The organism is Micromonospora sp. WMMD812, from assembly GCF_027497215.1.
Classification (GTDB): domain Bacteria; phylum Actinomycetota; class Actinomycetes; order Mycobacteriales; family Micromonosporaceae; genus Micromonospora.
In genome coordinates this window covers 4412292-4527634 of record NZ_CP114904.1, presented here as the reverse complement: position 1 = coordinate 4527634, position 115343 = coordinate 4412292, and the positions used below count along the sequence as shown (strand labels likewise).

General features: G+C 73.1%; 107 protein-coding genes, 3 tRNA genes and 1 pseudogene (1 of these 111 only partly in view). 56 read left to right on the top strand and 55 right to left on the bottom strand.

Annotated elements, in window-relative coordinates:
- Positions 1-26: 26 nt before the first annotated feature.
- The 3 genes from O7603_RS20850 to O7603_RS20840 form a co-directional block, all read right to left on the bottom strand.
- The gene (locus O7603_RS20850; protein ID WP_281571483.1) at positions 27-458 is read right to left on the bottom strand and encodes a hypothetical protein; all 432 of its coding nucleotides are present in this window, start codon (positions 456-458) and stop codon (positions 27-29) included.
- 179 nt (positions 459-637) lie between these two features.
- On the bottom strand, positions 638-1843 hold the full coding sequence (locus O7603_RS20845) for a cation:proton antiporter (RefSeq protein WP_281571482.1): 1206 nt from the start codon (positions 1841-1843) through the stop codon (positions 638-640).
- Between the two features lie 5 nt (positions 1844-1848).
- The gene (locus O7603_RS20840; RefSeq protein WP_281571481.1) at positions 1849-2349 is read right to left on the bottom strand and encodes a cation:proton antiporter regulatory subunit; all 501 of its coding nucleotides are present in this window, start codon (positions 2347-2349) and stop codon (positions 1849-1851) included.
- A gap of 183 nt (positions 2350-2532) precedes the next feature.
- Here O7603_RS20840 and clpB point away from each other — a divergent pair, with 183 nt between their 5' ends.
- From clpB to O7603_RS20800, 8 genes are all read left to right on the top strand, one after another.
- The gene (gene clpB, locus O7603_RS20835; protein WP_281571480.1) at positions 2533-5124 is read left to right on the top strand and encodes an ATP-dependent chaperone ClpB; all 2592 of its coding nucleotides are present in this window, start codon (positions 2533-2535) and stop codon (positions 5122-5124) included.
- A 156-nt stretch (positions 5125-5280) separates the two neighbouring features.
- Positions 5281-5664 (top strand): hypothetical protein, encoded by a 384-nt coding sequence (locus O7603_RS20830; protein ID WP_281571479.1) that lies wholly within the window; start codon positions 5281-5283, stop codon positions 5662-5664.
- 206 nt (positions 5665-5870) lie between these two features.
- Complete coding sequence (locus O7603_RS20825) at positions 5871-6485, top strand: DUF4178 domain-containing protein (protein ID WP_281571478.1); 615 nt, start codon at positions 5871-5873, stop codon at positions 6483-6485.
- A gap of 128 nt (positions 6486-6613) precedes the next feature.
- Positions 6614-7429, top strand: coding sequence for a hypothetical protein (locus tag O7603_RS20820; RefSeq protein ID WP_281571477.1), 816 nt, complete (start codon positions 6614-6616; stop codon positions 7427-7429).
- A 72-nt stretch (positions 7430-7501) separates the two neighbouring features.
- Complete coding sequence (locus O7603_RS20815) at positions 7502-8152, top strand: hypothetical protein (RefSeq protein WP_281571476.1); 651 nt, start codon at positions 7502-7504, stop codon at positions 8150-8152.
- 10 nt (positions 8153-8162) lie between these two features.
- Complete coding sequence (locus O7603_RS20810) at positions 8163-8972, top strand: SDR family oxidoreductase (protein WP_281571475.1); 810 nt, start codon at positions 8163-8165, stop codon at positions 8970-8972.
- 166 nt (positions 8973-9138) lie between these two features.
- A complete protein-coding gene (gene pyrE, locus O7603_RS20805; RefSeq protein WP_281571474.1) occupies positions 9139-9678 on the top strand; it encodes an orotate phosphoribosyltransferase in 540 nt (179 codons plus the stop codon).
- A gap of 57 nt (positions 9679-9735) precedes the next feature.
- The gene (locus tag O7603_RS20800) at positions 9736-10113 is read left to right on the top strand and encodes a metalloregulator ArsR/SmtB family transcription factor (protein WP_281571473.1); all 378 of its coding nucleotides are present in this window, start codon (positions 9736-9738) and stop codon (positions 10111-10113) included.
- A 61-nt stretch (positions 10114-10174) separates the two neighbouring features.
- On the opposite strand, the gene O7603_RS20795 is transcribed toward O7603_RS20800, so the two are convergent.
- The 5 genes from O7603_RS20795 to O7603_RS20775 all read right to left on the bottom strand — a co-directional run bounded on the left by O7603_RS20795 (position 10175) and on the right by O7603_RS20775 (position 18485).
- Positions 10175-10888 (bottom strand): VTT domain-containing protein, encoded by a 714-nt coding sequence (locus tag O7603_RS20795; protein WP_281571472.1) that lies wholly within the window; start codon positions 10886-10888, stop codon positions 10175-10177.
- Positions 10889-11041: 153 nt separating this feature from the next.
- Complete coding sequence (locus O7603_RS20790) at positions 11042-13567, bottom strand: polynucleotide kinase-phosphatase (RefSeq protein ID WP_281571471.1); 2526 nt, start codon at positions 13565-13567, stop codon at positions 11042-11044.
- Entirely contained in the window at positions 13564-15021 is a 1458-nt protein-coding gene (locus O7603_RS20785; RefSeq protein ID WP_281571470.1) for a 3' terminal RNA ribose 2'-O-methyltransferase Hen1, read from the bottom strand. Before O7603_RS20785 ends, O7603_RS20790 begins: the two co-directional genes overlap by 4 nt.
- A 168-nt stretch (positions 15022-15189) precedes the next feature.
- The gene (locus O7603_RS20780) at positions 15190-16725 is read right to left on the bottom strand and encodes an LPXTG cell wall anchor domain-containing protein (RefSeq protein WP_281571469.1); all 1536 of its coding nucleotides are present in this window, start codon (positions 16723-16725) and stop codon (positions 15190-15192) included.
- Between the two features lie 218 nt (positions 16726-16943).
- Entirely contained in the window at positions 16944-18485 is a 1542-nt protein-coding gene (locus O7603_RS20775; protein WP_281571468.1) for an LPXTG cell wall anchor domain-containing protein, read from the bottom strand.
- Positions 18486-18682: 197 nt separating this feature from the next.
- On the opposite strand from O7603_RS20775, the gene O7603_RS20770 reads away from it, so the two are divergent.
- Both O7603_RS20770 and O7603_RS20765 read left to right on the top strand, forming a co-directional pair.
- Positions 18683-19168, top strand: coding sequence for a SigE family RNA polymerase sigma factor (locus O7603_RS20770; RefSeq protein ID WP_281571467.1), 486 nt, complete (start codon positions 18683-18685; stop codon positions 19166-19168).
- Positions 19165-20220, top strand: a complete 1056-nt coding sequence (locus O7603_RS20765; protein ID WP_281571466.1) for an LCP family protein — start codon at positions 19165-19167, stop codon at positions 20218-20220. The genes O7603_RS20770 and O7603_RS20765 overlap by 4 nt, the downstream gene beginning before the upstream one ends.
- A gap of 97 nt (positions 20221-20317) precedes the next feature.
- Here the strand turns inward: O7603_RS20765 and O7603_RS20760 are convergent, their stop codons facing one another.
- Positions 20318-20530, bottom strand: coding sequence for a hypothetical protein (locus O7603_RS20760; RefSeq protein WP_281571465.1), 213 nt, complete (start codon positions 20528-20530; stop codon positions 20318-20320).
- 166 nt (positions 20531-20696) lie between these two features.
- Here O7603_RS20760 and O7603_RS20755 point away from each other — a divergent pair, with 166 nt between their 5' ends.
- The gene (locus O7603_RS20755; RefSeq protein ID WP_281571464.1) at positions 20697-21080 is read left to right on the top strand and encodes a phage holin family protein; all 384 of its coding nucleotides are present in this window, start codon (positions 20697-20699) and stop codon (positions 21078-21080) included.
- Between the two features lie 149 nt (positions 21081-21229).
- Positions 21230-22255 (top strand): class II fructose-bisphosphate aldolase, encoded by a 1026-nt coding sequence (gene fbaA, locus O7603_RS20750; protein WP_281571463.1) that lies wholly within the window; start codon positions 21230-21232, stop codon positions 22253-22255.
- Positions 22256-22316: 61 nt separating this feature from the next.
- On the opposite strand, the gene O7603_RS20745 is transcribed toward fbaA, so the two are convergent.
- Entirely contained in the window at positions 22317-23519 is a 1203-nt protein-coding gene (locus O7603_RS20745; protein ID WP_281571462.1) for a hypothetical protein, read from the bottom strand.
- 260 nt (positions 23520-23779) lie between these two features.
- Here O7603_RS20745 and O7603_RS20740 point away from each other — a divergent pair, with 260 nt between their 5' ends.
- Positions 23780-24208, top strand: coding sequence for a DUF3151 domain-containing protein (locus tag O7603_RS20740; protein ID WP_281571461.1), 429 nt, complete (start codon positions 23780-23782; stop codon positions 24206-24208).
- Positions 24209-24326: 118 nt separating this feature from the next.
- Here the strand turns inward: O7603_RS20740 and O7603_RS20735 are convergent, their stop codons facing one another.
- Positions 24327-26657, bottom strand: a complete 2331-nt coding sequence (locus tag O7603_RS20735) for a chromosome partitioning protein (RefSeq protein ID WP_281571460.1) — start codon at positions 26655-26657, stop codon at positions 24327-24329.
- 75 nt (positions 26658-26732) lie between these two features.
- Positions 26733-27731 (bottom strand): hypothetical protein, encoded by a 999-nt coding sequence (locus O7603_RS20730; protein ID WP_281571459.1) that lies wholly within the window; start codon positions 27729-27731, stop codon positions 26733-26735.
- Between the two features lie 124 nt (positions 27732-27855).
- Between O7603_RS20730 and O7603_RS20725 the strand changes: the two genes are divergently transcribed.
- The 3 genes from O7603_RS20725 (at position 27856) to purD (ending at position 31575) form a co-directional block, all read left to right on the top strand.
- Positions 27856-29145 carry an adenylosuccinate synthase gene (locus O7603_RS20725; protein ID WP_281571458.1) on the top strand — a complete coding sequence of 430 codons (1290 nt, stop codon included), beginning with the start codon at positions 27856-27858 and terminating at the stop codon, positions 29143-29145.
- A 563-nt stretch (positions 29146-29708) separates the two neighbouring features.
- The gene (locus O7603_RS20720; RefSeq protein ID WP_281571457.1) at positions 29709-30233 is read left to right on the top strand and encodes a hypothetical protein; all 525 of its coding nucleotides are present in this window, start codon (positions 29709-29711) and stop codon (positions 30231-30233) included.
- 91 nt (positions 30234-30324) lie between these two features.
- Positions 30325-31575, top strand: coding sequence for a phosphoribosylamine--glycine ligase (gene purD, locus O7603_RS20715; RefSeq protein WP_281571456.1), 1251 nt, complete (start codon positions 30325-30327; stop codon positions 31573-31575).
- Between the two features lie 208 nt (positions 31576-31783).
- On the opposite strand, the gene O7603_RS20710 is transcribed toward purD, so the two are convergent.
- The 3 genes from O7603_RS20710 to O7603_RS20700 form a co-directional block, all read right to left on the bottom strand.
- Positions 31784-33346: an AMP-binding protein gene (locus O7603_RS20710; protein WP_281571455.1), complete on the bottom strand. Its 1563-nt coding sequence runs from the start codon at positions 33344-33346 to the stop codon at positions 31784-31786.
- A 264-nt stretch (positions 33347-33610) separates the two neighbouring features.
- On the bottom strand, positions 33611-34825 hold the full coding sequence (locus O7603_RS20705; RefSeq protein WP_281571454.1) for an acyl-CoA dehydrogenase family protein: 1215 nt from the start codon (positions 34823-34825) through the stop codon (positions 33611-33613).
- Between the two features lies 1 nt (position 34826).
- Positions 34827-35279: an SCP2 sterol-binding domain-containing protein gene (locus O7603_RS20700; protein WP_281571453.1), complete on the bottom strand. Its 453-nt coding sequence runs from the start codon at positions 35277-35279 to the stop codon at positions 34827-34829.
- A 76-nt stretch (positions 35280-35355) separates the two neighbouring features.
- Here O7603_RS20700 and O7603_RS20695 point away from each other — a divergent pair, with 76 nt between their 5' ends.
- On the top strand, positions 35356-35994 hold the full coding sequence (locus O7603_RS20695) for a TetR/AcrR family transcriptional regulator (protein WP_281571452.1): 639 nt from the start codon (positions 35356-35358) through the stop codon (positions 35992-35994).
- A gap of 53 nt (positions 35995-36047) precedes the next feature.
- Here the strand turns inward: O7603_RS20695 and O7603_RS20690 are convergent, their stop codons facing one another.
- Entirely contained in the window at positions 36048-36731 is a 684-nt protein-coding gene (locus O7603_RS20690; protein WP_281576750.1) for a DedA family protein, read from the bottom strand.
- A 169-nt stretch (positions 36732-36900) separates the two neighbouring features.
- Between O7603_RS20690 and O7603_RS20685 the strand changes: the two genes are divergently transcribed.
- On the top strand, positions 36901-38070 hold the full coding sequence (locus O7603_RS20685) for a histidine kinase (RefSeq protein ID WP_281571451.1): 1170 nt from the start codon (positions 36901-36903) through the stop codon (positions 38068-38070).
- Positions 38067-38708, top strand: a complete 642-nt coding sequence (locus tag O7603_RS20680) for a response regulator transcription factor (RefSeq protein ID WP_281571450.1) — start codon at positions 38067-38069, stop codon at positions 38706-38708. The genes O7603_RS20685 and O7603_RS20680 overlap by 4 nt, the downstream gene beginning before the upstream one ends.
- 84 nt (positions 38709-38792) lie before the next feature.
- Here O7603_RS20680 and O7603_RS20675 read toward each other — a convergent pair whose 3' ends face one another.
- The 3 genes from O7603_RS20675 to O7603_RS20665 form a co-directional block, all read right to left on the bottom strand.
- Positions 38793-39413, bottom strand: coding sequence for a DedA family protein (locus O7603_RS20675; protein WP_281571449.1), 621 nt, complete (start codon positions 39411-39413; stop codon positions 38793-38795).
- Between the two features lie 78 nt (positions 39414-39491).
- A complete protein-coding gene (locus O7603_RS20670) occupies positions 39492-40394 on the bottom strand; it encodes a MaoC/PaaZ C-terminal domain-containing protein (RefSeq protein WP_281571448.1) in 903 nt (300 codons plus the stop codon).
- Positions 40394-41776, bottom strand: coding sequence for a 3-oxoacyl-ACP reductase (locus O7603_RS20665; RefSeq protein WP_281571447.1), 1383 nt, complete (start codon positions 41774-41776; stop codon positions 40394-40396). Before O7603_RS20665 ends, O7603_RS20670 begins: the two co-directional genes overlap by 1 nt.
- A 54-nt stretch (positions 41777-41830) precedes the next feature.
- Here O7603_RS20665 and O7603_RS20660 point away from each other — a divergent pair, with 54 nt between their 5' ends.
- The 4 genes from O7603_RS20660 to purB all read left to right on the top strand — a co-directional run bounded on the left by O7603_RS20660 (position 41831) and on the right by purB (position 48336).
- A complete protein-coding gene (locus tag O7603_RS20660; RefSeq protein WP_281571446.1) occupies positions 41831-43123 on the top strand; it encodes an acetyl-CoA C-acetyltransferase in 1293 nt (430 codons plus the stop codon).
- Between the two features lie 155 nt (positions 43124-43278).
- Positions 43279-44334, top strand: a complete 1056-nt coding sequence (locus O7603_RS20655; protein WP_348651027.1) for a glycosyltransferase family 2 protein — start codon at positions 43279-43281, stop codon at positions 44332-44334.
- Positions 44327-46840 (top strand): hypothetical protein, encoded by a 2514-nt coding sequence (locus O7603_RS20650; protein WP_281571444.1) that lies wholly within the window; start codon positions 44327-44329, stop codon positions 46838-46840. The genes O7603_RS20655 and O7603_RS20650 overlap by 8 nt, the downstream gene beginning before the upstream one ends.
- 71 nt (positions 46841-46911) lie before the next feature.
- Entirely contained in the window at positions 46912-48336 is a 1425-nt protein-coding gene (gene purB, locus O7603_RS20645) for an adenylosuccinate lyase (protein WP_281571443.1), read from the top strand.
- 118 nt (positions 48337-48454) lie between these two features.
- Here purB and O7603_RS20640 read toward each other — a convergent pair whose 3' ends face one another.
- Positions 48455-48916 (bottom strand): YbjQ family protein, encoded by a 462-nt coding sequence (locus O7603_RS20640; RefSeq protein WP_281571442.1) that lies wholly within the window; start codon positions 48914-48916, stop codon positions 48455-48457.
- Between the two features lie 129 nt (positions 48917-49045).
- A complete protein-coding gene (locus O7603_RS20635; RefSeq protein ID WP_281571441.1) occupies positions 49046-49729 on the bottom strand; it encodes a DUF1986 domain-containing protein in 684 nt (227 codons plus the stop codon).
- Positions 49730-50097: 368 nt separating this feature from the next.
- Between O7603_RS20635 and purS the strand changes: the two genes are divergently transcribed.
- From purS to O7603_RS20615, 4 genes are all read left to right on the top strand, one after another.
- Entirely contained in the window at positions 50098-50361 is a 264-nt protein-coding gene (gene purS / locus O7603_RS20630) for a phosphoribosylformylglycinamidine synthase subunit PurS (RefSeq protein WP_091593523.1), read from the top strand.
- The gene (gene purQ / locus O7603_RS20625; RefSeq protein ID WP_281571440.1) at positions 50358-51041 is read left to right on the top strand and encodes a phosphoribosylformylglycinamidine synthase subunit PurQ; all 684 of its coding nucleotides are present in this window, start codon (positions 50358-50360) and stop codon (positions 51039-51041) included. Before purS ends, purQ begins: the two co-directional genes overlap by 4 nt.
- Before the next feature lie 64 nt (positions 51042-51105).
- Positions 51106-53826, top strand: coding sequence for a phosphoribosylformylglycinamidine synthase subunit PurL (purL, locus tag O7603_RS20620; protein WP_281571439.1), 2721 nt, complete (start codon positions 51106-51108; stop codon positions 53824-53826).
- A gap of 4 nt (positions 53827-53830) precedes the next feature.
- Positions 53831-54586, top strand: a complete 756-nt coding sequence (locus O7603_RS20615) for a 2-phosphosulfolactate phosphatase (RefSeq protein ID WP_281571438.1) — start codon at positions 53831-53833, stop codon at positions 54584-54586.
- A gap of 88 nt (positions 54587-54674) precedes the next feature.
- Here the strand turns inward: O7603_RS20615 and O7603_RS20610 are convergent, their stop codons facing one another.
- On the bottom strand, positions 54675-56693 hold the full coding sequence (locus O7603_RS20610; protein ID WP_281571437.1) for a carboxypeptidase-like regulatory domain-containing protein: 2019 nt from the start codon (positions 56691-56693) through the stop codon (positions 54675-54677).
- 159 nt (positions 56694-56852) lie between these two features.
- Between O7603_RS20610 and O7603_RS20605 the strand changes: the two genes are divergently transcribed.
- The 5 genes from O7603_RS20605 (at position 56853) to amcA (ending at position 61566) form a co-directional block, all read left to right on the top strand.
- Positions 56853-57206 carry a sterol carrier family protein gene (locus tag O7603_RS20605; RefSeq protein WP_281571436.1) on the top strand — a complete coding sequence of 118 codons (354 nt, stop codon included), beginning with the start codon at positions 56853-56855 and terminating at the stop codon, positions 57204-57206.
- 160 nt (positions 57207-57366) lie between these two features.
- Complete coding sequence (gene purF / locus O7603_RS20600; RefSeq protein ID WP_281571435.1) at positions 57367-58908, top strand: amidophosphoribosyltransferase; 1542 nt, start codon at positions 57367-57369, stop codon at positions 58906-58908.
- A 61-nt stretch (positions 58909-58969) separates the two neighbouring features.
- Positions 58970-60124 carry a phosphoribosylformylglycinamidine cyclo-ligase gene (gene purM, locus O7603_RS20595; protein WP_281571434.1) on the top strand — a complete coding sequence of 385 codons (1155 nt, stop codon included), beginning with the start codon at positions 58970-58972 and terminating at the stop codon, positions 60122-60124.
- A gap of 130 nt (positions 60125-60254) precedes the next feature.
- A complete protein-coding gene (gene amcB, locus O7603_RS20590; protein ID WP_348651082.1) occupies positions 60255-61358 on the top strand; it encodes a cyclophane-forming radical SAM peptide maturase AmcB in 1104 nt (367 codons plus the stop codon).
- On the top strand, positions 61327-61566 hold the full coding sequence (amcA, locus tag O7603_RS20585; protein WP_281571432.1) for a multiple cyclophane-containing RiPP AmcA: 240 nt from the start codon (positions 61327-61329) through the stop codon (positions 61564-61566). The genes amcB and amcA overlap by 32 nt, the downstream gene beginning before the upstream one ends.
- Positions 61567-61699: 133 nt before the next feature.
- Here the strand turns inward: amcA and O7603_RS20580 are convergent, their stop codons facing one another.
- Together O7603_RS20580 and O7603_RS20575 are read right to left on the bottom strand one after the other, a co-directional pair.
- Positions 61700-61915 carry a DUF3073 domain-containing protein gene (locus O7603_RS20580; protein WP_281571431.1) on the bottom strand — a complete coding sequence of 72 codons (216 nt, stop codon included), beginning with the start codon at positions 61913-61915 and terminating at the stop codon, positions 61700-61702.
- Positions 61916-62218: 303 nt separating this feature from the next.
- Positions 62219-63301, bottom strand: a complete 1083-nt coding sequence (locus O7603_RS20575) for a Glu/Leu/Phe/Val dehydrogenase (protein WP_281571430.1) — start codon at positions 63299-63301, stop codon at positions 62219-62221.
- Positions 63302-63475: 174 nt separating this feature from the next.
- Between O7603_RS20575 and O7603_RS20570 the strand changes: the two genes are divergently transcribed.
- Together O7603_RS20570 and O7603_RS20565 are read left to right on the top strand one after the other, a co-directional pair.
- Positions 63476-64315, top strand: coding sequence for a hypothetical protein (locus tag O7603_RS20570; RefSeq protein WP_281571429.1), 840 nt, complete (start codon positions 63476-63478; stop codon positions 64313-64315).
- 251 nt (positions 64316-64566) lie between these two features.
- Entirely contained in the window at positions 64567-64776 is a 210-nt protein-coding gene (locus O7603_RS20565; RefSeq protein WP_007073996.1) for a BldC family transcriptional regulator, read from the top strand.
- A gap of 58 nt (positions 64777-64834) precedes the next feature.
- Here O7603_RS20565 and O7603_RS20560 read toward each other — a convergent pair whose 3' ends face one another.
- Entirely contained in the window at positions 64835-65224 is a 390-nt protein-coding gene (locus O7603_RS20560; protein ID WP_281571428.1) for a PPOX class F420-dependent oxidoreductase, read from the bottom strand.
- A 53-nt stretch (positions 65225-65277) separates the two neighbouring features.
- Between O7603_RS20560 and O7603_RS20555 the strand changes: the two genes are divergently transcribed.
- On the top strand, positions 65278-66057 hold the full coding sequence (locus O7603_RS20555; RefSeq protein ID WP_281571427.1) for a methyltransferase domain-containing protein: 780 nt from the start codon (positions 65278-65280) through the stop codon (positions 66055-66057).
- 59 nt (positions 66058-66116) lie between these two features.
- On the opposite strand, the gene O7603_RS20550 is transcribed toward O7603_RS20555, so the two are convergent.
- Positions 66117-66413 carry a hypothetical protein gene (locus O7603_RS20550; RefSeq protein ID WP_281571426.1) on the bottom strand — a complete coding sequence of 99 codons (297 nt, stop codon included), beginning with the start codon at positions 66411-66413 and terminating at the stop codon, positions 66117-66119.
- 165 nt (positions 66414-66578) lie between these two features.
- Between O7603_RS20550 and O7603_RS20545 the strand changes: the two genes are divergently transcribed.
- Together O7603_RS20545 and O7603_RS20540 are read left to right on the top strand one after the other, a co-directional pair.
- On the top strand, positions 66579-67436 hold the full coding sequence (locus O7603_RS20545; protein WP_281571425.1) for a 3-hydroxyacyl-CoA dehydrogenase family protein: 858 nt from the start codon (positions 66579-66581) through the stop codon (positions 67434-67436).
- Entirely contained in the window at positions 67433-68176 is a 744-nt protein-coding gene (locus O7603_RS20540) for an enoyl-CoA hydratase/isomerase family protein (protein WP_281571424.1), read from the top strand. The genes O7603_RS20545 and O7603_RS20540 overlap by 4 nt, the downstream gene beginning before the upstream one ends.
- Before the next feature lie 77 nt (positions 68177-68253).
- Here the strand turns inward: O7603_RS20540 and O7603_RS20535 are convergent, their stop codons facing one another.
- A complete protein-coding gene (locus tag O7603_RS20535; protein WP_281571423.1) occupies positions 68254-69603 on the bottom strand; it encodes an ABC transporter substrate-binding protein in 1350 nt (449 codons plus the stop codon).
- 166 nt (positions 69604-69769) lie between these two features.
- On the opposite strand from O7603_RS20535, the gene O7603_RS20530 reads away from it, so the two are divergent.
- Both O7603_RS20530 and O7603_RS20525 read left to right on the top strand, forming a co-directional pair.
- On the top strand, positions 69770-70159 hold the full coding sequence (locus O7603_RS20530; protein ID WP_281571422.1) for a hypothetical protein: 390 nt from the start codon (positions 69770-69772) through the stop codon (positions 70157-70159).
- Positions 70160-70199: 40 nt separating this feature from the next.
- On the top strand, positions 70200-70907 hold the full coding sequence (locus O7603_RS20525; protein ID WP_281571421.1) for a DUF2786 domain-containing protein: 708 nt from the start codon (positions 70200-70202) through the stop codon (positions 70905-70907).
- A 136-nt stretch (positions 70908-71043) separates the two neighbouring features.
- Here O7603_RS20525 and O7603_RS20520 read toward each other — a convergent pair whose 3' ends face one another.
- On the bottom strand, positions 71044-71568 hold the full coding sequence (locus tag O7603_RS20520) for an SRPBCC family protein (RefSeq protein WP_281571420.1): 525 nt from the start codon (positions 71566-71568) through the stop codon (positions 71044-71046).
- A 754-nt stretch (positions 71569-72322) separates the two neighbouring features.
- On the opposite strand from O7603_RS20520, the gene O7603_RS20515 reads away from it, so the two are divergent.
- Both O7603_RS20515 and O7603_RS20510 read left to right on the top strand, forming a co-directional pair.
- Entirely contained in the window at positions 72323-73333 is a 1011-nt protein-coding gene (locus tag O7603_RS20515; protein WP_281571419.1) for a hypothetical protein, read from the top strand.
- Between the two features lie 308 nt (positions 73334-73641).
- The gene (locus O7603_RS20510) at positions 73642-74109 is read left to right on the top strand and encodes a hypothetical protein (protein ID WP_281571418.1); all 468 of its coding nucleotides are present in this window, start codon (positions 73642-73644) and stop codon (positions 74107-74109) included.
- 54 nt (positions 74110-74163) lie between these two features.
- On the opposite strand, the gene O7603_RS20505 is transcribed toward O7603_RS20510, so the two are convergent.
- The 8 genes from O7603_RS20505 to crtI form a co-directional block, all read right to left on the bottom strand.
- The gene (locus tag O7603_RS20505; RefSeq protein ID WP_281571417.1) at positions 74164-74334 is read right to left on the bottom strand and encodes a hypothetical protein; all 171 of its coding nucleotides are present in this window, start codon (positions 74332-74334) and stop codon (positions 74164-74166) included.
- Between the two features lie 47 nt (positions 74335-74381).
- Positions 74382-74455, bottom strand: a tRNA-Phe gene (locus O7603_RS20500).
- A 103-nt stretch (positions 74456-74558) separates the two neighbouring features.
- A tRNA-Asp gene (locus tag O7603_RS20495) sits at positions 74559-74632 on the bottom strand.
- A gap of 30 nt (positions 74633-74662) precedes the next feature.
- Positions 74663-74735: transfer RNA gene (locus O7603_RS20490), tRNA-Glu, on the bottom strand.
- Positions 74736-74889: 154 nt separating this feature from the next.
- Positions 74890-75684 carry a polysaccharide deacetylase family protein gene (locus tag O7603_RS20485; RefSeq protein ID WP_281571416.1) on the bottom strand — a complete coding sequence of 265 codons (795 nt, stop codon included), beginning with the start codon at positions 75682-75684 and terminating at the stop codon, positions 74890-74892.
- An 81-nt stretch (positions 75685-75765) separates the two neighbouring features.
- Positions 75766-76698, bottom strand: coding sequence for a MerR family transcriptional regulator (locus O7603_RS20480; RefSeq protein WP_281571415.1), 933 nt, complete (start codon positions 76696-76698; stop codon positions 75766-75768).
- Complete coding sequence (gene idi / locus O7603_RS20475) at positions 76688-77293, bottom strand: isopentenyl-diphosphate Delta-isomerase (RefSeq protein WP_281571414.1); 606 nt, start codon at positions 77291-77293, stop codon at positions 76688-76690. The genes O7603_RS20480 and idi overlap by 11 nt, the downstream gene beginning before the upstream one ends.
- Before the next feature lie 76 nt (positions 77294-77369).
- Positions 77370-78851 carry a phytoene desaturase family protein gene (crtI, locus tag O7603_RS20470; protein WP_281571413.1) on the bottom strand — a complete coding sequence of 494 codons (1482 nt, stop codon included), beginning with the start codon at positions 78849-78851 and terminating at the stop codon, positions 77370-77372.
- A gap of 146 nt (positions 78852-78997) precedes the next feature.
- On the opposite strand from crtI, the gene O7603_RS20465 reads away from it, so the two are divergent.
- Positions 78998-79927 (top strand): phytoene/squalene synthase family protein, encoded by a 930-nt coding sequence (locus O7603_RS20465; RefSeq protein ID WP_281571412.1) that lies wholly within the window; start codon positions 78998-79000, stop codon positions 79925-79927.
- A gap of 43 nt (positions 79928-79970) precedes the next feature.
- On the opposite strand, the gene O7603_RS20460 is transcribed toward O7603_RS20465, so the two are convergent.
- Positions 79971-81038 (bottom strand): serine hydrolase domain-containing protein, encoded by a 1068-nt coding sequence (locus O7603_RS20460; RefSeq protein ID WP_281571411.1) that lies wholly within the window; start codon positions 81036-81038, stop codon positions 79971-79973.
- A gap of 93 nt (positions 81039-81131) precedes the next feature.
- Here O7603_RS20460 and O7603_RS20455 point away from each other — a divergent pair, with 93 nt between their 5' ends.
- The 7 genes from O7603_RS20455 (at position 81132) to O7603_RS20425 (ending at position 93659) form a co-directional block, all read left to right on the top strand.
- Positions 81132-82604, top strand: coding sequence for an NAD(P)/FAD-dependent oxidoreductase (locus tag O7603_RS20455; protein WP_281576749.1), 1473 nt, complete (start codon positions 81132-81134; stop codon positions 82602-82604).
- Between the two features lie 88 nt (positions 82605-82692).
- Positions 82693-83694, top strand: coding sequence for a LacI family DNA-binding transcriptional regulator (locus tag O7603_RS20450; RefSeq protein WP_281571410.1), 1002 nt, complete (start codon positions 82693-82695; stop codon positions 83692-83694).
- A gap of 444 nt (positions 83695-84138) precedes the next feature.
- Entirely contained in the window at positions 84139-85518 is a 1380-nt protein-coding gene (locus O7603_RS20445) for an extracellular solute-binding protein (protein ID WP_281571409.1), read from the top strand.
- Positions 85519-85599: 81 nt separating this feature from the next.
- Positions 85600-86550 carry a sugar ABC transporter permease gene (locus O7603_RS20440; RefSeq protein ID WP_281571408.1) on the top strand — a complete coding sequence of 317 codons (951 nt, stop codon included), beginning with the start codon at positions 85600-85602 and terminating at the stop codon, positions 86548-86550.
- A gap of 12 nt (positions 86551-86562) precedes the next feature.
- Positions 86563-87450 carry a carbohydrate ABC transporter permease gene (locus O7603_RS20435; protein ID WP_281571407.1) on the top strand — a complete coding sequence of 296 codons (888 nt, stop codon included), beginning with the start codon at positions 86563-86565 and terminating at the stop codon, positions 87448-87450.
- Between the two features lie 104 nt (positions 87451-87554).
- Positions 87555-89210 (top strand): glycoside hydrolase family 13 protein, encoded by a 1656-nt coding sequence (locus O7603_RS20430; protein ID WP_281571406.1) that lies wholly within the window; start codon positions 87555-87557, stop codon positions 89208-89210.
- Between the two features lie 159 nt (positions 89211-89369).
- Positions 89370-93659: a discoidin domain-containing protein gene (locus O7603_RS20425; protein ID WP_281571405.1), complete on the top strand. Its 4290-nt coding sequence runs from the start codon at positions 89370-89372 to the stop codon at positions 93657-93659.
- A 62-nt stretch (positions 93660-93721) separates the two neighbouring features.
- On the opposite strand, the gene O7603_RS20420 is transcribed toward O7603_RS20425, so the two are convergent.
- The gene (locus O7603_RS20420; RefSeq protein ID WP_281571404.1) at positions 93722-94486 is read right to left on the bottom strand and encodes a crotonase/enoyl-CoA hydratase family protein; all 765 of its coding nucleotides are present in this window, start codon (positions 94484-94486) and stop codon (positions 93722-93724) included.
- A gap of 187 nt (positions 94487-94673) precedes the next feature.
- Here O7603_RS20420 and O7603_RS20415 point away from each other — a divergent pair, with 187 nt between their 5' ends.
- Positions 94674-95525: a Rieske 2Fe-2S domain-containing protein gene (locus tag O7603_RS20415; protein WP_281571403.1), complete on the top strand. Its 852-nt coding sequence runs from the start codon at positions 94674-94676 to the stop codon at positions 95523-95525.
- A 301-nt stretch (positions 95526-95826) separates the two neighbouring features.
- Here O7603_RS20415 and O7603_RS20410 read toward each other — a convergent pair whose 3' ends face one another.
- The 12 genes from O7603_RS20410 to O7603_RS20355 all read right to left on the bottom strand — a co-directional run bounded on the left by O7603_RS20410 (position 95827) and on the right by O7603_RS20355 (position 105105).
- Positions 95827-97041, bottom strand: a complete 1215-nt coding sequence (locus O7603_RS20410; protein ID WP_281571402.1) for a LysM domain-containing protein — start codon at positions 97039-97041, stop codon at positions 95827-95829.
- 14 nt (positions 97042-97055) lie between these two features.
- A complete protein-coding gene (locus O7603_RS20405) occupies positions 97056-97427 on the bottom strand; it encodes a hypothetical protein (protein ID WP_281576748.1) in 372 nt (123 codons plus the stop codon).
- Positions 97428-97528: 101 nt separating this feature from the next.
- Positions 97529-98008: a TadE/TadG family type IV pilus assembly protein gene (locus O7603_RS20400; protein WP_281571401.1), complete on the bottom strand. Its 480-nt coding sequence runs from the start codon at positions 98006-98008 to the stop codon at positions 97529-97531.
- On the bottom strand, positions 97993-98436 hold the full coding sequence (locus O7603_RS20395; RefSeq protein ID WP_281571400.1) for a TadE family protein: 444 nt from the start codon (positions 98434-98436) through the stop codon (positions 97993-97995). The genes O7603_RS20400 and O7603_RS20395 overlap by 16 nt, the downstream gene beginning before the upstream one ends.
- 8 nt (positions 98437-98444) lie before the next feature.
- A complete protein-coding gene (locus O7603_RS20390) occupies positions 98445-98648 on the bottom strand; it encodes a hypothetical protein (protein WP_281571399.1) in 204 nt (67 codons plus the stop codon).
- 23 nt (positions 98649-98671) lie between these two features.
- Positions 98672-99544, bottom strand: a complete 873-nt coding sequence (locus O7603_RS20385) for a type II secretion system F family protein (protein WP_281571398.1) — start codon at positions 99542-99544, stop codon at positions 98672-98674.
- Entirely contained in the window at positions 99541-100443 is a 903-nt protein-coding gene (locus O7603_RS20380; protein ID WP_281571397.1) for a type II secretion system F family protein, read from the bottom strand. The genes O7603_RS20385 and O7603_RS20380 overlap by 4 nt, the downstream gene beginning before the upstream one ends.
- A 3-nt stretch (positions 100444-100446) precedes the next feature.
- The gene (locus tag O7603_RS20375; RefSeq protein WP_281571396.1) at positions 100447-101985 is read right to left on the bottom strand and encodes an ATPase, T2SS/T4P/T4SS family; all 1539 of its coding nucleotides are present in this window, start codon (positions 101983-101985) and stop codon (positions 100447-100449) included.
- Positions 101975-102775 carry a ParA family protein gene (locus tag O7603_RS20370; RefSeq protein ID WP_281571395.1) on the bottom strand — a complete coding sequence of 267 codons (801 nt, stop codon included), beginning with the start codon at positions 102773-102775 and terminating at the stop codon, positions 101975-101977. The genes O7603_RS20375 and O7603_RS20370 overlap by 11 nt, the downstream gene beginning before the upstream one ends.
- A gap of 2 nt (positions 102776-102777) precedes the next feature.
- A complete protein-coding gene (locus tag O7603_RS20365) occupies positions 102778-103437 on the bottom strand; it encodes an SAF domain-containing protein (RefSeq protein WP_281571394.1) in 660 nt (219 codons plus the stop codon).
- 37 nt (positions 103438-103474) lie between these two features.
- Positions 103475-104380, bottom strand: a complete 906-nt coding sequence (locus O7603_RS20360; protein WP_281576747.1) for a hypothetical protein — start codon at positions 104378-104380, stop codon at positions 103475-103477.
- A 158-nt stretch (positions 104381-104538) separates the two neighbouring features.
- Entirely contained in the window at positions 104539-105105 is a 567-nt protein-coding gene (locus O7603_RS20355; RefSeq protein ID WP_281571393.1) for a hypothetical protein, read from the bottom strand.
- 581 nt (positions 105106-105686) lie between these two features.
- On the opposite strand from O7603_RS20355, the gene O7603_RS20350 reads away from it, so the two are divergent.
- Positions 105687-106571, top strand: coding sequence for an A24 family peptidase (locus tag O7603_RS20350; protein WP_281571392.1), 885 nt, complete (start codon positions 105687-105689; stop codon positions 106569-106571).
- A gap of 52 nt (positions 106572-106623) precedes the next feature.
- Here the strand turns inward: O7603_RS20350 and O7603_RS20345 are convergent, their stop codons facing one another.
- Complete coding sequence (locus tag O7603_RS20345; protein WP_281571391.1) at positions 106624-107253, bottom strand: phosphatase PAP2 family protein; 630 nt, start codon at positions 107251-107253, stop codon at positions 106624-106626.
- 164 nt (positions 107254-107417) lie between these two features.
- Between O7603_RS20345 and O7603_RS20340 the strand changes: the two are divergent.
- A pseudogene (locus O7603_RS20340) lies at positions 107418-109803 on the top strand (glycosyl hydrolase family 65 protein).
- 3 nt (positions 109804-109806) lie between these two features.
- On the opposite strand, the gene O7603_RS20335 reads toward O7603_RS20340, so the two are convergent.
- Positions 109807-110346, bottom strand: a complete 540-nt coding sequence (locus O7603_RS20335; protein ID WP_281571390.1) for a hypothetical protein — start codon at positions 110344-110346, stop codon at positions 109807-109809.
- Between the two features lie 87 nt (positions 110347-110433).
- Between O7603_RS20335 and O7603_RS20330 the strand changes: the two genes are divergently transcribed.
- Together O7603_RS20330 and O7603_RS20325 are read left to right on the top strand one after the other, a co-directional pair.
- Positions 110434-110565 carry a hypothetical protein gene (locus O7603_RS20330; protein WP_281571389.1) on the top strand — a complete coding sequence of 44 codons (132 nt, stop codon included), beginning with the start codon at positions 110434-110436 and terminating at the stop codon, positions 110563-110565.
- 144 nt (positions 110566-110709) lie between these two features.
- Positions 110710-110925, top strand: a complete 216-nt coding sequence (locus O7603_RS20325) for a hypothetical protein (protein ID WP_281571388.1) — start codon at positions 110710-110712, stop codon at positions 110923-110925.
- Positions 110926-111008: 83 nt separating this feature from the next.
- On the opposite strand, the gene O7603_RS20320 is transcribed toward O7603_RS20325, so the two are convergent.
- Positions 111009-111458: a DUF4878 domain-containing protein gene (locus tag O7603_RS20320; RefSeq protein ID WP_281571387.1), complete on the bottom strand. Its 450-nt coding sequence runs from the start codon at positions 111456-111458 to the stop codon at positions 111009-111011.
- Between the two features lie 269 nt (positions 111459-111727).
- Here O7603_RS20320 and O7603_RS20315 point away from each other — a divergent pair, with 269 nt between their 5' ends.
- The gene (locus tag O7603_RS20315; RefSeq protein WP_281571386.1) at positions 111728-112573 is read left to right on the top strand and encodes an SMI1/KNR4 family protein; all 846 of its coding nucleotides are present in this window, start codon (positions 111728-111730) and stop codon (positions 112571-112573) included.
- Positions 112574-112996: 423 nt separating this feature from the next.
- Here O7603_RS20315 and O7603_RS20310 read toward each other — a convergent pair whose 3' ends face one another.
- Complete coding sequence (locus O7603_RS20310; RefSeq protein ID WP_281571385.1) at positions 112997-113494, bottom strand: helix-turn-helix domain-containing protein; 498 nt, start codon at positions 113492-113494, stop codon at positions 112997-112999.
- A 195-nt stretch (positions 113495-113689) separates the two neighbouring features.
- Between O7603_RS20310 and O7603_RS20305 the strand changes: the two genes are divergently transcribed.
- The gene (locus O7603_RS20305) at positions 113690-114340 is read left to right on the top strand and encodes a zinc-binding dehydrogenase (RefSeq protein ID WP_281571384.1); all 651 of its coding nucleotides are present in this window, start codon (positions 113690-113692) and stop codon (positions 114338-114340) included.
- A gap of 270 nt (positions 114341-114610) precedes the next feature.
- On the opposite strand, the gene O7603_RS20300 is transcribed toward O7603_RS20305, so the two are convergent.
- A protein-coding gene (locus tag O7603_RS20300) for a TlrC/CarA/OleB/SrmB family ABC-F type ribosomal protection protein (protein ID WP_281571383.1) crosses the window boundary here: on the bottom strand, positions 114611-115343 show its final stretch. It continues 953 nt past the right edge of the window; 733 of the gene's 1686 nt are visible here — the last part of the coding sequence; the start codon falls outside the window, past its right edge — the gene reads right to left on this strand; it ends in the stop codon at positions 114611-114613.

Below are 115343 nucleotides of genomic sequence, written 5' to 3'. Positions count from 1 at the left end.
GCGGATGCGAAAGTCGCGGCCGAGACTCAGCCGAGGCGGCGGTTCTCCCGGACCAGGCCGCCCTCGCACCAGTCGCGGTAGACGAAGAGTTCCGGCCGGGCCAACAGCACCCGGCTGTTGTGCGCCCACGCGCGCATCAGCTCGTCGCCGTTCTTCTCGGCCTGCTCGACCAGCTTCCGGAAGCGGCGCTTCGGGTGGGCCCGGAAGTTCGTCCGGATGCCGTCGGCGGCGTAGATGTAGAGGCAGTGCAGGGCGAACCTGCGGGCCGGACACGTGGTGTCCATGGCCAACTCGAAGAGGGTCAGCACCAGCCGGTCACCGGAGACCAGCAGGTCCCAGTCCGGCGGCATCGAACTCAACGGCACCGAATCCGGCTGGTAGGCCCACGCGCGCAACTCCGCCGGAGACGGGTCGACGGGGTTCGCAAAGCCGTGGAACGTCGACTCCTGCACGCTCACCGGCCAACCTTCCGCTCTGCCCACAGTTGGCACGGCCGCCTGCGGACCATGGCTGCTGGGGCGACACGGTAACGCGGTACTGGCAAGTAGCGGTAGACCTTCGCGGGAGCAATTGGTTAACCCTTGGCCAGGCCGGGTCGACCGTACGGCCGACCCGGCCTGGAAGGCATCCAGCGGCGTCAGTCTCCGACCGGAACCGGCTCCCGCCGCTGCACCGCCGCGCGGCGCCGCAGCCAGCGCTTGAACCACGGGAAGTCGGGCAGCCGGGCCAGCATCGGCCCGGTCACGACGGTGATCAGGACGTACGCCGTGGCGAGCGCGGCCAGCTTCGGCTCGACGCTGCCGGCTGCCACCGCGAGCCCCGCGATGACGATGGAGAACTCGCCCCGGGGCACCAGCGCGAGGCCGGCCCGCCACCGACCGGGCTCGGCGATGCCGGCCCGCCGGGCGGCCATGTACCCGGTGAGCGTCTTCGTCGCCATCGTGACGATCGCCAGCGCGAGCGCCGGCAGCAGCACCGGCGGGATGTCCCGCGGGTCGGTGACCAGCCCGAAGAAGACGAAGAAGACCGCGGCGAACAGGTCCCGCAGCGGGCTCAGCATCTCGGTGGCGTGGTGCGCGACCGGACCGGACAGGGCGATGCCGACCAGGAACGCGCCGACCGCGGCCGACACCTGGAGCTTCGCCGCGAGGCCGGCGACCAGCAGGGTCATGCCGAGCACCCCGAGCAGTAACGCCTCCGGGTCCTTGGCCGACATCGCCGCCGAGATGATGTTGCCGTAGCGGATCGCCACCACGAGCACGATCAGCACCGTGCCGACCGCGACGGTGAGCGCGATGCCGCCGCCGAGCAGGCCGGTGCCGGCCAGCACCGCGGTGACCAGCGGCAGGTAGAAGGCCATGGCCAGGTCCTCGATCACCAGGACCGAGAGGATGACCGGGGTTTCGCGGTTACCGAGCCGGCCCAGGTCGCCGAGGACCTTGGCGATCACGCCCGAGGAGGAGACCCAGGTGATGCCGCCGAGCACCAGCGCGGCCACCCAGTCCCAGCCGAGCAGCAGGGCGAACGCGGCGCCGGGCAGCGCGTTGAGCAGGCCGTCGATGAGCCCGGCCGGCGCCGCCGAGCGCAGGTTGCCGACCAGTTCGTTGGCCGAGTACTCCAGGCCGAGCATGACCAGCAGCAGGATCACGCCGATCTCGGCGCCGAGGGCGAAGAACTCCTCGCTGGCGTTCAGTGGCAGCAGGCCGCCGTGCCCGAACGCGAGCCCGGCCAGCAGGTAGAGGGGGATGGGCGAGAGACCGACGCGGCGGCTGAGCCGGCCGAGGAGGCCGAGCAGGAACAGCAGCGCACCGACCTCGATGAGCAGCGTGGTGAAATCGTGCATCCGCCTCAGCCGTCCGGGTCACCGTCGGCGAGGATGGCGGTCACTCCGTCGAGACCCTGGCGGGTCCCGACCACGACCACCACGTCACCGGCCGCGAAGCGGAAGGAGGGGTCCGGCGAGACGTTCACCTCGCCTTGGCGGAGCACCGCCACTATCGAGGCGCCCGTGCGGGTACGCGCCTTGGTGTCGCCGAGCTTCCGGTTGACGTACGACGAGCCGGCCGGGATGGCGATCTGCTCGGTGAGCAGCCCGGCGGCCTGCTCGCGCAGCCCGGAGAGCTGACCGAGCATCAGCGACGCGCCGAGGATGTCGGCGAGCGCCTCCGCCTCGTCGTCGGTCAGCGGAATGTCAGCCTGGCAGGCATCGGGATCGTCCGGGTCGTACAGGACGAGGTCACGACGACCGTTGCGGTGGGAGACCACCCCCAGCCGGCGCCCCGACTCCGTCACCAGGTCGTGACGGACGCCGATCCCCGGCAGCGCGGTCTGTTCGACACGTACTCGCACCCCGGAAAGGCTACCGCGTCCATGCCCGTCGATGCGGTCACCGTGATCGATCCCGCTGCTGTCACGATCCCGCCGGCGCCGGCGCCGGCGGGAGTGACCGGGCTCACACTGCCAGGGTTGAGCGGAATAGGCTCAACTCTGGTTGTGTCCTTCCTAGTGGACACGCCGATCCCAGGGGAGCCCATGAACACGGAACGTCTCACCACCAAGAGCCGCGAAACCATCACCGGTGCCGTCGCGCTGGCGAACCAGCGCGGCCACGCCACCGTGGAGCCCTGGCACCTGCTGCTGTCACTGCTGGACACCGACGGCTCGACCGCCGCCGGTCTGCTGCGCGCCGTCGGGGCCGACCCCGCCGAGCTGCGCCGGGTCGCCCAGCGCGCGGTCGACGGCCTGCCCGCCGCGCGCGGGTCCAGCATCGCCGAGCCGACCCTCGCTCGCGAGTTCGTCAACGCCATCGGCGCCGCCGAGCAGATCGCCCGGCCGCTGGGCGACGAGTACACCTCCACCGAGCACCTGCTGGCCGGCCTGGCCCGGGTGGGCGGCGCGGTGGCGAGCGCGCTCAAGACCGCCGGCGCCACCGAGGAGAACCTGGTCGCCGCGTTCCCGACCGTTCGCGGCGGTGACCGGCGGGTCACCACCGCCGACCCGGAGCAGACCTACCAGGCCCTGGCCAAGTACGGCGTCGACCTGACCGCCAGCGCTCGGGCCGGCAAGATCGACCCGGTCATCGGCCGGGACTCGGAGATCCGCCGGGTGATCCAGGTGCTGTCCCGGCGTACGAAGAACAACCCGGTGCTCATCGGCGAGCCGGGCGTCGGCAAGACCGCGATCGTCGAGGGGCTGGCCCAGCGGATCGTCGCCGGCGACGTGCCGGAGTCGCTGCGGGACAAGAAGCTCGTCTCGCTCGACCTGGGCGCGATGGTCGCCGGCGCGTCGTACCGCGGGCAGTTCGAGGAGCGGCTGAAGTCCGTCCTGGAGGAGATCAAGAACTCCGACGGACAGGTCATCACGTTCCTCGACGAGCTGCACACCGTGGTCGGCGCCGGCAAGGGCGAGGGCTCGATGGACGCCGGCAACATGCTCAAGCCGATGCTGGCCCGCGGTGAGCTGCGCATGGTGGGCGCCACCACGCTGGACGAGTACCGCGAGCACATCGAGAAGGACCCGGCACTGGAGCGACGCTTCCAGCCGGTGCTGGTCGGCGAGCCGACGATCGAGGACACCATCGGCATCCTGCGTGGCCTCAAGGAGCGCTACGAGGTGCACCATGGCGTACGCATCACCGACGCCGCGCTGGTCGCCGCCGCCACCCTCTCCGACCGCTACATCACCGACCGGTTCCTGCCGGACAAGGCGATCGACCTGGTCGACGAGTCCGCGTCCCGGCTCCGGATGGAGATCGACTCCCGCCCGGTCGAGGTGGACGAGATCGAGCGGGCGGTGCGCCGGCTGGAGATCGAGGAGATGGCGCTGGCCAAGGAGCCGGACGCCGCCTCCGCAGAGCGGCTGGAGCGACTGCGCAAGGAGTTGGCCGACAAGCGCGAGCAGCTGACCGCGCTCTCCGAGCGCTGGAAGCTGGAGAAGGACCACATCACCAAGCTCTCCACCGCCAAGGAGGAGCTGGAGCGGCTCGGTGGCGAGGCCGAGCGCGCCGAGCGCGACGGCGAGCTGGAGCGGGCCGCCGAGCTGCGGTACGGCCGCATCCCGACGCTCAAGGCCGAGTTGGCGCGGGCCGAGGAGGAGTTGGCCGGTCTCCAGGCCGACGGCGCGATGCTCAAGGAGGAGGTCGGCGCCGACGACATCGCCGCCGTGGTCGCCTCCTGGACCGGCATCCCGGCCGGCCGCCTGCTCGAGGGTGAGACCGCCAAGCTGCTCCGCATGGAGGAGTCGCTGCGGGCCCGCGTGGTCGGCCAGCCCGAGGCCGTCGGCGCGGTCTCCGACGCGGTCCGCCGCGCCCGGGCCGGCGTGGCCGACCCGGACCGCCCGACCGGCAGCTTCCTCTTCCTCGGCCCGACCGGTGTCGGCAAGACCGAGCTGGCCAAGGCGCTCGCCGAGTTCCTCTTCGACGACGAGCGGGCCATGGTCCGCATCGACATGAGCGAGTACGGCGAGAAGCACTCCGTCGCCCGGCTCGTCGGCGCCCCGCCCGGCTACGTCGGCTACGAGGAGGGCGGGCAGCTCACGGAGGCGGTGCGGCGCCGGCCGTACTCGGTGATCCTGCTGGACGAGGTGGAGAAGGCCCACCCGGACGTCTTCGACATCCTGCTCCAGGTGCTCGACGACGGCCGGCTCACCGACGGCCAGGGCCGCACGGTGGACTTCCGCAACGCGATCCTGATCCTGACCTCCAACCTCGGGTCGTCGGTGATCAGCGACCTGACGCTGGCCGAGGAGCAGCGCCGCGAGGGGGTGCTGGCGGTCGTCCGCTCGCACTTCAAGCCGGAGTTCCTCAACCGGCTGGACGACATCGTGGTCTTCGCCGCCCTGCGGGGTGACGACCTGCGGTCCATCGTGGACATCCAGCTCGACCGGCTGCGGCGTCGACTCGCCGACCGCCGGCTGGGCCTGGAGATCACCGAGGCGGCCCGCGGTTGGCTGGCCGAGCACGGGTACGACCCGATCTACGGTGCCCGCCCACTGCGCCGGCTGGTGCAGTCGGCCATCGGCGACCAGCTCGCCAAGGCCCTCCTCGCCGGCCAGATCCGCGACGGCCAGACGGTGAAGGTCGACCTGACCGACACCAAGGACAACCTCACGGTAACCCCCGCCTAACTCCAACCCCGTCCCCGTCGATGGCGCGTTGATCATGAGGTTTGCGGCGAATTCGATCTCCGTAACTGCTGCAAACCTCATGATCAACCGGGTGGGAGCCGGGTGGGAGCCGGGTGGGAGGGGTGGGGCGGGTCGGGGCGGGGAAAGGATGAGGGCATGTTCGGCATCGGTGGAAAGCGAACTGACCGGGAGCTCGAGGCCGCGATCGAGGAGCTGGCCCGGGCCGACACGGTGGCCTTCGGCGGCGTGGGGCTCGCCGGCACGCTACTGCCGGCGACGGAGGCGTACCAGCGGGTCGAGGCCGCGCTGGCCGAACACCCCGAGGGAGTACGCGAACAACTCGACCGGCTGCTCGAGCGCGGCTCCCCGGCCGGGCGGGCGTACGCGGCGACACTGCTGGGACGGATCGACCCGGTGGCCGCCCGCGCGGCCTGGACCGCGCTACGCGACGACCCGGCCGAGTTCACCACGTTCAGCGGCTGTGTGATGGGCCGTTCGTCGTTGCGCGAGTACGCCGCGGAGCGGCTCCGCGAAGCATGATCCTCTCGCCGCCGGAGGCTGCCTGCGCCCACCGGCCGGCACGCTGGCGGAGTCTGTCTGCGCCCACCGGCCGGCACGCTGGCGGAGTCTGTCTGCGCGGACCGGCCGGCACTCCGGCGAGTGACCGACGGATCACTTGAGCCTCGACAAGTATCCGCGGATGAGGGCGGTTGCTACCGTCTGCGCCGGCGTGGGGAGGGTGGTCCGTGGACGGGTCGGTGGCGTACCTGGTGACGACGGTCGTCTGCCTGGCCGGCGTGGCCGCGGTCGTGCTCGTCCTGGCGGCCGTGCGCGGGTCCCGGACGCGGACGTCCGAGGGCGTGGCGACCGGTGACGGGTCGGGCGGCGCCGAATCGCCACGCGACCCGCGGCGGCTGCGCCCCGGCGACACCGTGGAGATCCGCCGGCTGTCCTACCTGGTGCGCGGCACGATCCGCCTGGTCGACGGTGGCTGGAGCTGGGCCGAGCACCTGCTCGACGACCCGGACGGCGTGCCGCGGCGGCTCTCCGTCCAGGAGCACCCGGAACTCGAACTGGTGCTCTGGGCCGCCGAGCCGGGCGTCCGACTCACCCCGGGCGCCCCGATCCTCGATCTCGACGGCCGCCGGTACAGCTGGGCGGAGTCGGGGCAGGCCCGCTACACGGCCACCGGCATCACCGGTCTCGACCCGACCGGCACCATGCGCTACCACGACTACCAGGCGCCGGGTGGCGCCCGGCTCTCGTTCGAGGCGTACGGGGAGACGGGCTGGGCGGTGGCCCGGGGCGAGGTGCTGCATCGCACGGAGGTGACGGTCCACCCGCGGACCGGCGAGGGCTGAGCGCCGCGGGTCGGCGTCGGCGCAGCCCGGGGCGCCGCGGGTCGGCGTCGGCGTAGCCCGGGGCGTCGCGGCATGCCCGATTGGCCGGTTGCCGATACGGTGTGGGCGCGATCTAGGGAAGGAGCAACGTGGTCGATCCCCACAGCCCGCCCGCCCGGTCACGGCCGAGCGTGGTGACGATTTCCAGCTATCTGCTGATTTTGTTCGCCGTCATCCAGGTGATCAATCTGATCATCACCCTGGTCACCATCGGCACCATTCGCGACGTGCTGCGCGACGCCTACAGTGGCACGTCCGCCAACACCGCATCCACCGTCGCCGACGTCACCTTCGCGATCGGTATCGGCAGCGCCATCTTCGTGCTGCTGCTCGCGATCGGTCTGGTCGTCCTGGCCGTACTCAACAACCGCGGCAAGAACGGCTCGCGGATCACCACCTGGATCCTCGGCGGCATCCTGATCTGCTGCACGGGTGGCAGCCTGATCAGTGGTGCGGCGGGCGGCTTCGGCGGCACCACGGGCGGTGGCGGCGGCGACGCGCCGAGCCCCGACGAGATCCAGCGTCGCCTCGACGAGGCGCTGCCCGGCTGGGTCACCCCGGTCAGCACCCTGCTCGGGGTGATCGGCGTGCTCGCGCTGCTCGCCGCGCTGATCCTGCTGGCCCTGCCGAAGGCGAACGAGTTCTTCCGCAAGCCGCAGGCCGGCTGGGAGCCCCCGGTCCCCGGCGGCGCCTACCCCGGCTACCCGCAGACCCCCGGCTACCCGCAGGCTCCGGGCCAGCCCGGTTACCCGCAGCAGTCGGGCGAGCCGGGCTACCCGTCCACCCCGGGCTACCCGCCGCCCAGCCAGCCCGGTCCGTCCACCCAGCCGCCGGCGCCGGGCCAGCCCGGTGACCAGCCGCCGTCGTCGGACCGCCCCGGCTCGACCCCGCCCCCGGTGAGTTGATCGCCGGATAACAGCGACGCTGAGGGTCCCTCCGAGTAGGTTGCAAGCCGACGCCTACCGGAGGGACCTGTCGTGTCGTACCCCGCGTTGCCGGCCCGCCGTCCCACCGCGGTCGCGCTGGCGACGGCGGTGTTGCTGCTGATGGCCGTCGGGGCGTTCGCGTACGCGGTGACCGGCCTGGTGGTGCTCGCCGGCACCGTGGACCGGTTCCGGGCCGACGCGACCGGCACCTCCGCCGGCGCCGGTGAGATAGACGCGATGGTCGCGCTGGTGCGTGCCTCCGGGGTGGTCTCCGCGGTGCTGAGCGTGCTGGCCGGTGTGCTCCTCGCCGGGCTGGCCGTCGGCCTGGGCTCGGGCCGGTCGGGGGCCCGGGTGGCGACGTGGGTGGTCTGCGGTCTGGGCCTGCTCTGCGGCTGTTGCGGGCTCGCGGTCCTCGTCGGCCAGCGGGCCGCCCCGCTCCGGTTGGGCGCCGACGAGCGGGCCACCGCCGAGCTGCTCGGCCTGCTCGGCGGCGCGTACCCGTCGTGGTGGATCCCGCTGAACGCGGGGCTTTCCGTCGGCCAGGCGCTCGGTTACCTTGTGGTAGCCGTGCTGCTGGCGCTGCCGGCGGCGAACGCCTGGTTCCGCCGGCGCCCATCCGCTCCGGTCGCGCCGACCGGGTATCCGCCCGCCCCGCACCAGCCCCCACCGGCGCCGACCACGCCCGCGTACCCGCCCAGCTGAGGACCTGCCCGTGACGCCCGATCCCACGTCCACCGAGCGACGGGCGCTGGTGACCGGCGCGACCGCCGGCATCGGCGCCGCGTTCGCCCGCCGGCTGGCCGCGGACGGCTGGCACCTGGTGCTGGTCGCCCGCGACGCCGCCCGCCTCGACGAGCTGGCCGCCGACCTGGCGGGGCGGCACGGCCGGGAGGTCGAGACGGTCTCGGCCGATCTGTCCACGGACGACGGTTGCGCGGCCGTGGAGGCCCGGCTGACCGGCGGCAGCCCGATCGAGCTGCTGGTGAACAACGCCGGAATCAGCCTGAACAAACCGTTCCTGCGATCCACCGCCGAGGACGAGGCCCGACTTCTCCGGCTCAACGTGCACGCGGTGATGCGACTGACCCTGGCGGCGCTGACGCCGATGACCGAACGACGGCACGGGGCAGTGATAAATGTCTCTTCCGTCGCCGGGTTCGGCGCCGTCATGCCCGGGTCGACCTACTCGGCCAGCAAGGCGTGGGTGACCAACTTCAGCGAGTCGGTGGGCCAGTCCGCCCGGCCGTTCGGCGTACGGGTGATGGCGCTCTGCCCCGGCTACACCCGCACCGAGTTCCACGAGCGGGCCGGCATCAACATGTCGAAGACGCCGGAGTGGATGTGGCTGCGGGCCGAGGATGTGGTCGACGAGGCTCTGCGTGACCTGCGCAAAGGCAAGCTGGTCAGCGTTCCGGCGTGGAAGTACAAGCTCGCCGTCGCCGGCCTGCGGCACGCGCCGAAGCGGCTCCTGCACGCCGTCGCCCGGGACACCCGCGGCCGGATCGGCCGCGACGAGCGCTGACCGCGCGACCGACCCGTGGCACCGGGCCGCCGCGGGTCGGTGGAGCTGACCGGTCCGGTGTGGTCGCGCAGAGTAGTTGTCCATCGCTGGCCGTCGGTCGCCTGCCGGGTTGATCCGGGCGGACCCCACACGCGACTCCCAGACTTGCGCAGTACGCTCTATCGCCATGGGGGACCACGACGACCTGCGTAAATTCATCACCGACCTGGCCGTGGTCCACGGTCGGGTGGTGCTCTCCTCCGGGCGCGAAGCGGACTGGTACGTGGACCTGCGACGCGTCACGCTCCATCACCAGGCTGCACCGTTGGTCGGCAAGGTGATGCTCGACCTCACCGCCGACTGGGAGTTCGACGCGGTCGGGGGCCTGACGCTCGGGGCTGACCCGATCGCGTTCTCGATGCTGCACGCCGCCGCCCCGACCGGCCGGGACCTGGACGCCTTCGTGGTCCGCAAGGCGGGCAAGGCGCACGGGCTGCAGCGGCGGATCGAGGGGCCGGAGGTGGCCGGTCGCCGGGTGGTGGCGGTGGAGGACACGTCGACGACGGGCGGCAGCGTGCTGACCGCGGTCGAGGCGTTGCGTGAGGCCGGAGCCGAGGTCGTCGGGGTTGCGGTTATTGTTGATCGAGGCGCCGGCGACGCGGTGCGAGCCGCCGGATTGCCGTATCGGGCGGCCTATACGTTGGCTGACCTCGGCCTTGTGGCGTAAAAGTCTGCCGATTCGGATCTGCTGATATGCAGGCGGATCGATGCTGCTGGTGGAAGGATGGAAAACGTGGGAACTGCGTTGGCTGAAATGACTATGCCTCAGATCTCGCCGCTTGCTGGCGAGCCGATCGAACGTGCCGATGCCGAGCGCCTCGCCGGGGTCCTCAAGGCCCTCGCCGACCCCGCGCGGTTGCGGCTGCTCAGCCTGATCCAGTCGGCCCCCGAGGGCGAGGCGTGCGTCTGTGACCTGACCGCGCCGCTCGGCCTCTCGCAGCCGACGGTCAGCCACCACCTGCGTATCCTCACCGAGGCCGGTCTGCTGGAGCGGGAGAAGCGCGGTGTGTGGGCCTACTACCGGCTGGTCCCGGCCGCGATCGCCACGATCGCCGACCTGCTGACCCCGCCGCGCAAGCGGGCCACCAAGAAGGCTCGCTGACCCGTACCGATCGTCCGGTGCCCTCCCGAGCGGGGACGGCGCCGGACGGCCGGCTCGGTCGTCAGTGCTTGCCGTAGTGCTCCCGGGTCTCCCGGATGGCCTCCTCGGCGGCGGCCCGCTCCGCGGCGGTCGTGCCGCGCTTGGCCGCGATCCGCGCCCGGAGCAGTTCCACGGCGATCGGGATCACCGAGATCGCGACGATCGCGATCAGGATGAGCTCGATGTGCTCCTTCACGAACGGGATCTGGCCGAGGAAGTAGCCGAGCACCGTGACGCCGGTGCCCCAGAGCACGCCGCCGATGATGTTGTAGGTCACGAAGGTGCGGTAGTTCATCCGGCTGACGCCCGCCACGATCGGCGTGAAGGTCCGCACGATCGGCACGAAGCGGGCCAGCACGATGGAGCGGGCGCCGTACTTCTCGAAGAACTCGTGCGCCTTGAGCACGTTCTCCTGCTTGAACAGCCGCGAGTTCGGGCGGCGGAACAGTGAGGGCCCGACCTTGCGGCCGAACGCGTACCCGACCTGGTCGCCGGCGATCGCGGCGAGCGTGATCAGCAGGCAGACCAGCCACAGCGGGTAGGTGATGTACTGCCCGTCGGCGGTGAGCAGGCCCGCGGTGAACAGCAGCGAGTCGCCCGGCAGGAAGAACCCGATCAACAGGCCGGACTCGGCGAAGACGATGGTCAGGATGCCGAGCAGCCCGAACGTCGAGATCAACCACTCCGGATCGAGCCAGTCCGGCCCCAGGGCCAGGGTGGTGGTGGGCGTCGGCACGAGCGGACCTCCGATGTCTGCCGGTGAGGGTTGGTCGGTCGCCGGGGCGACGGCACGTCCGTAGTCTAGGTGGCCGCCCGAGACCCCCGGTGGTCGACGTCACACCTGCGCCCGTCGCCCCGTCCGGCGCGGCACGCCGGCCCGGGACGACGACTACAGCCGGGGGTCGACCGGCTCGGACTCGCAGGCCAGGACCGCGAAGACCAGTTCGTGGCGGCGCCACAGGGGTGCCCCGGCGGCCAGCGCGTCGAGCGCCGCGAGCCCCAACCCGTGCTCGCGCAGCGCCAGCCCGCGCTTGCGGCCCAGCGACCGTCGGCGCAGCGCCGCCAGCTGCTCCGGCTCGGTGTAGCCGGGGCCGTAGATGATCCGCAGGTACTCCCGTCCCCGGCACTTGATCCCCGGCTGGAGCAGCGAACCGCGCTCGCTCCGGGCGGCCAGCCCGGCGTACGGCTTCACCACCATGCCCTCACCCCCGGCGGCGGTGAGCGACAGCCACCAGTCGGTGGCCGTGGCGACCGCCTCGTCGTCGGCGAGGTCGACCACCTGTCGCCGAGTCGGGGTGAAGAACTCCGGGTCGGCGGCGCAGAGCCGATCGGCCAGGTCGAGGTGCCAGCCGTGGTCCCGGTCGGCGTAGCTGGCCCCGGCGCCGGCGAGCACCGCGAACGGCGCCAGCGTCACCCCGTGCAGCCCGTCGGTCGGCCACACGTACGCCCGGTAGGCGTCGGTGTAGGCGCGCACCTCCTCGTTCCGGCGGGCCGTACGCTCGCGCAGCCCGGCCACGTCCAGCCCTCGGGCGGCCGCGCCGTCGAGCGCGGCCAGCGCCGCCGGAAGGGCGGCCCGGCCGGCGGCGCCGACCCCCGCGTACTGCTCGCGGATCAGCCCGCCGGCCTTCGCCGACCAGGGCAGCAGCTCCGTGTCGAGCAGCAGCCAGTCGGTGCCCAGCTCGTCCCAGAGCCCGGCCCGGGTCGCCGCGTGCCGGACCCGGTCGAGCAGCGCGGAGTCGAGCGGGTCGCCGAAGAACGGCCGGCCGGTGCGGGTGTGCACCACGCCGCCGCCCGGGCCGAACGGCCCGCCGTCCGGCTCCCGGCAGACCAGCACCACCGCCCGCGACCCCATGTGCTTCTCCTCGCAGACCACCCGTCCCACGCCGGCCGCCCGGTAGTCGGCGAACGCCTGCGCCGGGTGCTCCAGGAAGCCGTCCACCGTCGAGGTGGAGCAGGGCGCCATGGTCGGCGGCAGCCAGGCCAGCCAGCGCGGGTCGACCGCGAAGCGGCTCATCACCTCCAGCGCCGCGGCGGCGTTCTCGGCGGGCACGGTCAGCGACCCGTAGCCGTGCTCGATGTGTCGCCGGCCGGTCACGTCCCCCAGGTCCAGCACCAGGTCCGACCGCGCCGGGGCGGCGGTCAGCGGGCGTACGGGCGCGTACCACTCGCGCTCGGCCGGGACGGAGACCAGGTCCTTCTCCGGGTAGCGCAGGGCGGTGAGCCGGCCACCGAACACGCAGCCGGTGTCGATGCAGATGGTGTTGTTCACCCACTCCGGCTCCGGCGTCGGAGTGTGCCCGTAGACGACCATCGCCGAGCCCCGGTAGTCGCGGGCCCACGGGTAGCGCACCGGCAGCCCGTACTCGTCGGTCTCCCCGGTGGTCTCCCCGAACAGCGCGAACGCCCGGACGCGGCCGGACGCGCGCCCCTGGTACTCCTCCTTGAGGCCGGCGTGCGCGACCACGAGCCGGCCGCCGTCGAGCACGAAGTGGCTGACCAGACCGTCCACGAACGCCGCCACCTGGGCCACGAACTCCGGGGACTCCACCTCCAGTTGGGCCATCGTCTCGGCCAGTCCGTGGGTGAGCCGGACGTCGCGCCCACGCAGCCGGCGCAGCAGCTTCTGCTCGTGGTTGCCCGGCACGCAGATCGCGTGCCCGGCGGCCACCATGCCCATCACCAGGCGGAGCACGCCGGGAGAGTCCGGGCCGCGGTCCACCAGGTCGCCGACGAACACGGCGGTACGCCCCGACGGGTGCGTCGCGTCCACCGGCCGGCCCCGGTCGTCGTGGCGCAGCTCCCAGCCGAGCCGGGACAGCAGCGCCTCCAGCTCGGCCCGGCAGCCGTGCACGTCGCCCACGATGTCGAACGGCCCGGTCAGCTCGCGGCGGTCGTTGTAGAGCCGCTCGTAGCGGATCTCGGCGGTCTCGATCTCGTCGACGCCGCGCAGCACGTGCACCTTGCGGAAGCCCTCCCGGGCCAGCTGCCTGTAGGTGCGGCGCAGATCGCGCTGCATCCGGGCGAGCACCTGCCGGCCGAAGGCGCGATCGGCGCGCCCCTCCGTACGCTCCCAGGCCAGCGCCTCGGGTACGTCCAGCACGATGGCCACCGGCAGCACGTCGTGCTCGCGGGCCACCCGGACCAGTCCGGCCCGGGCGTGCGGCTGGAGGTTGGTCGCGTCGACCACGGTGAGCCGCCCGGCGCGCAGCCGCTTGGCGGCGACGTGGTGCAGCACGTCGAACGCGTCGGCGGAGGCGGACTGGTCGTTCTCGTCGTCCGCCACCATGGCCCGGAACGCGTCCGACGACAGCACCTGGGTGGGTGCGAAGTGCCGGCGGGCGAAGGACGACTTGCCGGAGCCGGAGATGCCGACCAGCGCGACGAGCGCGAGTTCGGGGATGTCGAGGGTGGTCACGAGCGGTCCTCCTTCCGGGTCGGTTCCTGCGCGATGCGGGTCAGCACGGCCAACTGGGTGGGCGCGCCGACCTCCGGGTCCTCGTCGCCCACCCCGGCGAGCCGGGCGGTGTAGCCGTAGCTGGCCGCCACCCGGTCCACCCAGGCGGCGAACTCGGCCCGGGTCCACTCGAAGCGGTGGTCGGCGTGCCGGAACCGGCCCGCCGGCAGCCCCTCGTACCGGACGTTGTACTCGGCGTTCGGGGTGGTCACCACGACCGTGCCCGGCTGGGCGTGCCCCAGCACGGCGTCCTCCAGGGCCGGCAGGCGGGGCGGGTCGACATGCTCGATCACCTCCATCAGCACCGCCGCGTCGTAGCCGCGCAGCCGGTTGTCCCGGTAGGTCAGCGCGGACTGCCACAGCTTGATCCGGTCCCGCTGCCGCTCCGGCAGCCGCTCCAGCCGCAGCCGGCGGGCGGCCAGGGCCAGGGCGTGGGTGGAGACGTCGGTGCCGACGATCTCCGTGTACCGGCGGTCGCCCACCAGGGCGGCCAGCAGGGCCCCGCCGCCGCAACCCAGGTCGAGCACCCGGCTCGCGCCGCTCCCGGCGAGGGCGGCGAGGACCGCTTCCCGCCGCCGGGCGGCCAGCGACGGACGCCGCTCGACGGTCCCGTCGCCCTCCTCGTCCACCGTGTCCGCGACCGCCGGCTCGTCGGCCAGCCGCTGCTCGGCGAGGCGGGCCAGGGCCTGCCCGGCCAGGGCCCGCCGGTGCGCCAGGTAGCGCCGGCTGATCATCGCCCGCTCCGGGTGGTCGGCCAGCCAGCTGGCGCCGGCCCGGAGGAGCTTCTCCACCTCGTCTGGCGCCACCCAGTAGTGCTTGGCGTCGTCGAGGACGGGAAGCAGGACGTACAGGTGGTTGAGCGCGTCGGCGAGCCGCAGGGTGCCGCTCAGCCGCAGGTCGACGTAGCGGCTGTCGCCCCACTCGGGGTGCCGCTCGTCGAGCGGAACCGCGGTGGCCTCGACCGCCCAGCCGAGCGGGGCGAACACCCGGGTCGCCACGTCCGCGCCGCCCCGGCAGCGCAGCACCGGCACCCGCACCTCCAGCGGGATCGGGGACGCGGCCAGCTCCGGCCGGTCCCGCGACTCGCCGCGCAGTGCGGAGCGGAACACCTTGGCCAGGGCCGAGGCGAGCAGGCTCGACGCGGCGTACGGCCGATCGTTGACGTACTGCCCGAGGGTGAAGGTCTCCGGGGTGGCCGACGGACCGCTCCGGCCCCGGCGACGGGCACCGGTCAGCCGCAGCGGGTCGACGTCCAGCAGCAGGGCGGCGGTGCAGCGCTGCTCGTCCGCCTCGGGGTAGAAGACGTGCGCGGTCCCGACCGGAACGTCGAACGAGTGCGCCCGGTCAGGGTGCTTGACCAGCAGGTGACCGAGGTCGGTCGCCGGCCGGTGGGTGGTGGTCAGGGTGAGCAGCACGCCGACCATGGTGGCAGCCGCAGCGATCTTGCGTCGCCCGGTTTTGCGCGCGTCCGGGCCTCGTCGTGCGTGGTCCGACCTGGCCCCGGGCCAGTTTCCCGTAAGCGGCTGGAACGACGGTGCCCCGCCGACCGGGTGGTCGGCGGGGCACCGGTGGTGCGGGGTGGGTCAGGCGACGAAGCGGGTCCGGCGGCGCTTGGCCACCAGGTAGCCGCCCGCGCCCGCGACGAGCAGGAGGGCGCCGATGCCGGCGATCAGGCCGGTGGACTCACCGGTGATCGGCAGCGCGCCGCCGTCACCGTCGCCGCCACCCTGGCCGCCGTCCCCGCCACCGTTGCCGGTCGGGTTGATGACGATCTTGGCGTTGTCGTTCTTGCTGTTCGGGTCGCCGGCCAGCCGGACGGAGACGGCACCCGAGGCGTTCGGAATGACCTTGTCGATCCGCAGGCTGAACTCGTACGGGTTCTCGAAGTCCTTCGGGCTTTCGGTGATCTGGCAGCCGTACTCCTTTGCGCCCGGCTCACCCCAGTTGCCGTTCCACTGGTCCCACTCGTCGTCCGAGGTGTACGGCTGGCACTCGCCGGAGACCTCCACCGCGGTGGTGCCCTCCGGGACCGTCACGCGGAACGCCGGGCGGCCCTGGTATTCGAGGAGGGCCGGGCCGAGGTTCGTGGCGGACGGCCGGACCTGGACGACGTCGCCCTTCTTGCCGCTGGCCGTGGCGCCCTTGGCGCTGAGGTCGGCCGGGTTGTTGCCGGTCACCCGCACCGAGATGTCGGTGTAGTTGCTCATCATGTCCGGGTCGGTCTGCGGCACCGTCAGCGCGCGGGCCCCGGCCTGCTCCACGAGGCGCAGCTTCTCCCCGGTACCGGGCTTACCGTCCTGCGGCCAGTCGGCGCTGATGATCTTCCAGTCGTCCTTGGTCCACCAGACGCTCCCGGCGAGCAGGGTGGCGTCCGTCCGAACGTCCTTCTGTAGCTGGAAGGGCAGCTCTGCGGAGAGGCGGTAGCTCTTGCCCGGCTCCAGGTCCTCGTCGAAGGTGCAGAGCACACCGGAGTAGTCGGAGTCCTGGCAGTTCGAGAAGTTGCCCGCGTACCCGACGAGGTAGTCGCCGTTCATCAGCAGGACCGCGCCGTGGCTGGTCGTCTCGGAGCCGTTGCGGACGGTCGCCGGCATGCCGACCTTGCTGCCCGGAGCGCCGCTCACGTTGAGTTCCGCGCTGGTCTGGAGATCCACGGTCTCGGCGACGGTGACGGCGGACGTCGTGTGGACCGTCCGGCCACCCGAGGTCATCGCGAGCTTCAGCTGGCCCGTCTGACCCGGCTGCGCGTCGTGGTTGCCGGCTACGTAGATGCCGAGCCACGGGCTGTCGAGGTCGACCAAGTCGGTCTCGCAGTGCACGACCTGGCCGGAGGTCTCGCACGCCCATTCCCAACCCTCGCCGGGCGTCTCCAGGACGGCAAAGTCGGAGATGCCGGAGTAGTCGATGTCGAGCGTGGTGTGGCCGAACTGGTACGACTGCTCCGGATCCGTCGACCCGGCCGAGACGTACGCGAAGCCGTAGCGGTCCGGAGTGACGAGGATGTCCTGGGCGACGACCTCGAACGGCTCGTCGGCCGCGACTGCGGGGGTGGCGGAGGCGGCGACGAGCGCGCCTGCGACGCCCAGCCCGGCGAGCCAGCGCCGGGTGGAGTGCTTGAGCATTGGGGGTTCCCTCGTGTCGGGGGATAACAGGTGAAGCCAGCGGATCTTAAGGAACCGCTAAGGTTCACCGCTGCCCTGAACGGGGCTCACCTGCGAAAACCAGCCGAACGGTTGATCAACCTCGCCGCTACGTCCAGGTCGTTCCGTCACCATGGCTCCGGTACGACGGTGCCCCGCCGACCGGGTGGGTCGGCGGGGCACCGGTGGTGCGGGGTGGGTCAGGCGACGAAGCGGGTCCGGCGGCGCTTGGCCACCAGGTAGCCGCCCGCGCCGGCGACGAGCAGGAGGGCGCCGATGCCGGCGATCAGGCCGGTCGACTCACCGGTGATCGGCAGGGTGCCGCCGTCACCGTCACCGCCGCCCTGACCGTTGTCCCCACCCGACCCGTTGCCGGCCGCGAGCTTGACGGTGATCTTCGCGGTGTCGTTGGCGGCGTTCGGGTCGCCGTCGAGCTTGACGGCCACCGGGCCGGAGGTCGCGCCGGTGAGCTCGTCGATGCGCAGCGCGAACTCGTACAGGTACTCCATCCCCTGCGGAGTCTCGCTGGCGTAGCAGGCATACTCCTTGGCGCCCGGCTCGCCCCACTCGCCGTTCCACGGGTCCCACTCCTCGCCCGGGACGTACGGCTGGCACTCGCCCGACGCCTCGACGGCCGTGGTGCCCGCCGGGATGGTGATCAGGAGCGGCGGCTTCTCGCCCTGGTACTCCAGCAGCGCGGGACCGAGGTTGGTGAAGCCCGGCCGCACGGTGACGACCTCACCCTTCTTGCCGGTCGCGGTGGAGCCCTTCGCGGCCAGATCCGCGTGGTTGTCGCCGGTCACCGTGATCGCGGCCTGGATGAAGTTGTTGAACCGGTCCACATCGGTCTGCAGGGACCGCGCCCGCGCCGGCGCCTGCTCGACCAGGCGCAGCTCGTCGCCCTTGCCCGGCACGGCGTCCGGAGGCAGCGGCCAGTCCGCGGAGGCCAGCGCCCAGTCGGCCTTGGTCCACCAGTCCAGCACCGCCGGGAGCTTGGCCCCGGTGCGAACCTCGGGCCGCAGCTCGACCGGCAAGTTCTCCGACAGCCGGTACGACTTGCCCGGCTCCAGGTCGGAGTCGAAGGTGCAGATGACGACCACACCCTCGTAGGACGTGCAGTTGGAGAAGTCGCCCGCGTACGGGGCGAGCCAGTCGGCCTGCACGACGAGGACGGCCTCGTTGACCGTGCTCGCGCCGGCGTTGCGCACCGTGCCCGGGACGCCCACCCGGCTGCCCGGAGCGCCGCTGACCTCGACCGTCGGCTCGGTCACCAGGTCGACGCCCTCGGCGATCGTGATGCCGGCCGCTGCGGTGACGCTCTTGCCGCCGGAGGTGATGGTGACCGTGAGGTCACCCTTCTGCCCGGGCTTGGCGTCGTCCTTCCCGGTGACCGTGTAGTCGAACCAGGGCTGCTCGGCCTCCGGAAGATCGGCCTCGCAGTGCAGCTTGCCGGGCGACGCCTCGCAGGCCCAGCCCCAGAGCGTCGGCTCGACGGTGGCGAAGTCCTCAACCTTCGAGAGGTCGACGTCCAGCGTCGTCTTGCCGAACTCCAGCTCACCTTCCGTGTCGGTGGGGTGTGCGAACAGCCAACCGCTCGCCAGGTGGCCGGGGGCGACGAGCAACTCGTGGGTGACGATCTCGAACGGGGCGTCGTCGGCGAGCGCGGGGGTGGCGGAGGCGGCGATGAACGCGCCTGCGACGCCCAAGCCGGCGAGCCAGCGCCGGGTGGAGTTCTTGAGCATTGGGGGTTCCCTCGTGTCGGGGGACGAAAGGTTCGGGGGACGAAAGGTGAAGCCAGCGGATATTAAGGAGCCGTTAAGGTTCAGCGCCGTCCCGGCGGGCCGTCGACTGCGGATATTGACCGAACGGCTGATCGGTTCCGCCGCAACGTTCTGACCATCCGCTCCCGTCGTCAGGAGCAGGGAGTCCGGGAGGTGCAGTGACGTACGAGGAGTTCGCCGACTCGCGGCTGGCCGCGCTGCTGCGGTACGCGGTCATGCTGACCGGTGACCGGCATCAGGCCGAGGACCTGGTGCAGGACACGATGGTCCGGGTCCAGCTCAACTGGCGACGGGTGGTGCGGGCCGACTCTCCCGAGCGGTACGTCCGCCGCATGCTGACCAACCAGTACATCGACTGGCGGCGGGGTTCCTGGATGCGCCGGGTGCTGCTGCGCGGCGAGACCGACGAGACGATGCCGGAGCCCACCGATCACGCCCAGTCGGCGGTCGACCGGGACCAGGTCTGGTCGTGGCTCGCCCGGCTGCCGCGCCGGCAGCGGGCCACCCTGGTGCTCCGCTACTACGAGGACCTGCCGGACGCCGAGATCGCCGACATCCTGGGCTGCGCCGTCGGCACCGTCCGGTCGTCCATCTCCCGCGCCCTCGCCACCCTCCGGACCGAGAACGTGGAGGCCTGCTCATGATCGAGGACGAGCTGCGTGCCGCCTTCGCCCGGCACGAGGCGCTGACCCCGCCCGCCGGCCCGGTGCGTGCGGCGATCGACCGGGTGGTCGCCGTGCGTCGTCGCCGGCGGCAGCGCGTCCGGGCCGCCGGCGTGGCGCTCGCCCTGGTCGGAGCACTGGGGGTCGGGATACCGCAGCTGAGGCCGGACCCGGTCGTCGACGACGCCACGCACTTCGGCGACCGTGCCACGCCAGCACCGAGCGGAGCGCTGAACGTGCTGGTGCTCGGCCTCGACCTGAGGTCGGGCGACGCGCCACCACTGGCCGACTCGGTGCTGCTCGTGCACGTCCCCGCCGACCGCAGCCGGCCGTACCTGATCTCCCTGCCGCGCGACCTGGAGGTGGACATCCCCGGGCACCAGCGGGACAAGCTCAACGCGGCCTTCGCGTTCGGCGCCGGGCCCGGCCGTCCCGACCTGAGCCGGGGGTACGAGCTGACCCGGCGAGCCGTCGCCGACCTGACCGGCGTACGCGTCGACGCCGGCCTCGTCCTGACCTACCCGGCGTTGCGGAAGGTGACCGATTCGCTGGGTGGGGTAGAGGTCTGCCTGCCGCAGAAGGTCACGTCCGCCCACACCCGCCGGGTCTACCCGGCCGGCTGCCAGCGCCTCGACGGCACGGCCTCGGTCGACCTGCTGCGGCAGCGGCGCGGGCTGCCCGACGGCGGCCTGGACCGTGACCGCAACGCCCAACGCTTCGTGGCCGGCCTGGTCCGCCGAGCCAAGGAGCAGGACGTGGTGACCGACCCCGTACGGCTCTCCCGCATCCTCAGTGCGGTCGGCCCGGACCTGACGGTGGCCGGCGGATCGGTGCCGGACCTGCTGCGGGTGATCCCGCAGTTGGCGTCGGTCGAGCCGGTCGGGCTCAGCCTCCCGGTCGTGCCGCCGGAGGGCGCCAAGTGGCAGATCCGGGCCGACCCGGGGGCCGCGCCGGCCTTCCTCACCGCACTGCGGGAGGACCGCCTGGCCGAGTGGACGACAGCGAACCCGAACCGGATCACCCCGCTCCGCTGACAGCCGCCCCGGCCCTTCGATCGTTGACGCCTGAGCGACTCGACACGCCGACGGCGGTGTCGCCGAGGCGTCAACGATCGGAGCTGACGACCCGGGATCAGCGGTAGTCGTCCTCGTTTCCGACGACCACCCGTGCCTGCTCCATCGCGTCCCAGTCGTCGACCTCCAAGCCGCGGTGAGGCTCGGGATCGCCCTCGGTGGGGTCGATGGCGGCGGCCTGCTCGACCGCGTCGGCGGGCTCGGCCTCCAGATCGCGTTCCTCCGGGCTGAGGTGATCGCTGGGGGCGAAATCCTCGTCGGGCTGACCCATCGTCCCTCCCGGGCTCTCGGTGGACGGTTACTCCCACACCGTACGGGCTGCGCCGCCCCGCCGCTCGGGTCGCGTCGCCGCCCGGGCGCCGGGTCGCGTCGCCGCCCCGGCGCCGAGTCGACGGAATCGCCCCACCGGGGCGGACGGCCGGTGCCAGGATGGTCCCGTGGGCTTTCTGATCCGGCTGGCGATCACCGCGGTGGCGCTGTGGATCACCACGCTGATCGTGCCCGGGGTCGAGGTCAGCGGCCGGTCCGGTGCCAACACGGTGCTCACGCTGGTCGTGGTGGCGCTGATCTTCGGCGTCGTGAACGCGGTTCTCAAGCCGGTGATCAAGGTGATCGGTTGCCTCTTCTACGTGGTGACCCTCGGCCTGTTCGCCCTGGTCGTGAACGCGTTGCTGTTCCTGCTGACCGACTGGATCGCCTACGTGCTCGACCTGCCCTTCCAGGTGGACGGTTTCTGGGCCGCCTTCTGGGGCGCCATCGTGATGGCCGTGGTGACCTGGTTGATCAGCGTCGTTCTGCCGGACCGGCTGGAGGCCCGGTGACCGGCCGCGGCAGGTGGGAGGGCACCGGGTCGGTTGTGTCCGCGGGTCGCGGCTGCGGGATACTGCCCGGCGGAGGACAGCGCGGTCCGGCGCACCCATGGACAACAGCGGCCTGCACGGCCGAGAGCGGTAAGTAAGGAGCGTTTGACATGCCCATCGCTTCCCCCGAGGCCTACGCGGAGATGCTGGACCGCGCCAAGGCCGGCCGGTACGCGTACCCCGCGATCAACGTGACCTCCTCGCAGACGCTCAACGCGGCGCTCAAGGGCTTCGCGGACGCGGAGAGCGACGGCATCATCCAGGTCTCCACCGGTGGTGCCGAGTACCTCTCCGGCCCGTCGATCAAGGACATGGTCAGCGGGGCGGCGGCCTTCGCCGCGTACGCGCACGAGGTCGCGAAGAACTACCCGGTCAACATCGCGCTGCACACCGACCACTGCCCGAAGGACAAGCTGGACAAGTTCGTCCGGCCGCTGATGGGCATCTCCCAGGAGCGGGTGAAGCGCGGCGAGGAGCCGCTGTTCCAGTCGCACATGTGGGACGGCTCCGCGGTGCCGGTGGCCGAGAACCTGGAGATCGCCGAGCAGCTCCTCGCCGAGGCCGCCAAGGGCAAGATCGTCCTCGAGATCGAGGTCGGCGTGGTCGGCGGCGAGGAGGACGGCGTCGAGAACGCCATCAACGAGAAGCTCTACACCACCGTCGAGGACGGTCTGGCCATGGTCGAGTCGCTCGGCCTCGGCGAGAAGGGCCGCTACATGGCGGCGCTGACCTTCGGCAACGTGCACGGCGTCTACAAGCCGGGCAACGTGAAGCTCCGCCCCGAGGTGCTCAACCACATCCAGATGGCGGTCGGCGCCAAGTACAACAAGGAGAAGCCGCTCAGCCTGGTCTTCCACGGCGGCTCCGGCTCGCTGCTCTCCGAGATCCGCGAGGCGCTCGACTACGGCGTGGTGAAGATGAACATCGACACCGACACCCAGTACGCCTTCTCCCGTCCCGTGGCGGACCACATGTTCCGCAACTACGACGGCGTGCTGAAGGTGGACGGCGAGGTCGGCAACAAGAAGATGTACGACCCGCGCGTCTGGGGCAAGGCCGCCGAGGCCGGCATGGCCGCCCGGGTCGTCGAGGCCTGCGAGGCGCTGCGCTCGACCGGCACCACGATGAAGAAGTAACACCCGGACCACGACGGCCGGCTCCCGAGCGGGGGCCGGCCGTCGCCGTCTCCGTGGTGGGTCAGGCGGCCGCGGTCAGCACCCGGACGGCCTCCCGGACGTCGTCGGTGAGGTGGATCGTCGCCGACAGGTCGCCGAACGGGGAGGCGGCCAGCAGCGGGCGCAGCAACGACTCGACCGGCAGCTCCCGGGTCCAGTAGGCGCGGTCCAGGAAGACGTACGCGCCGCTGGCCCCGTCGGTGCCGTAGAAGGTCTTGGTCGCCGCCTGGAACACCTCCTGCACCGTCCCGGCCCGGCCCGGCGCGAACACGATCCCGCCCCGGGCGAGGCGCAGGATGGTGTCCTCCCGGATGGCGTTGGAGAAGTACTTGGCGATCCGGCCGGCGAACAGGTTCGCCGGTTCGTGCCCGTACAGCCAGGTCGGGATGGCCAGCCCCCCGGTCCGCGCCCACTCCAGGTCGGCGCCGCGCTGCCGGGGCACCGGCGGCGGGGTGAACCGCTCGCGCACGCGCAACGCCGCCGCCGTGTACCGGTCGTGGTCGGTGAAGTCGGGCGCCACCGCGAGCAGGTCGATCGCCGCGGTCAACTCCTCGGCCGGGCGGCCGGCCAGGTAGGCGCCGAGGTTCGCGGCCTCCATGACCCCGGGCCCGCCGCCGGTCACCACCAGGCGGTCGGCCCGGGCCAGCTCCCAACCCAGCACGGCGGCCATCCGGTACGGCACGCTGCCGCGCGGCACCGCGTGCCCGCCCATGATCCCCACCACCGACTGCGGCCCGTACGCCGTCAGCCACGCCCGGGTCGCGTCGGCGAGCGCGTTGTCCACGCCGTGGTCGTGCAGCCGCTGGCCGAGCGCCTCCCGGACGTCGGGCAGCGCGCCGCCGTGCGCGCGGAAGTGCGCGTACACCCGGGTGTCGTACATCCCCTCGAAGCCCGCCTCGGCGAAGCCGGCGGCCAGGTCGTCCGGGGTGTAGAGGTGCGACGGCTGGGTCGGGTACGGCAGCCCGGAGAAGGGCGGCACCACGTTGGCGCCGCGCCGCACCAGGTCGGCGCCGACCTCCCGGGAGGCGAACCGGCAGCCGACGAAGAGCGTCCCGGCCACGGTGACGGCGGTGAGGTCCGGCGCCGGGTCGAGGTCGAGGCGGAGGCCCTGAACGGTCAGCCCGGCGAGGCTGCCGGTGGCGAGTCGCCGATCGAACTCGGCGCGGGTCTCGACCTCGTCGGTGGTGTGGAGTTCGATGACGTCGGCGGGTGGTGGGGTCGGCACCGGGCCATCCTGCCCCCGTTACCGGACCAGCCGCACGTCGGGCTCGGCGGTCTGCTCGCCCGGAACCGACAGGAGCCCGGTGACCGTGGTCACCGGGCTCCTGCGTAACCGGGTCCTGGGGAGGCTCCGGACCATTAGTTGTAGTGGAAAACACCTCCCGGCGGCATAGGCCGCAGGCGTGACCAACTCCTCAGCCGTTCAGCCAGCCACGTCGGCCGACCCTCTCGCGTGTCGGCCCGCGAAGCGGGTTGAATGGGGCGATGCAGAACCTCTTGCCGGAGCCACCGGCCACCCTCCTCCCCGCGCACGACGAGGCCGACGCTGCCCTGGCCGCCGCCGAACAGGCTGGCGACGACGCGGCGTTCGCCGAGGTGGCGGCGCGGTATCCGACGTACAGCGCGGCCTGGGCGGCGCTGGGGGCGCGGGCGCTCGCGGCGGGCCAGGTGGTCCCGGCGTACGCGTACGCGCGCACCGGCTACCACCGCGGCCTGGACCAGCTGCGCCGCAGCGGCTGGAAGGGGCACGGCCCGGTGCCGTGGTCGCACGAGCCGAACCGGGGCTTCCTCCGCTGCCTCTACGTGCTGTCCCGGGCCGCCGACGAGATCGGTGAGGCGGACGAGGCGGCCCGCTGCGCCCAGTTCCTCCGCGACTGCGACCCCGCCGCGGCCGACGCCCTAGCAAGCAACTAACCCCCCACCGCCCTGCGCCCTGTACCCGCCGCGATCTTGCAGTTTCGGCCCCTGTTCTGCGGCATTCGCCCGTTCCGCCGGGGCGGAAACTGCAAGATCGCGGGGATGGGGGCTGGGGCTACAGGCCCTCCGCGACGGCGGCGGCGATCTTCAGCCAGGCGTCCCGGGTGGCCGACGAGAGACCGCCGTACCGGATCGGCTCGCCGCTGTCGATGAGCCGCTCGTACGGCGCCAGCAGCACCGCGCGGGTGCGGGCGGCGAAGTGCTCCTGGATCGCCGGCAGGTCGATCTCCTTGCGGGACGGTGGCATCGAGACCACGGTGACCGCCTGCCGCACCAGCCGCTGCCGGCCGCTCTGCTCCAGGTGGTCGAGCATCCGGGCGGCCGTCTCGGCCGAGTCGTTCCGGGCCGACATGGTCACCACCAGTTGGTCGGTGGCGTCCATCGCGGCCTGCCAGTTCTGCGCCCGGACGTTGTTCCCGGTGTCCACGAAGATCAGTTTGTAGAAGCGGCTGACCACCTCACGGATCTCGGCGAACGCCGCCGCGGTGAGCATCTCGCCGCCGGTCGCCGACTCGTCCGAGGCGAGCACGTCGAACATCCCCTCGCCCTGCGATCGGACGTACTGCGAGAGGTCGCCGACCCGCCCGTGCGCGCCGTGGAACTGGCCGAGGTCGCGCAGCATGTCCCGCACGGTGCGGGAGTGGAAGTCCTGCTGGGCGCGCATGCCCAGGGTGCCCTGGGTCTCGTTGTTGTCCCAGGCCAGCACGTAGCCGCCGCGCTTCTGCCCGAACGTCATCGCGAGCAGCAGGATGGCGACGGTCTTGCCGGCGCCGCCCTTCGGGTTCACCACGGTCACCTGGCGCAGGCCGCCGAAGTTGCGGCGCACCATCTCGATGTCCCGCTTGCGTTCCTGCTCCTGCCGCCCGGGCGGCAGCCGCAGGCCCATCCTGTTGGCCACCGCCCGTACGCCCATCGTGGCCACCGGATCGGCGGGACGCACCTGCCGGCGGCGGGCGAAGTCCTCGGCGGTGGGCGCGGCCGCCTCCGGGGCGGCACCGGGGTCCGGGTAGCCGGTCGGCACCTGTGCGACGCCCGGCGCCTGCTGGTACTGCTGCGGAGGCGGCGGGGGCGCCCCGGCCGCGTTCTGCTGCCAGGGCGGCGGGTACCAGCCGGGTGAGGGCGGGTACGGGCCCGGCGGCGGGGTCGGCCCGGCCTGGGGAACGGGCGGCACCGCTCCGCCCTGCTGCGGAATCGGCGGCGGGGGCGGGAGCGGCTGCTGGTGGGCGACGCCCGGCCAGGGGGCCTGCGGTGCCGGGTGGGTTTCCGGAGCCGGTGCGGGCCCTGCCGCTGCCGCACCGTGGGCGGTTGCCTCCGGTGTGCCGGTCGTGCCGGCCGTGGACACCGGTGTCGTGCCGGCGTCATCGGCCGGCGTGCCCGTCGACGCCTCGTCGCGCGCCGGAGCGGTGGCCGGTCGCTGCGGCGGGTACGTCCACGGCGACTCTCCCGGCCGCCCGACGCTCGCCGGCCCGCTGGTCGTGGGTGCGGCCCGACCGTCGCCGCCCTGCGCCGCCGGTTCGTCTGCCGCGCCCGCATCGGCCGGGACGGCGGGGGTTCGGATCGCCGCTCCGGTGCTCGGGGCGGACTGCTCCTGGTCGGGAGCGGCCGGCTCGCCGGGCGAGCCGGCCGGCTGGTCTGCCGAGGCGCCGCCGCCGGGCTGTTCGTTGGAGGCACTGCCGGTGGGTGCCGTGGACGGCTCGTCTGCGGAGGCGTCGCCGGCGGGAGCGGAGGCCGGGGCGGCGACGGCTGGGCCTGCCGGTGGTGCGGAGGGCTGGCCAGCGGGTGCGCCGCCGGCCGACGGTGGGGGCGGCGGGTCCGGGATGGCGCTCCCGGCGGTGGGCGCCGATGGCTGGTCGAGGGTGAACGGCAGGTCGAGGTCGACCCCCGCGACGCCGGTCGGGCTGCCGTTGGCGCCGGTCGGTGGTTGCCAGGCCGGCTGTGCCGGAGCCGGCTCGTTCGGCGGTGGTTGCCAGGCGGGCTGCGCCGGGGCTGGGTCGCTCGCTGGTGGTTGCCAGGCGGGCTGCGCCGGGGTCGGGCTGGTCGCGGGGGGCTGCCAACCCTGCTGCGGGCCGGGGGTCCAGCCGGTGGCCGGGGGCGGCGGGGGCGTCCAGCCACCCGGCGCCGGCAACGCGTCGCTCAGCGAGGGGTAGTCGGCGGCCGAGGGCGGGCCGGCCGGCGTCCCGCCGCTGGTCGCCTGGACGGCGTTCGGGTCACCGGCGGGCGGGGAGGTCGTGTCCGGGCCGGTGGCCATCGGCCTGGCCACCGCGGCCCACGGCGGGGCCGGGGCACCGGCGTCGGCCGGATCCGGTGGCCAGAGTGGTTCGATGTCCCGCTCCGGCACCGGCTGCTGGCCGGGCACGCGCACCCGGTCGGCGTTCTCGTCCACCACGGATCCTCCCCAGTCCTCCTGCCGAGGATAGGCCCACCGGCCGACGCGGGTCGGCCAGCGAACCGGGCGCCCGGGTCAGCCGGCCCAGACCGCCCAGGCAGCCGGCTCGGTCCACCAGGACCGCTTCCGGCTCAGCTGGCCCTCGATGCCGTCGTCGAGGAACGGCACCTTCTCGTCGCGCGGCAGCACGGCGACGGCGCGGCCTCGGGCCCGGCGCACCTCAAGGCGTACCCGCTTGCGGCCGAACCGGGAGCGGGCGACCACCGGTACCGCGACGGCGACCTCCACCAGGCCGTCGGTGGGATCCGGCGGGCTCAACAGGCTCACGTCGTCGAGGGTCGCGTACCCGCCGGCGTTGCCGATCGCGCACGCCAGCAGCGGGTCGTCGCCGTCGGAGAGGACGGTGTCGTCCACCTCCACCCGGCCCCGCCAGTGCAGCGGCCGGCCCGCGTCGTCGGCCGCGCCGAGCAGCGCGCCGTCCAGCGTCACCGAGCCGCCGTCGTTGCGCAACAGGTCGAGCCGGCGGGGGGCGCCGTCGAGCACCGCGGCGGCCACCGCCGCCGGGTCGCGCGGCAACCGGAGCTGCGCGGCCAGGTCACGGTGCCCCGTGCTCCCGGCCGGATCGAGCGGGAGCACGCCCACCGGCGGCAGGTCCGGCACCGTACGCCCGGCGGGCAGGTCCTCCGGGCGGCGGCTGGGCGGCGGAGCGTACCGCCGGACCAGCCGGCGCAGGACGGCGCGCAACTGGGCGTCACTGGCGATGGCGACCACGAGCCGGGTCTTGGAGTCCGCGTCCGGCCAGGTGAGGCCGTCGGCGCGGGGCGGGCCGTCGAGCCGGGCCAGCACCTCGTCGATCTCGGCGTCCGACCGGGCCGTGACCGTCTCCACCCGGGCGCCGCGGGCGGTCAGCGCGTCCGCGCAGGCCAGCACCGGCACGCGCGGCGTCTCGCACCGCTCCGCCTGCTCGGGCCCGTCCTGCTCGTTCTCGGTGCCGCCGCAGCAGGCTCCGCCGCTGCCGCAGCTCCCGGAGGCGTCCCGCTCCGAGCCGAGGGTGAGCAGCACCACGTCGTACACGGAAGGAGCCTCCTACCTCTCGACGCGACCCCTGCTGGCCGCGCCGTTACCTCTTGTTAGCCTGACACCCCGGGCTCGCCAACCGGTCGCCACCTGGCACCCGAGCCTTCTGGAGGCGGAAAAGATGCCAGCGATCGTGCTCATCGGCGCTCAGTGGGGCGACGAGGGCAAGGGCAAGGTTACCGACCTGCTGGGTGAGCGGGTCGACTACGTGGTGCGCTACTCCGGCGGCAACAACGCCGGCCACACGGTGATCACCCCGGACGGCCAGAAGTACGCGCTGCACCTCATGCCCTCCGGGGCGCTCTCGCCGAACGCGAAGATCGTCATCGGCAACGGCGTGGTGGTCGACCCGAAGGTGCTGCTCACCGAGATCGACGGTCTCGCCGAGCGGGGCGTCGACGTCTCCCGGCTGCGGATCTCCGGCGACGCGCACCTGATCATGCCGCACCACCGGGCGCTGGACCGGGTCGTCGAGCGCTACCTGGGCTCGTCCCGTATCGGCACCACCGGCCGGGGCATCGGCCCGGCGTACGGCGACAAGGTCGCCCGGATGGGCATCCGGGTCCAGGACCTGCTCGACCCGGGGATCCTGCGTAAGAAGCTGGAACTCGCGCTGCGCGAGAAGAACCAGATCCTGTTCAAGGTCTACAACCGCAAGGCGATCGACATCGAGGCGACGGTCGAGGAGTACCTGGCGTACGCGGAGCGGCTGAAGCCGTACATCGCGGAGACGCGGGGAATGCTCTGGGACGCCCTGGACCGCGGCGAGACGGTCCTGCTGGAGGGTGCCCAGGCCACCATGCTCGACATGGACCACGGCACGTACCCCTTCGTGACCTCGTCCAACCCGACGGCCGGCGGCGCCTGCGTCGGTGCGGGCATCCCGCCGACCGCGATCAACAAGGTGATCGCGGTGAGCAAGGCGTACACGACCCGCGTCGGCTCCGGTCCGTTCCCGACCGAACTCTTCGACGACAACGGCCAGCACCTGCGCAAGATCGGTCATGAGTACGGCACCACCACCGGCCGGGAGCGCCGGTGCGGCTGGTTCGACGCCGTGGTCGCCCGGTACGCCTGCCGCCTCAACGGTGTGACCGACCTGGTGATCACCAAGCTGGACGTGCTGACCGGTCTGCCCAAGGTGCCGATCTGCGTCGGGTACGAGATCAACGGCAAGCGGGTCGACGACATGCCGATGACCCAGACCGACTTCCACCACGCCACTCCGGTCTACGAGGAGTTGGACGGCTGGTGGGAGGACATCACCAAGGCCCGCACCGCGGAGGAGTTGCCGGAGAACGCCCGCCGGTACATCGCCCGCGTCGAGGAGCTCTGCAACACCCGCGTCAGCGTGGTAGGCGTAGGCCCCGGCCGCGACGAAAACGTCCTCCTAACCCCCCTCCTCCCCTGACCCGGGGCGTTTTCCCTGTTGATCATGAGGTTTGCGGCACCGTTTGAGATCGACATCGCCGCAGACCTCATGATCAAACCCTGAGGATTGGGGGTTATCCACAGGCTCGGGGTGGTTGTCCACAGGGGGTGTCGAGCGAAGGCGCCGTGGTCCATGGTGGGTGTCCATGGAGCGGGGGGACAGGCTGCGTCGCGTGGCTCGTGGGCAGGACGGGCTGGTGACTCGTGACCAGGCGACGTGTGCGGGCTTCAGCCGTCACGAGATCGACAACCTGGTGAAGTCGGGGTGGCTGGCTACCGCTGGCCTGGTCGGTATATCTGGTCGGGGGCGCAGAGCCGTCCCGGCGATGCCTGATCCGAGCGGCCCTGCTGTCGGCCGGCCCACAGGCCTACGCGGTTCTCGGGACGGCCGCTGAGTTGCACGGCATCGCCGGTCTACCGCCATGCGACGAGATCCATCTCGCGCTGCCCGGTGTCGCGGCGAAGTCGACCCGGACCCGTCAGCCCGGCCTGGTGCTGCACCAGATGGAGCATCCCGCGTCGACCGTCGTGACTGTGCGAGGAATGCGCGCAACCAGTCCGCTTCGCACGCTGACCGAACTCGTCCTTCGCGTCGGCCGCTATCCGGGGATCTGCGTGCTCGACTCTGCGCTGAACCGTGGGCTGGTCAGCGACGAGGAACTGTTGAGGATCCCCCAGCTGATCCGCGGACGCCGTGGATCAGTCGCTGCCCGCGGATATCTGGCGGAGGCGGACGGGAGGGCGCAGTCGCCGCTGGAGACGCGTACGCGGCTGCGGTGCGTCGACGGCCGGGTGCCGCCGGACGCGCTCCAGTTGGAGGTGCGCGACGACGACGGCTACCTGCTGGGCATCGGTGACCTCGGCTGGCGCGGCCCACAGGTGATCGCCGAGGCCGACGGTCGAGACGCACACGACACCCCGGATGCCGCGTTCGCGGACCGCCGACGCCAGAACCGCCTGGTCAACGCCGGCTGGACGGTCCTGCGGTTCACCTGGGCCGACACCCTCCGCCCGGATTACATCCCCTGGACCGTCCGCCAGGCCATCGCCGCCGCCGCTCGCTGTTGATCATGAGGTTTGCGGCAGGTAAAGAGATCGAATGTGCCGCAAACCTCATGATCAACCTGGCCCGGGGTGGGGGTCAGTAGGATTCGGTTCTGTGCGGGTTCTCTTGGTGGGTGGTGGGGGGCGTGAGCATGCGCTCGCCCTCGGGTTGGCTTCCGATCCGGCGGTGACGCGGCTGATCGCGGCTCCGGGTAATCCCGGGATCGCGGCGGTCGCCGAACTGCGGACGGTGGACGCGAACGACCCCGGGGCGGTGGCCGCTCTCGCGGTCGAGGCCGGGGTCGACCTCGTGGTGATCGGGCCCGAGGCGCCGCTGGTCGCTGGTGTCGCCGACGCCGTACGCGCCAAGGGCATCGCGGTGTTCGGCCCGTCCGCCGAGGCGGCCCGTCTGGAGGGTTCCAAGACGTTCGCCAAGGACGTGATGATCGCGGCCGGCGTTCCGACGGCCCGGGCGCACACCTGCACCGATCCGGAGAGCGTCACCCGCGCGCTGGACGAGTTCGGCCCGCCGTACGTGGTGAAGAACGACGGGCTCGCCGCCGGCAAGGGCGTCGTCGTCACCGACGACCGGGCCCGCGCCGAGGAGCACGCGCGGGAGTGCGGCCGGGTCGTCGTCGAGGAGTACCTGGACGGCCCGGAGGTCTCGCTCTTCGTGGTCACCGACGGCGAGGCCGCGGTACCGCTGCTGCCGGCGCAGGACTTCAAGCGGATCGGCGACGGCGACACCGGCCCGAACACCGGCGGCATGGGGGCGTACGCGCCGCTGCCCTGGGCCCCGCCCGGCCTCGTCGACGAGGTGATGCGGGACGTGGTCCACCCGACCCTGGCCGAGTTGCGCCGCCGGGGCACCCCGTTCGCGGGGCTGCTCTACGTCGGGCTCGCGATCACCGCGAAGGGCCCTCGGGTGATCGAGTTCAACGCCCGGTTCGGCGACCCGGAGACCCAGGTGGTGCTCGCGCTGCTGGAGACGCCGCTCGGCGGGCTGCTGCACGCGGCGGCCACCGGCACGCTGGCCGACCACCCGCCGCTGCGCTGGCGCGACGGCGCCGCGGTGACCGTGGTGGTGGCGTCGCAGGGCTACCCGGGCACGCCGCGCACCGGCGACGTGATCACCGGCGCGGACCGCCCGGGCATCATCCACGCCGGCACCGCGCGACGGGCCGACGACGGCGCGTTGCTCTCCGCCGGCGGCCGGGTCCTCTGCGGTACGGCCACCGGCCCCGACCTGGCCGCCGCCCGTGACGCCGCCTACGAGTTGGTACGTGGCATCACCCTTGCCGGCTCGCAGCACCGCAGCGACATCGCCACCGCGGCGGTGGAGGGCCGGATCACCATCCCCGGCTGAGCCGGGCAGCCTTCCGCCTGCCCGCCTCTGATCGACCGGTGGGGCGAGCGGCCGACGGCGATCGCCACCGGCACCTGGCCGACGCTCGAGGTCGACGACAGCCGGTTGACCACTGCGATCCCGGACGGCGGATCGGCGCGTCGGGTCGGATCCTGGCCGGCGGGCGGAACGTCACCGGCCAGGGCCCGCAGCGGATGCTCGCCGCCGCTCAGCCGTAGTAGCGGCGCAGCTCGCGGGTCAGCACCTTGCCGGTGGCGTTGCGCGGCAGGTACTTCACGAACACCACGTCCCGCGGCACGGAGAAGCGGGCCAGGTAGTGCCGGACGTACTCGCGGACGGCCTCCGGGTCGAGGGTCTCGTTGGGGTGCAGGGCGAGGAAGGCGGCGAGGCGCTGGCCGTACTCGGGGTCGGGGACGCCGATCACGGCCGCCTCGCGGACTTGCGGCAGCTGGGCGAGCAGGTCCTCCACCTCGGACGGGAAGACGTTCTCGCCCCCGGAGACGATCATGTCGTCCGCCCGGCCGTCGACGAAGAGCAGGCCGTCGGCGTTGATCCGGCCGAGGTCGCCGGTGTCGAGCAGGCCGTCGCGGGTCTCCCGGCCCCCGCCGGAGGTGTAGCCCTCGAAGAGCATCTCGTTGCCGACGAAGATGCGGCCGACCCGCCCGGTCGGCACCGGCTCACCGGCGTCGTCCATGATCTCCAGCCGGGTGCCGTGCGGCGGCCGGCCGGCGGTGGTCGGCGCGGCGCGCAGGTCGGCCGGGCCGGCGATGGAGGCCCAGGAGACCTCGGTCGAGCCGTAGAGGTTGTACATGACGTCGCCGTAGACGTCCATGAACTTCGGTGCCAGCCCGCCGGGCAGGGCCGAGCCGCTGACCGCGACGACCTTGAGCGAGGGGCGCGGATCCGGCGGCGGCTTCTCCATCAGCCGCTGCAGCATCACCGGTACGGCGAACAGCGCGTCGCACCGGTGGTCGGCCAGCGCGGCGAGCGTGGCGGCCGGGTCGAAGCGGCGGTGCAGCACGATGGTGGCGCGCAGCGCGAAGCACACCTGGAGGGCGGCGAACCCCCAGGTGTGGAAGATCGGGGCGGCGATCATCACCCGGTCGCGGGTGTGCAGCGGGATTCGGTCGATGATGGACACCAGCGGGCCGAAGCCGCTCGGCGTCGGCCGGCGGGCGCCCTTCGGCGCGCCGGTGGTGCCCGACGTGAGCACGATGATCCGTCCGTCTCGCTCGGGCGGGTGCAGCTCACCCGGCAGCGCTCCGACGACCAGCTCCTCGCGGGCGCGTTCGTCGAGCCGCGGCAGCTCGGGCGGGAGAGCGAGGACGCGTTCGGCGAACTCGTCGTCGTGCACCAGCACGCGCAGCCGCTGCTCCTCGGCGACGGTGGCGAGCTGCGCCGGGGAGAGCCCGGTGTTGACCAGCACGGCGTCCACACCGAGCAGGGTCGCCGCCACGATGGTCTCGATCAGACCGTGGTGGTTGCGGCAGAGCACACCGATCCGGTCGCCGGTCTGTACGCCGTGGCCGGACCGCATCGCCCGGGCCATCCGCTCGGCCCGGTCGAGCAGCTGCTGGTAGGTCAGCTCGACGCCGTCCTCGTCGATGATCGCCGGCCGGTCGGGATCGCGGGCGGCCGCCTGGCGCAGCTCGCCGGCGAGGCTCCACCCCCACTTGCGCAGCGCGCTGAGCTGCGAGGCGACCCGGATCGGGCGGCCGGGGGTGAGCAGGCCACGTCGGGTCAGCGTGGTGACGATGAACGGCAGGTCCATGCCGCAGACCTCCTTGAGGGGTGGTGCGCGGACGGGGTCGAGGGAGACCCGTCCGTCGGGCGTCTCTCTTGATCATGCCGTGAGTGCCGCGTACCGCCCAGTCGACGCTGGCGCGGCGTGACGAAGACGGCACGGATCGTGCGGCGGGACCGGTGGTGGAGCGACGGCGCCGCGCCGCCGCGAGATCGACGGCGCCGGGCCGCCCGCGACACCGTGCGCGGCGGGCCGCCCCACGACGCCAGCGGCGCGGGGCGGCCCGGTCGGTCAGCGGATCTGCATCCCGGAGATCGCGCGCGAGATGACCAGGCGCTGGATCTCCGACGTGCCCTCGAAGATGGTGTAGATCTTCGCGTCCCGGTACCAGCGCTCGACCGGGTGGTCGCGCAGGAACCCGGCCCCGCCGAGCAGCTGCACGGCCCGGTCGGTGACCGAGACGGCCACCTCGCCGGCCTTCAGCTTGGACATCGAGCCCTCGCCGGCGGTGAACGGTCGGTTGTTGCGCCCCATCCAGGAGGCGCGCCAGACCAGCAGCCGGGCCGCGTCGATCTCCATCTTCATGTCGGCCAGCGCGAACGCGACCGCCTGGTTCTCGATGATGGCGCGTCCGAACTGGACCCGCTCCTTCGCGTAGTCCAGGGCGTACTCGTACGCGGCCCGGGCCACGCCGAGCGCCTGCGCGCCGACGGTCGGCCGGGACAGCTCGAACGTCCGCATCGCGGCCTGTCCGGAGGCGCGCTGCCCGGAGCGGGCGCGGTCCAGGCGGTCGAGCAGCGCCTCCCGGCCGCCGAGCAGGCAGCTTCCGGGCACCCGTACGTCGTCGAGGAAGACGTCGGCGGTGTGCGACGCGCGCAGACCGAGCTTGTGCAGCTTGCGGGTCGCGTTGAGCCCCGGCGTGCCCGGCGGTACGACGAACGCCGCCTGCCCACGGGACCCGAGTGTGGGTTCGACCGAGGCGGTGACCACGTGCACCCCGGCGATGCCGCCGTTGGTGGCGTACGCCTTCTGCCCGGTCAGCACCCACTCGTCGGTGGCCTCGTCGTAGACGGCGCGGGTCCGCATCGCGCCGACGTCGGACCCGGCCTCCGGCTCGCTGGTGCAGAACGCGGCGACAGCCGGTTCGTCGACCGAGCCGAAGCACTGCGGCACCCACTCGACCATCTGGTCGGGGGTGCCGGCGCCGTAGATCGCGGCGACCGCGAGCGAGGTGCCGAAGATGCTCAGGCCGATCCCGGCGTCACCCCAGAACAACTCTTCGCTGGCAATGGGAAGGGAGAGCCCGGTCGGGTCGGCCCAGCAGGTGGCGAGGAACTCGAAGCCGTAGAGGCCGACCTTCGCCGCCTCCTGGATGATCGGCCAGGGAGTCTCCTCCCGGGCGTCCCACTCGGCCGCGGCCGGGCGCACGACCTCGGCGGCGAAGCCGTGCACCCAGTCGCGGAGATCCCGCTGTTCCTCGGTCAGGTCGAGCGAGAACTCGGGCATGTCAGGCCTTGGGGATGTCGAACAGGTTGGCGATGTTGGCGGCGAGGCCCAGGTCGCCCTTGGCCTTGAGCTTGCCGGTCATGAACATCATGACGGGGTTCGCCCCGCCCGACACGATCTTGAGGAACTCGACCGGGCCCATGGTCAGGGTGAGCTTCGGGTCGCGCTGCGGGGTGTCCGAGACGGTGCAGGCGCCGTTCTCGATGACGACCTCGTAGGTGTCGCTGCCGCCGTCCGGCCGGCCGGTGATGGTCCAGTGGATGACGGCGTTGGTGGAGCCGGCCCGGTCGGCCCGGAACAGCGCCGGCATCCGGTTGAAGACCTCGCTCAGGACCTTGCCGCGCAGGTCGCCGGACATCACCTCGGCGATCTTGTCGTCCGGGGTGGACTTGACCAGCTGGGCGAACTCCTTGGGGCCGACGTTGGCGAAGTTGGCCGGGTCGAAGTCAGACATGGGGGATACACCTCTCGGGCGGGCCGACTTTGGTTACTCCGGCGTAACCTTACGCACGAGTAGGTATGCTCGCAAGGTGTCCAGCGCACCCACCTTCAAGCGTCTCCCGCGGGCCGTACGCGAGCAGCAGATGCTCGACGCGGCCGTCAAGGTCTTCTCCCGGCGCGGTTTCCACGCGGCCAGCATGGACGAGATCGCCGAGGACGCCGGCATCTCCAAGCCGATGGTCTACGCGTACCTGGGCACCAAGGAGGAGCTCTTCGTCGCCTGCCTGCACCGGGAGGGCACCCGGATGATGGAGGCGATCGCCGGTGCGGCGGCACCCGACCTGCCGGCCGACGAGCGGCTCTGGCGCGGGCTGCGGGCGTTCTTCGGGTTCGTCGGGGCATACCGGGACGGCTGGGCGGTGCTCTACCGACAGGCCCGGGGCGAGCAGCCGTTCGCCGGTGAGTTGGCCGCCATGCGGGCGCGGCTGGTCGAGGTGGTCGCGGGCATGCTCGACCACGCACTGCGCGCGGAGGGGCGCGAGGTCGCCGGCACCGACCTGGAGGTGGTCGCGTACGCCCTGGTCGGCGCGAGCGAGTCGCTGGCCGACTGGCTCGCCGACCATCCCGAGGCCGATCCGGAGAAGACCGCGACCCGGATGATGAACGTCGCCTGGCTCGGCGCCGGCCAACTGCTCAGCGGCATCACCTGGCGCCCGCCCGCGGGCTGACCACCCGACGTCCTCACCGCGCCACCCACGCCCGCACCGCGCCACCCACGGCTTCACCGCGCTGCCCGCCGGGCCGGCGTCGCCCCCGGGCCGGTCGCCAGGATCTCCGTGCGGGTCGCCGCCGTCGCCGCGTCGGGCCTTCGGGAGCGGGCCCGGCGGAGCCCGCGGGCGACCTCGACGACCAGGGTCACCGTGAGGGCGAGACCGAGGCCGAGCAGCAGCCCGCGCAGCGGGTCCTGTTCGAAGGCGAGCCCGCCCAGGTAGCCCACCAGGGCCGAGTAGAGCCCCCAGGAACCAGCGGCCAGCGCGTCGAAGGCCAGGAACCGGCGGCGCGGGTAGCCGACCGCTCCCATGGTGAGCGTGACGGCGGTCCGTCCACCCGGGATGTAGCGCGCCACGGTGAGGATCAGTCCGCCGCGTTCCGCGATGCCGCGCCGGGCCCACTCGACGCCCGCCCGTCGCCGCCCGCCGGCCGGGAGCCGGCCGAGCAGCCGGGCGCCCCCGGTCCGGCCGATGGCGTACGACACGTGGTCGCCCACCAGCGCGCCTGCCGCGGCCACCACGATCACGGCCGGCAGGGACGGCTCACCGGTCGCGGCGAACACACCCGCGGTGATCACCGCGGTCTCGCTCGGCACGACGGGGAAGAACCCGTCGAGCACCGCGATCGTGAAGATCGCCAGGTACACCCAGGGCGAGGACATGGTCTGGTGCAGCAGGTCGAGTAGATCCATGATCCCGATGCTGGTCGCACCGGCCGCCCCCGCCATCGGCCGTCGGTCAGCACCCGAGGGCTACTTAAGTAACCCTCGCCCCGGACCGCGGATCGGGGTCTCCCCCCAAGCCGACCCGGGTCCCTGCGGTCGCCGGTGCCCGAGCCGCCGGCCAGGCCCTAGGCTCGCTCTCGTGGCATCCACCGCCGTCGTGGTCCGGCGGGTCGTCGACCGGTACGCGTCGCCGACGCTCGCCGTGGTCGTCGCCGGTGCCGTCTGGGCGTCCGGCAGCGGCGCGGTCGGCGTCCGCTCGCCGTTGCCCAGCGGCCTGGTGCTGCTGCTCGCTCTGGCATCGGGCTGGGCGGTCTGGGCCAGCCGGACGCGCCGCTGGCCGGTGTTCCTGGCCGCCGCCGTGGGCTGGCTGGTGCTGGCCGCCTGGCCGGCCGGGGTGGTCGCGTCGTACCAGGCGGGCCTCCGGCTGCGCGGCCGGCGCGCGATGACCGCGTATCTCGCCGGCGCCGCCCTGGTGATGACGGCCGGCGTGCTGGTCGGGCTCGCCGTCGGGGGCCTGCGCCAGATCACCACCGCCACCCCGGCCAACGCGGCGGCCATGGCCGCGTGGCTGGTGGCCTTCCCCATGGTCGCCGGCCTTCTGGTCCGGTCCCGGCGGGACGTCCTCACCGCCCTGCGGGACCGGGCCGAGCGGGTGGAATGCGAGCAGGAGGCCCGGGCGGACCGGGTCCGGGCCGAGGAGCGCGCGCGGATCGCCCGCGAGATGCACGACGTGGTGGCGCACCGGGTGTCGCTGATGGTGGTGCACGCCGGGGCGCTGGAGGTGACCGCCACCGAACGGGCGACCGTCGAGGCGGCCGCGCTGATCCGGTCCACCGGCCGGCAGGCGCTCACGGATCTGCGCGAGGTGCTGGGCGTGCTGCGGCAGACCCCCGTGGCCCGGTCCGCCGACTCCGGATCCGGGGACGACCCGCTCCGTGGACTGGACGAGCTGATCCGGGAGTCCCGGGCCGCCGGCCTTCCGGTGCGGCGGCGGGACGAGGGCGACCCGCGCCCGCTGCCGGCGACGGTGTCCCGGACCGTGTACCGGGTGGTCCGGGAGGCGCTGACCAACGTACGCAAGCACGCCCCCGCAGCCGAGACGACGGTCTGCCTGCGTCACCTGGCCGACGGGGTGGAGGTCGCGGTCCGCAACGGCCCGTCGGTGGCCGGGCCCGCCCTGCCCGGCGCAGGGCTGGGCCTGCTCGGCCTGCAGGAGCGGGTCGAGTTGCTCGGCGGCCGGCTGGAGGCCGGGCCGGCGGACGACGGCTTCATCGTCCGGGCGCTGCTTCCCGTGGCGGAGTGGTCGTGATCCGGGTCCTGGTCGTCGACGACGAGCACCTGGTCCGCTCGGGTCTGCGGTTGATCCTGGAGGCGGCCCCGGACATCACGGTGGTCGGCGAGGCGGCGGACGGCGCGACGGCGCTGGTCGAGACGCGCCGGCTCCATCCCGACGTGGTGCTGCTCGACGTCCGGATGCCGGGTACCGACGGATTGACCGCCGCGCCGGAGGTGGCCGCCGCCGGGTCGAAGGTGATCATGCTGACGACCTTCGACCTGGACGAGTACGTGCACCGCGCGCTGCGCGGCGGGGCGGTCGGCTTCCTGCTGAAGGACACCCCGCCCCGCGACCTGGCCGAGGCGGTTCGCGCGGTGGCTGCCGGGAACGCCATGCTCGCCCCGACGGTGACCCGGCGGCTGATCAGTTCGTTCGTCGAGCGCGGCCCGGCCCGCCGGGACGCCGCCCGGCGGCAGCTCGCCCTGCTCACCGGACGGGAGTTGGAGATCGTCCGGGAGGTGGCACGCGGGTACGCCAACGCGGAGATCGCCCGCCGGCTGGGGATGAGCGAACCCACCGTCAAGGCGCACGTCAGCCGGGCGCTGGCCAAACTCCAGGTGGCCAACCGGGTGCAGGTGGCGATCCTGGTGCACGACGCCGACCTGCTGTGACGGCGGTGTCGTTCAGCGGCAGCCGGCGGCCCCGCGCCGGCGGCGTGGTTCAGCGGCGGCCGGCGGCCGGGCCGGTGGTGTCGTTCAGCGGTGGTCGGCGGTCCGACGGTGGGCGCGGCGGCGCACCTTGCGGGCGATCTCCAGGCCGAGCGTGACCGCGACGGCCAGACCCAGCCCGGTCAGTACGCCCTTGATCGGGTCGCGCTCGAACGCCAGCCCGCCGAAGTAGCCGAGCAGTCCGCAGTAGAGCCCCCAGGTGAGCGCCGCGATCGCGTCGAAGAGCAGGAAGGACCGGCGCGGGTAGCGGACCGCGCCCATGGTGAGGGTCACGGCGGTCCGCCCGCCCGGGATGTACCGGGAGGTGGTCAGGATCAGGCCGCCCCGGCGGTCGACTGCCCGCCGGGCCCACTCCGATCCGGTCCGCCGCCGGCTCTGCTCCGGAAAGCGGGCCAACCGCCGCGACCCGCCACCGCGCCCGATCGCGTACGAGATGTGGTCGCCGATCAGCGCGCCGACCGCGGCCGAGAGGATCACTCCGATCAGGTTGGGGTGCCCGCCGGCGGACGACAGGACGGCGGCGGTGATCACCGCCGCCTCGCTCGGGATCGCCGGGAAGAACGCGTCGATCGCGGTGGCGCCGATCAGCACCAGGTACATCCAGGGGGACGTGACCGTGTCCCGCAGCAGGTCGATCACGGCGTCCATGCCCTCATGCTGCTGGTCGAGCTGACGTGAAGGGCCTATTCCCCTACAAATTGGGCCTCCGACGCCGACCGCGCCTGCTCAGCGGACCGAGCCGGCGAGGTGCGGGCGGGCGGAGCGGGCGTCGTGCAGGGCGAACTCCCACCCGGCACCGGCCGGGGTGGCGCTGAACGCGACCGTCCCGGGCAGCGGCACCGGCAGCTTGAACGCCACGTCGACGGTGAACGTGTCCGGCAGCCGGTTCTCCAGCGCGGCGAGGCAGCGTGCCTTGCTCCACATGCCGTGCGCGATCGGGCGCGGAAAGCCGAACAGCCGGGCGCCCAGCCGCGAGGTGTGGATCGGGTTGTGGTCACCGGAGACCCGGGCGTAGTCGACGCCCACCCGGGGCTCGACCCGCCAGGTCGCCGAGGCGGCCGGCGCGGGGGGCCGCTCACCCCGGTCGCGCCGCTCACCGCCGCCGCCGCGCCGCTCCCGGCCGAGGTACGTCGAGACGCCGCGCCACACCTCCTCCCCGTCGACCGACCCGACGAGGACGACGTCGAGCTGCCGCCCCCGGTCGTGCGGGCGCAGGTTCTCCGCGTACGCGGCGAAGTCCAGCCTCTCGTCGCTGCCGATCGGCCGGTGTACGGAGATCCGGTTCGCCACGTGCACCACGCCGGTCAGCGGCACCGGGAACTCCGGCGCGGTCATCAGCCGCAGCGCCAGCGGGAAGCCCATCACGTGCGGGTAGGTCGCCGGCAGCCGGTCGGTCAGCCGGAACCCGCAGACCCGGTCGTAGTCGGCCAGGTGGCCGCGGTCGACCGGCACGCCGCTGACGGTCAGTCGCACCGCCGGCGGTTCGGCGGCCCGCCGGCGGCCGGCGCCGGGCAGCGCGCCGGCCAGCGCGCGGCGGTAGAGCGGCCCGGCCGCGGGCATCCGGGGCAGCTCGACGGTCGTCCGGCCGGTGGCCGGCTCGGGCGTGGTGTCGGTGGAGGGCTCGCTCATCACGCCCCCAGCAGGCTCTGGCCGCAGACGCGGACCACGTTGCCGCTGACCGCCCCGCTGGCCGGCCAGGACAGCCAGCCGATCGTCTCGGCGACGTCGACCGGCAGCCCACCCTGGGACATGCTGTTCATCCGGCGGCCCGCCTCGCGGATCATCACCGGGATCCGGGCGGTCAGCCGGGTCTCGATGAAGCCCGGAGCGACGGCGTTGACGCTGATCCCGCGCTCGCGCAACGCCGGGGCGAGCGAGTCGACCAGCCCGATCACGCCGGCCTTGCTGGTGGCGTAGTTCGTCTGGCCGCGGTTGCCGGCGATCCCGGCGATCGAGGAGACCGAGACGAGCCGCCCGCCGGTGGGGATCAACTCACGGTCCAGCAGGACGTCGTTGATCCGCTCCTGGCTCGACAGGTTGACGTCGATCACCTGGTCCCAGCGGTCGGCGTCCATCCGGCCGAGCGTCCGGTCCCGGGTGATGCCGGCGTTGTGCACCACCACGTCGACCCGGCCGTGCCGGGCGGCGAGGTGCTCGGCGAGCCGGGTCGGTGCGTCCGGCGCGGTCAGGTCGAGCTGTACGGCGGTGCCCCCGATCTCGTTCGCCACCCCGGCCAGCGCGTCCCCGGCGGCCGGGACGTCCAGGGCCACCACCTGCGCGCCGTCCCGGGCGAGCACCCGGGCCAGCGCCGCGCCGATGCCGCGGGCAGCCCCGGTGACCAGGACGACCTGGCCGTCCAGCGGGCGGTCCCAGTCGGCCGGCGTGGTCGCCGGACCCGCGCCGATCCGGATCACCTGCCCCGAGACGTACGCCGAGCGGCCGGAGAGCAGGAAACGGAGGGTCGCTTCCAGGCCGGTGAGCGTGCCGGCCGGGAGGTCCGGGCCGTTCTCGCCGGCACCGGCCGCGCGGGTCGCGTACACCAGTTGGGCGGTGACGCCACGGCCGAACTCCTTGCCGATGCTGCGGGTGAGCCCCTCCAGCGCCCGCTGGGCGGTGGCCTCCCGGGGGTCGGCGCATTCGGCGGGCGGGGTGCCCAACACGATCACCCGGCCGCTCGGCGCGACCGAGCGGGCCGGCGGGTGGAAGAAGTCGTAGAGCTGCCGCAGCCCGGTCGAGTCGGAGATGCCGGTGGCGTCGTAGACGAGCGCGCCGAAGCGCGCCTCCGGTTCGACCCCCGCCGGCTCGCGCACCTCTGTCCCGGCGGCGGCCAGCAGCTTGCCGACCGGCTCGACGAGCCGGCCGCCGGTGGCCGCGCCCAGCAGGGCCGGCCCGGGGAGGAGCGGGTCGCCGGGGCGGTGCCGGCGCAGTCGCGGCGGGTCGGGCAGCCCGAGGCGCTTGACCAGCGCGCGGCCGGCCCCCGATTGGACGAAGCTCGCGTACCTGTCGGTCATAGGCGTAGCCTACTGGCGAGTAGGGTACGGGCAACACTGTCGAGGAGGCGGATCGTGCAGAGCATCCGGCGGGTGGCGGTCATCGGCGGCAACCGCATCCCCTTCGCCCGCTCCAACTCGCGCTACGCGAGCGCGTCCAACGCGGACATGCTCGGTGCTGCGCTGGACGGGCTGATCGCCCGGTACGGGCTGGCCGGGCAGCGGGTCGGCGAGGTGGTCGCCGGGGCGGTGCTCAAGCACTCCCGGGACTTTAACCTCACCCGCGAGGTGGTGCTCGGCTCCCGGCTCGACCCGCACACCCCGGCGTACGACATCCAGCAGGCCTGCGGCACCGGCCTGGAGGCGGCGATCCTGGTCGCCAACAAGATCGCTCTCGGGCAGATCGACGTCGGCATCGCCGGCGGCGTGGACACCACCTCGGACGCGCCGCTCGCCGTCAACGAGGACCTGCGTCGGACGCTGCTCAAGCTCAACAGCGCACGCACGCTGGGCGAGCGGCTCAAGGTGGCCGCGAAACTCCGCCCGCTCCAGCCGTTCAAGCCGGAGATCCCGCGCAACGCCGAGCCGCGTACCGGACTGTCGATGGGGGAGCACGCCGCCCGCACGGCGCTGCGCTGGAACGTCGACCGGCGGTCGCAGGACGAGCTGGCGCTCCGGTCGCACCAGCGGCTGGCCGCCGCGTACGACCGGGGCTTCTTCGACGACCTGATGACGCCCTACCTCGGGCTGACCCGGGACCAGAACCTCCGTGCCGACACCAGCCTGGAGAAGCTGGGCTCGCTGAAGCCGGTCTTCGGCGCCAAGGGGCCGGACGCCGAGCACGCGACGATGACCGCCGGCAACTCCTCGCCGCTGACCGACGGGGCGTCCACCGTCCTGCTCGCCTCCGAGGAGTGGGCCCGCGCCCACAGCCTGCCGGTGCTCGCCTGGTTCAGCTGGTCGGAGACGGCCGCCGTCGACTTCGTGCACGGCGACGAGGGGCTGCTGATGGCACCGACGTACGCGGTCCCGCGGATGCTCGCCCGGGCCGGGCTGACCCTTCAGGACTTCGACTACTACGAGATCCACGAGGCGTTCGCCTCGCAGGTGCTGGCCACCCTGGCCGCGTGGGAGTCGCCGGAGTTCTGCAAGGACCGCCTCGGGCTGGACGCCCCGCTCGGCGCGATCGACCGCGAGAAGCTCAACGTCAACGGCTCCTCGCTGGCCGCGGGACACCCGTTCGCGGCGACCGGCGGCCGGATCGCGGCGACGCTTTCGAAGCTGCTGGCCGAGAAGGGCGCCGGCCGTGGCCTGATCTCGATCTGCGCCGCCGGCGGCCAGGGTGTGACGGCGATCCTGGAGCGCTGAGCCGCCCCCAAAGGGACGTACCGGTCGCGGGTCGCCGGACGTGCCGGCCGTTCCCGGGCGGCTGACCAGCGTTCGTCAACCGTTCATGCCGGCGCCAGGCCGCCGCCATCTCGTCACGCGAAGGTGACTCGCCACGTGCCCACGCACGTGACCAGATGACTCCTCTGCGTCCGGAACGGGGCCGGCAAGCGATGGGAACGCACACATCTGGGGAGATCACGCTGTCCGTGGTCGTCCCCATGTTCAACGAAGAAGCGGTGATCCCCGCCTTCGTCGCCCGGCTCCGGCCGGTGCTCGACGGGCTGGATGTCCCGTACGAGGTGGTCGCCGTCGACGACGGCAGCCGGGACGGCACCGTCGCCCTGCTGACCGAGCAGTCCCGGGAGTGGCCGCAGTTGCGGACGATCCGGCTGCGCCGCAACAGCGGTCACCAGGCCGCCCTCACCGCCGGCCTGCACCGGTCCCGGGGCGCCTGGGTGGTCAGCCTCGACGCGGACCTCCAGGACCCGCCGGAGACCATCAGCGAGATGCTCCGGCTGGCCCGGGCGGGCGCCCACGTGGTGTACGGCGTCCGCGTCGACCGCAGCACCGACACGATTTTCAAGCGACACACCGCGCGCGCCTATTACCGGCTGATGCGGCGGGTCGTCGGCGCCGAGGTACCCGCCCAGGCCGGCGACTTCCGGATGATCAGCCGGGAGGTGGTGGAGACGCTGCGCCGGCTGCCCGAACGCACGCCGGTCTACCGGCTGCTGGTGCCGGCGCTCGGGTTCCCCAGCGCCGAGGTGCGCTACGTCCGGGCCGCCCGGGTGGCGGGGGAGACGAAGTACCCGCTGCCGAAGATGGTCGCCCTCGCCTGGGACAGCGTGGCCAACTTCTCCGCCGCGCCGCTGCGGCTGGCCACCTGGCTCGGCGCGGTCAGTTTCCTGGGCTGCCTTGTGCTGATCGCGTTCGGCCTCGTCGCCCACCTCCGCGGGGTGACCATCCCCGGTTGGACCTCGACGTTCGTCGCCGTGCTGCTGCTGGGCGGCGTGCAGCTGGTCTGCCTCGGCCTGCTCGGCGAGTACGTCGGGCGGATCTACGCCACCGTGCAGAGCCGCCCGACGTTCCACATCGGCGCGGACTCCCTGGACGCCGACGAGGTGGCGGCCGACCCCGACGCGGCGGACGCCCCGTCGCCACGCCAGCCCGCCGTGGTCACCGGTGGCTGAGGCGCTGCTCGCCGAGCGCGCCCCCGCACCGGTCGGCCCCGCTCGGCGGCCCGTCGACCAGCGGGTCCTGGCGACGCTGCCCTGGCTGGTCGTGCTCGCCGCGCTGCCCGCCGCCTGGTGGTGGACGGGCGTGCCGGCGGCCGACGTGATCAAATTCGCGGCCTACTGGGGGCTGGCGTTGGTGCTGCCCGGGACCCTGGTGCACCGCGCGCTGCGGGGTGGCCGGGGCAACCTGGCCGAGGACCTCGGCTACGGCGCGGCGACCGGACTCCTGCTCGAACTGGCGGCCTGGGCGCTGGCCGCCGCGACCGGCGGGCAGCAACTGCTGCGCTGGTGGCCGGTGCCGGTCGTGGCAGCGTTCGTGGCGGTGCCTCGGCTGCGCCGGCACTGGCGGGTCGGGCCGCGCCGGCCGCTCCCGGTGGCCTGGCACTGGTCGACCTGCGCGGTTCTCCTGCTGCTGCTGATCTGGGGCGTCGCCCAGTGGCGCCTGGTCCCGTTGCCGCCGGTGAATCACGGCTACTACCAGGACCTGCTCTATCACCTGGGTCTGGTGCAGGAGCTGACCCGGTCCATGCCGTTCGAGTTGCCGCACGTGGCCGGCGAGTCGCTGCGCTACCACTACCTCTCGGACGCCCACATCGCCGCCGGCAGCATGATCACCGGACTGCCGCCGGCGACGGTGCTGCTGCGCCTCTGGCTGGTGCCGGTCGTCGCCACCGCGGCGCTGGTCACCGCGGGCCTTGCCCGGGACCTGGCCGGAGTGTGGTGGTCCGGGCCGGTCGTCGCCGCCCTCGGCTACGTCGGGCTGCCGGTGGTCCTCGGCTCCACCGTCGCCGACGGCACCATCCCGCTGTCGTACGCCAGCCCGTCGCAGACGTACGTCCTGCCGCTCGTGGTGCTGCTCGCCGGGCTCTGCGTCGAGGTGGTCCGGGGTCGGGGCCTCGGCCCCGGTTGGGTGCTGGTGCCGGCGATCGGGCTGGCCTGCGCCGGTGCCAAGTCCAGCGCCCTGCCGCCGTTGATCGCCGGCCTCGTGCTGGCCGGCCTGGTCGCCTGGTGGACGCGCCGCCGGGTGCCGTGGCCGGCGCTGGCGGCACTGCTCTGTCTGCTCGCGGCGATGGGGGTCGGGTATCGGCTCTTCGCCGGCGGTGGCGCGGGCACCCTCCGGGTGCAGCTGTTCGGGCTGCTCCGCTTCTGGCTGGCGTACGGCGAGACCGTCGGCTCCGACGACGGCGTCAAGGCGGGCGGGGTGCTCACCCCCGGCCTCGCCCACGCCGATGTGACCGGCTGGGTGGTCGTGCTCTCCCTGCTCGCCTGGTGGCTGCTGATGCAGGCGCCCCGGCTGGTCGGCTTCCTGCTGCCGGCGTCCCGCGAACACCGGGCCGACCCGGCCGGCTGGCTGCTCGCCGGTGCGGTGACCGCCGGCGCCGGCGCAACCTGGGTCTTCCACCACCCGTCGGCCAGTCAGATCTACTTCTGGCTGGCGGTGATCCCGTTCGGTGCGGTGCTGACCGGATGGTTCTTCGCGGCGATCCGGCCGGCCTGGCCGGCGGCGTTGACCGCCGCGGCGGCCGGCGCGGTCGCGCAGCTGGTCGCGCCGGCGATCGGTCGGCCCGCGCCGACTCCGGCGGGCTGGCTCGGGGTGCTGGCCGGCAGCGCCGCCCGGCTCGCCGCCTTCGTGATCCTCGCGGCGGCGCTCGCCGTCGGCGTCACCGCCCTGCTCGGCCGCCGCGCCGCCGACCGGGACGGGATCGCCCACCCCGACGGCGCACCCCGGCCGGACCTGCCGGACGGTGCCCTTGTGGCCGGGGCGGGCGAGCCCGCCGACGCGGGGGAGACGTCCGGTGAGAAGGGTGGGGACCGCCCCGGTGACCCGGACGGCGGGCATCGGCCCGGCGTGCGGCGGACGGGCTCGGGGCGGCTCGGCGGCCGGCGGTGGTCGACGGTGGCGTTGGCCGGCGTGACCGCGGCGCTCCTCGGTGCCAGCGTGGTCCCGGGAGTCGAGGGGATCGTGCGCTCCGTCAACCAGGAGGCCGCTCCGGCCGACCCGGCGGGCCAGCGGTTCGTGGTGACCGCCGCCGAGATGCGTGGCGCGCTGTGGCTGGACGCGCACGCCGCCGACGACGACGTGGTCGCGACCAATGTGCACTGCCGGCCGGTGCGGACGACCCCACACTGCGACGCGCGGGCCTACTGGGTGACCGGTCTGGGCGGGCACCGGGCGGTGGTGGAGAGCTGGGCGTACACCGACGCGGCGCTGGCCGCGCACGGCAAGGACGGCCTCGGCTACCCCCGGCAGGGCCCACCGGACGCGGAGTTGTTCGCGCTGAACGAGCGGGTCTTCACCGCCCCCACGGCAGCCGACCTGGACCGGCTGCGTCGCGAGTTCGGTGTGCGCTGGCTCTTCGCCGACGCCCGCGCCGGGGCGGTCTCGCCGGAGCTGGCCCGGCTGGCGCCGGTCCGGCACGTCTCGGGTCCGGTCACCGTGTACGAGCTGCCTCGATCCTGAGTCGGTGAGCCCCGCCCCAGGGGACGGGGCTCACCGACGCCGCTCCGACCGGATGCGGGAGACTGAGGTACGTGACGACGATCCCGAACGTGCTCGCCCACCGGTACGCCTCGCCGGAACTGGTCGCCCTCTGGTCCCCGGAGGAGAAGATCCGGATGGAGCGGCGGCTCTGGCTCGCCGTGCTCCGCGCCCAGCGTGACCTCGGCGTGCCGGTGCCGGACGGGGTGGTCGAGGCGTACGAGCGGGTGGTCGACGACGTCGACCTGGCCTCGATCGCGGCGCGCGAGCGGGTCACCCGGCACGACGTGAAGGCCCGGATCGAGGAGTTCAGCTCGCTCGCCGGGCACGAGCACGTGCACAAGGGGATGACGTCCCGGGACCTCACCGAGAACGTCGAGCAGCTCCAGATCCGCGCGTCGCTGGAGCTGATCCGGGACCGGGTGGTCGCCACCCTGGCCCGGCTGGCGTGGCACGCGCACGAGTACTCCGGCGTGGTGATGGCGGGCCGCTCGCACAACGTGGCCGCGCAGGCCACCACGCTCGGCAAGCGCTTCGCGTCGGCGGCCGAGGAGCTGCTCATCGCGTACGAGCGGCTGGAGGACCTGATCGCCCGCTACCCGCTGCGGGGGATCAAGGGTCCGGTCGGCACCGCCGCCGACCAGCTCGACCTCTTCGACGGCGACGCGGAGAAGGTCGCCGAGCTGGAGCGCCGGGTGGCCGGGCACCTCGGCTTCTCCCGGGTGCTCGACAGCGTCGGGCAGGTCTACCCCCGGTCACTCGACTTCGACGTGGTCTCCGCGCTGGCCCAGGTGGCCGCCGGGCCGTCCTCGCTGGCCACGACGATCCGGCTGATGGTCGGCCAGGAGCTGGTGACCGAGGGCTTCAAGCCCGGCCAGGTGGGCTCCAGCGCGATGCCGCACAAGATGAACACCCGGTCCAGTGAGCGGGTGAACGGGTTCGCCGTGATCATCCGGGGCTACCTGTCGATGGTCGGCGAGCTGGCCGGCGACCAGTGGAACGAGGGCGACGTCTCCTGCTCGGTGGTCCGCCGGGTGGCCCTGCCGGACGCGTTCTTCGCCGCCGACGGGCTGTTCCAGACGTTCCTCACCGTGCTCGACGAGTTCGGCGCGTACCCGGCGGTGATCAACCGGGAGCTCGAGCGCTTCCTGCCGTTCCTGGCCACCACGAAGATCCTGGTGGCGGCGGTCCGGCGCGGCGTGGGCCGGGAGGTCGCGCACGAGGTGATCAAGGAGCACGCGGTCGCCGTCGCGCTGGGCATGCGGGAGAAGGGCGCGCTCGAGAACGACCTCTTCGACCGGCTCGCCGCGGACGGCCGGCTGGGCCTCACCCGGGCCGAGATCGACGAGCTGGTGGCCGACCGGGCCGCCTTCGTCGGCGCGGCCCCCGCCCAGGTCCAGTCGGTGACCCGCCGCATCAGCAAGATCGTCGAATCCCACCCCGACGCCGCCACCTACAGCCCACCCCCGATCCTCTAACCCCACGGCGGCCCCCCGACGCTCACCGCGTTGATCATGAGGTCTGCGGCGAAGTCGATCTCCAGAAGTGCCGCAAACGTCATGATCAACCGGGGAGGTTGGCCGGGTGGTGGTGGGGTCAGGGTTCGCGGGTGGGGGTTTCGGCGGCGGTGGAGAGGTTGGGCGCGCTCGCCGGTTCGGCGATGCCGCTGGGCGCCTCCGCGAGCTCCGGCTCGTGGGCCGTCTCCGCGGCGACCAGGGGCTGGTCGTGCGGCATGACGTCGGGCACCTTGGGTACGACGATCACCGCCGTGCCGTACGCGCAGATCTCCATCCACATCTCGCCGCAGTCGCGACTGTCGAACCGCATGCCGATCACGGCGTTCGCGCCGAGCCGGCGGGCCTCCTCGCCCAGCCGGGCGACGGAGTCGGTGCGCCACCGGGTGAGGTTGTCGGGGGCCATCGGGTCGTACGCCCCGCCGCGCAGGTTCTTGACGCCCTCGCGGTACGGGTTACGCGTCCTGGCCATCGATGACACCACCTCACCGAGGATCTGGCGGATCTCGTACCCGGGCAGTTGGTCCGTCGTCACGACCAGCACGGTTCCGATGCTGTCAGGGCGGGCCACACCCGATCGTGAAGATTGTTCACCTGATCGGATGCTGAAAAACCGCGCGGCGCGGACGGCCGGCACGTCGTCGGCCATCCGCGCCGCCCAGGGCGCTAACCGTCAGACACCGGCCACCGAGGTGATCCAGGATCGGTTGTACGCGACGCTGCCGTAGTTCTGGATGTTCACGCCGTCGGCGGTCGACGCGACGCCGACCTGCCGGCCGTTGTAGAACTGCGGGCCGCCCGAGTCGCCCCGCCAGGCGTTGCCGTTGATCCGCGTGCTGCGGATCGCCTGCCCGCCGTACGCGTCGGTGGCGCTGTTGCTGGTCACCTGGACGTTGGCGGTCTTGAGCTGGCTCGACGCGGAGCAGCCGCTGTAGCAGGTCATGCCCCAGCCGTAGATCGAGTTGGTCGAGCCGATCGGCGGGTTGCTGGTGGCCAGCGTGACCGCCGAGGTGCTCACCGAGCTGGAGAGGCGCATCAGGGCCAGGTCGTAGCGGGTGTACGTGGCGCTGACCGTGCGGGTGACGCCGCCCGAGGAGCGGTACACGCTGCCGACGCGGACCGACATCGAGCCACTGACGCAGTGGCGGGCGGTGAGCACCCACTGCGCGGCGATCACGCTGCCGGAGCAGGTGAACGAGCCGTTGCTGAAGACGGCGGCGGCCCACGGGGCGGACGACACGGTGCCGCCGCCGATGATGGGCTGCGGCCCTTCGGGGGCGGCGGTGGCGCCCGAGGCGGCGCCGACGACGCCGACCAGCGCGGTGCTGATCGCCACGAGCAGGGAACGGATACGCATCTCGGTGGACTCCTTGACGGTGGGCGGGACCCGGGGTCGCCGGGCGGGGTGGCCGGCGGTGGGGGTCACCCATCGCCAGATCATCGAACTCTGTCGATGTAGGCTAGGGGTCGGCGGCGCCGATTTCAAGGATTCGATCGAGATTGGGCAATGTAACGATTCGGCCTCTCCGCACGCCTTAAATGGCCTGGTGGGAGCGGGTGTCGAGGCTCTCGGGGCGCTACGGGCCCCGCGCGACGGGTGGTTACGTCGATCACTGCCTCGACCGAGCCCGGCCGGTGCGGCCGGAGCGATATCTGCCAGGTAGGCTGGCTGCGCTCGCCCCATGTGGGTCGGCACCCAACTGCGTACACAGTCAGGAGTGCCCAGTGCCTCGCGTCGTCGTCGACGTCATGCTCAAGCCCGAGATCCTCGATCCGCAGGGCCAGGCTGTCGCTAACGCGCTGCCGCGGCTCGGCGTCAGCGACGTCGCCTCGGTCCGGATCGGTCGTCGGATCGAGATCGAGTTCACCGGTGAGCCGGACCTGGACCGGGCCCGGGAGATCGCCGACAAGCTGCTCGCCAACCCGGTCATCGAGGACTTCACCGTCCGCCTGGTCGAGGCCGACGAGACCGCGGGCGCGCGACCGTGACCGCGCGGGTCGGAGTGGTCACCTTCCCCGGCTCGCTCGACGACGGGGACGCGGCCCGGGCCGTCCGGCTCGCCGGCGCCGAGCCGGTCCGGCTCTGGCACGGTGACCCGGACCTGCACGGCGTGGACGCGGTCGTCCTGCCCGGCGGCTTCTCCTACGGTGACTACCTGCGGTGCGGCGCGATCGCCCGGTTCGCCCCGGTGATGGAGACGATCGTCGACGCGGCCCGGGGCGGCCTGCCGGTGCTCGGCATCTGCAACGGCTTCCAGATCCTCTGCGAGGCCCACCTGCTGCCCGGCGCGCTCACCCGCAACCAGCACCTGCACTTCCGCAACCGGGACCAGTTCCTGCGCATCGAGACGGCCGGCACCGCGTGGACCAACGCGTTCCAGCCCGGCCAGGAGATCCTGATCCCGGTCAAGAACGGCGAGGGCTGCTACGTCGCCGACGCCGCGACGCTGGACCAGCTCGAGGCCGAGGGCCGGGTGGTCGCCCGCTACATCGGCGGCAACCCCAACGGGTCGCAGCGCGACATCGCCGCGATCACCAACCAGGCCGGGAACGTGGTCGGCATCATGCCGCACCCCGAGCACGCGGTCGAGGCGCTCACCGGCCCCTCCCTGGACGGGCTCGGCTTCTTCACCTCCGCCCTCAAGCACCTGGTGGGGGCGCCGGCGTGAGCGCCAGGACGATCGGCCAGCTCGACCGCCCGGCGGGCGGGCACGAGCGCAGCGAGGAGAGGTCATGACCACCCATCCGGACCCGGTACGGGAGACCCCGGAGGCCTTCCCGGCCGCGCCGGCGCAGCCGGTGGAGCCGAGCCCGGCGGCCGTCGTACCGCCGGCCGCCGCGGCCCAGCCGGCCCGGCCCGCCGAGCCGACGGCCGCGGACTGGGCCGACGGCGTGGACACCGTGCCGCGCGCCGGTGGCACGCCCGGCGAGCTCCAGCCGTACGCCGAGCTCGGTCTCCGCGACGACGAGTACGACCGGATCCGGCAGATCCTCGGCCGGCGGCCCACCCAGGCCGAGCTGGCGATGTACTCGATCATGTGGAGCGAGCACTGCTCGTACAAGTCCAGCAAGGTGCACCTGCGCCAGTTCGGTGAGAAGGCCCCGTCGAGCGACCGGCTGCTCGCCGGCATCGGTGAGAACGCCGGCGTCGTGCAGGTCTCCGACGAGCTGGCGGTGACCTTCAAGGTCGAGTCGCACAACCACCCGAGCTTCGTCGAGCCCTACCAGGGCGCGGCCACCGGCGTCGGCGGCATCGTGCGGGACATCCTGGCGATGGGCGCCCGCCCGGTCGCGGTGATGGACCCGCTGCGCTTCGGCGCCGCCGACCACCCGGACACCGCCCGGGTGCTCACCGGCGTCGTCGCCGGTGTCGGCGGCTACGGCAACTGCCTCGGCCTGCCGAACATCGGCGGCGAGCTGGTCTTCGACCCGTCCTACCAGGGCAACCCGCTGCTCAACGCGCTCTGCCTCGGCGTGCTGCCGGTCAACCGGCTGCAGAACAAGGCCGCCGCCGGCCCCGGCAACGTCGTGGTGCTGATGGGCGCCAAGACCGGCCGGGACGGCATCGGCGGCGTGTCGGTGCTGGCCAGCGCCACCTTCGACGAGGGCAGCGAGGCCCGCCGCCCGGCCGTGCAGGTGGGCGACCCGTTCACCGAGAAGCTGCTGATCGAGGCCTGTCTCGAGCTGTACGACGCCGAGCTGGTGGTCGGCATCCAGGACCTCGGCGGCGCCGGGCTGACCTGTGCGCTCACCGAGACCGCCGCGGCGGCCGGCACCGGCATGCGGGTGTGGCTGGAGCGGGTGCCGCTGCGCGAGCCCTCGATGGAGCCGCACGAGATCCTCGCCAGCGAGTCGCAGGAGCGGATGCTGCTCGTCGTCGCGCCCGACAAGCTCGACGCGGTGCTCAAGACCGCCGAGAAGTGGGGCGTGCTGGCCACCGCGATCGGCGAGGTGACCGCGCCCGCGCCGGACGGCCGCCCCGGCCGGCTGACCATCACCTGGCGGGACCACCTGGTGGTCGACGTGCCGCCGGGCTCGCTGGTCGACGACGGCCCGGTCTACGCCCGCCCGATGCGGGAGCCGGCCGACCTGATCCTGCTCCAGGCCGACCGGGCCGAGACCCTGCCCCGCCCGGCCGACCCGGAGGCGCTGCGGGAGACCGTGCTGCGCATGATCGCCTCGCCGAACCTGGCCGACAAGACCTGGGTCACCGAGCAGTACGACCGCTACGTGCTGGGCAACACCGTGCTCGCCCAGCCGGAGGACTCCGGCGTGATCCGCATCGACGAGCGGACCGGGCTCGGGGTGGCCCTGTCGGTGGACGGCAACGGCCGGTACACCCGGCTCGACCCGTACCACGGCACGAAGCTCGCGCTGGCCGAGGCGTACCGGAACGTGGCCGTCACCGGCGCGAAGCCGATCGCGGTCACCAACTGCCTCAACTTCGGCTCGCCGGAGGACCCGGGCGTGATGTGGCAGTTCGCCGAGGCCGTCCGCGGCCTCGCGGACGGCTGCGCCGAGCTGGGTATCCCGGTGACCGGTGGCAACGTCAGCTTCTACAACCAGACCGGCGCGGCGGCGATCCACCCGACCCCGGTGGTCGGCGTGCTGGGCGTGCTGGACAACGTGGCCGACCGGGTGCCGATGGGCTTCGTGCCGCGGCCGAACGGCGACCACGACCAGCTCTTCCTCCTCGGCGAGACGCACGTCGAGCTCTCCGGCTCGGAGTGGGCCTGGGTGACCCACGAACACCTCGGCGGCATCCCGCCGCAGGTCGACCTCGCCCGGGAGAAGGCGCTGGCCGAGTTGCTGGCCGAGGCGGCCCGGGTGGGCCACCTCAGCTCGGCGCACGACCTCTCCGACGGCGGCCTCGCCCAGAGCCTGGTCGAGTCCTGCCTGCGTCGCGGGGTGGGGGCCCGGATCGCGGTGCCGGAGCAGTTCGCCGGCGGCTCGATGCCGTTCGTCTACCTGTTCAGCGAGTCCGCCGGGCGGGTGCTGGTGTCGGTGCCGCGCGGGCACGAGAAGGCGTTCACCGCCCTCTGCGCCGAGCGCGGCGTGGCGCTCGAGCTGATCGGGGTCACCGACCCGACCGGCGGCGCGCTGGAGGTGCACGGCCAGTTCCGGATCGGCCTGGACGAGCTGCGCGCCGCCCACACCGCCACCCTGCCGAAGCTCTTCGGCGGCCTGGAGTCGGTCGAGGTGCCGGCACCGGCGACCGGTGTGGCGGGGGCCGTCGAGGCCGTGCCGCTGCCGGTCGCGGACTCGGCGGCCGAGGTCGCTCCGGTCGACCCGGAGTCGGTCGAGAGCGAGCCGATCGCCTCGGCCGGGCCGGTCGCGCCGGCCGGTCCGGTGGAGCCGGTCGCCGCGCAGGCGGCCGACGAACCGATCGGCGACGAGCCGGCGGACCCTGACTCCGGTGCCACCGAACAGCCGTCGGCGCCTGACGAGCGCTGAGGCGTTGACTGCCGCGGTCTACGCCCAACCCGGTTCCGGTGCCCGCTTCGACTGGGGCCTGACCGGCGCGGCCGAACTGGGCCGCGTCTGTGCCGCGCTGGTGGTGGTGGACGTGCTCTCGTTCACCACCGCCGTCGAGGTCGCGGTCAGCCGGGGCATGCGGGTGCACCCGTTCCCGTGGGGCGAACAGGCGGCCGACTACGCGCGCCGGGTCGGCGCCGTGGCAGCGGTCGGCCGCCGGCAGGCCAGCCCGGAGCAGCCGTGGTCGCTCTCGCCTGCGGCACTGAGCACCGCCCCGGTCGTCGCCGACCTCGTGCTGCCCTCGCCCAACGGCTCGGCGATCAGCGCCGCGGCCAGCGCCACCGGGCTCCCGGTGGTGGCGGCCTGCCTGCGCAACGCCCGCGCCGTCGGGCGATGGCTGCGCCGCCAGGGGTACGGCTCGTCGGACGCCCCGGTGGGCGTCGTCGCCGCCGGGGAGCGCTGGCCGGACGGGTCGCTGCGCCCCTCGGTGGAGGACCAGCTCGGCGCCGCCAGCGTGCTGGACGCGCTCTCCGGCGTACCGGGTGGGCTCTCCGTGGAGGCGGCCATGGCGCTCGCCGCGCTGGCCAGCACACCGGACGTACCGGCCGCGGTCCGCGGGTGCGTCTCCGGTCGGGAGCTGGTCGAGCACGGGTTCGGCGGGGACGTGGACATCGCCGTGCAGGTCGACGTGTCGGACGTGGTGCCGCTGCTGCGCCAGGGCGCGTTCGCCGCGGCCTGATTCCCCCGTCCCGGGACATGCCGAAGGGGCCGCCCGGTCGTTCGGGCGGCCCCTTCGTGGTTGCCTGCGGCGGTGTCCCGCCGGTCGGTCAGTCGTCCAGCCAGTCCAGCCGCCGGCCGCCCCGGTCCTGGTGGGGGGCGGCGTCGCGACCCCGGCCACCCTGGTTCTGGTCGCCGTAGTAGCCGCCGCCCTGCTGGTCGTAGCCGCCGCGGTCGTCGTACCCGCTGCGCTGCGTCGAGGGCTCCTGGCCGTAGCCGCCCTGCTGGCCGTACCCGCCCTGGTCGTAGCCGCGGTCGTCGTAGCCGCCGCGCTGCGTCGGAGCGTCCTGGCCGTAGCCGTTCTGCTGGTCGTACCCGCCCTGCTGGCCGTAACCACCCTGGTCGTAGCCGCCGCGCTGGTCGTACCCGCCGGTCGGCTCGGCCCCCCGGCCGTACGGCGCGGACTCCGTCTGGCCGTAGCCCTGGCTCTGCCCCTGGTCCTGCTGGTAGAGCCCGGTGGCGTACGGGTCGGCCGGGGCGGGGTACTGCGTGTTGTCGCCGGTGTAGCGACCGGTCGGCTCGTCGTAGCGTTCGCCGTAGCCCGCGCCGCCGCCGGCAGGTGCCGGCGGGTAGCCCGCCGCGCCGGCCGGGGCGGTGTAGTCCCGGCTGCCGTAGCCGCCGCCGGAGGAGGGCGCGGCACCGTAGCCGCCACCGGAACCGGGGGCGTTGCCGTAGCCGCCGTCCGCGCCCGGACCGCCCGCGCCGTAGCCGGGGGCGTTGCCGTAGCCGCCGTCCGCGCCGCCGGCGCCGTAGCCGCCACCGGAGCCCGGAGCGTTGCCGTAGCCGCCGCCCGAGGAGGGAGCGTTGCCGTAGCCGTTCGCGCCGTAGCCGGCCGGCTCGTCGCCGTAGCCACCGCCGGCCCAGCCCTGCTGGCCGCCGGCGCCGTACTGCTGCGGAGGCGCACCGTACGGGTCCGGCGGGACGTCGTCGACCACCGGGCGGTGCATCATCGTGGGCGCCTCGCTCAGCGCGGCGCCGCCGACCATCGTCGGGTCCGGCCCGGCGCCGACCGGGTTGACCACCCGGGTCCGGTCGTCCGCACCGTGGTAGGCACCGCGGGCGGCCGGCCCGCCGCCGGGACCGGTGGGGCCGGCCGGGGCGCCGTCGGCGTCGTCGTCCGGGTTCTCCTTGCGCTTCATCCAGAGCAGGACGATCGTGCCGACACCCGCGGCGACCAGCAGGCCGCCGAGCAGGATGATCACGTAGTTGCCGATGCCGCCGCCGGAGTCCTCGTTGGAGGCGTTGGCCGCCGCGCCCTCGGTCGCCTCGGGCGTCTCCTCCGTGCCCTCCTCCGCGGTGGGCTCCTCGGTGGGCAGCGCCTCGGCGGTGGCCGACGGGGTGGCGCTCGGCGTCACCTCGACCTTGATCGCCAGACTGATCCGCTGGCCGCTGATGGACTGCCCGGCGCTGGCGTTGAAGCTCTTGATGGCCCGGATGTCGTCGAAGCTGGCGCCGACGTCGATCCGGCCGGGAGTGATCGGCCGGTCCGAGGTGCCGGTGAAGCGGAAGTTGCCGCTGCCGTCACTGGTCGTGTCGTACCGGTGGCCGCCGGTGTCCTGCAGGATCACGAGGGCGTTCGGCACCGCGTCGCCGTTCGCCTGCACGACGACCTTGCCGGAGATCGACCGCACGGTCTGCGCCTGCGTCGGCGGCGGCGGAGCCGCCTTGGCCGTCACCGTGACCGTCGTCGAGCCCTCGCTGCTGCCGCCGAGGCCGCCTGCCCTGGCCCGGACCGTGATGCGGGCGGACCCGTTCTGCGCGTCGTCGGCCACCTTGAACTTGGCCGTGTAGGTGCGGCTCTCCGTGACATTGCCCTGGTCACACCCCTCGGTGCACTGCACCTTGGAGTTGCTGGAGCTGACCGTGACGTCGACCGTCTGGCCGTCGGCGTTGAGGTTGTAGCTCACCGTGACCTCTCCGCCCGCCTGGACGGTGCCGGGGGAGGCCGAGACGTTGGTGACGCTCACGGCGGCCAGGGCTGGTGTGGCGGGGAGGGCGAAGATGGCGCCGGCAACCAGCGCTACGACCACACCGGCCCGCTGCTTCCAGGCACGTCGGTGTGTTGACACGTCCACCGCCTTCCGGGCTGACTTCCCTCACCGGCGGGCGCCGGGCCGGGGAATAATCACGGTACGAATACGCCGTCGGCAACTATGCCTTGTCCGACTGCCCCGGCGCGACCCAGGGGCAGCGTCGAACCGCGCCACCTCGGGTCGTATCGTCCCGTCATGTCCTCTCCGCACGTTAAGTCCGCCGCAGTCACGGCGGTGTTGTCGGCGCTCGATGAGGGGCGTACGCCCGAACGGCCGGCCCTCCGGGAGGCGGTCCGGACGTTGTTGGCCGCCCTCGCGGAGCGCGCCCCCGGCCGATCGGTGGAGGTGCGTGTCCCACCATACGGCGCGATCCAGTGCGTACCCGGTCCCCGACACACCCGCGGCACCCCGCCGAACGTGGTGGAAATGGACGCGGAGACCTGGCTGGCGCTCGCCACCGGGCGACTCTCGTGGGCGGAGGCGGTCACCGAGGGTCGCGTACGGGTGAGTGGGATCCGGGCAGACCTTTCCGCCCATCTGCCGCTCTAGCTGCCTCGACGGGTGACTTCGGTAACTAGCTGGAGGCGGATCGTGACTTTCTGTATCGACGGCGATTCGCGTACACTGTCAGGCGACGACAGTGGTCCCGGCCGACGGCGCGGCTCACCGCCCGCCCGGCAGGTCCAGACGCAGCATGAGGGAGCGGCAGGTGCCCCGAGGCGACGGCCGGCTGAGCCACGACCTTGACCCCCAGCGACCCGGCCCCCAGGACGCCTGCGGCGTCTTCGGCGTCTGGGCCCCCGGGGAAGAGGTCGCCAACCTGACCTACTTCGGCCTCTACGCGCTCCAGCACCGTGGCCAGGAGGCCGCCGGCATCGCGGTGAGCGACGGCTCGGGCGTGGTGGTCTACAAGGATCTCGGCCTGGTCGCCCAGGTCTTCGACGAGCCGACCCTGGCCAGCCTGCGTGGGCATGTCGCGATCGGGCACGCGCGCTACTCCACCACCGGCGGGTCGACCTGGGAGAACGCCCAGCCGACCATCCGGTCGACCAGCGCCGGCACGACGATCGCGCTGGCCCACAACGGCAATCTGGTCAACACCGCCGAGCTCCAGCGCGAGGTCGCCGAGCGGGGCCTGGCCGCCGACGGCTCGACCAACGACACCTCGCTGGTGACGATGCTGCTGGCCAGCCGGCCGGATCTCTCCGTCGAGGCGGCCGCGCTGGAGGTGCTGCCGCAGCTCCGCGGCGCGTTCAGCTTCGTGTTCATGGACGAGTCGACGCTCTACGCGGCCCGCGACGCCCACGGCGTCCGCCCGCTGGTGCTCGGCCGACTGGAGCGCGGCTGGGTGGTGGCCAGCGAGACCGCCGCCCTCGACATCGTGGGCGCCTCCGTGGTCCGCGAGGTCGAGCCGGGCGAGCTCATCGCCATCGACGAGGACGGGCTGCGCTCCACCCGGTTCGCCGTGCCGGAGCCGAAGGGCTGCCTCTTCGAGTACGTCTACATCGCCCGTCCGGACGCCACGATCGCCGGGCGGAACGTGCACGCCGCCCGGGTGCAGATCGGCCGCCAGCTGGCCAAGGAGCACCCGGTCGAGGCCGACCTGGTCATCCCGGTGCCGGAGTCCGGCACCCCGGCCGCGATCGGCTACGCGGAGGAGTCCGGGATCACCTACGGCGCCGGCCTGATGAAGAACCCGTACGTCGGGCGCACCTTCATCCAGCCGTCGCAGACCCTGCGTCAGCTCGGCATCCGGCTCAAGCTCAACCCGCTGCGGGAGAACGTGCGGGGCAAGCGGCTGGTCGTGGTCGACGACTCGATCGTGCGCGGCAACACCCAGCGGGCCATCGTGCGGATGCTGCGCGAGGCGGGCGCGCTCGAGGTGCACGTGCGGATCTCCTCGCCGCCGGTCCAGTGGCCGTGCTTCTACGGCATCGACTTCGCCACCCGCGCCGAGCTGCTGGCCAATGGGCTCGACAACGAGGGCGTCCGGCGCTCGATCGGCGCCGACACGCTGGGCTACGTCTCGCTGTCCGGCCTGATCGCCGCGACCGAGCAGCCGAAGACCCGGCTCTGCCGGGCGTGTTTCGATGGGGAGTACCCCATCGAGCTGCCGGCGGGCAATCTGATCGGCAAGCACGTGCTCGAAGGGGTGGGCCGGCGGGTCGCCAGCGGCGCCCCGGTCGACCCGGAGCGCAGCACTCCTCCGCTCGTCGCCACTTCGGGCGGCGCCACCGTCCACCGCCCGTAGCACCGCCCGGCGCGGCCCGGCCACCTCCGGCGTCGCACCAAGAACCACAAAGGGGAGAACCGTGACGCACGTGTCCGAGCGCAGCGGCGCAGGAAGCAGCCCGACCGGAGCCGGCGGCGACCGCCAGCCCTGGACGGCCGGCACCAGCCGCCAGGCGCGCAAACGCTCGGTCTCGTACGCGGACGCCGGCGTGTCCATCGAGGCGGGTGACCGCGCGGTGGAGCTGCTCAAGTCCAAGGTGCGGCAGACCCGCCGCCCGGAGGTGCTCGGCGACCTGGGCGGGTTCGCCGGCCTGTTCCGCCTGGACACGCAGAAGTACAAGAACCCGATCCTGGCCTCCTCCACCGACGGCGTGGGCACCAAGCTGGTGATCGCGCAGCAGATGGACATCCACGACACGGTCGGCATCGACCTGGTCGCGATGGTCGTCGACGACCTGGTCGCCTGCGGCGCGGAGCCGCTCTTCCTGCTGGACTACATCGCCACCGGCGAGGTCGTCCCGGACAAGGTCGCCGAGATCGGCGCCGGCATCGCCGACGGCTGCCGGTACGCCGGCTGCGCGCTGCTCGGCGGCGAGACGGCCGAGCACCCGGGCGTGCTGCGACCCGACGAGTACGACATCTCGGCTACCGGCGTGGGCGTGGTGGAGGAGAGCGACATCCTCAGCTCGGAGCGGGTCGAGGTCGGCGACGTGGTGATCGCCATGCGCTCCTCGGGCCTGCACTCGAACGGCTACTCGCTGGTCCGGCACGTGCTGCTCGGCGCCGGGCGGATGCGGCTCGACGTGGTGATCGACGACTTCGGGCGGCAGCGCACCCTCGGCGAGGAGCTGCTCACCCCGACCAAGATCTACGCGCAGGACTGCCTCAAGCTGATCGCCGAGGCCGAGGTGCGGGCGCTGGCCCACGTCACCGGCGGCGGCATCCCGGGCAACCTGGTGCGCGTCCTGCCCGAGCACGTCGACGCGGTGGTCAACCGCTCCACTTGGCGGCCGCAGCCGGTCTTCGACCTGATCCAGTCCAAGGGGCGGATCGAGGACCCGGAGATGGAGGCGACGTTCAACATGGGCGTCGGCATGTTCGCGATCGTCTCCGCCGAGGACGCCGACCGCGCGCTGGCCACGCTCACCGGCCGGGGCGTCGAGGCGTGGCAGGCCGGTGAGATCATCGAGGGTTCCGGGAACGTTCAGATGATCGGGCAGCACACCCGCGGGTGATCACGCTCCGCTGATCATACGAGCACCTGATCAGGGGTTCACCCGAGTGGCCAACGCCGCCTAGCCTGAAGGGCACCCTCAGGCTAGGCAAGGGAGGGCAATGGCTGCTCGGGGACAGCTGTTCAGCGGGATGAGTGGCGTGGCCGCTGTTCCGTCGTACGTCGTGATGCAGCCGACCACCCTCTGCAACCTTGACTGCGCGTACTGCTATCTGCCGTTCCGTGCCGCCGACCGGCGGATGCCGGTCCTGGTCGCCGAGGCGGTGGCCGCCTCGGTGAACCCGTGGGCGGCCGCAGAGCGGTTCTCGGTGGTCTGGCACGGCGGCGAGCCGCTCGCGGCCGGGAGGGAGCACCTGGCGGCCCTGCTCGCGCCGTTCGGTCCCGAGGTCGAGCACCATGTGCAGACCAACGCCACGCTGATCGACGACGCCTGGTGCGAGTTCTTCGCCGAGCACCGGATGCGGGTGAGCGTGAGCGTGGACGGGCCGCGGGAGCGTAACGGCGACCGGGTCACCCGGGGCGGCCAGCCCGCGTACGACCGGATCCTGCGCGGGGTGGCGGCGCTCCGCCGGCACGGGCTGCCGTTCTCCGCGCTCGCGGTGGTCTCCCGCCCGGAGCCGGGGCTCGCCACCGAGCTGTACGCCTACTTCCTCGACCTCGGCTGCGACGTGCTCGGGATCAACATCGAGGAGACCGAGGGCGTCAACACCCGCGACAACGCCCACGACCCGGCCGACGTGACCACCTTCTGGGCCGAGTTGGTGGCGGCGTGGCGCCGGGAGCCCCGGATCCACCTGCGCGAGGTCGAGTGGTCACTGCGGTACGCGTCGGCGGTCCTGGACGACCTGGCGGACGAGATCCTGCCCCGCCGGCTGGACCCGATCCCCACGATCGGGCACGACGGGTCGGTCACCGTGCTCTCGCCGGAGCTGGCCGGCTTCACCGACCCGAGGTACGGCGACTTCAGCAGCGGCAACGTGCTGGACACCCCGCTGGCCGAGATCCTGCTCGGGACGGAGCGGACGCCCTGGGTGGGTGAGTTCCTGGCCGGTGTCGAGGCCTGCCGGGCCAGCTGTCCCTACTTCGGCTTCTGCGGTGGCGGCCACGCCGCCAACCGCTACTTCGAGCTGGGGCGTTTTGACGGTACGGAGACCGAACACTGCCGCAACAGCAAGATCCGCCTACTGGAGGGAGTGTTGGAGCATGCCCGAGACCACCAGTCACCGGCAGCCTGAGCGCGGGACGGGCAGCCCCACCCCGGCCGGGGTCGTCGAACGGGTGCGGGACGCCGCCCCGGGGCTCGTCGCCCTGCTGCGCGAGGCTGAGGCCGCGCGGCGGCTCCGGTCGGAGGTGGCGGGCGGAAGCGGCGAGGGCGCGGTCTGCGCCTGGAACCACTTCGAGAACATCCCGACCTTCTACAACTGGAACAACCGGCCCCGCTGAGGGCGCCGCACCCCGATCAGGGGCCTGTCCGTCGCTTCGGCGTGGCAGGCCCCTGATCGTCGGCTCGTACGCCGCCTGGCGGGCACATGCGTGAGCACGCGGGGCTCACCGCGTGCTCAGATGTGACCGGGGGTCAGCGGGTCGGACGGACCCAGGGGTCCGGGTCCTCGTCCGCGTGGTCCTCGTCATCGTCGTCGACATACTCTTTGTAGTCGTCGTCGAAGTCGTGGTCCGACTTGCCGCTGCCGCCGAGTTCTCGCTGCAAGGCGGCGAGGTCGGTGTTCGGGGAGTGGTACTTCAACTCCCGGGCCACCTTTGTCTGCTTGGCCTTAGCACGGCCGCGCCCCATGGCTCGACCCCCTCGCACAGAATGCGGGGCAGCCCGAAGGCGGGCCCCGATGACGTCAGGCATCTCTCGTGGCTCTTACGGTACATGGGGATGCCACCGTTCGGCACCTCGGGTTACCGTCGGCCGGCTCTGCGCGTCGCGGTGGTCCGGCCGTCACCCAGTGTACCCGGTAAGGAGCGGAACCGTGAGCGCCCGTGACACCGGACAGAACGGCACGAACTGATCCCAGAGCCAGCTTAACGGCCCGGCCCGGACCCGCGCGGCCCCGGGAGCGGATCCGGCGATCCGCTCCCGGAAGCGGGGTCAGCGGAGGTGGATCGTGCGCAGCCGGCCGACGTCGGCCATCCGCCGCTCGGCGAGCCGGTCCGCCGCGACCGCCGGCGGGACGCCCTCGGCGTCGGCCAGGTGCAGGATCTCCCGCGTGGTGTCGTAGATCCGGGTGGCCCGCAGCTTGGCCCGGTCGAAGTTGAAGCCCTCGATCTCGTCGGCGACCTGGATCACACCGCCCGCGTTCACCACGTAGTCCGGTGCGTAGAGGATGCCGCGGTCGGCCAGCAGCTTCTCGATCCCCGGGTGGGCCAGCTGGTTGTTGGCCGCGCCGGCGACCACCTTGGCGCGCAGCGCGGGCACCGTGTCGTCGTTCAGGGCGCCGCCGAGGGCGCACGGGGCGTACACGTCGATGTCCCCGCCGACCAGCATGCTGACGTCGTCGACCAGGGTGACCTGCGGGTGGGTGGTGCGAGCCCACTCCAGCGCCCGCGGGTTGACGTCGGTGGCCACCACGTCGGCCCCGTCGTCGAGCAGGTGGCCCACCAGGTACTTGCCGACCTTGCCGAGCCCGGCCACGCCGACCCGCCGGCCGCGCAGCGTCGGCGACCCCCAGACGTGCTCGGCGGCCGCGCGCATGCCCTGGAAGACGCCCCAGGCGGTGAGGATCGAGGAGTCGCCGGCGCCGCCGTGCTCGACGCTGCGGCCGGTGACGTAGCTGGTCTCCCGGGCGATCACGTCCATGTCCGGGACGTAGGTGCCGACGTCGCAGGCGGTGTAGTAGCGACCGGCCAGCGACTCCACGAAACGGCCGTACGCGCGCAGCAGCGCCTCGGTCTTGATCTGCTCCGGGTCGCCCCAGATGACCGCCTTGCCGCCGCCCAGGTCCAGCCCGGCGAGCGCGTTCTTGTAGGCCATCCCCCGGGACAGGTCGAGGACGTCGGCGAGGGCCGCCTCCTCGCTGTCGTACGGGTAGAAGCGGGTGCCGCCGAGCGCGGGCCCCAGCGCGGTGGAGTAGATCCCGATGATCGCCTTGAGGCCGCTCTGCGTGTCCTGGCAGAACACGACCTGTTCGTGACCGGTCGATCCCGGGTCGTCGGTGCTCGCGAATACGCCCATGACTGGCTCCTGGTGTCGGTGCGTCCTCGTGGGACGCGGCCCTGGTGGACGCCGGCGGGGATGCTGCCGGATGACGTTGAGCCTAATATCGGCCGCCGCGCCGCCGCCGACCGCGGCACGCCTGCGGAGCGGGCGCTGACCGCGACGGGGTGGCGTTCGTGGGAGGATCGCGCCGTGCCGTCGCTCTTCGCTTCTTACCTGCGCGTGTACGAGCCGCTGACCGCCTTCGACCGGGACCGCCAGTCGTACTGGCGGCGCTACGTGTCGGAGGGGCGGGCGGTCGCCCCCGTGGAGGGGCCCGGCCGGCAGCGGACGGCGGTGATCGAGGCGCTGGGCGCGGGCTGGACCCGTCTGCCGGACCCGCCCGAGGAGGCGTACGTCCTGGAGACCGACGACACCCTGCTCGTCTGCCCGTGGAATCTGCGGATCCGGGTGGCCGAGGCGGCGCTGAGCGCCCGGGACGGGGTGCCCTCGGTGCTCGCCGACGCCTTCGTGCCGCCGGTGCTCGCCGGCCAGGCCAAGGCGGTGGTGGACGACTGGCGCAGCGGCGCCCGGGTGCTGGAGCACGGCGTGCCACGGGTGCACGAGCAGATCGCCACCTGGGGCGTACCTCTGCGCTGGTTCGTCCTCTTCGGCAAGGAGGAGCGCGACCTGGTCACCTCGCCGGACCGGCGGGCGCTGCGCTACCGCACGGAGATCTCGAAGGCCCGCCGGCGGTCGTCCCGGGCGCTGTCGGTGCTGCGCAAGTCGGTCGGCGAGGCGCCGATCACCGAGGCGGTCGAGGAGGCCGCCCGCTGGTTGGAGGAGTTCCACCCGCGCTCGGTGGTCGAACTCGACTACGGCGGCCTGGTCGAGCTGCTGCCGGACGAGACGCTCGCGGCCGACGACTCGCCCGAGCTGGTCGCCGCGGGCCTGGCCGGGCTGTCCCGGGGCGAGGCCGAGGAGGCTTCCGCGGCGTACGACAAGCTCGTCGCGCGGTGGCGGGCGGTTCAACTACTCGAGCGGTGCAACTAAGGGCAAATGCCCCACGGAGCGCTCCCAAGGCGAGGTGTGCTCGTAGTTGACGCTTCACGAACCGTGATCATGAGTCCGAATAAGGTAGTTTCTGCCGTGTAAAAGTCGCATAAATCGGGCATGGTTCATCCGTCCGTCTAGGGACGTTCGGCCGTTCGGCCCATGTCGGACATCGGGGACTAGCCGGACCATGGGAGACGCGTCGGCCGGCGGGACCCCGGCCGATGTCTATACATGTGGAGGAGTGACCGATGGCATCGCGAACGCACGAACCAGAGCCGCTACTCACGCCGGCCGAGGTGGCGTCGATGTTCCGTGTCGACCCGAAGACGGTGACCCGGTGGGCCAAGGCGGGCAAGCTCTCCGCCATCCGGACCCTGGGTGGTCACCGCCGGTACCGCGAGTCGGAGGTCAGGGCCCTGCTGCAGGGGCAGATTCCCCAGCAGCGCCAGGGGGACTGAGAGCCGGCACCACGTCAGATGGCTCAGGGGCGGTGGACTTCGGTCCGCCGCCCCTGATTCATGTCCGCCCCTCGCCGAGGGTGACGCGGATGCCGACGGTGCCGCCGGCACCCCGGCGTAGCCGGCTGCCGAGCAGGGTGAGCCGGCCCAGCACCCGGTACTTGTGCTTGATCAGCCCTCGGATGCGCCGGCTGCCGGCCGGGTCGTAGAACGTCGCGTGCGCGGGCACCGACGCGCCGTGCGGGCGACCCCGTACGTCGCACGGCGCCACGGTCACCGCGCCGTTGTTGCGGATCCGCTTGACCTTGCCGGAGTCGGCGGCCGTCCACACCGCCAGCCCGTCCCCGTCCCGGACCGCCCAGACCGGGGTCGGCACCGATCGACCGTCCTGTCGGAAGGTCGTCAGCAGGATGTACTTCTCCGCCGACAGGCGGTCCAAGGTGGCCACGCCGTCAGGATACGACCGAGCGGCTGACTGACCGGCCGGATAGCGTAAAGCGCATGACGGGCGCGCCGCGGATCGGCGATGTGGTCGGTGAGCTGCTGCGGGACACGCTCGCCGTGGGCACCGGGGTCGGTCCCCGGCCGATGGTCGGCGGGCGCCTGCCCCGGCCGGTCATCGAGATCATCGAACGTGACGACGGGCTGATCAACGGCGCGCCGGCCGCCCACTACCTCGACGGGCCGGCGCAGTGGCAGCCGTACGACCACCGGGCGGTGGACCGGGCCCGGGGCGAGACGCTGGACATCGGGGTCGGCGCCGGCCGGATCGCGCTGGTGCTCCAGGAGCGCGGCGTACCGGTCACCGGGCTGGACACCTCGGCCGGTGCGCTGGACGTGTGCCGGCGCCGGGGCGTACGCCGCTTGGTGCACGGCACGGTGGACGAGCACGTCGCCGACGGCCCCCGCTACGACACCTTCCTGCTGCTCGGCAACAACCTCGGCCTCTTCGAGGGGCGGGACCGGGCACCGGCGCTGCTGGCCGCGCTCGCCGCCCTGGCCCGCCCGGGAGCGCAGATCATCGCGCACGGCACCAACCCGTACGGCACCCGGGATCCGGTGCACACGGGCTACCACGAGCGCAACCGCCGCCGGGGCCGGCTCGGCGGGCAGCTGCGGCTGCGACTGCGCTACCGCGAGCTGGCCACCGACTGGTTCGACTACCTGGTCTGCTCGCCCGACGAGTTCGCCGAGCTGGTCCGGGGCAGCGCCTGGCGGCTCACCGATGTGGACGACCGCGACGCCCCGTACTACCTGGCCACCCTCCGGCTGGCCGGCTGACCGGGCGCCGGACAGGCCGCGGCCCCCGCGCCGGGAAGCGGCGACGGGGGCCGGGTCGGTCAGACCTGGACGGTCGGGGGCAACTGCTCGGGCGGGAGGCCGCCGTCGCCGTCGACGACCTCGTCCGGCGTGCCGTCCTCGTCGAGGTCGACCATGGTGACGTCCACCTTGCCGTCGTGGTCGGTGTCAAACTGGAACAGGTCGGCCTTGCCGTCGCCGTCGGTGTCCACCACCCAGACGTCGGTCTGGCCGTCGTTGTTGGTGTCCGCGCGCAGCAGCTCGACCCGATCGTCCCCGCGGGTCTCCACCGTCTCGGTGCTCTCCGCGCCCGCGACGCCCTCCGGTGCCTGGCTCATGTCGACTGGTCCTTCCCTCGGTTGACCGCCGTCTGTACCCGATCCGCCGCGACCCCACGCATGGCGCCGCCGTCGCGGACCATATGGTCGCAGCATGAGCGAGTGGAGCGGACCGTCGGCCGCGGGTGACCCCCGCGCCGCCGCCGGGCGCAGCGGGGAGGCGTGGTGAACGATCGGTTCGTCGTGGTCGGGGCCGGCACGATGGGGCTCGGCATCGCGTACGTGGCGGCGGGTGCGGGTCACGCCGTCGAACTGGTGGAGGTCGACCGCGATCGAGGCGCCGCGGCCGTGGCGCGGCTCGGCGAGCTGTGGGACCGGGGGGTGGCACGCGGCAAGCTGAGCGCCGACCAGGCCGCCGAGAACCGGGCCCGGGTGACGGTGCGCGGCGCCCTCGCCGAGGTCGCCGACCAGCCGGACGTGGTGGTCGAGGCGGTGCCGGAGCGGCTCGACCTCAAGCGGGCGGTGCTGCGCGACGCCGAGGCGCTGAGCCCCGCCCTGCTGGGCAGCAACACCTCCAGCATCGCCATCGCCGAGCTGGCGGCCGGGCTGAGTCAGCCGGAGCGCTTCCTCGGGCTGCACTTCTTCAACCCGGTCTGGGCGATGGCGCTGCTCGAGATCGTGGTCGGCCCGGCCACCGCCGAGGAGACCACCGCGGCGGCCGTCGCGCTCGCGGGCCGGCTGGGCAAGGACCCCGTCGTCGTCCGCGACATGCCCGGCTTCGCCACCTCGCGGCTCGGCGTCACGCTCGGGCTGGAGGCGATCCGGATGGTGGCCGACGGGGTGGCCAGCCCCGCCGACATCGACAAGGCGATGGTGCTCGGCTATCGGCACCCGATCGGGCCGCTGGAGCTGACCGACCTGGTCGGGCTCGACGTCCGGCTCGACATCGCCCGCACCCTCCAGGCCGCGTACGGGGACCGCTTCGCGCCGCCGCCGCTGCTGGCGGAGATGGTGGCCGCCGGCCGGCTCGGCAAGAAGTCCGGGCAGGGCTTCTACACCTGGACCGGCGGAGTGCGCGCATGAGCGGACTGCGGATCGAGGAGCACCCGGACCGGCTGGTCGTCACCCTGGACCGGCCGAAGAAGCGCAACGCCATCGACGCCGACCTGATCGCCGAGCTGCACGCGGTCTGCGCCGAGCTGGAGGCCCGGCCCCGGCTGCTGCTGCTCACCGGCGGCACGGACGACATCTTCGCCGGCGGTGCGGACATCGCGCAGCTGCGCGAGCGGGGCCGGCTGGACGCCCTGGCGGCGATCAACTCGGCCGCCTTCGCCCGGATCCGGGCGCTGCCGATGCCGAGCGTGGCGGCCGTGGACGGCCCGGCGCTGGGCGGCGGCGCGGAGCTGGCGTACGCCTGCGATCTGCGGGTGTGCACGGAGCGTGCGGTCTTCGGCCAGCCGGAGGTGCGGTTGGGCATCCTGGCCGGCGCCGGCGCGACCCATCGGCTGCCCGCGCTGATCGGCGAGGCCCGGGCCAAGGAGCTGCTCTTCACCGGCCGGCGGGTGGACGCCGCGGAGGCGCTGCGGATCGGGCTGGTGAACCGGGTGGTGGCCGAGCCGGCCGAGCTGCTGCCCACCGCCCACGGGCTGCTCGACGAGATGGCCAAGGGCTCGGCGCTGGCGCTGCGGCTCACCAAGCTCGCCGTCGACGCGCCGGCGGCCGCCCATCCCCACGTCGACCTGGTGAGCCAGGCGGTGCTCTTCGAGGACGAGGAGAAGCGCCGGCGGATGACGGAGTTCCTCGACCGGCGGCGCAGCCGCTGAACCGTCCCTCGGGACACGAGAACGGCCGCACCGGTCTCCCGGTGCGGCCGTTCCGTGGTCCGCTCTGTCGCGCCCGCTCAGTGGCGGATCTGGACGCCGGCGTCGGCCAGCGCCCGGATCACCTGCGCCGACTCGCCGAAGCCGATCACCAGCACGGCGTCCGCGCCGAAGTCCTTGACCTCCTTGGCGCCGCCGGCGAAGTCCACCGGCGGGGCGTCCTCGCCCTCCGGCGGCTGGTAGGTCAGCAGCTTCACCCGGTCGGCGCTGATGCCCGCCTGCTCCAGCTCCTTCTTGACCACGGCCTGGAGGCCCTCACCGTAGGAGTCCTTCCGGGCGACGATCGCGATCCGCTGCGAGCCGTCCCGCAGGATCACGTCCGCCAGCGCGCGGCCCTGGAGGCTGTCCGGCGGCGCGGTACGGAAGTAGAGGCCCTTGTCGTCGACCGTGGTCAGACCGTCGTCCGTGTTGGACGGGGAGAACAGGATCCGGCCGGCCTTCACCACGTCCGGCAGCACCTCGAGGGAGATGCCCGAACCGCCGGCGCCGATGATGACGGGCACGCCGGCCGCGATGTGCCGTCCCACGGTCGCCTTCGCCACCGTCGGGCTGGTGCCGTCGTCGCCCTCGACCCAGGTCACCGGATCGCCGAGCACGCCGCCCGCCGCGTTGATCTCCCGCATCGCCAGCTCGGCGCCGGCAGCCATCGGCGGGTACGCGATCGCCAGCTCACCGGTCTTCGGCAGCAGCCCACCGATCACCAGCGGCGAACCGTCGGCGCGGTCCGTCTCGCCCTCGCGCTGCTTCTTCCCCTTCGGCGGGGCCTTGATGCTCGCCGCCGACTCCTCGCCGGCGCCCACGAACTCGGTCTTGCCGTCGTTGATCTGCTGCCCGTCGAAGTGCAGCGTGGCGTAGCTCGCGGTGGCGGGCTCACCGGCATCGGTGAAGCCGGCGCGGGTCAGCGAGACGCTGCGGTACTGGATGTCCTGACCGTTCCGGGCCAGTGTCAGGCAGGTGGCCACATCCTCGCAGCGCTGGCCGCCGTTCGTCACGCCGACTATCTGCCGGGCGATCGCGGCCGGCTGCGTGCTGCCGGCCAGCTGCGCCGCGAGCGCGCTGATCACGATCGCGTCGTACGTCTCCGCGGAGTACAGGTAGTCGGTCAGCTTCGGGTCGACGGACCGTAGCCGACTCTTGAAGTCCTCGGGCAGCGGCGTGAGCGGGGTGGTGCCCTTCATGCCGTCGACGAGGTCGGCGCGATCCTTCAACTCCGCAGGGAAGGAGTTGAGCATGTTGCCGTCGGTCCCGTAGAGGCGCGCCTGTTGGGTCGCCGCCTCCTCGGGGGCGTCAGTCCCGCAGGCGCTGGTGGCGAGCAGGAACGTGGCGCAGGCGGTCAGTGCGGCCACCCGCGACCCGCGTGATACGAACATCGTCGTCCTTCCTCCGGCGAAGGTCCGCTGCGCACACTAGCGTGCCGGCGCGCGGCGCGGGACCGTGGAGCCGGCACACTGCGCAGGTCGGCGGGGGTGGTCACGCACAGTAGTTTGCCGGCGGGTGGCCAACCGTCACTTGACCGGCCTGCCTACTGTGCGGTGCGTGACCGACCTACCACAGCAGATGCTCGACGACGCGACCGCCGTGCTCCGCTCCGCGCTGGCCGGAGACGGCGACGCCGTGGTGGGGGCGTTCGACGCGGTCGTCGACCGGTCCGGTCTGGCCGGCGCGTACGGGGTGGCCTGGTGCCTCGCCGCCACGATGGTGGGCGACGCGGGCCCGCCGGGCTCGTGCGCGCTGGACTTCCCCGGGATCGACGAGGCGGGCTACGACACCCGCTGGGTCGCCCGGTTCGTCAGCGCGTACGCCAACCGGGACGTGGACACCGGGGAGGCGCTGTTCGGCGCGGCGGCCGCCGACGGGTTGCTGCCGGACTGCCTGCTCACGCTCGCCGGCTCGACGGTGGCCACCCTCCGCAGCCGCGAGGACTGAGCCCGACCGGTCCGCCGGCCGGTGTGATAGCTCTGGTGTCATGTCCGAGGCCATGCTCAGCAAGGTCCGCAAGCTGCTGGCCCAGGCCGAGGATCCGGCCTGCACGGCCGCCGAGGCGGCGGCCTTCACCGCCAAGGCGACGGAGCTCATCGCCCGCTACGGAGTGGACCGGGCGCTGCTCGCGACCCGGGACCCGGCCAGCGACCCGGTCGGCGACCGGATCGTCGAGGTGGTCGCCCCGTACGCCCGGGACAAGGCCGGCCTGCTCGCCGCGGTCGCCGACCCGCTGCGCTGCCGCTGCGTACGCCGACCGCGCGGCAGCGGCTTCACGATGCACCTGTTCGGCTTCGCCAGCGACCTGGAACGGGTCGACCTGCTCTTCACCTCGCTGCTGGTGCAGGCGGCGCACGGGCTGGCCGGGGCGACCGTCCCGCCCGGCGAGCAGCCGGCCGCGTTCCGCCGCTCCTGGCTGGCCGGGTTCGCCCAGGTGATCGGAGCGCGGCTGCGGGCCGCCGAGGCTGCGGCGGCGACCGGTTCCGGTGCGCCGGGCGTCGCGCTGGTCCTCGCGGACCGGTCCGACCGGGTGCGGCTGCGGCTCGCCGAGGTCTATCCGCGACTGCGTACGGCGCCGCGCCGGCGGCTCGCCGGCAGCGGCTACGGGTCCGGGGCCGAGGCGGGCCGCCGGGCCGATCTCGGTGGCCCGGGGGTCGCCGCCGCCCCGGGCACGGACCGGCGCATCGGGCGCTGAGGCGGCAGGGCCGTCGCGTCGTTGCTCGGTCGCGGTCGAACCGGGCGACGGGCGGCGTCGCTGCCCGGGCCGGGCCCCGGCGGGACGACGGCCGTCGCCGTCGCCGTCGCCCGGTGGCCGGGTCGCGGCGCGCGGGTCAGCTCAGCGGCGGGTGGTGGCCGTCGACCGACGCGACGTAGCGGGAGAGCAGGTCGTGCCAGCCGGCGGTCAGCGCCTGCCGGTAGCCCTCGGCCGCCTCGCCGTGCCGGTCGAAGTGGCGGTGCTCCAGTTCCACCCGGGTCTGCTCCGGCTCCTCGGCGAGAAAGAGCACCTCGACCTCGCTGGCGCGGGCCGGGTCCGGCACCGGCACCCGGTCCGGCCCGATCTGCCAGGTGAAGACGAGCCGGCGGGGCGGGTCCCAGGTGAGCACCCGGCCCCAGTCGGCCCGGAAGCCGTAGGGGCCGATCTCGTAGAGCATGCCGCCGGAGCGGGGCTCCATCCCGAGCTCGGCGAGCGCCTCCGGCCCCGACCAGGTGTATTCGGTGACCCACCAGTCGGTCAGCGCCTCGGTGAAGACGGCGAACGCCCGCTCGGCGGGGGCGGGGACGAGGAGACCGCAGCGCAGCGAGAACCGGTCGAAGTCCTGCCGGATGTCCGCCGGATCGGCCATCTCCTGTCCCATAGGCCCGGACCATACCGGCTGATGCCCGAGTGTGCACCGGTGCGCACTGCCCGTTTCCGGACAGCCGTGGCGGGTCGTGGTCGCGGGCTCGTACGGGCCCGGATGGACGGTCCGCCGGGCCCGGCCGGGAGGGCGGGCGGGCACCCGGTGACCAGGGGCTCGCGGCGTTGGCGGCGGGGACCGATGGCCATGGGCCCGCGGCGTTGGCGGCAAGGGACCGGTGGCCGGAGTCCAGGAGTCGGCGGCGTTGGCGGGTATGGGGCCGCCGGCGGCTGTGTGGACAGGGCCCTGGCGCTGGCGGGTTGGGCCGACGGCGGCTGCGGGGTGAGGGCTCGGGGCGCTGGCGGGTAGGGACGGGGGCGGCTGCGGGGTGCGGGCTTGGGGCGCCGGCGGGTCGGGACGGGGACGGCTGTGCGGCGGCGGCCGGTGGGTAAGGGATGGCGGGCCGCAAAGCGGGTAGACGCGGCCGGTCGAGCCCGCTCACGCCGGGCCAGCGAGGGCGGGAGCGGGGCGGATGAGCGAGACCGAGTCGGGCCGGCGGGGTCAGTCGGGCCACAGCCAGCCGGGACCGCCTCCCGTCGGGTCGGACGAGGCCCGGCGCGCCCAGGGTCAGTCGAGCCGGGCTCGGCCGGGCGGCCGGGGCCTGACGCAGCCGGGGGAGGGCGGCGAGGGCTGGGGTCCCCAGGGCCGGCATGAGGTCCCGTCGGAGCGGCACGTCCGGAAGGGCCGGTGGCCGGCCGAGACGGAGCGGGGTGTGGCGCAGGAGGGTGAGCCGGACGTCGTGCTGGACGTGCCGGACCTGCATGTCGGTTCGATCCGGCTCGCGGTGGACGGGTTGGAGGCCGACCTGTCCGTTCGGGCGCGGCTGGCGAACCTGCTCGAGCTGGACGCCGGCGTCCGGGTCCGGCTGGAGAGCGTCGAGCTCGACCTCGACGACGTCCGCGCCGAGGCGCTGCTCGAGGTGCGGCTGGAACGGTTGATGGCGATCCTCGACCGGGCTCTGAGCACGATCGACCGGAACCCGCAGATTCTCGAGACGGTAAGGAACGCCGCCCAGGCCGCGCTGGACGACGCCGCCCAGGCCGCGCTGGACGACGCCGCGCAGGCCGCGCTGGGCGACGCCGACCAGGCCGTGCGGCAGGTGACCGGCAGCACGCAGAACCTCGGCAGCGCGGTGGACCAGCTCGGACAGCAGATCGGCTCGGTCACCGCGCAGGCCACCTACCCCGGGGAGGGTGTGCGCGGCGGCGCCGCCCAGCAGGCCGGCCCGGCCGCCCCAACGGCTCGCGGGACGGCACAACAAGCGGCCGGGGTGGCACAACCGGCGCCGCAGGGCCAGCAGCCGGGTCCGGGCGAGCGTCAACCCGGCCTGGGCGGCCAGAGCCAAGGCCAGCAGGGCGGCTCACCGGCCAGGTCAGTGAGCGGGACGGGCCAAGGCCGAGAGGGCCAGGGTCAGCGGGGTCAGGGCCGGGCGGAACAAGCCGCCCCGAGCGTCCAAGGCCCGCAGCCGGGCCAGGCTGGGCCGAGCCAGCCGACGGGGGGCCGACCGGCCCAGGGTCCGCAGGGCAAGCCGGGCGAGGGTCAGCCGGGCAAGCCGGGCGAAGGCGCGCCGGGTGAGCCGGGCGGTGGCGGCCCGAGTTGGCCGTTGCCGAGCCCGGGGGATCTCGCCGACCAGGCCGGGGAGGTGTTGCGGCAGGTCGGCCGGAGCGTGTGGGACGTGATCAGATCCGGCGTGGGGCAGCACGGACCGCAGTCCAAGCGCTGACGGGTCACGAGTTCCACAAGTCGGGGTGTCCGGCCGACCGGAGCCTCCCGACTTCCTGGATCCCGAGTCGATCAAGGCCGGGCAGGCGCGGCGAGAGCGTTCCAGGCAGCCGCGACGAGCACCGCGCCCAGCGCGGCCCCGGCCAGGGCCACCAGCACGGACAGGCCACGTCCCAGCCAGGTCACCATCGCCGCAGTATTGCAGGGGTCGATCGACAACATCGCGCAGGCAGGGCGGAGTGCCGGGATCGTCCAGCGGCGTGAACAGCGAACAGCAGGGGTGCCCACTCGCGGTGCACAATCCGCGGTGTGGGCGACTTCATCGTGTACCTCAACCCGACCAGCCTCACCTGGCAGCCGACCCAGGAAGCGGCCGAACGTACGGCGACCGAGGCCCGGATCCTGGCCGGCATTCCGCAGAACATCTACCCCAGCATCGCGGTGGAGTTCTTTCCTCGGATCACCGTGGCTCACCCGTTCGAGAACCTGGAGCGAATCGGATGCCCGCGATGCGGTGGCGAGATCGACGTCGAGTGGTTCGACCGACTGACCGATCTCAACGGGCCCTACCCAGATGGATTCGACGACCTGGCGACGACAGTGCCTTGCTGCGGTGATCTGGTCTCCCTCGCCGATCTCCACTACGACTGGCCGGTGGGGTTCTCCCGGTTCCGGATCACCCTCTGGAACCCGCAGCACGAGCTGACCGACGAACATCTGGCGAAGCTGTCGATGACGTTGGGCCACGAACTTCGCCTCATCCACGCCCATCCCTGAGCAGCGGTTCTCACCACCAGGAGGGCCAGACCCGCCAGGACCCGCATGCGGATGTCAGACGCCCGGTCCCCTCCTCCGGGTCCCCTGGACCGCAGCCTCGATGCGTAGCAGCGGGCCCGCGATCACCAGCAGCGCGCCCGCGGAAAGCAACTCGTCCTCGTATCCGCCGCCGACAAGGCCGCTGACGAAGATGCCGGCCCATGGGCTGAAAAGCAAGATCCCCACCCGCGTTTCCGCTGGTGGGGACCTCTGTAGCCCGGCGAAAGGCTATGTGGCCAGGGGCGGGGTCGAACCGCCGACCTTCCGATTTTCAGTCGGACGCTCGTACCAACTGAGCTACCTGGCCGGGTTGCTCGGACCATGCTACCCGGAGGGCGGATGATCCGCCGAGAGGGTCACCTGCTCCGATACACAGAACGCCGCGCATGTTCCGCGCGGCGTCAGCGCTGCGGTCCTGACGGGACTTGAACCCGCGACCTCCGCCTTGACAGGGCGGCGAGCACTCCAACTGCTCCACAGGACCTAGCTTTGTTGCTCCGGCTTGCGCCGGTCGTGCCCCCAACGGGATTCGAACCCGTGCTACCGCCTTGAAAGGGCGGCGTCCTGGGCCGCTAGACGATGAGGGCGGCCCCGCCATCATTGCACATCTGCAACGTCAAGCGGACTTGCTCCCATCCGGCCCCGCCGGAGGCTTGGAAAGCATACGTGATGCCCCGGCGGCCGACCAACCCGGTATGGCTCGAACCACAAGCACGCATAAATCCGCAGGTCAGGCCAGGTCTAGCGGAGCCGGGTGACGCCGAAGCGCCGCTTCAGCTCGGCGATCACCCTGGGGCACGCGGCGAAGGTGGCGGCGCGGTCGCCACCCCCGTCGTGCAGCAGCACGATGGATCCGGGCCTGACCGCCGTCAGCACCCGGTGGCTGATCGTCGCGGCGGGCGGCTTCGCCCAGTCCTGCGGGTCGACGCTCCAGTGCAGCGGGCGCATGCCGAGCTGCTTGGCGACCGCCACCACCTCGGGCGTCCACCGTCCGCCGGGCTGCCGGTAGAAGGTGATCGGCGCGCCGGGCGCGGCCGCCTGGATCGCCTTGTTCGTGCGGACCAGGTCGGCCCGGATCTCCGCCACCGGCAACCGGCCGAGGTCGACGTCGTGCCGCCAGCTGTGGTTGCAGAGCTGGTGCCCCTCGCGGACGATCCGCCGGACCAGCTCGGGGTGGCGCTGCACCTCCCGTCCCACCACACAGAAGGTCGCGGTGACCCGAGCGGCGCGCAACTGGTCGAGGATCTTCGGCGTCCAGGCCGGGCTCGGCCCGTCGTCGAAGGTCAGCGCGACCGTGCGGGCCCCGGTGGTGCGGCGCAGCCCGGCCGGCAGCGTGTTCGGGCGGGGGCGGACCGGTCGCCCCGTCGTGGCGGTGCGGGTCGGCCGCGGCGAGGCGGACGGCTTCGGGCTGGGCGGCGGGGCAGAGCTGGCCGGGGCAGGGCCGTCGTGGGCGACGACGGTGCCGCCCGGCTGGGCACAGCCGCCGAGGACCAGAACCAGACCCAGGGCGTACGCCAGCACGGCGCGGGCTTTCATCTGTTCGCTCCCGAAGGGGGGGTCGGGGTACGCGGACCACCCGACGCTAGTGGACGGCGTCAGGCATCGACACCCCCCGGGTCACCCCCGCGGTGGCTCGCCCACCGCGGCGGTCAGGGCGAGCGCCTCGGCGAGCCGCGTGGGCCGGACGACCCCGGCGGGCAACGCCTCGGCCGGCCAGCCGGGGCCGGCGGCGAGCACCAGCAGGGGGCGCCGGGGCGCGGCGAGCAGCGCGCTGAGCTGGGCCGGGTCGGCGGTGGTGGGGGTGTGCGACCAGAGCACCACGGCGGCCGGCCCGGTCCGGTTGACCGCCTCGAGCAGGGCCGGCACGGGCACCCGGGCGCCGAGCATCCGGTAGCCGACGCCGGCCTCCGCGAGCGCGGCCGCGAGCGCTTCCAGCGGCAGCGTGTGCTGTTCCTCGTCGGCGCAGGAGAGCAGGACCCGCGGTGGCCCGCCCGGGCTGGCGGCCCGGCTGACCGCGGCGAACGCCTCGGAGACACAGCGGGACATCAGATGCTCCACCTCGACCAGTCCCGCGGTCGCGGCGTGCCGCTCGCCGATCCCGGCCAGCACCGGCCGGAGCAGGTCGTCCCAGGTGGCGACCACCCCCTCGCCGGCCAGGGCACGCTCGATCGTCTCGCCGATCGCCGCGGAGTCCAGCCGCATGGCGGCCCGGGCCAGCCCGCGGGCGGCCGGTCCGGCCCGGCCGACCGGGATCGTCGCGCCGCCGCCGTCCCGGACGCCGGCCGATCGGGACCGGGCCAGGTCGTCGACGCCGACCGGTTCCGGTGCCTGGCGTGCCCAGCGGGCGGCCTCGGCCGGGCTGACCCCGTCGGCCGTCAGCCGTCGCATGATCTCCAACCGGGCCAGGTCGGTCGTCGTGTAGCGGCGGTGCTGACCGGGCACGTGCCGGCTGGGCCCGAGCCCGTAGCGCTGGTGCCAGGTGCGCAGAGTGGTCACCGCGACCCCGAGCCGGCGCGCCACCGCGCCCGCGCTCAGCGTCTCATCGGCCACCCGACCGCTCCGGCGCGTCATCGGCCGGCACGCCGGACGGAACCGCGGCAGGCCCCGCCGGGGCGGGGTGCAGCAGCCGGTTGACCACCCCGCCCAGCCAGGGCGAGTACGCCCGGGGGTCGGCGGCGAGGTCGGCTTCCAGGGCGGACGGCTCCACCCAGCGCAGTTCGGCCACCTCGGCCGGGTCGGGCAGCAGCGGCGCGCCGGGCCGGAACTCGCCCCGCAGGACGTGGTCGTACTCGAACTCGACCCGACCGGTGGTCGGGTCCTCGGCGTAGTAGACGTACACCCCGACCTCGGTCAGCTCGACCGGGCCGGCGCCGAGCTCCTCGCGCAGCCGCCGGTTCGCGGCCTCGGTCAGCGACTCGCCGGGCCCGGGGTGGCCGCAGCAGGAGTTGGCCCACCGCAGCGGGAAGCGGGTCTTGACGGCGGCCCGGCGCTGGAGCAGCACCTGCCCGTCCGGGTCCACCAGCATGACCGAGAACGCCCGGTGCAGCTGGCCCGGCGGCTGGTGGGCGGCCGCGACCGTGGTCTCGCCGTGGGCCCGCCCGCTCTCGTCGACCAGCTCGACGAGGTGCGCCTCGCGCTCGCTCATGCCGAGACCTCCCTGCGGTCGGCGTCGGCATGAGGCTCGACCGCGCTGTGCCTGATGACTCGCTCGCCGCGCTCGCTCATCGGATGCCTCCCGTGACCCGGCCGGCGGCCAGCTTGCCGGAGATGAGCACCATCGGCACGCCCACGCCGGGCTGGGTGCCCGAGCCGACGAACACCACGTTGGGTAGCGTCCGGTGCAGGTTGGCCGGGCGGAACGGCCCGGTCTGGAGGAAGCTGTGCGCCGCCGCGAACGGCGTGCCGGCGGCCATGCCCTGTGCCGCCCAGTCGGCCGGGGTGACCGTGCGCAGCACCTCGACGCCCGCGCCGAAGCCGACGTAGCCGCGTTCCTCGAGGGTGCCGATGAGCCGGTCGGCGTAGCGGCGGGAGAGGTCGCCGTGCCAGTCGAACGGCGCCCGGTCGAGGTTGGGCACCGGGGCGAGCACGTAGTAGGTGTGCCGGCCCGCCGGGGCCACCGACGGGTCGGTCCGGCTCGGGTTCGTGACCAGCAGCGACGGGTCGGACATCAGCTCACCGCGCCGGATGACCTCATCGAAGGTGCCCTTCCACGAGCGTCCGAAATGGATGTTGTGGTGGGCGATCCTCGCATACCCCTGACGCGATCCCACGTGCAGCACCACGCAGGACGGCGAGTAGGTGAGCCGGCGCCGCCGGCCGGGCGGCAGCAGGTCGCGGTAGGCGACCGGCAGGTCGGGGTTGAGCACCACGACGTCGGCCGGGACCAGCTCGCCGTCGGCGGTCAGCACGCCGATGGCCCGGCCGTTCGCCGTCCGCACCTGGGTGACCGTCGTGCCGTAGCGGATCTGCACGCCGTGCTTCTCCGCCGCGCCGGCCATGGCCCGGGAGACCGCGTGGACGCCGCCGCGGGGAAACCACACCCCGGCCACCGAGTCGAGGTACGCGATGACCGCGTAGATGGCGAGCGCGTCGTGCGGGGCGAGGCCGGCGTACATGGCCTGGAAGGAGAAGATCCGCTGGGTACGCGGGTCCCGGAAGAACTGCCCGATCTTCGTGTGCAGCCGCCGGAAGGCGCCGCTGGCCAGCAGCCGCAGCAGGTTGCCGGTGAGCAGGTCGGCCGGCGTGTCCAGGTTGCGCTCGATGAAGTCGGCGCGTTCGAGCTGCCACAGCCGGCGGGCGTACGCCACGAAGCGCAGGTAGCCGTCGGCCTCCCGCGGGCCGCACACCCGGGCGATCTCGGCGGCCATCCGGGCGGTGTCGGTGATGACGTCGAGCGTCGAGCCGTCCGGGTAGTGGGCGCGGTAGGCCGGGTCGAGCGGGGTGAGATCGAGCCAGTCGCCAAGCTCCTCGCCGACCGCGGCGAGCGCCTCGGCGATCAGCTCCGGCATGGTGAGCACCGTCGGGCCGGTGTCGAACTCGTAGCCGTCGACGCCCAACCGGCCGGCCCGGCCACCGGGCACCGGCTCGCGTTCCAGCACCGTCACCTGGCGCCCACTGCCGGCCAAGTGCAGCGCGCAGGCCAGGCCACCGAGGCCGGCGCCGACGACCACCACCCGGTCCGTACGCCCGTCCACCGTCCGCACGCGACCACCTCCTCGGGACAAGCCGCCCATCATGCCCGCCGGCGCGCCGTGGCGCTGCCCGCAACCGCATCGTTGGCCATGCGGCCGAGCGTACCTTAGAGTTACGAGTTGCGTCGATTGGTGCGTCGATACGTGAGGAGGGGCCGGTGGACACTGATCTCACCGCTGCCTACGACCGCTGCCGTGAGCTGCACCGACGCCACGGCCGCACCTACTATCTCGCCACCCGGCTGCTTCCCGCGTGGAAACGGCGACACGTCCACGCCCTCTACGGATTCACCCGGTACGCCGACGAGATCGTCGACCGCACGGACGACCTGCCCCCGGCCGAGCGCGCCACCCGGCTCGACGACTGGGCCGGCCGGTTCATGGCCGGCCTGCACGGCCAGCCGGTCGACGACCCGTTGCTTCCCGCCGTGCTGCACACCATCGCCGTCTTCGACCTCGACCGGGACGACTTCGCCGCGTTCCTCAAGAGCATGGCGATGGACCTGACCGTCAGCTCGTACCGGACGTACGCCCACCTGCTCGACTACATGGCGGGCTCGGCAGCCGCCATCGGCACGATGATGCTGCCGATCCTGGGCAGCATCGACCCGACCGCGGCCCGGGAACCGGCCCGGCAGCTCGGTCTCGCCTTCCAGCTCACGAATTTCATCCGCGACGTGGCGGAGGACCTGGAGCGAGGGCGGACGTACCTGCCGGACGAGGACATGGCGCGGTTCGGCGTCACCCGGCAGGCGCTGGCCGAGGCCCGCGACCGGGGCCGGGCCGCCCGGGAGATCCGCGAGCTGATCGCGTACGAGGTGACCCGGGCCCAGGCGCACTACGCGGCGGCGGCACCCGGGATCGCCCTGCTCGCGCCGGCCTCGCAGGCCTGCATGCGGACCGCGTACGCGCTCTACGGCGGCATCCTCGACGAGGTGGCCGCGCAGGACTACGACGTCTTCGCCCGCCGGGCCGTGGTCCCGCAGCGGCGCCGGCTCGCCGTGGCGGCCCGTGCCCTGCTCACGCCGAACGGAACGCCGGTGGACACCGTTCCGGGGCCGCCGGCGCCCCGGCCGACCGCGCCCTGACCGCCCGCGCCGCGACCGTCCGCGTCACCCGCGAGCCACCGGCTCAGAGGCAGGCGTGCAGCGCGTCGACCAGTGCCTCGACCCGGTCGAAGTCGGCCAGCCGGGCGGTCGCGTAGGCAAAGGTGTAGCCGCGGACCGGGTCGGCCCACCCGCAGCTGCCGCCGAGCCCGCCCATGCCCCAGCTGTCGTCCTCCTCCCGCTGCATGCCCAGCGTCCACCGGACCCGCCGGTCGAGCAGCAGGTCCGGACCGTCGTACTGGACCCGGGTCGCCTCGGCCACCAGCTCGGGGCTGAAGAGCCGGACGCCGTCCAGCGTGCCGCCGGCGAGCAGCCCGGCGTAGAGCCGTGCCAGCCCGGTCGCGGTGGCGTGCAGGTTGACGGCCGGCAGTTCGGCGCCGCGCCAGAGCGGGCTGTTGAGCACCGCCAGATCCAGCCCGCCCGCCGGGTTCGACACCGCCCGGGCTCGCAGCGATCCCGGTTCGCCGAGCATCCGGTCCGGCCAGCCGGCGTCGCCGTACGACAGGTCGGCGCAGCGGCGCTGATCCGTCGCGTCCAGCCCGAAGCCCAGGTCCAGCCGCCACGGGCCGGCGATCTCGTCGGCCAGGAACCGCCCCACCGACCGGCCGTCCACCCGCCGGACCAGCTCGCCCACCAGGTGCCCGTACGTCCAGGCGTGCTCGCCGGCGACGGTCCCCGGCTCCCACTCCGGCTCGGCGGCGGCCAGGTCCCCGGCGAGCAGGTCCCAGTCGGCGATCGCGGTCGCCGGCCGGGGCACCGGGAAGGTCGGCAGCCCGGCGGTGTGCTCGAGTACCTGGCGGACCGTGGCCGGGGCGCGGAACCCGGGCCAGTGCGCGGCGACCGGGTCGTCCAGCCCGACCCGGCCCCGGTCCACCAGCAGCAACAGGCAGAGCGCGGCCACCGGCTTGCCGACCGAGTAGACGTTGACCAGCGTGTCGGCCCGCCATGGCCGGCCCGGCGACCGCTCGCCGCCGACGAGGTCCACCACCGGTGTGCCGTCGTACCAGATCGCGAGGCCGGCCCCGGTCTCCCGCCCGCCAGCGAACAGGTCATGGAAGCGGTCGTGGACGGCGGCGAAGCGGGTGTCGTGCATCCGGCCAGGGTAGGCGCTCCGCTCCGAACGGGCCGGTGACTTTGCCCCGGCTGGCTGGCCCGACGGCGTCCGCTGGGAGATGCTGTTCGAGTGGTGGAGCCGGAGCAGGTTGACGTTGTCGTGGTCGGGCTCGGCGTCGGGGGCGAGGAGGTGGCCGGGCGGCTCGCCGAGGCCGGGCTGAGCGTCGTCGGCATCGAGCGGGACCTGGTCGGCGGGGAGTGCCCCTACTGGGGGTGCATTCCGAGCAAGATGATGATCAGGGCGGCGAACGCCCTCGCCGAGGCGCGCCGGGTCGACGGCCTCGCCGGCACCGCCGAGGTGCGGCCGGACTGGGCGCCGGTGGCCAAGCGGATCCGTGAGGAGGCGACCGACACCTGGGACGACCGGGTGGCGGTCGAGCGCTTCACCGGGCGGGGTGGCCGGTTCGTCCGGGGCAGCGGTCGGCTGGACGGGCCCGGCCGGGTCCGGGTCGGCGACCAGGTGTTCCAGGCCCGGTACGGCGTGGTGCTGGGCACCGGCAGCCGGGCGGCGGTGCCACCGATCGACGGGTTGGCCGACACCCCGTACTGGACCAACCACCAGGCGATCGAGGTCGAGGAGTTGCCGGAGTCGCTGCTGGTGCTCGGCGGTGGTGCGATCGGGCTGGAGCTGTCCCAGGTCTTCGCCCGGTTCGGGGTGCGGGTCACCATCGTCGAGGCGATGGACCGGGTGCTCGCCGTCGAGGAGCCGGAGTCGTCCGAGGTGGCCGCCGCGGCGCTGCGCGCGGACGGGGTGGAGATCCACACCGGGGTGCGGGCGGAGCGGGTCGAGCACGACGGGCAGCGGTTCACGGTCCGCGCCTCCGGCGGCGCCGAGTTCACGGCCGAGCGACTGCTGGTGGTGACGGGCCGCCGGGCTCACCTGGAGGAGTTGGGGCTGGACACCGTCGGGGTGGACGCCGGTCAGCGCTTCCTCCCGGTCGACGACCGGATGCGGGTCGTCGACGACATCTGGGCGGTGGGCGACGTGACCGGCGAGGGCGCGTTCACCCACATCGCGATGTACCAGGCGGCGATCGTGATCGCCGATGTCCTGGACCGGACCCGGCACGCGCGGGCCGGTGCGGACCCGAGCGGTGCCGCGAGCGTGGTCGGCGGCGCCATGGGCGCGGCCAGCCGGCTCAGCGCCAGCGGGTCGAGCGGCTCGGCCGGCACCGTGCCGCGCGCCGACTACCGCGCGCTGCCCCGGGTCACCTTCACCGACCCGGAGGTGGGCGCGGTGGGCCTGACCGAGCAGCAGGCCCGGGACCGGGGGATCAACGTCCAGGTGGGTTTCACCAAGCTGAGCACCTCGACCCGGGGCTGGATCCACGGCGTCGGCGACGAGGGCTTCATCAAACTCGTCGCGGACGCCGACCAGGGGGTGCTGATCGGGGCGACCTCGGCCGGGCCCGCCGGCGGCGAGGTGCTGTCCGGGCTGGTGGTCGCCGTGCACGCGGCGGTGCCGCTCAGCCAACTTCGGCACATGATCTACGCGTACCCGACCTTCCACCGGGCGATCGAGGACGCGCTGCGCAATCTCCACTGACCGGGCAACCGCAGACCTGACGGTCGCCTGACGTCGGACGGCAGCAGGCTGTTCAGTTCTTGCAGCTACCTGGCATACGATTGCGGCCGTGACGAAGCGGTTGACCGAAGTTGCCAAGAAGGCGGGCGTCAGCGAGGCCACCGTCAGCCGGGTGCTCAACGGCCGGGACGGGGTCTCCGAGGCGACCCGGACGGCGGTGCTGACCGCGCTCGACGTGCTCGGCTACGAGCGGCCGACCAAGCTGCGCGGTGAGCGTGCCCGGCTGGTCGGGCTGGTGCTGCCGGAGCTGCAGAACCCGATCTTCCCGGCGCTCGCCGAGGTGGTCACCGGCTCCCTCGCCCAGCGGGGGTTCACCCCGGCGCTCTGCGCCCGGACCATCGGTGGCGTCTCGGAGATGGACTACGTGGAGATGCTCCTCGACCACCAGGTCTCCGGGGTGATCTTCGCCGGCGGCTCGTACGCGCTCGCCGACGCCCGGCACGACCACTACCGCCGGCTGACCGACCGGGGCCTGCCGGTGGTGCTGGTCAACGCGGGTGTGGACGAGTTGGGCTTCCCCCGGGTCTCCACCGACGACGCGGTGGCGGTCGAGCAGGCGTACGGGCACCTGCGCTCACTCGGGCACGACCGGATCGGGATGGTGCTCGGCCCGGAGGGGCACGTGCCGTCCAGACGCAAGCTGAACGCGATGATCCAGGCGGCGGGCTGGGCCGACGACAGCGAGTTCGTCGAGCGTTCGAGCTTCTCGATGGAAGGGGCACGGGTCGCCGCGACCAAGCTGGTCGAGCGGGGCGTGACCGGCATCATCTGCGCCAGTGACGTGCTGGCCCTGGGCACGATCCGGGCCGCCCGGCGGCTGGGCCGTGCGGTGCCGACCGACGTGTCGGTCGTGGGCTTCGACGACTCCGCGTTCATGACCTGCACCGACCCGCCGTTGACCACCGTGCGGCAGCCGATCGAGACGATGGGGCAGGCCGCGGTGGACCTGCTGGTCACCCAGATCGAGGGGGCCGGCGTGCTGCACGACGAGTTGCTGTTCGAGCCCGAACTGGTGGTACGCGGCTCCACCGCGCCCGCCCCCGGCCGCTGACGAGGGGCCGCGGCGCCACCACCCTCGGCCGCTGACCCGGGTTCACCCGGTCCGCCCCGGTAACCGAACGACGCCTCCGGCCGTCGACCGCTGTTCGCGGTCGGCGGCCGTTTCGTCGTTGCCGATGCCGCACCATTCCGTCCCTGGTCAGCCGGTCAGCATCGCTGGCGGACTGGGCGTCAAAAATGGGCAAAGCTCCATCAATCAGGCCGGGAAGCACGCTCCTGTCAAGATCTGCCGTCATCAAGTCGTGTCTTTTCAAAACAGGATCGATACCTTGCCGAAAGGTGTCGCCCTCGTTACAGTGACTCCACTCACACCGAGCCCCCACGCAACTACCGGGGGTCAGGTCGCATCGCATAGATCACGCAGCAGGCATCGCGGTGGCGATCACCGCAGTTCAGCGAAGGTCATGGAGACACCCGTTCCCGAAGGGATGGACAGATGTCCGTACCGCAGTACCGGAAGGCTGCGGCGCTAGCGCTCGTGGCCGGCCTGGGGCTCAGCCTTATGGCGTGCTCCACGAAGAGCGACGACTCGTCGAACGAGGCAGGCGGCAAGGTCACCATCACCGTCGACTGCCAGCCGGTCGGCTCCCAGAAAGAGCTGCTGAAGAACTGGAACGACGACGTCGTCGAGTTCCAGCGGCAGAACCCCGACATCGTCATCAAGAGCGTCAGCGTCGGCGAGCAGTGCAACAACCCGCCGGACTTCACCGCGCGCCTCTCCGGCGGCACGGTGACCGACGTGTTCTACGGGTACATGACCGATCTCCAGCAGGTGCTCGACTCCGGTCAGGCGATGGACATCACCGAGTTCGCCAACAAGGACTCCGTCCCGACCTGGGACAGCGTCGACCCGGCGCTCAAGCAGGTCTTCACCGACAACGGCAAGCTCTACGCCGTCCCGGTGAAGAACTACTCGATGGGCCTGGTCTACAACAAGGTGCTGTTCCAGCAGGCGGGGCTCGACGTGAACAACCCGCCCAAGACCTGGGCCGAGGTCCGGGACGCCGCCAAGAAGATCTCCGCGCTCGGCAACGGGATCGCCGGCTACTCGGAGTACAGCGCCGGCAACACCGGAGGTTGGCACTTCACCTCCCTGCTCTACTCGCAGGGTGGCCAGGTGCTGACCCCGGACGGCAAGAAGGCCGACTTCAACAACGCGATGGGCAAGCAGGTCCTGCAGAACCTCAAGGACATGCGGTACGGCGACAACAGCATGGGCAGCCGCCAGCTGCTCCAGTGGGGTGACCTGCTGACCAACGCCGCCGCGGGCAAGGTCGGCATGTTCATCGGCGCGCCGGACGCCACCCAGGCGATCGTCAGCCAGTTCCAGGGCAAGTTCCAGGACTGGGCGATGGGCCCGCTGCCCGGCCAGGACGGCCCGGCGAAGGCGACGCTCGGTGGCGGCGAGGGCTACTTCTTCAAGAAGGGCCTCACCCCCGAGCAGGTCAAGGCCGGTCTGAAGTGGATCGCGTACCAGAAGCTGACGCCGGGCAAGGGCCAGTTCGACTACGTCCGGGCCAAGCCGCAGAACTACCCGGTCGGCCTGCCCCAGCCGCTGCTCTTCGCCAACGGCAGCGACGCGCAGAAGCAGGAGCTCGAGCTGCGCAAGGCGAACGCGAACGTCGACACCGCCAACTTCGCGATCTTCGAGGCGAACCCGATCACGATCAAGGGTGAGCCGCGCAACGCGCAGGCGATCTACGCGGTGCTCGACGCGGCGATGTCCGGGGTGTTGACGAACCCGAACGCGAACATCGACGCGCTCCTCAAGACGGCCGAGGACAAGGTCAACCAGCTCCTCGCGGCCGAGAGCTGATCCGACGGTGTGGGGGCCGGCACGCCGGCCCCCACACCATCCGCACCGCACCGTCCGGTCACCGACTCACCAGGAGTTGCCTTGGCGATCACCACCGCCCCGGGGAGCGTCAGAGAAGCGGGTCGCCCCGCCTCCCCGGCCGGGCCGCAGCGTACGAGCCTCGGCCGCAAGGTACGGGACAACCTCACCGGGCACGCGTTCCTGATCGGTGCCGTGCTCTGCTTCGTCGTCTTCTCCTGGTACCCGATGGTCCGCGGCATCGTCATGAGCTTCCAGCGGACCCGGCGCGGCGAGACCACCTGGGTGGGCTGGGACAACTACCTCCGGATCATCGACGACCCCAGCTTCTGGACCGCCTGGAAGAACACGTTCTACTTCACGGTCCTCGCCCTCGTCCTCGGCTACGCGGTGCCGTTCTTCGTGGCGATCCTGCTGAACGAGTTCCGCCACGCCAAGGGTTACCTGCGGATCCTGGTCTACCTGCCGGTGATGCTGCCGCCGGCCTCGGCGCTCTTCCTCTTCAAGTTCTACGCGTACGACCCCAGCGAGGCGGGACTCTTCAACGCGATCCTCAAGGCGCTGCACCTGCCGACCTCGCAGTGGATGCAGTCCCCCGAGATGACGATGCCGGCGATGGTGATCGCGTCGACCTGGATGAACATGGGCAGCGCGGTGCTGATCTACCTGGCGGCGCTGCAGAACATCCCCGGTGAGCTCTACGAAGCGGCCGAGCTGGACGGCGCCGGGATCTGGCGGCGGATCCGACACGTGACCATCCCGCAGACCCGGCTGATCCTCGCGCTCCTGGCCATGCTGCAGATCGTCGCCACGATGCAGCTCTTCATCGAGCCCCTGATCCTCGCCAACGGCGCGGGTGCGGAGGACTCGGCGACCTCGGTCGCGTACCTCATCTACCAGCACGGATTCTTCCAGAACGACCTCAACGGCGCCGCCGCGCTCGGCGTGATCATGCTCGTGGTGCTGGCCGGCTTCTCCGCCGTCTACGTGCGGCTGACCGCGAAACAGGACTAGGACGGACGATCCATGGCACAGGACTCCGGGACCCGGACCCTCATCTCCCACGCCCAGCTCCGGCGGGGGCGCGGCAAGGTGATCTACTGGACGCTGCTCGCCGTCGTCGTGCTGGGGTTCACGCTCGTCTTCCTCGGGCCGCTCTACTGGATGGTCACCGGCGCGCTCAAGTCCGGCCAGGAGATCGCGCAGACCCCGCCGTCGCTGTTTCCGCAGGATCCGCAGTGGCAGAACTACGTCGACGCGTGGAACAACCTGGACCTCGCCAAGCTGCTGTTCAACACCTTCTACTACGCGACCGGCGCGGTGCTGTTCCAACTCGTGTTCGACACCGCCGCGGCGTACTCCCTGTCGAAGCTCCGACCGATCTTCGGCAACGTGATCCTCGGCCTGATGCTGGCGACGTTGATGATTCCGGCGATGGTCCTCATCGTCCCGCAGTACGTGACCGTGATCGACCTGCCGATCCTGCACATCAACCTGCTCGACTCGCCGTTCGCGATCTGGCTGCCCCTGGTCGCCAACGCGTTCAACATCTTCCTGCTGAAGCGGTTCTTCGACTCGATCCCGGAGGACCTGATGGCGGCGGCCCTCATGGACGGGGCGACGCCGCTGCGGACGCTCTGGTCGATCATCCTGCCGATGTCGCGCCCCATCCTCGGCGTGGTCTCGATCTTCGCCGTGACGGCGGTCTGGAAGGACTTCCTCTGGCCGAAGCTGGTCATGCCGTCGCCCGAGACCCGGACGGTCAGCGTCGGCATCTACGCCTTCTCCGGTGGCACGCCGATGAACGTGGTGGTCGCCGCGTCGGTGATCGCCGCGATCCCGACCGTGATCGTCTTCCTGATCTTCCAGCGCAACATCATGTCCGGCCTGACCACCGGCAGCCTCAAGGGATGACCCCACCGGCGTAACCTCCCGCGCGGCGACCAACGACCGTTCGCCCCGACAGACATTCAGGTCTGGCGGAATCGCCGACGTACCGACGCAGAAAGCAGGTGCTCGTGTCCACAGCAGACGACAGTCCGTGGTGGCGTGGAGCGGTGATCTACCAGGTGTATCCGCGTAGCTTCGCCGACGGCAACGGCGACGGGATCGGCGACATCGCCGGCATCCGGTCCCGGCTGGACCACCTGGCGGCGCTGGGAGTTGACGCGATCTGGTTCAGCCCCTGGTACCCCTCCCCGATGGCCGACGCCGGCTACGACGTGGCCGACTACCGCGACATCGACCCGGTCTTCGGTACGCTGGCCGAGGCGGAGGCGCTGATCGCCGAGGCGCACGCGCTCGGCATCAGGACCATCGTCGACGTGGTGCCCAACCACTGCTCCGACGCGCACCCCTGGTTCCAGGCGGCGCTGGCCGGCGGCCCGGACGCGCCCGAGCGGGAACTGTTCTGGTTCCGTCCCGGCCGTGGCCCGGACGGATCGCAGAAGCCCACCGACTGGGTATCGCCGTTCGCCGGCGACACCTGGACCCGGACGACCAACCCGGACGGCACGCCGGGTGACTGGTACCTGCACCTCTTCGCCCCCGAGCAGCCCGACTTCAACTGGGACCACCCCCGGGTGCGCGCCGAGTTCGAGGACATCCTGCGGTTCTGGTTCGACCGGGGTGTGGACGGCATCCGGATCGACTCCGCGGCGATGCTCGCCAAGGACCCGACGCTGCCCGAGGCGCCGCCGGACGGCCCGAGCCCGTTCGTCGACGTGGAGGCGGTGCACGAGATCTACCGGAGTTGGCGGCGGATCGCCGACGGCTATCCCGGCCAGCGGGCCCTGATCGGCGAGGTGTGGCTGCCCGACCACCAGCGCTTCGCCAACTACCTGCGCCCGGACGAACTGCACGCGGCGTTCAACTTCGACTTCCTCGGCTGCGCCTGGGACGCCGACGCGTTGCGCACCTGCATCGACACCACGCTTGCCGCGCACAGCCTGGTCAACGCCCCGGCCACCTGGGTGCTCTCGAACCACGACGTCACCCGGCACGTCACCCGCTACGGCCGGGAGGACACCACCTTCAGCTTCCTGGCCAAGCGCGAGGGCACCCCCACCGACCTGGAGCTGGGCACCCGCCGGGCCCGGGCCGCCGCGCTGCTCTCCCTCTCCCTGCCCGGCGCCGCGTACGTCTACCAGGGCGAGGAGTTGGGCCTCTGGGAGGTCGAGGACATCCCGCGCGAACTGCGGCAGGACCCGATGTTCTTCCGCTCCGGCGGGGTCGACCCCGGCCGGGACGGCTGCCGCGTCCCGCTTCCCTGGACCGGCGAGGCGCCGCCGTACGGCTTCAGCCCCGACGACGCGACGGCTGCCCCCTGGCTGCCGCAGCCCGCCGACTGGAAGGACCGCACGGCCCGCGCCCAGACCGGCGACGGCCGTTCGATGCTGGAGCTGTACCGGTCTGCGATCGCCGTCCGCCGGGCCGACCCCGCGCTTGGCGACGGTGAGATGACCTGGCTGCCCGCCCCGGAGGGCGTGCTCGCCTACCACCGCTCGCCCGGCTTCACCTGCCTGGTCAACCTGTCGAGCGTGGCGGTGCCGCTGCCGCCGCACGCCGAGCGGCTGCTCGCCAGCGGGCCGCTCGACGACGACCTGCTCCCGCCGGACACCGCCGTCTGGCTGCGTACCGCCGAACCGACGGACGTCGACGTCTCCACCACCTGACGTGCGGGGTGGGGCCCCGCCCGCCGATCGGGGCCCCACCCCGCGCCCGCCCCACCCCGCACCGCCGCACCGGCACCACCCCCGCACTGCCGCACCGGCACCACCCGCACCACCGCACACGCTTCTCCACGTCCCCCGGGAAGAAGGTGTCCGTCCATCATGTCCAGACTCCGTACCCGAGTGATCGCGGTGTTCGCCGTGGTCGGCCTCGCCGTCACCGCGGCCCCGGCGCCCCCCGCCGTCGCCGCCGGCGGCCCCAACCTCGCCGCCGGCCGGCCCACCTCGGCCAGCAGCACCAACGGTCCGTACGTCACCGCCAACCTGACCGACGGCAACCAGGGCAGCTACTGGGAGAGCAGCGGCGCCCTCCCGCAGTGGGCCCAGGTCGACCTCGGCTCCAGCCAGTCCATCGACCAGGTCGTCCTCAAGCTTCCCGGCTCCTGGGAGGCGCGCACCCAGACGCTCTCCGTGCAGGGCAGCCTGGACGGCAGCGGCTTCAGCACGATCGTCTCCTCCGCCGGCCGGTCGTTCAGCCCGGCGAGCGGCAACACGGTGGCCGTCAACTTCCCGGCCACCAGCACCCGGTTCGTCCGGGTCACCGTTACCGCGAACACCGGCTGGTCGGCGGCCCAGCTCGCCGAGCTGGAGGTGTACGGGGCGACCACCTCGTCGACCAACCTGGCGCTCGGCAAGGCGATGGCGGAGAGCAGCCACTCCGACGTGTACGGGGCCGGGAACGCCAACGACGGCAACGCGGCGAGCTACTGGGAGAGCGCCAACAACGCCTTCCCGCAGTGGATCCAGGTCGACCTGGCCGCCACGGTGAGCGTCAACCGGCTGGTGCTCAAGCTGCCCGGCGGCTGGGGCACGCGCAACCAGACGCTGACCGTGCAGGGCAGCACCAACGGGTCGACGTTCTCCACCCTGGTCGCCTCGGCGTCGTACGCCTTCAACCCGGCCTCGGGCAACACGGTCACCGTGACCGTGCCCACCGCGTCCACCCGCTACGTCCGGCTGCTCTTCACCGCCAACACCGGCTGGCCGGCGGGGCAGCTGTCGGAGCTGGAGGTCTACGGCCCGGCGGCGGGGGACACCCAACCGCCCTCGGCGCCCGGAAACCTCGCCTTCACCCAGCCGGCGCCGGACCAGATCCGGCTGACCTGGGCGGCGTCGACCGACAACGTCGGGGTGACCGGCTACGACGTGTACGCCAACGGCGTGCTCCGGACCAGCGTCGGCGGCTCCACGCTGACCTACACCGACACCCAGCCGGCGGGGCTGACCGTCTCGTACTACGTGCGGGCCAGGGACGCCGCCGGCAACCAGTCGGCGAACAGCAACACGGTCACCCGCACCGGCAGCACCGGTGACACCGTCGCCCCGACCGCGCCCGGCAGCCTGGCCTACACCCAGCCGGCGAGCGGCCAGATCCGGCTGACCTGGACCGCGTCCACCGACAACGTCGGGGTCACCGGCTACGACGTGTACGCCAACGGCGCGCTGCGGGGCAGCGTGAACGGGTCCACGCTGACCTACACCGACAGCCAGCCGGACACGGCGACCGTCTCCTACTACGTCCGGGCCAGGGACGCGGCCGGCAACGTGTCCTCGAACAGCAACACGGTCACCCGCACCGGCAGTACGCCGCCGGACGGCACGAACCTCGCCGTCGGCAAGCCGATCACCGCCTCGTCGGTGGTGCACGTCTTCAACGCGGTCAACGCCAACGACAACGACGTCACCACCTACTGGGAGGGCGCGCCCGGGGCGTACCCGAGCACGTTGACCGTGTCGCTGGGCTCGAACGCCAGCATCAGCTCGCTGGTGGTCAAGCTCAACCCCGACCCGGCCTGGGGTCCGCGTACCCAGACCTTCCAGGTGCTCGGCCGTGAACAGTCCGCGTCCGGCTTCACCACGCTGGTCGGTTCGGCGACGTACTCGTTCAGCCCGAGCAGCAGCAACACGGTGACCATCCCGGTCTCCGCGACGACCGCCGACGTGCGGCTCCAGTTCACCGCCAACTCCGGCTCGTCCAACGGGCAGGTGGCGGAGCTGCAGGTGATCGGGGTCCCGGCGCCGAACCCGGACCTCACCGTCACCGGCATCACCGCGTCACCCGCGGCGCCGGTGGAGACCGACGCCATCACCCTGTCGGCCACCGTCCGCAACGCCGGCACGGCGGCGTCCGCGGCCACCGCGGTCGGCCTCTACCTGGGTTCGACGAAGGTCGGCACGGCCAACGTCGGCGCCCTGGCCGCCGGCGCGCAGACCACCGTCTCGGCGAACATCGGCCCGCGTAACGCCGGCAGCTACCAGCTGATCGCCAAGGTCGACGAGGCGAACACGGTGATCGAGCAGAACGAGGCGAACAACACCTACACGAGCCCCACCGCGCTGACGGTCAGCCCGGTGGCCAGCTCCGACCTGGTCGCCTCGGCGGTGACCTGGTCGCCCGGCACGCCGAGCGCCGGTGCCACGGTCACCTTCTCGGTGACCATCCGCAACCAGGGCACCGTCGCCTCGGCGAGCGGGGCGCACGGCATCACGCTGACCGTGCTCAACGACTCGGGCGGCGTGGTCCGCACGCTCACCGGCTCGTACAGCGGCACCATCGCCGCCGGGGCGACCGCCGGGCCGGTCAACCTCGGCACCTGGACCGCGGCCAACGGCCGGTACACGGTCCGGGTGGTGCTCGCCGACGACGCCAACGAGCTGCCGGTGAAGCGGCAGAACAACACCAGCGACCGGTCGCTCTTCGTCGGACGCGGGGCGAACCTGCCGTACGACATGTACGAGGCCGAGGACGGCTCGGTCGGCGGCGGGGCGCAGGTGCTCGCGCCGAACCGGACCATCGGCGACCTGGCCGGTGAGGCGTCCGGCCGGCGGGCGGTCACGCTCAACACCAACGGCGCGTACGTCGAGTGGACCACCAAGGCGCCCGCCAACGCCCTGGTGACGCGCTTCTCCATCCCGGACGCCCCGGGTGGCGGCGGGATCAACTCGACACTGAACATCTACGTCAACGGGGTCCTGCACAAGCCGATCAGCCTCACCTCGAAGCACATCTGGCTGTACGGCGCGGAGGCCGGCCCGAGCGACTCGCCGAGCGCGGGCCCGCCGCGGCACCTCTACGACGAGGCGAACGTGCTGCTGAACTCGACCATCCCGGCGGGCAGCCGGATCCGGCTCCAGAAGGACCCGGCCAACAGCACCACGTACGCGATCGACTTCATCAACCTGGAGCAGGTCGCGCCGCGCGCCAACCCGGATCCGGCCCGGTACCGGGTGCCCACCGGGTTCAGCCACCAGGACGTGCAGAACGCCCTGGACGCGGTGCGGATGGACACCACCGGAAACCTGGTCGGGGTCTACCTGCCGGCCGGCACCTACGAGACCGCGCAGAAGTTCCAGGTCTACGGGAAGGCGGTCAAGGTGGTGGGCGCGGGCATGTGGTACACCCGCTTCCAGACGCCCGCCTCGCAACAGAACACCGACGCCGGCTTCCGGGTGGAGTCCTCGGCGAGCGGGTCCTCCTTCGAACACCTCGCCTTCTTCGGCAACTACACCAACCGGATCGACGGGCCGGGCAAGGTCTGGGGTGAGCTGAAGGACGTCGACAACATGACGTTGGACAACGTCTGGGTCGAGCACACCGTCTGCGCGTACTGGGGCGTCAGCGTCAGCGGCCTCAAGATCACTAACAGCCGGTTCCGGGACACCTTCGCCGACGCGGTGAACATGACCAACGGGAGCACCAACAACCTGGTCGCCAACTCGGAGGGCCGGTCGAACGGGGACGACGCGTTCGCGCTCTTCTCCGCGACGGACCAGGGTGCGTCGACCGGCAACCACGGCAACGTCTTCGAGAACCTGACCGCCACGCTGACCTGGCGGGCGGCGGGGGTCGCGGTGTACGGCGGCTACGACAACGTGTTCCGCAACCTCTACATCGCGGACATGCTGACGTACTCCGGCATCACCATCAGCTCGCTGGACTTCGGCTACCCGTTCATCGGGTTCGGGGCCAGCCCGCCCACCCGGTTCGAGAACATCTCGCTGATCCGGGCCGGCGGCCACTTCTGGGGCTCGCAGACGTTCCCGGCGATCTGGATCTTCTCGGCGTCGAAGGAGTTCCGCGGCATCCGCGTCTCGGACGTGGACATCGTGGACCCGACGTACTCCGGGATCATGTTCCAGACCAAGTACACCGGCAGCCAGCCGGAGAACCCGGTCACCGACACCGTCTTCACCAATGTCTCGATCTCCGGGGCGCGGCGCAGCGGTGACGCGTTCGACGCCAAGTCCGGCTTCGGCATCTGGGTCAACGAGATGCCCGAGCCGGGTCAGGGCCCGGCGGTCGGCTCGGCCACCTTCACCAACCTGCGGCTGACCGACAACGACGTCGACATCAGGAACACGACCTCGACCTTCACCATCATCCGCAACTGACCACCCCCACCCGGGCGCCGTCGGGAGGATCCACCCTCCCGGCGGCGTCCGCCGTGTCGCGGTTAGTCCGCCGGCGCGCCGTGCCGGCCGGCCCCGGCGGCGAACCGGGCCGCGCCGGCCACCGCGTCCGCCGCCAGCGACTCCATCCCGTACGCCAGCTCGGTCGCCATCGCCGCCGGCTCGGGCAGCCCGGCGCCGGCCCGCACCGCGGCGCGGTCGTTGCGCAGGCAGGCCTGCGGATGTCGGGCGATCTCCGCGGCCAACTCCTCCGCCGCCGTCCGGGCCGTCCCCGGCTCGACCAGCCGGTTGACCAGCCCCATCGCGTACGCCTCACCGGCCGGCACCGGTCGGCCGGTGAGGATCAGATCCATCGCTCGGCTCTCGCCGATCAGCCGGGGCAGCCGCACCGTCCCTCCGTCGATCAGGGGCACCCCCCACCGGCGGCAGAACACCCCGAGCACCGCGTCGGACTCGGCGACCCGCAGGTCGCACCAGATCGCCAGCTCCAGGCCGCCGGCCACCGCGTACCCGGAGATCGCGGCGATCACCGGCTTGCCGAGCGCCATCCGGGTGGGGCCCATCGGGCCGTCCCCGTCCGGCTCGACCCGGTTGCCGCTCGGTGTGCCGATGGCCTTCAGGTCCGCGCCGGCGCAGAACGTGCCGCCGGCGCCGCACAGGACGGCCACCGCCGCGTCCGGGTCGGCGTCGAACGCGCGGAACGCGTCGGCCAAGGCCCGGGCGGTCGGCCCGTCGACCGCGTTGCGGGCCTCCGGCCGGTCCAGGATCACCGTGGTCACCGGCCCGTTGCGCTCGACCCGTACGCCCATCGGCACAGCATGCCGGCGGCAACGCCGGCGCGCCAGGCCCCGGCGTCCCGCGTACGGTCGCTCCGCCGGTCCATCGGGGTGGATCCCGGTGTCGGGTTCCGAGGGCCGGCGCGCCGTCCTCACGTGGCGCTGCGGATCCGTCACCCGCGACCGGTTTGTGGGCGCGGATACCGGGAAGTCGGTACCCGTGCGAGCAGTGTTGACGAAGATTGAGCAGGCATCCGGGCTGGACCGGGTGGGTGACCGTCTGCAGCGGGCCGTGTTGGCGACGCTGCGACCGCAGTGGCTGAAGGACCTGCTGCACGGCGTTCCGCTGGGCCATCCGCTGCACCCGGCGATGGTGCAGGTGCCGGTGGGGGCCTGGATCAGCTCGGCGATCCTCGACCTGATGCCCGGCCAGCGGCGGGCCGCGACCACGCTCACCGCGGTGGGCACGGCGAGTGCCGTGCCGGCGGTGGTGGCCGGGCTCAACGACTGGGCGGCGCTCGCCCCGGACCAGCGCCGGGTCGGCCTGGTGCACGCCGCCGCCAACAGTGTCGGGCTCGCCATTTACGCCGGCTCGCTGGCCGCACGCCTGACCGGCCGGCACCGTCTCGGGCGCACGCTCGGCATGGCGGGGCTCGGCGCGGTGAGCTTGGGCGCCTACATCGGCGGGCACCTGGCGTACAAGCAGGGGGCGCAGGTCAACCAGAGCATCTCCGAGCTGCACCTGATGAGCCCGGGCTGGCATCCCCTCGGCGATCTGGCGAGCGTGCCGCAGCGCCAACTGCTCACCCGGGAGATCGACGACGTCTCGGTCATCCTCTACCGGCACGGCGACGACGTCACCGTCATGCTGGAGCGCTGCCCGCACCAGAGCGGTCCGCTCGGGCAGGGGCAGGTGCAGGAGATCGACGGCCACGACTGTGTGGTCTGCCCGTGGCACGGCAGCACGTTCCGGCTCAACGGCGGCGAGGTCGTGCACGGTCCGTCCGGCAGCGACCAGCAGATCCTGCCCACCCGAATCCGCGACGGCGTGCTGGAGGCCCGGCTGCCCTGAGCGGCGCCCGCTACCGTCCATCGCGCGCGGGCTGCGGCAGCTCTCGTCCATCCGGCGGTCCGGCAGCACCCGGCGGCTCCTTTAGAGCTGATGACGAAAACGACTCACCGGCGGCGTGCGCCCGGTCCGCCGCCCCGGATCCGGGGCAGGTCGACTTTGCCCGAGTGCGTCTCCAGCCGCGCCGACGGGCGGCCGTGCTGAACGCGCCCGGTCCGCGCCCCGGATCGGGGGCAGCTCGACAGGGCCCGAACACATCTCCAGCCGCGCCGACGGGCGGCCATTCCGATGGGCAGGGCCTGCGTCAGTCCCGTCGGTGTCGCCCGGCCGGCAGTTCCCGGGCCGTCGCGTGGGCCCGGGCCGCCGGCCCACTCGTCCCGGCCGCGACCGATCGCCGCTGGGCGGAGGCGGTGGCCCGCCCGCCGGCGGTGGCCGGGCGACGGCGCAACCCGAGCACCGCCCCGATCTGGGCGCCGACGATGCTCGCCACGGCGAGCACGGCGGAGACGGCGAGAGGCCGGTTCACCCGGTCCGGCTCACCGACCCGTGCCGCGCCGACGGTCATCGCGGGCGCGTCGCCGTGCGGCAGCTCGGCAGGCGGATTGCCGGCCGGGGTCTCGGCGGCCGACGGCGGCGGCGCCGGCCGCGTCTCGTGTCCCGGGGCGACCCGCTCGGGGGTCGGCGTCGGGCGCGCCGGCGCGGGACGGGCCACCAGGCGGCCCGTGGCGTGCGGTCGGACGCCCCGGTCGGTGGCCTGCTCGGGCAGCTTGAGCAACTGCCCGGGGCGGATCCGGTCCGGGTCGGCGAGATGGTTCAGGCGGGCCAGTTCGCGGTAGTCGCCGAACTCGTCCAGGTAGCGCTCGGCGACCGCGCCCAGGTAGTCGCCCTTCGCCACCCGGTAGACCGGTGCGCCGCCCGGCGGCGTCACCCGGCCGGTGGGCGCGACCGCCCGCAGCGCCACCGCGTCGGGCGCCGCCGAGGCCGACGGCGGCGCAGCGAGGGCTGACGGCGGCGCAGCGAGGGTCGGCGGCGGTGCCAGCGCCGGTTGGGCAGCCACGGTTGGGGCCCAACCGGCGGCGACGGCGGGGGCCGCCGGGGTGTACGGCTGGGTGGTGGCCGCCGTCGCGGCGCTCGCCGCCGGGGCGGCGGCGACGATCAGCGCGACCGAGCCGACCAGGGCGGCGGCGGCCCGCTGCTGGCGGCTCATGCCGGGCAGCCGGGGCGCCGTCCGGCGCAGCGCCTGGGCGCCCAGCTCGACCAGCACGGAGAAGGTGAAGGTGGCCCACCCGAACCAGCCGGCCAGAGCCAGTGCCCGGAGGAAGAGCTGCCCGTCGTCGCGGCTGGTCAGGGTGGCGCCGATCTCGGCGACGGTCGGTAGGTGGTCGGGCACCGGGTTGCCGGCGAGGGCGAGCAGCGCCACCGGGGCGCCGACCAGCACCCCGCAGAGCACGGCCAGCGCACCGATGCCGGTGAGGACCCGTCCGGTGCGGCGGACGGCGGAGCGACCCGAGTCGGCCATGACTGCCTTCCTTCCTACGGTGCTCGGGTGAGGGCCCGCGCGGTCGCCTCACCCGAGACGGTGACGGTGTCGTCGAAGCCGAAGAGGCCGAGCATCGAGCGGCGGTAGGTGATGGTCACCCGGACCCGGATCAGCGTCTCGCCGTCGACGACCGGGAAGGTGACCGTGTGGCCGGCGGTGTCGGCGGCGGCGAGGTAGTCGGCCACTGCGGCGCGGGCCTGCGGCTCGTCGATCCGCTTCGGCCCGCCGGCGATCGCGGTGGCCCGGTCGATGGCCTGCCCGCCGGACCGGGCCGCCTCGGCGGCCAGGTTGTCGGCGCGTTGCAGGGTCCGCAGCTGGCCGGCCCCGTCGAAGGAGAGGCCGATGATGGCGAGTACCCCGACCATCGCCACGGCGAGGAAGATGCTCACCCGCCCGGCGTCGCGGTCCCGCGCGGGCCGCCAGCCGACCGCCGTTGGCGAACCGGGGCGTACGAGGTGTGGGGCGGTCATCCACGGCTCCGGTAGCGGTCCAGAGGTGAGGTGAAGCTCGCCGTCACCCGATTGCCGCTCGGCATCCCGGGCAGGACGGACAGGTGCAGGTCGCGGTAGGAGACCGTGCAGGCGACCCGGACGGTGACCGTCGCGGACTGCCCGGGCGGGCTGCGGAAGGCGGCGGCGAAGGTGGACGGGCGGCCGCCCACCGAGCCGGTGAAGGTCAGGGTCGGGGTGCCGTCGCAGTTCAGGCCCCGCCAGTTCAGTTGCCGGACGGCCGCGTCCCGCGCCTCGGCCCGGGCGGTGCGCGCGTCCCGGGAGATCGACGCGGCCCGGGCGGCGTCGTGCGCGGCGGCGTCGAGCGCCTCGGCCGCCACCGCGGTACGCCCGGCGGCCCCGGCCAGCACCAGCAGTGCGATGAAGGCCGGGGCGAGCACCGCCACCTCGATGGAGACCGAGCCCCGCCCGGCGTCGCGGCTCACGGCGTCGTCCACCGCTCCACCGTCCCGTGCGCGGTCTGTTCGACCGGGAAGGTCACCAGCGGTACGACCGACAGCGACCTGCCGCGCACCGTGCACGTCACCTCGGTGGCGCTGGTCTGGCAGGTGGGCCCGGGCGACTTCCAGCCCACCAGCCAGTCGCCGGAGACGGTGAGGAACCGGGTGGCCCGCCGTAAGCCGGCGTCGGCGGGGGCCTGGTGCACCCGCTGGGCGTTCACGGCGCTCTGCGCGGCGTTCAGCGCGGTCGAGCGGGCCACGAACCAGACGGCGACCTGGATCGAGGCGAACAGCAGCAGCAGGATGGCGGGCAGGACGACGGCCAGCTCGACGGGGTTCGCCCCGCCGTCCCGGCCACCGGCCGCCAGGCGCCGCCGGGCGGCCGCGACCGCCCGGCGTACGCCCGACCGGATTCCTCGGCACATCGGTCGCGCTACTTCGGGTCCTGGTGCTTCGGGATGTTGCTCATCCAGTCGTTGGCGCTGGCCAGGGCCGCCGCGGTGACCGCCATCGCGACCGCGACGAGGCCGAAGATGATCACCGCGGTCGGCACCGGGCTGTCGCCGCGCTCGCCGTCGCGGCGCAGTTCGGCGAGGCGCGCGGCCAGCGCGACGTGCAGGTAGGTGACGAGGTGCATGACGTGCTCCTTCTCGATCGGGGTCAGAGACGGGCGATGAACGGGTAGATCGCGAAGCCGAGCAGGACGAAGACGAGCAGCGCGCCCGGGATGTCGAGGCGACTGGTCACCCCCTCGGCCCGGGCCAGGTTGTCGGTGCGGATCTGGTCGCGCAGCGAGTCGGCGCGGCTGCGCAGGGTCTCGTGGACCTGCGCTCCCTCGCTGCCGGAGGAGCGCATGATCGCTCCCACGTCGCCCAGCTCGGGGATGCCGATCCGGTCGGCGAGTTCGCGCAGCTCGTCCCAGGGCGAGTGCATCTGCATCTGGGCGATGCGCAGCGCCTCGGAGATCCGGTCGAAGACCCAGCCGTCACAGACCGCGGCGGCCCGCTCCAGCGACTGCACCGGGCCGTGCGCGGCGGAGAGCTGCAACGCCACCAGGTCCAGGTAGGTACAGACGGCCTGGCGGAACTCGTCCCGCGCGGTGGCGGCCCGGGCCAGCACGGAGTGGTGCGCGATCAGCGCGGAGAGCAGGGCCAGCCCGAGACTGCCGAGCACCGGCACCACCACCGGCAGCCGGACGCCGACGGCGAACAGGGTGGCGCTGAGCAAGGTCGGCGCGGCCAGCCCGATCAGCGTGGAGAGCAGCACCGACAGGGCGTACTGCTCGGGGGTCTGGTCGATGAGCGCGAGCTGCCGGTGCGGGGGCCGCAGCCACCGGGACAGCCCGGTGAGCCACTCCAGCCGGCGGTCGGCGCGCCCGGCGAGTGGACCGGTGCCGGGCGGCTGGTGCAGCCGGCGCAGCGCCGGACCGAGCGCCGGCGTGGCCGGCACCAGCTCGCGGACGACGAGGAACACGCCCAGCCCGACGGCCGCGCCGCCGCCGACGGCGATCCCGAGCTGCCAGTTCAGAATCATGCGATCGCCTCCTCCGGGTCGGGGGCGGGCAGGAAGCGGGCCGGCCGCTGGGGCTGGCTCATCGACCGCACCCAGGCGAGCAGGCCGACGAACGCGGCACCGAGCGCCGCCATCACGAGTTGCCCGGTCGGCGTGCCGTACGGCCAGATGTACTCGGTGTTGAGCAGCCCGTAGCCGATGGTGGCGAGGGTCATCCCGGTGAGGAAGCGGACCGCGAACCGGGGCTGGGTGCGCTTCGCCTCGACCTCCCGCCGGGTCGCCACCTCGGCGGCCGCCGCCGCGGCGATCGAGCCGAGCACGTCGCCGAGCCGCTCACCCCGGTCGGTGAGGTGCAGGATCAGCGCCGCCACCACCTGGTCGCAGACCGGGTCGGCGATCTCGTCGGCGAAGGCGAGCAGGGCGGAGCGGGCCAGCCAGCCGGCCTGGAGCCGGGCGGCCAGCAGCCGTACCTCCTCCTCGATCTCCTCCGGCGCGGTGCCGACGGTGCCGATGATGGACTGTTGCAGCCCCTGCCCGACGGCGGACACGTCCTTGAGTCGACGCGTCCACTCGCCGACCGCCTCGATCCGGGCGATGGCCCGTTGCTCGGCGCGGCCCACGTTGAACAGCCACGGCGTGCCGGGCACCGCCACCGCCACCAGCAGGCCGACCACCGGTAGGCCGGTGAGCAGGAAGGCGAGCGCGCCGGCCGCCGCCGCACCGACCAGCAGAGACTGGTGCGCGCGCCGCTCCCGGGGCGTGCTGCCCGAGCCGTGCCAGAGCCGGCGCAGGCCCGGGCCGGCGCCAGGGGCGCGGCCGGGTGGTCGCCGGGTGCCGACCAGGGCGACGACCGCGAGCAGCAGGCCGGCCACACAGGCGGCCCCCGAGACGACCGCGATCAGTTCGACGTTGTCACGCACGGGTCACCGCCGGCCCAGTCGGCTCTGCCGGGGACGCCGCCACGCGCCGGTGCCGGCCTCGATCCACCGGCTCAGCAGCCGGGCGTCGTAGCCGACCCGGAGCAGCTGGTCGCGTACCCGCTCGGGCAGGTGCCGGGGGACGGCCCGGCCGTCGGGCCCGGGGCCGAACACGCTGGTGGTGGTGATGCGGCCCTGTTCACCGGCTCCGATCACCTCCTCGACGTGCGAGACGAACCGGTGCTTCCGCCCGCCGATTCCGGTCTCGTCCTCGACCGTCACGTAGACGATCAGGTCGAGTGCGTTGCCGGCCATCCGGCGCGCCTGGTCCACGGTCATCTCCCGCCCGTGCGCCAGCGCCAGCTCGACGATCCGCTCGCTCACCCCGGCCGGGGTACGGGCGTGGATCGTGCACATCGAGCCCCGGCTGGTGGTCATCGCCTGGAGCATCGGGACGATCTCCCGGGACCGGACCTCGCCGACGATGATCCGCAGCACGCCCATCCGCAGCGAGACCGGGATCAGGTCGGCGATGGTCACCTCACCGGCCGGGCGGCCGTCCAGACCGCGCTCGCCGTGTCCCTCCCGGGCCTCGAAGCTCATCACCGCCCGATGCCGCGACCGCCGGCGGGCCGGCAGCAGCTCCCGGCTCTCCTCCAGCAGCACGTACGGCTCGTCCGGCGGGATCTCGTTCATCAGGGCCCGGATGACCGTGGTCTTCCCGGCCCCGGCGAGCCCGGCCACCATGATGTTCAGCCCGGCCCGCATGGACGCGCGGAGGAAGTCGCGCAGCAGCGGGTCGATCATCTCGTCCAGGTCGGCCCGGGAGCCGGCGATGTCGTCCAGGCCGACGTCGAGGGTGTTGTGCTTGCGGATCACCGCGTACGGGCGGTGGCTGACCAGGAACACCGCGGCGAGCCGGCTGCCGTCGGGCAGTTGCAGGTCCAGAGTGGGCTTCGACGTGGAGAGCGAGCGTTCGGTGGCCCCGGCCCGCCGGGCCGCCGCCTGGAGGATCTCCACGAGCTCGGCGTCGCTGTCCGCGATCGGCTCGGCCCAGTCGACGCCGCCGCCGTGGCGGGTGATGCGCACCTGGTCGCAGCCGAGGATGTGCACCTCCTCGATGGTGTCGTCGACCAGCAGGGTCTGCAGCCGGCCGAGCCCGACGAGTTCCGCGGTCACCTGGTCGAGCAGCAGGCGCTCCTCGTCGGCCGGCATCGGCGTGCCGGCGCGGCGGACCGAGTCGGCGTACCCGGCGACGACCGCCACGGCGAGCCGGGCCCGCTCGGTGTCCTCCTCGTCGACGGTGAACTCGCGGCCGCGCTGCCAGAGGGTGAGCCGCTCGGTCAGCTCGCGGCGCAGCTCGCGGACCACGTGGAAGTCGATTCGGGGCCGGGGCGGTGGCTCGGGCTGCGGCACGGCCGCCGTCGCCGGGAGCGCGGGCGGCGGCGGGTGCTGCCGGCCGTGCGCCGGCGCCAGCGGCGGCACGGTCGACGTCGCGGCCGGCGGCTGCCGGCGCGGATCCGTGGAGACCGGTTCAAACCGCATCCGGCACCCCCTGCTGGACGGGCCAGGCCAGCCGCGCCCGGCGGCGGTCCAGCAGGGTCCCGACCGGCACCTCCAGGGCGCCCGCGGCGCGCATCAGCGGCCGCCCGGCGCGGACCGTACCGCCGAGGGCGAGCACCCGGGCGGTACGCGGGTCGTCGGGCAGTCGCGCGATCACCGGCAGCCGCAGCGCGCGGCTGATCTCGGTGCGCCCGTGCCCGTCGCCGATCAGCAGCAGCCGCAGGCTGCCGGCCGGTACCCGGTGCTCGGCGAAGTCCCGCTCGATCGCCTTCACGGTGGCTTGGGCGCCGGAGAGGTCGGGCAGTTCGGACCGGGTCACCACCAGCACCACCGAGGCGGCGCGCAGCAGCGGCCAGGGCGGGTTGGCCACCTGCAGCCGGCCGCAGTCGACCAGCACGTCGTACGGGGGTGTGCCGCGTTCCAGCCCGGTGAAGAAATCGGCGAACCGTTGCCACAGCGGGCTGACGCTGCCGGACTGGGCCGGGTCGACCACCCCGGGCAGCAACAGCCGTTCCCGGCGCGGCGCGTCCAGGTCGACCAGCTGCGACCAGAACGCGGTGTCCAGATTGCCGTCGCGCAACTCACCCACGGCCAGCTCGCCGATGCCCCGTGGCCCGTCGAGCGCGCCGCCGAGGAAGCCGGCGAGGATCGAACCGCCCGCCGGGTCGCACTCGGCGAGCACCAGCCGCCGGTGCCACGTCAGCGCGGCGGCGAGCGCCGCGGTGGTGACCCCCGGCGAGCCCTTCGCGGAGACCAGCGCGATGATCGCCATTCTCAGGCCGCCTCGGTCAGCACGACGGCGATCCGGTTTTGCGCGTTCAGCGCCACCACCGCCGGCACGTCCCGGACGGCGAGCGCCAGGTAGACCACCACCTCGTCGTCGTCCGAGGTGCTGGTGTCGATCACGGTCGCCTCGAACCGGGTGCCGGCAACGGAGGGCGGGCCGGTGGCGTCGTCATCCGGCGTGCTGACCAGCAGGACCTTGTCCCCGGGGTGCAGTCTCCGGGCGGGCACCTCGGCGGCGTCCAGGCCGAGGGCCACCTGCTGCTGACCGGGGCCGAGCAGCGGGTCGTCGGTCAGCTGGGCCAGGGTCAGCAGGGTGCCCGGGGTCAGCGCCACGGCGGCCCGCTTGCCGACCACCTCGTCGAGCCGGTCGGCCGGCACCGGGGCCAGTCCGGTCCCGCCGGACACCTGCACGGACACCAGGTCGTCGGCGACGAGCTGCCGGCCGACCTCCACCGCGCGGGACACCGCCAGGTAGCTCCCGGTGGCCCGGACCGAGGTGACCGCGAACGCGGCCCCGAGCCCGCCGAGCGCGATGAGCAGCACGGCCAGGCCCAGCAGCCCGGGGCGGGTCCGGCGCTGCCGGACCACCTTCGGCGGGTTGACCGGCGGGTCCACGGTCCCGGTCCCGTTACGCGTCGCCAGGCTCACCGGGCCACCGCCGTCCTGATCCGCGGGTTCGTCGTGCTCATCGCGTCACCACCTGGAGTTCGTTGATCTGGATCGGGACGTTTCCGGTGGCCCGGGTCACCGGGATGACCCCGCTCTCGCCGCCGCCGTGCCAGGTCACCGTCCAGTGCGTGGTGGCGTCGACCCGGTAGGTGCCGGCCTTGGCGTACCCGCGGTCGTAGCCGCAGGTCGGGGAGGGCTTGCCGGCGTACGGGCCGGCAACCTTGTACTCCGTGCCGGGGCCGGTGCAGGTGACCTGCCGGCCGTCGTCCATGTCCCAGACGATCCGGTCGAAGCGGGCCTCGATCGACACGGTCAGTCCGCGCTCGGTCTCCGACTCGCGGATCACGGGTGCGGAGCAGTCGGGGTTCGCTGCCGGACACCCGAAGTACTGCTCGCCGGGGCTGGCCCACATCCAGACCGGCAGCCCGACCAGGCCGGGTCCGGTGCTGCGGCGGGGTGCCACCGCGATCCGGGGCGGCGCGATGGTGATCCGGGCCAGCGCCCGCCGGGCCAGCTCCTCGGGGTCGGGCGGGGCGCCGTAGCCGGGGGGCGAACCGTCGAGCAGCTCCGCGCGCTGCGCGCCGAGGTCGCCGCCGTTGCAGGTCAGCAGGTACCACTGCTTGCCCTCGGGAGTGCCGGGCCGCTGCGGCTCCTCCAGCTTGTAGTAGCAGCCGTCGGCATTGTTGAACCAGCCGAGCAGGTCGTCGTAGCACTTCACGACGCGGCCGTTCCACTGGCACTTTCCCGCGCCGCCCCCGCCACCGGAGTCGCCGCCCCCGCCGGGGTCGCCCCCGCCGCCCGGGCCGCCCGGCGTGCCGGGCTCGTCGTCCCAGACGCTGCAGTCGTGCTGCTCCGGCGGGCAGTCGCCGCCCGGGTCGGCCCGGCGGGCGGCCGCCGGCGTGGTGCCGGCCGCCGCGAGCAGCAGTACCAGCCCGATCCCGGCCAGCGCGAGGCGCGGGCGTACGCCGTGGCCGCGTGCGGGCCGCGATCGTCCACCCGTCGGTGCGGCTGGCCGCGCGGGCGTCCGGTGAGGTGCCCCGGTCCGGGACGGACGGACCGGGGCGCCTCTTCCTCCCCAGGTCAGCACGGCTGGTCCTGGTGGGCCGCGCCGGCGTTGATCCGCCAACGCCCGTCGGGGTAGCGGGTGGCGGTGGCGGTGGCCAGGTACTTCTTCCCGTCGCTGCCGGGCACCGCCCGCTGGTTCTTCACGTAGACCAGCCGGTATCCGGTCGCGTCGAGGCAGTCCTGGATCTCCACGGTGGCCGGTACGGAGTCCAGGCTCACCGCCGTCACGGTGGGATCCGACTTCAACGTCCCGGTACGCATCGCACCGTGCTCCTTCGTCTCGCGAATTGCCATTCGGACTCGCGTCAACAGCGGATCCGCGAGGAACCGGGACAGTTCCGGGGCGTGCGGATCACCGCGCCGACTCGCCGTACGGGACGCGGCGAGATAGCCGGAATACGCGTCCAACGCGGCTTTTCCCGCGGCCTGTTCATCGGCGTCCCGCTCCGCCGACGCGTCCCCGGTCGGGCTCGCCGGCGGCCGGACCGCCGCCTCCCGGCCGGCGCCGCAGGCTGGCGCGGATGCCAGCGCCGCGACCGTCAACAGGCAGGTTGTCGCTCGGCTGAGCTGCCGTCCTCGCACCGCCGTGCCTCCTCGGTGGCGACCGGCGGCCACCTCGTCGTCGGCCGCCGGGCATGCGGAAGCGCGCCCGAATGGTCACATCCGGAGCCGTCGAAAGCGCCGCCGCATTTACCTTTACGGATCTTTTACAAATGCGAAGTTCGAGTTCGTCCGATCGTCTCGATGAGTCTTGCGTCACACCCAAGGGGCGAGCATAGGCTGACGTCCGCCGATGCAACAGAGGCAATTCATTCGAACACTCTCCGTGATGACAGGTGGTGGTGGCGGGTGAGCAGGGCACAGGCCGGCCCGGGTGTGCCGCGATGGGCGGGGGTGCATCCGGGTGCCGGGTGTGGGGCGAGACCGGGTCGCCGGCCCGCGAGGCGGAAGACGCGAACCCCTTGCGGCATCTGGCCCGATCCGTCCCTCGGTCGACCGGGTGGGCCGGCGCCTCGGCCCGGACGGGCGGCGCGTCGGCCGGGTGCTCCCGTCCGGCCGACGCCGCCGGGCGGGCCGGCTCGACACGAGGTCATTTCTCGCGCCATCCGCTACACCAGAGCGATCGTTAAGTTACGTTCCGTGTTCGCCTTCGGCGGGCCCTCGTGCTGCTCCGGGCGGTCGCCATGGCGCTGACCGGGCCGCGGCCCATCCCGTCCGGCATCCCGCCGGAGCCGGCGGGGGCCGCCGGCGCCCAACCCACCGCGTCCGGCACGCCACCCGAGCCGGCCCGGGCCGCCGCCATCGAGCCCACCCCGTCCGGCCGTGCCGCCGCCGTGCTCGCGGCCCTGGCGGTCACCCCGCTGCTCCGGCTGGCGGCGCTGCGGCACGCCGTACCACCGGACGCGCCGGCCCTGGCCGGCTGCGTGGCCTGCGGCGCACCGGTCGGCCTGCGCCGCCCGTGGCCCGCGCTCGGCCCGCTGGCCCGGTGCGGGCGGTGCCGGGCCCGGGTCGGGCCACCGCCGGCCACGGTCGAACTGGCCGCGCTGGCGGCCGTGCTGGTGCTGGCGCTGCTCGGCCTTCCCGCCGTGGAACTGGCGGCCGTGGGCTGGTGGCTCGCCTGGGCGATACCACTCAGCCTCGTCGACGTGGCGGTGCACCGGCTGCCGGACCGGCTCACCTACCCGGCGGCGGCCGGGGTCTGGGCGCTGCTCGGGCTGGCCGCGCTGAGTGGCACGGGAGCCGGCCCCTGGCTGCGGGCGACGCTGGCCGGGGCCGGCCTCGCGCTCTTCTTCGCCACCACCACCCTGCTGCTCGGCCGGCGGGGCTTCGGGCTGGGTGACGCCAAGCTCGCGCTCGGCGCCGGCCTGCTGCTCGGCTGGTACGGCTGGCCCGTCCTGGTGGCCGGGCTGCTGCTCGCTCTCGGGCTCGCCGCGCTGGTCAGCCTCGGCCTGCTGCTGGCCCGCCGGGCCCGGTGGTCGAGCCACGTCCCGTTCGGCCCGTTCCTCGTGCTCGGCACGGTCGCCGGCCTGCTGCTGACCACCGGCTGACTCGGCGCGTGTCGCGGACCTGCTGCTGACCACCGTCCGGCGGGTGCGCGACTCAGCGGCGCCCGGGCCCGCCCGCCGCGTCCGGGCCCGGTCCCGCGGCCCGGGCGCGCCGGCGCAGCACCTCGGCGGTCGGTCGGGCCAGCAGTGGGGTGACCAGCAGGACCACGAGCGCGCCGAGCAGCGCGCCGGCGGCCACGTCATGCGGGTAGTGCACGCCGACGAAGGTGCGGGAGAACGCGGCCAGCACGGCGACTGGAACGGCTACCAGCCCGATCCGGTGGGACACCAGCAGCGTGGCTACCGCGAGCGCTCCGGCGATGGTGGCGTGGTTGCTCGGGAAGGACCAGTCACCCGGTGGCGGGCAGGCGCCCGCGATGATCGCCTCGGTGGCCGTACGGCAGGGCCGTTCCTCGTCCACCACCGACTTCAGCGACTCGCTGCACCCGTACGCCAGGAGGACCGGCACCGGCGCGACCAGGGCGAGCGCCCGGTTCCGCGGGCCGCCGCGGAGCCGGGTGAGGGCCGCCGCCACCAGCAGCGCGCCGAGCAGCACGATCACGCCCTCGGTGAAGTGCCCGGCGAACCAGCGCACCGGTTGTGGGGCGTCGGCGGCCATCCCGATGATGTCCCGATACCAGTCGACGCTGATCCCCGGTGCGCCGGTCGCGCGTAACTCCACCATGACTCACCTCATCTGTTCATATTCCGTTCACTCTGGAAAGGGTATTGATCGGGCGAGACCCGCCGCAGTGTGCGATGGTCGGGACGGCTCCCTGACCTTCGTCGCAGTGACCGCACTGCCGGATCCGCGGTCGATCCGGGGACGTCGGAAGTACAGGAGGCTCGGTGCACACCACCGCCACGGCCGCGCAGCCGGGCACCCGGGGGGACGACGAGAGCTGGCGGATCCGGCGTACGGCGGCAGACCTGGACCGGCTCGCCCAGACGGAATCGATCTTCGCGCTGGCCAACGGCTGGATCGGTTGGCGCGGCTGCCTCGACGAGGGCGAGCCGTACGGGATGCCGGGGAGCTACCTCAACGGCTTCTACGAGCGGCGGCAATTGAGCTACCCGGAGGACGGGTACGGGTTCCCCGAGGTCAGCGACACCGGGGTCAGCGCGCCGAACGCCGCGCTGATCCGGCTCTGGGTCGACGGCGAGCCGCTGGACGTGCGCACCGGCACGACGCGGACCCACGAACGGGTGCTGGACCTGCGGGCCGGCGTGCTACGCCGGGAGACGGAGTGGATCTCGCCGGGCGGGCGCGGCGTACGGATCCGCAGCACCCGGCTCGTGTCCCTGCCCCGACGGCCGATCGCCGCGGTCCGCTACGAGGTGGAGCCGCTCGACGCGACGGTCGAGGTGCGGGTCTGTTCCGACCTGCTGGCCAACGAGCGGCTGCCGGAGCGCGCCGACGACCCGCGCCGCCACGGTCATCACCGATCCGCTGACCGCCGAGCGCCGCCGCTCGGACGGCCTGGACGGTGTGCTCGTCCACCGCACCGAACACAGCGGGCAGCGGGTCGCGGTGGGCGTCGCCCACCTGGTCGACGCGCCCCCGTCCGTCAGCGCCGACACCGACTGCACCCCCGACCGGCTGCGGTTGACCCTCACCGGTCCGCTGCGGCCCGGCGAACGGCTGCGGCTCACCAAGTTCGCCGCGCACGAGTGCACCCCGGCGGGCGGCGTACCCCCCGACGAGTTGGCCGACCTGGTCGTGGCCGAGGCGGACGCGGCGCGTGCGGACGGCTTCGACGCGCTGCTGGACTCCCAGCGGGCCGCCCTGGACGCCGCCTGGCGCACCGCCGACGTGGAGCTGGACGGCGACCCGGAACTCCAACTGGCCGTCCGGTTCGCGCTCTTCCACCTGATCCAGGCCGGCCGTCCGGACGGCGACCGGACCATTACGGCGAAAGGGCTGACCGGCAACGGCTACGACGGTCACGTGCTCTGGGACACCGAGAGCTACGTCCTGCCGGTGCTCACCTACCTCGACCCGCCGGTGGCCCGGTCGGCGCTGCGCTGGCGGCACGCGCACCTGCCCGAGGCGCGGGAGCGGGCCGCCGAGCTGCGGCTGGCCGGCGCGACCTTCCCGTGGCGGACCATCGGCGGCCGGGAGTGCTCCGGCTACTGGCCCGCCGGCAGCGCGGCCCTGCACGTGAACGCGGACATCGCCGACGCCGTCCTGCGCTACACGGCGGCCACCGGCGACGACGAGTTCCTCGCCGAGACGGGGCTGGACCTGCTGGTGGAGACCGCGCGGCTCTGGCAGCGGTTCGGCCACTGGTTGGACGGCACCTTCCACCTGCACGGGGTGACCGGCCCCGACGAGTACGCCGCCCTGGTCGACGACAACCTCTTCACGAACCTGATGGCCCGGCGCAACCTGCGCGGCGCGGCGGACGCCGTCGAACGCCACCCCGACCGGGCCGAGCGCCTCGCCGTCGACCCGGCCGAGGTGGCCGGGTGGCGGGCCGCGGCCGACGCGATGTTCGTCCCGTACGACCACGCGCGTGGGGTGCACCAGCAGTGCGCCGGGTTCACCGCGCAGCCCGAGTGGGACTTCGCCCGCACCGGCGCGGACGACTACCCGCTGCTGCTGCACCACCCCTACCTGGAGCTGTACCGGAAGCAGGTGGTCAAGCAGGCCGACCTGGTGCTCGCCATGCTGCGCTGCCCCGGCGAGTTCAGCGCCGACGAGAAGGCGCGCAACGTCGCGTACTACGAACCCCGCACGGTCCGCGACTCGTCACTGTCGGCCGCCCCGCAGGCGGTGCTCGCCGCCGAGGTCGGGCACCTCGACCTGGCGTACGACCTGTTCGCCGAGTCGGTGCTCCAGGACCTCGAGGACCTCGGCGATAAGACCGCGGACGGGCTGCACCTGGCCTCGCTGGCCGGGTCGTGGCTGGCGCTGGTGCAGGGCTTCGGCGGGATGCGCGACGACCAGGGCGTGCTCGCGTTCGATCCGCGGCTGCCGCGCCGGATCCACCGGCTCGCGTTCCACCTGCGCTGGCACGGCCACCGGCTGCGGGTCACCCTGACTCCCGACGAGGCCCGCTACGAGCTGCCCGACGCCGAGCCGGCCACCGCCGTCGAGGTGTGGCACCACGGCGAGCGGTTGCGGGTCGTCGGCGGCTCGCCCGTCGTCCGGCCGATGCCGCCGGTGCCCGACGCCGGGCCGGAACCCTCGTGCCCACCGGGGCGGCGGCCCGTGCGCCGGACCGCCCGCTGAGAATCAACCGGCCCCGAGCCCGCCGGACATCTGTTTCCGGACCTCCTCCAGCGCCTCGAACGCGTACGCCCAGTTGTGGCACTTGAAGCTGCGCAGCCCCTCGATCGGCGTGTGGCAGTCGGCGCAGCTGACGCCGGGGATCGCGTCCGGCACCTCGGTGTTCACGTACTTGCGGTCGCCGAGGATCACCATGGCGATCATGGCGCGGTCGTGCACCCCGTGCAGGGCGGACGAGACGATGTCGTACCAGGTCACCCGGCGACCGCACTTCGGGCAGTCCGGCGCGTCGCCGCTGACCCAGAGCGGGGCGCCGATGCTGCGCGGCGGGATGCCGAGCAGCTTCTCCAGCCGCCGTACGTCCGACTCGGGGGTGGTCCAGCGGTGCCGGCCCGGCAGCGCGGCGGGCGAGTCGTAGACGGCGCGGAACAGGTCCGGTTCGACCTGGACGGTCTCCCGCTGACGGGTCATCGGCGTCCCCTCCTCGACGGTCGGTGCCCCCACCGTGGTGCCGGGCAGCAGGGGGTGCAGCCGGATCAACGACACGACCGGCCGTGGGGTCGTCGTCGGCTTTCGCCCCGGCCGGCCCGGTCCCGGTGGTACGACATCCGCAGAGCGACCCGAGGAGCACGGATGGCGAGTAGGTCCGAACGGCTGCTGCGGCAGCGCAAGGACCCGGAGCGCGCCACCTTCCTGGAACTCTTCTTCGACCTGGCGTTCGTCCTCGCGCTCAGCCAGTTGGCGAACGCCTGCTGGGCGACCTGACCGTTACCGGGGCGCTGCGGACCGCTCTGGTGTTGGCCCCGATCTGGTGGATGTGGACATCACCATCTGGTCGTCCGACTGGTACGCCCCGAACACCCCGCCCTGCGGGCCCGGCTGGTCGCCGCGGCGTTCGCCACCCTGCTGATGGGCACGGCCGTCCCGGCGGCGCTGGCCGGGCGGCTGCTGCTCTCCGTCGCCATCTACCGGCGGCTCTCCTGGCCCCGGCTGGCCGGGCTCCCCGCGATGGTCGTCGCGGGGCTCGTGACACTCGACCTGCCGCTGCTCGCGGCCAGCGCCGCCGCCGCGATCCTCGGCCTGGTGGCGGTGCTCGACCGGGCCGCGGTGTTCAGCGCACCCTAGATCCACTCCGTGGAACCGAACTGGCGGGATCCCGGCGCGCTGGACCCGGCCATGTCGGCGATCCGGTGTCGATCACCGGCCGATCACTGGCAGACGCGCCACTCACCGCGCTCACGGACCAGTGGGAAGACCTGGGTGACCTGCGCGCCCGACTCCCGGACCATCCGCATGCTGACGTCCGCGCGGATCTGCCCGTTGACGTTGGAAACGTTCACCCCGACGGTCTCGTAACTCCGAATCTTCGGTTGGGCCGACTGGATCCGGACGAACTCCTCCTGCGTGGTGGCGGCGCGCGCCTCCGTACACAGCCGGCCGTAGGCGACCTGGTAGTTGCCCGCCCGCACGTCGTCCACATAGGTGGTGGCGGCCTCCCGGGCCGGGCCGGCATTGTCCCGGTAGAAGCCGTAGAGGAAGAAGCCGCCGACGGCCCCACCCACACAGCACAGGGCCAGGATCACCGCGACGACGATCAACACGGTGCGGCCCGTCCGGCGGGGCCGCTGCTCGGTCACGAGGATCGGCTCGTACGTCATGGCCGGATGGTAGAAGGGCCGCACCAGGCTGATCGAGCGCTCAGGATCCGTCCGAACTGGCACGCGTCGGCTCGACGCCGAACGTCGGTACGGCAGCTCGCCTTCGCAGCGGCAGATACGCCACCGCTGCCGCCGTGACCGAACGGGCCGGTGCCGGCGGGGGAGAGTGAGCGCCGCGGCCGAGACGTTTCGTCGTAGGACACGCGCCGCCTCGGTGACAGGCGCGGGGCGTCCAAGCGGCCGGCGCTTCGACGCTAAGCTGATCATCCGTGGCGACGATCGAGGACCTGGCCCGGCTTGTCCCGCCGCCGCCAGCGCCGGTCCACGCGAGCGGCGATTGGGCGGCAGCGGAGGCATCCCTCGGCGTCACCCTGCCTGCCGACTACCGTGAGCTGGTCGGCACCTACGGCCTGGGCCAGTTCGGTGACATCACGCTGCTCACGCCGTTCGCCGCAGCGACGTCACGATACGCCGACCTGGTGTGGCAGGCCGGTGAACTCCTCGACCGGCATCGGGAGGTGCGCCGCGAGTTTCCGGAGGCGTTTCCCTACGCGCTGCATCCAGAGCCCGGCGGCCTGCTCCAATGGGCCGGCACCGGAAACGGCGTGCTGTTGTGCTGGCTGACCGAGGGTGTTCCGGACACCTGGCCGGTCGTCGTTTTCGAATTCGGCGGTCGCTGCGACCGGTACGACACCGGCGCCGTCGACCTGCTCTACGGTCACCTGAGTGCCCATCAGCCGACCCCCGGCCTCGGTGAGACGCACGCCATCCCCTGGTTCGACGCCGCCCGCGAACGCGACCACGTCTACGTGCGCTTGTCCGACAGCGACCGCCCGTACGACGAACGCCTGCACATCCTCCGCACTGCCCTGGCCCCCACCGCGGACCGCGGCAACTTCACCGGCGACCACGGGCGACAGGACCACTTCAAGGCCATCGACCGCGACTGGCTACTGACCTACGAAACCGCGTACGGCCACCAGATCCGCGTCGAGTTCCCACCGGACGACGCTGCCACGGCCCGGGCCGTCATCACCGCCGCCGCGCACGAGATGGGCTGCACGATTCGCGCGACGACCACCCACAACGGCGCACCAACCTGGATTGGCTCCTGACCCTCTCGCGCCGTGGGGTAGGGACTCCTTCGGTAGCACGCCGAGCGCCGATTCTGCCTGCCGATGTGGTGCCGACCAGAGCGTTGCGAAGGCGTGATCCCACGAGCCCGGGGACCGGGCTTCGCCCCAGCCCGATCCCCGGGGTCACCACCTCGCGACCTGGTGGGCCGATGCGCAGACGTGTCCTGAACCGTGGCCACGCGAGTCCGGCTCGAACGCGGCGAGTCTTCCTCAATCAGGCGTCGGGACGGCCCGCCGGTCAGCCTGGCGGAGCATCGTGTCTTGCTCCGGGTCGGGCAGGAGCTCCCGGACCTCTTGCGCGCAGCGGAACGACACGACGATCTTGGCTGCCGGTGTGGAACCCGAGGGGCCGAATGCGACGGTGGTGGGTCAGAGGCGTGCAGGAATCCGTTGAGGCGCCTCTCAGGGCTGGCTGGGCCGTGATGGAACGGCGGCGGCGGTGCGCTGCGCGTCGGCCACGAAGGTGACGTCCTCCAGCGGGACCGCCTGGCCGGACTCGTCGACGTAGGCCACACTCAGCCGCTGCCCGGTGGCCCGGCTGCGCCGCTGGCTGGCCGGACCGCCGGCCGGTGGGCAGTTGCGGTCGCCCCACTGCTGCAGCGCGCCGAGCACCACGAGCAACTCCGCGCCCGCGGGGGTGGGGTGGTAGCTGGACCTTGGGCGCTCGCCGATCTCCTGGTAGGGCCTTTTCTCGAGGATTCCGGCCCGGACCAGGGTGGCCAGACGATCCGTGAGGATGTCGGTGGATACGCCGAGACGGGTGCCGAAATCAGTGAAGCGGGTCGTCCCACCCAGTGCCTCGCGCAGGATGAGGAAGGTCCACCGCTCGCCGAGGATCTCCAGACTCCGGGCGATGGAACAGGCGGGGTACGCCGGATCCAGGGCGGCGTGCTTTCTCACGGGTCCAGCCTACCTCCTGACTTGGATATCCGAAGTCACATGCTAGCTTGTAAATGACAAGTCAGGGCGGGGTCGTGGAGCAGCCTGGCGCGTCCGGGCTCGCCTCCGGCACCCGCGTCGTGATCAGCGGCGGTCGCTACGGCGTCAGCGTCGACGGCAGCTGGGCCGAGTACATCCCCGGCGCACGTTGTTCCTGTGCCGGACACCGTGGATGACCTGGCCGCCGCCGCGCTGACGACCGGAGCGGGTTACCTCACCGCGCACCTGGCGCTGACCGAGCTGGCAGGCTTCCGGCCGGGGCAGACCGTACTGGCGCCCGGTGTCGGCGGCGCAGTCGGACAGGGCGGCGTCGAGGTCGCTCGCGTCCTTGGCGCGGCGCGGGCCATCACCACCGCCACGAGCACGGACAAGGCTGACAAGGGGCGCGATGCGGGGTACGAGGTGATCGACCTGTCCCGGGAGTCGCTACGCGACGGTGTCGCCCGCCTCACCGACGGTAAGGGTGTCGACGTGGTCCTCGACGGGGTCGCCGGGCCGCTCACCGGGGAAGCGCTCGGCTGCCTGGCCGTGAACGGCACCCTGATCAGCATCGGGTATACGGCCGGCATGCAGGCCACCATCAACGTCACCGATCTGATCTGGAAGAACGCCCACATCCACGGATTCCGGTTCGCCCTCTTCACGCCGCAGCAGATCAACGCGGCCGATGCGGCCCTGCTCAGCCTGCTCGCAGACGGTGCGCTGCATCCCTCCGTGGCGCAGGTCTTCCCCCTCGCCCAGGCCGCCGACGCGCAGCGCCTGCTCGCTGAGGGCCGACCCTTCGGACGAGTCCTGCTCGCCATGTGACACGGCGACCCGGCACCATGCCACAACCGCTCCCGGAGAGGGAGGTGCGATCCCTCGCCGCCGGCGCGGCCCGGCAGCCGTCCGGGACGCCCTCGAGCGGCTCGGCAGCGCGCAATACCGGTAAGGCGCTACTGCGGTCGCCGGTGGTCTGCACGACACCGCGCACGCGGCGTTCGGCACGCTGCCCACGTATCGGATCAAGCTGGCCCACGGGGTGTGGGCCGACGATCCCCGCGCGGTTGCCGATGTGGTGTGGCGACGGGAGGCGGCCTACGCGGCGGGGCTGACCAGCGAGGTGCAGGCGTGGGCCACGGGGGCGGACTCCCGGAGTTGCGCGACGCGGCCGGCGCGCAGCTCCAGGTGGGTCCCGGTGAACCGGGCGCGCATGCGGCGGTCGTGGGTGACGGTGACCACCGCGCCCGGGTAATCCGCCAGGGCTTCCTCCAGCTGCTCGACCAGGGCCGGGGAGAGGTGGTTCGTCGGCTCGTCGAGCAGCAGCAGGTCGACCGGTTCGCTGACCAGGCGGGCCAGCTCGATCCGGCGCCGCTGCCCGTACGACAGCTCGCCCATCCGCAGTCGCAGGTCGGCCGGCCGGAACAGGCCGAGGGAGAGCAGTTCGTCGGTGTACTCGTCCGGGTCGCCGGCCCGCCCGTGGGCAAACGCCTGCGGCACCGTCAGGTCGGGCGGCCACAAGGTTTCCTGCTGTCGCAGGTGCCCGATCCGACCGCGCGTGCGTACCGTTCCGACGTCCGGATGCAGTTCCCCGGCCAGGACCCGGACGAGGGTGGTCTTGCCCGCTCCGTTGGGCCCGGTGACCAGGAGCCGTTGCGCGCCCCCGATCCGCAGTGACGGCACGTACAGTCGGTCGGCGACGCGAATCCCGGTGAGTTCCGCGGTCGCCTCCGGCGTCTGACTGTCGGCGCCGGTGATGCTGGCCGCGAAGACCAGTGGGTCGGGCGGCGGCGCGACGGGGTTGCCGGTGAGGCGCTCGATGCGCTCCTTG

What these genes read in the sequence shown, in the direction of transcription:
- O7603_RS20845 (WP_281571482.1), bottom strand. Translation starts at nt 1,843, where the DNA reads ATGCACGATTTCACCACGCTGCTCATCGAGGTCGGTGCGCTGCTGTTC.
- clpB (WP_281571480.1), top strand. Translation starts at nt 2,533, where the DNA reads ATGAACACGGAACGTCTCACCACCAAGAGCCGCGAAACCATCACCGGT.
- O7603_RS20830 (WP_281571479.1), top strand. Translation starts at nt 5,281, where the DNA reads ATGTTCGGCATCGGTGGAAAGCGAACTGACCGGGAGCTCGAGGCCGCG.
- pyrE (WP_281571474.1), top strand. Translation starts at nt 9,139, where the DNA reads ATGGGGGACCACGACGACCTGCGTAAATTCATCACCGACCTGGCCGTG.
- O7603_RS20800 (WP_281571473.1), top strand. Translation starts at nt 9,736, where the DNA reads ATGGAAAACGTGGGAACTGCGTTGGCTGAAATGACTATGCCTCAGATC.
- O7603_RS20780 (WP_281571469.1), bottom strand. Translation starts at nt 16,725, where the DNA reads ATGCTCAAGCACTCCACCCGGCGCTGGCTCGCCGGGCTGGGCGTCGCA.
- O7603_RS20775 (WP_281571468.1), bottom strand. Translation starts at nt 18,485, where the DNA reads ATGCTCAAGAACTCCACCCGGCGCTGGCTCGCCGGCTTGGGCGTCGCA.
- O7603_RS20765 (WP_281571466.1), top strand. Translation starts at nt 19,165, where the DNA reads ATGATCGAGGACGAGCTGCGTGCCGCCTTCGCCCGGCACGAGGCGCTG.
- O7603_RS20760 (WP_281571465.1), bottom strand. Translation starts at nt 20,530, where the DNA reads ATGGGTCAGCCCGACGAGGATTTCGCCCCCAGCGATCACCTCAGCCCG.
- fbaA (WP_281571463.1), top strand. Translation starts at nt 21,230, where the DNA reads ATGCCCATCGCTTCCCCCGAGGCCTACGCGGAGATGCTGGACCGCGCC.
- O7603_RS20740 (WP_281571461.1), top strand. Translation starts at nt 23,780, where the DNA reads ATGCAGAACCTCTTGCCGGAGCCACCGGCCACCCTCCTCCCCGCGCAC.
- O7603_RS20725 (WP_281571458.1), top strand. Translation starts at nt 27,856, where the DNA reads ATGCCAGCGATCGTGCTCATCGGCGCTCAGTGGGGCGACGAGGGCAAG.
- O7603_RS20720 (WP_281571457.1), top strand. Translation starts at nt 29,709, where the DNA reads ATGCGCGCAACCAGTCCGCTTCGCACGCTGACCGAACTCGTCCTTCGC.
- O7603_RS20710 (WP_281571455.1), bottom strand. Translation starts at nt 33,346, where the DNA reads ATGGACCTGCCGTTCATCGTCACCACGCTGACCCGACGTGGCCTGCTC.
- O7603_RS20705 (WP_281571454.1), bottom strand. Translation starts at nt 34,825, where the DNA reads ATGCCCGAGTTCTCGCTCGACCTGACCGAGGAACAGCGGGATCTCCGC.
- O7603_RS20700 (WP_281571453.1), bottom strand. Translation starts at nt 35,279, where the DNA reads ATGTCTGACTTCGACCCGGCCAACTTCGCCAACGTCGGCCCCAAGGAG.
- O7603_RS20675 (WP_281571449.1), bottom strand. Translation starts at nt 39,413, where the DNA reads ATGGACGCCGTGATCGACCTGCTGCGGGACACGGTCACGTCCCCCTGG.
- O7603_RS20670 (WP_281571448.1), bottom strand. Translation starts at nt 40,394, where the DNA reads ATGAGCGAGCCCTCCACCGACACCACGCCCGAGCCGGCCACCGGCCGG.
- O7603_RS20665 (WP_281571447.1), bottom strand. Translation starts at nt 41,776, where the DNA reads ATGACCGACAGGTACGCGAGCTTCGTCCAATCGGGGGCCGGCCGCGCG.
- O7603_RS20655 (WP_348651027.1), top strand. Translation starts at nt 43,279, where the DNA reads ATGACTCCTCTGCGTCCGGAACGGGGCCGGCAAGCGATGGGAACGCAC.
- O7603_RS20635 (WP_281571441.1), bottom strand. Translation starts at nt 49,729, where the DNA reads ATGCGTATCCGTTCCCTGCTCGTGGCGATCAGCACCGCGCTGGTCGGC.
- purL (WP_281571439.1), top strand. Translation starts at nt 51,106, where the DNA reads ATGACCACCCATCCGGACCCGGTACGGGAGACCCCGGAGGCCTTCCCG.
- O7603_RS20605 (WP_281571436.1), top strand. Translation starts at nt 56,853, where the DNA reads ATGTCCTCTCCGCACGTTAAGTCCGCCGCAGTCACGGCGGTGTTGTCG.
- amcB (WP_348651082.1), top strand. Translation starts at nt 60,255, where the DNA reads ATGAGTGGCGTGGCCGCTGTTCCGTCGTACGTCGTGATGCAGCCGACC.
- amcA (WP_281571432.1), top strand. Translation starts at nt 61,327, where the DNA reads ATGCCCGAGACCACCAGTCACCGGCAGCCTGAGCGCGGGACGGGCAGC.
- O7603_RS20580 (WP_281571431.1), bottom strand. Translation starts at nt 61,915, where the DNA reads ATGGGGCGCGGCCGTGCTAAGGCCAAGCAGACAAAGGTGGCCCGGGAG.
- O7603_RS20575 (WP_281571430.1), bottom strand. Translation starts at nt 63,301, where the DNA reads ATGGGCGTATTCGCGAGCACCGACGACCCGGGATCGACCGGTCACGAA.
- O7603_RS20565 (WP_007073996.1), top strand. Translation starts at nt 64,567, where the DNA reads ATGGCATCGCGAACGCACGAACCAGAGCCGCTACTCACGCCGGCCGAG.
- O7603_RS20555 (WP_281571427.1), top strand. Translation starts at nt 65,278, where the DNA reads ATGACGGGCGCGCCGCGGATCGGCGATGTGGTCGGTGAGCTGCTGCGG.
- O7603_RS20550 (WP_281571426.1), bottom strand. Translation starts at nt 66,413, where the DNA reads ATGAGCCAGGCACCGGAGGGCGTCGCGGGCGCGGAGAGCACCGAGACG.
- O7603_RS20540 (WP_281571424.1), top strand. Translation starts at nt 67,433, where the DNA reads ATGAGCGGACTGCGGATCGAGGAGCACCCGGACCGGCTGGTCGTCACC.
- O7603_RS20535 (WP_281571423.1), bottom strand. Translation starts at nt 69,603, where the DNA reads ATGTTCGTATCACGCGGGTCGCGGGTGGCCGCACTGACCGCCTGCGCC.
- O7603_RS20525 (WP_281571421.1), top strand. Translation starts at nt 70,200, where the DNA reads ATGTCCGAGGCCATGCTCAGCAAGGTCCGCAAGCTGCTGGCCCAGGCC.
- O7603_RS20520 (WP_281571420.1), bottom strand. Translation starts at nt 71,568, where the DNA reads ATGGGACAGGAGATGGCCGATCCGGCGGACATCCGGCAGGACTTCGAC.
- O7603_RS20485 (WP_281571416.1), bottom strand. Translation starts at nt 75,684, where the DNA reads ATGAAAGCCCGCGCCGTGCTGGCGTACGCCCTGGGTCTGGTTCTGGTC.
- idi (WP_281571414.1), bottom strand. Translation starts at nt 77,293, where the DNA reads ATGAGCGAGCGCGAGGCGCACCTCGTCGAGCTGGTCGACGAGAGCGGG.
- O7603_RS20460 (WP_281571411.1), bottom strand. Translation starts at nt 81,038, where the DNA reads ATGCACGACACCCGCTTCGCCGCCGTCCACGACCGCTTCCATGACCTG.
- O7603_RS20445 (WP_281571409.1), top strand. Translation starts at nt 84,139, where the DNA reads ATGTCCGTACCGCAGTACCGGAAGGCTGCGGCGCTAGCGCTCGTGGCC.
- O7603_RS20435 (WP_281571407.1), top strand. Translation starts at nt 86,563, where the DNA reads ATGGCACAGGACTCCGGGACCCGGACCCTCATCTCCCACGCCCAGCTC.
- O7603_RS20425 (WP_281571405.1), top strand. Translation starts at nt 89,370, where the DNA reads ATGTCCAGACTCCGTACCCGAGTGATCGCGGTGTTCGCCGTGGTCGGC.
- O7603_RS20420 (WP_281571404.1), bottom strand. Translation starts at nt 94,486, where the DNA reads ATGGGCGTACGGGTCGAGCGCAACGGGCCGGTGACCACGGTGATCCTG.
- O7603_RS20410 (WP_281571402.1), bottom strand. Translation starts at nt 97,041, where the DNA reads ATGGCCGACTCGGGTCGCTCCGCCGTCCGCCGCACCGGACGGGTCCTC.
- O7603_RS20405 (WP_281576748.1), bottom strand. Translation starts at nt 97,427, where the DNA reads ATGGTCGGGGTACTCGCCATCATCGGCCTCTCCTTCGACGGGGCCGGC.
- O7603_RS20395 (WP_281571400.1), bottom strand. Translation starts at nt 98,436, where the DNA reads ATGTGCCGAGGAATCCGGTCGGGCGTACGCCGGGCGGTCGCGGCCGCC.
- O7603_RS20390 (WP_281571399.1), bottom strand. Translation starts at nt 98,648, where the DNA reads ATGCACCTCGTCACCTACCTGCACGTCGCGCTGGCCGCGCGCCTCGCC.
- O7603_RS20385 (WP_281571398.1), bottom strand. Translation starts at nt 99,544, where the DNA reads ATGATTCTGAACTGGCAGCTCGGGATCGCCGTCGGCGGCGGCGCGGCC.
- O7603_RS20375 (WP_281571396.1), bottom strand. Translation starts at nt 101,985, where the DNA reads ATGCGGTTTGAACCGGTCTCCACGGATCCGCGCCGGCAGCCGCCGGCC.
- O7603_RS20370 (WP_281571395.1), bottom strand. Translation starts at nt 102,775, where the DNA reads ATGGCGATCATCGCGCTGGTCTCCGCGAAGGGCTCGCCGGGGGTCACC.
- O7603_RS20345 (WP_281571391.1), bottom strand. Translation starts at nt 107,253, where the DNA reads ATGGTGGAGTTACGCGCGACCGGCGCACCGGGGATCAGCGTCGACTGG.
- O7603_RS20330 (WP_281571389.1), top strand. Translation starts at nt 110,434, where the DNA reads ATGGCGAGTAGGTCCGAACGGCTGCTGCGGCAGCGCAAGGACCCGGAG.
- O7603_RS20325 (WP_281571388.1), top strand. Translation starts at nt 110,710, where the DNA reads ATGGGCACGGCCGTCCCGGCGGCGCTGGCCGGGCGGCTGCTGCTCTCC.
- O7603_RS20320 (WP_281571387.1), bottom strand. Translation starts at nt 111,458, where the DNA reads ATGACGTACGAGCCGATCCTCGTGACCGAGCAGCGGCCCCGCCGGACG.